Annotated in this window: 96 protein-coding genes, 3 tRNA genes and 1 riboswitch (1 of these 100 only partly in view); of the genes, 55 read left to right on the top strand and 44 right to left on the bottom strand. The window is 62.8% G+C overall.

What is annotated here, in order from left to right:
- Positions 1-115: 115 nt before the first annotated feature.
- Positions 116-637 (bottom strand): GcrA family cell cycle regulator, encoded by a 522-nt coding sequence (locus MKZ91_RS08565; RefSeq protein WP_336170033.1) that lies wholly within the window; start codon positions 635-637, stop codon positions 116-118.
- A 421-nt stretch (positions 638-1,058) separates the two neighbouring features.
- Here MKZ91_RS08565 and MKZ91_RS08560 point away from each other — a divergent pair, with 421 nt between their 5' ends.
- The 3 genes from MKZ91_RS08560 to MKZ91_RS08550 all read left to right on the top strand — a co-directional run bounded on the left by MKZ91_RS08560 (position 1,059) and on the right by MKZ91_RS08550 (position 4,639).
- Positions 1,059-2,258, top strand: coding sequence for an aspartate aminotransferase family protein (locus MKZ91_RS08560; RefSeq protein WP_336170031.1), 1,200 nt, complete (start codon positions 1,059-1,061; stop codon positions 2,256-2,258).
- A 103-nt stretch (positions 2,259-2,361) separates the two neighbouring features.
- Entirely contained in the window at positions 2,362-3,279 is a 918-nt protein-coding gene (gene argF, locus MKZ91_RS08555; protein WP_336170030.1) for an ornithine carbamoyltransferase, read from the top strand.
- A 322-nt stretch (positions 3,280-3,601) separates the two neighbouring features.
- The gene (locus tag MKZ91_RS08550; protein WP_336170028.1) at positions 3,602-4,639 is read left to right on the top strand and encodes an Hsp33 family molecular chaperone; all 1,038 of its coding nucleotides are present in this window, start codon (positions 3,602-3,604) and stop codon (positions 4,637-4,639) included.
- Between the two features lie 111 nt (positions 4,640-4,750).
- Here the strand turns inward: MKZ91_RS08550 and apaG are convergent, their stop codons facing one another.
- Complete coding sequence (gene apaG / locus MKZ91_RS08545) at positions 4,751-5,143, bottom strand: Co2+/Mg2+ efflux protein ApaG (RefSeq protein WP_057248107.1); 393 nt, start codon at positions 5,141-5,143, stop codon at positions 4,751-4,753.
- 227 nt (positions 5,144-5,370) lie between these two features.
- Positions 5,371-6,555 (bottom strand): O-succinylhomoserine sulfhydrylase, encoded by a 1,185-nt coding sequence (locus tag MKZ91_RS08540; RefSeq protein ID WP_336170024.1) that lies wholly within the window; start codon positions 6,553-6,555, stop codon positions 5,371-5,373.
- A gap of 44 nt (positions 6,556-6,599) precedes the next feature.
- A riboswitch (SAM riboswitch) is annotated at positions 6,600-6,678 on the bottom strand.
- A gap of 74 nt (positions 6,679-6,752) precedes the next feature.
- Between MKZ91_RS08540 and MKZ91_RS08535 the strand changes: the two genes are divergently transcribed.
- The 3 genes from MKZ91_RS08535 (at position 6,753) to MKZ91_RS08525 (ending at position 8,978) form a co-directional block, all read left to right on the top strand.
- Positions 6,753-7,850, top strand: coding sequence for a 2'-deoxycytidine 5'-triphosphate deaminase (locus tag MKZ91_RS08535; RefSeq protein ID WP_336170022.1), 1,098 nt, complete (start codon positions 6,753-6,755; stop codon positions 7,848-7,850).
- A gap of 80 nt (positions 7,851-7,930) precedes the next feature.
- Positions 7,931-8,005 (top strand) — tRNA-Gly (locus MKZ91_RS08530).
- A 139-nt stretch (positions 8,006-8,144) separates the two neighbouring features.
- Positions 8,145-8,978: a transporter substrate-binding domain-containing protein gene (locus MKZ91_RS08525; protein ID WP_336170020.1), complete on the top strand. Its 834-nt coding sequence runs from the start codon at positions 8,145-8,147 to the stop codon at positions 8,976-8,978.
- 10 nt (positions 8,979-8,988) lie between these two features.
- Here MKZ91_RS08525 and MKZ91_RS08520 read toward each other — a convergent pair whose 3' ends face one another.
- The 3 genes from MKZ91_RS08520 to MKZ91_RS08510 form a co-directional block, all read right to left on the bottom strand.
- Positions 8,989-9,399, bottom strand: coding sequence for a tellurite resistance TerB family protein (locus tag MKZ91_RS08520; protein ID WP_336170018.1), 411 nt, complete (start codon positions 9,397-9,399; stop codon positions 8,989-8,991).
- A gap of 146 nt (positions 9,400-9,545) precedes the next feature.
- Positions 9,546-10,400 (bottom strand): thermonuclease family protein, encoded by an 855-nt coding sequence (locus MKZ91_RS08515; protein WP_336170017.1) that lies wholly within the window; start codon positions 10,398-10,400, stop codon positions 9,546-9,548.
- A gap of 13 nt (positions 10,401-10,413) precedes the next feature.
- Positions 10,414-11,076 carry a S24 family peptidase gene (locus MKZ91_RS08510; RefSeq protein ID WP_336170016.1) on the bottom strand — a complete coding sequence of 221 codons (663 nt, stop codon included), beginning with the start codon at positions 11,074-11,076 and terminating at the stop codon, positions 10,414-10,416.
- Positions 11,077-11,270: 194 nt separating this feature from the next.
- Between MKZ91_RS08510 and MKZ91_RS08505 the strand changes: the two genes are divergently transcribed.
- A complete protein-coding gene (locus MKZ91_RS08505; RefSeq protein ID WP_336170014.1) occupies positions 11,271-12,359 on the top strand; it encodes a calcium:proton antiporter in 1,089 nt (362 codons plus the stop codon).
- A 43-nt stretch (positions 12,360-12,402) separates the two neighbouring features.
- Here the strand turns inward: MKZ91_RS08505 and MKZ91_RS08500 are convergent, their stop codons facing one another.
- A complete protein-coding gene (locus MKZ91_RS08500; RefSeq protein ID WP_336170012.1) occupies positions 12,403-12,912 on the bottom strand; it encodes a winged helix-turn-helix transcriptional regulator in 510 nt (169 codons plus the stop codon).
- A 134-nt stretch (positions 12,913-13,046) separates the two neighbouring features.
- Between MKZ91_RS08500 and MKZ91_RS08495 the strand changes: the two genes are divergently transcribed.
- Complete coding sequence (locus tag MKZ91_RS08495; RefSeq protein WP_336170010.1) at positions 13,047-13,520, top strand: SRPBCC family protein; 474 nt, start codon at positions 13,047-13,049, stop codon at positions 13,518-13,520.
- Between the two features lie 66 nt (positions 13,521-13,586).
- Here MKZ91_RS08495 and MKZ91_RS08490 read toward each other — a convergent pair whose 3' ends face one another.
- Entirely contained in the window at positions 13,587-14,168 is a 582-nt protein-coding gene (locus MKZ91_RS08490; protein WP_336170008.1) for a LysE family translocator, read from the bottom strand.
- 191 nt (positions 14,169-14,359) lie between these two features.
- On the opposite strand from MKZ91_RS08490, the gene MKZ91_RS08485 reads away from it, so the two are divergent.
- The gene (locus MKZ91_RS08485; RefSeq protein WP_336170006.1) at positions 14,360-15,244 is read left to right on the top strand and encodes a DMT family transporter; all 885 of its coding nucleotides are present in this window, start codon (positions 14,360-14,362) and stop codon (positions 15,242-15,244) included.
- Between the two features lie 39 nt (positions 15,245-15,283).
- Here the strand turns inward: MKZ91_RS08485 and MKZ91_RS08480 are convergent, their stop codons facing one another.
- From MKZ91_RS08480 to MKZ91_RS08455, 6 genes are all read right to left on the bottom strand, one after another.
- The gene (locus tag MKZ91_RS08480) at positions 15,284-16,117 is read right to left on the bottom strand and encodes a methyltransferase domain-containing protein (protein ID WP_336170004.1); all 834 of its coding nucleotides are present in this window, start codon (positions 16,115-16,117) and stop codon (positions 15,284-15,286) included.
- A gap of 50 nt (positions 16,118-16,167) precedes the next feature.
- Positions 16,168-16,620 carry a GNAT family N-acetyltransferase gene (locus MKZ91_RS08475; protein WP_336170002.1) on the bottom strand — a complete coding sequence of 151 codons (453 nt, stop codon included), beginning with the start codon at positions 16,618-16,620 and terminating at the stop codon, positions 16,168-16,170.
- Between the two features lie 165 nt (positions 16,621-16,785).
- The gene (locus MKZ91_RS08470; protein ID WP_336170000.1) at positions 16,786-19,002 is read right to left on the bottom strand and encodes an FAD-dependent oxidoreductase; all 2,217 of its coding nucleotides are present in this window, start codon (positions 19,000-19,002) and stop codon (positions 16,786-16,788) included.
- An 11-nt stretch (positions 19,003-19,013) separates the two neighbouring features.
- The gene (locus MKZ91_RS08465) at positions 19,014-19,418 is read right to left on the bottom strand and encodes a YbaY family lipoprotein (protein ID WP_336169998.1); all 405 of its coding nucleotides are present in this window, start codon (positions 19,416-19,418) and stop codon (positions 19,014-19,016) included.
- Between the two features lie 11 nt (positions 19,419-19,429).
- Entirely contained in the window at positions 19,430-20,638 is a 1,209-nt protein-coding gene (locus tag MKZ91_RS08460) for an acetyl-CoA C-acetyltransferase (RefSeq protein WP_336169996.1), read from the bottom strand.
- 65 nt (positions 20,639-20,703) lie between these two features.
- A complete protein-coding gene (locus MKZ91_RS08455; RefSeq protein ID WP_336169995.1) occupies positions 20,704-22,500 on the bottom strand; it encodes an acyl-CoA dehydrogenase C-terminal domain-containing protein in 1,797 nt (598 codons plus the stop codon).
- Positions 22,501-23,032: 532 nt separating this feature from the next.
- Here MKZ91_RS08455 and MKZ91_RS08450 point away from each other — a divergent pair.
- The 4 genes from MKZ91_RS08450 (at position 23,033) to MKZ91_RS08435 (ending at position 29,325) form a co-directional block, all read left to right on the top strand.
- A complete protein-coding gene (locus MKZ91_RS08450; RefSeq protein ID WP_336169993.1) occupies positions 23,033-26,887 on the top strand; it encodes a peptidoglycan-binding protein in 3,855 nt (1,284 codons plus the stop codon).
- A 347-nt stretch (positions 26,888-27,234) separates the two neighbouring features.
- Positions 27,235-28,161, top strand: a complete 927-nt coding sequence (locus tag MKZ91_RS08445) for a sulfite exporter TauE/SafE family protein (RefSeq protein ID WP_336169991.1) — start codon at positions 27,235-27,237, stop codon at positions 28,159-28,161.
- Positions 28,161-28,961: a TIGR02186 family protein gene (locus MKZ91_RS08440; RefSeq protein ID WP_336169990.1), complete on the top strand. Its 801-nt coding sequence runs from the start codon at positions 28,161-28,163 to the stop codon at positions 28,959-28,961. Before MKZ91_RS08445 ends, MKZ91_RS08440 begins: the two co-directional genes overlap by 1 nt.
- Positions 28,962-29,088: 127 nt before the next feature.
- Positions 29,089-29,325, top strand: coding sequence for an Lrp/AsnC ligand binding domain-containing protein (locus tag MKZ91_RS08435; protein WP_065774359.1), 237 nt, complete (start codon positions 29,089-29,091; stop codon positions 29,323-29,325).
- Positions 29,326-29,383: 58 nt separating this feature from the next.
- On the opposite strand, the gene pdeM is transcribed toward MKZ91_RS08435, so the two are convergent.
- Entirely contained in the window at positions 29,384-30,112 is a 729-nt protein-coding gene (gene pdeM / locus MKZ91_RS08430; RefSeq protein ID WP_336169989.1) for a ligase-associated DNA damage response endonuclease PdeM, read from the bottom strand.
- Positions 30,113-30,207: 95 nt separating this feature from the next.
- Entirely contained in the window at positions 30,208-32,751 is a 2,544-nt protein-coding gene (locus tag MKZ91_RS08425; protein ID WP_336169988.1) for a ligase-associated DNA damage response DEXH box helicase, read from the bottom strand.
- Between the two features lie 109 nt (positions 32,752-32,860).
- On the opposite strand from MKZ91_RS08425, the gene MKZ91_RS08420 reads away from it, so the two are divergent.
- Both MKZ91_RS08420 and MKZ91_RS08415 read left to right on the top strand, forming a co-directional pair.
- Positions 32,861-33,364, top strand: coding sequence for an Rrf2 family transcriptional regulator (locus MKZ91_RS08420; protein ID WP_336169987.1), 504 nt, complete (start codon positions 32,861-32,863; stop codon positions 33,362-33,364).
- Positions 33,365-33,414: 50 nt separating this feature from the next.
- The gene (locus MKZ91_RS08415; RefSeq protein WP_336169986.1) at positions 33,415-33,879 is read left to right on the top strand and encodes a carboxymuconolactone decarboxylase family protein; all 465 of its coding nucleotides are present in this window, start codon (positions 33,415-33,417) and stop codon (positions 33,877-33,879) included.
- A 118-nt stretch (positions 33,880-33,997) separates the two neighbouring features.
- Here the strand turns inward: MKZ91_RS08415 and MKZ91_RS08410 are convergent, their stop codons facing one another.
- Both MKZ91_RS08410 and MKZ91_RS08405 read right to left on the bottom strand, forming a co-directional pair.
- Positions 33,998-34,633, bottom strand: a complete 636-nt coding sequence (locus MKZ91_RS08410) for a YitT family protein (protein ID WP_336169985.1) — start codon at positions 34,631-34,633, stop codon at positions 33,998-34,000.
- A gap of 105 nt (positions 34,634-34,738) precedes the next feature.
- The gene (locus MKZ91_RS08405; protein ID WP_336170039.1) at positions 34,739-35,677 is read right to left on the bottom strand and encodes a methyltransferase; all 939 of its coding nucleotides are present in this window, start codon (positions 35,675-35,677) and stop codon (positions 34,739-34,741) included.
- A gap of 153 nt (positions 35,678-35,830) precedes the next feature.
- Here MKZ91_RS08405 and MKZ91_RS08400 point away from each other — a divergent pair, with 153 nt between their 5' ends.
- The 3 genes from MKZ91_RS08400 (at position 35,831) to MKZ91_RS08390 (ending at position 38,267) form a co-directional block, all read left to right on the top strand.
- A complete protein-coding gene (locus tag MKZ91_RS08400) occupies positions 35,831-36,097 on the top strand; it encodes a DUF6460 domain-containing protein (RefSeq protein WP_336169982.1) in 267 nt (88 codons plus the stop codon).
- Positions 36,098-36,099: 2 nt separating this feature from the next.
- Complete coding sequence (locus MKZ91_RS08395; RefSeq protein WP_336169981.1) at positions 36,100-36,603, top strand: CAP domain-containing protein; 504 nt, start codon at positions 36,100-36,102, stop codon at positions 36,601-36,603.
- Positions 36,604-36,908: 305 nt separating this feature from the next.
- Positions 36,909-38,267, top strand: a complete 1,359-nt coding sequence (locus tag MKZ91_RS08390; protein ID WP_336169980.1) for an MATE family efflux transporter — start codon at positions 36,909-36,911, stop codon at positions 38,265-38,267.
- On the opposite strand, the gene MKZ91_RS08385 is transcribed toward MKZ91_RS08390, so the two are convergent.
- Together MKZ91_RS08385 and MKZ91_RS08380 are read right to left on the bottom strand one after the other, a co-directional pair.
- On the bottom strand, positions 38,243-39,328 hold the full coding sequence (locus MKZ91_RS08385; protein ID WP_336169979.1) for a quinone-dependent dihydroorotate dehydrogenase: 1,086 nt from the start codon (positions 39,326-39,328) through the stop codon (positions 38,243-38,245). The genes MKZ91_RS08390 and MKZ91_RS08385 overlap by 25 nt on opposite strands.
- Complete coding sequence (locus MKZ91_RS08380; protein ID WP_336169977.1) at positions 39,325-39,672, bottom strand: DUF952 domain-containing protein; 348 nt, start codon at positions 39,670-39,672, stop codon at positions 39,325-39,327. Before MKZ91_RS08380 ends, MKZ91_RS08385 begins: the two co-directional genes overlap by 4 nt.
- 169 nt (positions 39,673-39,841) lie before the next feature.
- Between MKZ91_RS08380 and MKZ91_RS08375 the strand changes: the two genes are divergently transcribed.
- Together MKZ91_RS08375 and MKZ91_RS08370 are read left to right on the top strand one after the other, a co-directional pair.
- Positions 39,842-40,261, top strand: coding sequence for a hypothetical protein (locus MKZ91_RS08375; protein ID WP_336169975.1), 420 nt, complete (start codon positions 39,842-39,844; stop codon positions 40,259-40,261).
- An 80-nt stretch (positions 40,262-40,341) separates the two neighbouring features.
- Positions 40,342-40,992, top strand: coding sequence for a response regulator transcription factor (locus tag MKZ91_RS08370; RefSeq protein ID WP_336169973.1), 651 nt, complete (start codon positions 40,342-40,344; stop codon positions 40,990-40,992).
- Positions 40,993-41,049: 57 nt separating this feature from the next.
- On the opposite strand, the gene MKZ91_RS08365 is transcribed toward MKZ91_RS08370, so the two are convergent.
- Positions 41,050-44,553 (bottom strand): PAS domain-containing hybrid sensor histidine kinase/response regulator, encoded by a 3,504-nt coding sequence (locus tag MKZ91_RS08365; protein WP_336169971.1) that lies wholly within the window; start codon positions 44,551-44,553, stop codon positions 41,050-41,052.
- A gap of 262 nt (positions 44,554-44,815) precedes the next feature.
- Here MKZ91_RS08365 and mscL point away from each other — a divergent pair, with 262 nt between their 5' ends.
- A complete protein-coding gene (gene mscL, locus MKZ91_RS08360; RefSeq protein WP_336169969.1) occupies positions 44,816-45,244 on the top strand; it encodes a large conductance mechanosensitive channel protein MscL in 429 nt (142 codons plus the stop codon).
- Between the two features lie 246 nt (positions 45,245-45,490).
- Positions 45,491-46,657: a pyridoxal phosphate-dependent aminotransferase gene (locus MKZ91_RS08355; RefSeq protein ID WP_336169967.1), complete on the top strand. Its 1,167-nt coding sequence runs from the start codon at positions 45,491-45,493 to the stop codon at positions 46,655-46,657.
- 21 nt (positions 46,658-46,678) lie between these two features.
- Here the strand turns inward: MKZ91_RS08355 and MKZ91_RS08350 are convergent, their stop codons facing one another.
- The 8 genes from MKZ91_RS08350 to MKZ91_RS08315 form a co-directional block, all read right to left on the bottom strand.
- On the bottom strand, positions 46,679-46,984 hold the full coding sequence (locus MKZ91_RS08350) for a chorismate mutase family protein (protein WP_336169965.1): 306 nt from the start codon (positions 46,982-46,984) through the stop codon (positions 46,679-46,681).
- 446 nt (positions 46,985-47,430) lie between these two features.
- Positions 47,431-48,435 carry a cytochrome d ubiquinol oxidase subunit II gene (gene cydB, locus MKZ91_RS08345; RefSeq protein WP_336169963.1) on the bottom strand — a complete coding sequence of 335 codons (1,005 nt, stop codon included), beginning with the start codon at positions 48,433-48,435 and terminating at the stop codon, positions 47,431-47,433.
- Positions 48,425-49,852, bottom strand: a complete 1,428-nt coding sequence (locus MKZ91_RS08340) for a cytochrome ubiquinol oxidase subunit I (RefSeq protein ID WP_336169961.1) — start codon at positions 49,850-49,852, stop codon at positions 48,425-48,427. The genes cydB and MKZ91_RS08340 overlap by 11 nt, the downstream gene beginning before the upstream one ends.
- Before the next feature lie 305 nt (positions 49,853-50,157).
- On the bottom strand, positions 50,158-51,327 hold the full coding sequence (locus MKZ91_RS08335; RefSeq protein ID WP_336169959.1) for a M20 aminoacylase family protein: 1,170 nt from the start codon (positions 51,325-51,327) through the stop codon (positions 50,158-50,160).
- A 1-nt stretch (position 51,328) separates the two neighbouring features.
- The gene (locus MKZ91_RS08330) at positions 51,329-52,153 is read right to left on the bottom strand and encodes an ABC transporter permease (protein WP_336169957.1); all 825 of its coding nucleotides are present in this window, start codon (positions 52,151-52,153) and stop codon (positions 51,329-51,331) included.
- Positions 52,150-52,875: an ABC transporter permease gene (locus tag MKZ91_RS08325; protein WP_336169956.1), complete on the bottom strand. Its 726-nt coding sequence runs from the start codon at positions 52,873-52,875 to the stop codon at positions 52,150-52,152. Before MKZ91_RS08325 ends, MKZ91_RS08330 begins: the two co-directional genes overlap by 4 nt.
- Before the next feature lie 94 nt (positions 52,876-52,969).
- Positions 52,970-53,752, bottom strand: coding sequence for a transporter substrate-binding domain-containing protein (locus tag MKZ91_RS08320; RefSeq protein WP_336169954.1), 783 nt, complete (start codon positions 53,750-53,752; stop codon positions 52,970-52,972).
- Between the two features lie 36 nt (positions 53,753-53,788).
- Positions 53,789-54,562, bottom strand: coding sequence for an ABC transporter ATP-binding protein (locus tag MKZ91_RS08315; RefSeq protein ID WP_336169952.1), 774 nt, complete (start codon positions 54,560-54,562; stop codon positions 53,789-53,791).
- Positions 54,563-54,812: 250 nt separating this feature from the next.
- Here MKZ91_RS08315 and MKZ91_RS08310 point away from each other — a divergent pair, with 250 nt between their 5' ends.
- From MKZ91_RS08310 to MKZ91_RS08275, 8 genes are all read left to right on the top strand, one after another.
- The gene (locus MKZ91_RS08310) at positions 54,813-55,436 is read left to right on the top strand and encodes a TetR/AcrR family transcriptional regulator (RefSeq protein WP_336169950.1); all 624 of its coding nucleotides are present in this window, start codon (positions 54,813-54,815) and stop codon (positions 55,434-55,436) included.
- 17 nt (positions 55,437-55,453) lie between these two features.
- Positions 55,454-56,644, top strand: a complete 1,191-nt coding sequence (locus MKZ91_RS08305; protein WP_336169948.1) for a pyridoxal phosphate-dependent aminotransferase — start codon at positions 55,454-55,456, stop codon at positions 56,642-56,644.
- Entirely contained in the window at positions 56,641-58,248 is a 1,608-nt protein-coding gene (locus MKZ91_RS08300) for a 5-guanidino-2-oxopentanoate decarboxylase (RefSeq protein ID WP_336169947.1), read from the top strand. The genes MKZ91_RS08305 and MKZ91_RS08300 overlap by 4 nt, the downstream gene beginning before the upstream one ends.
- Positions 58,249-58,413: 165 nt before the next feature.
- The gene (locus MKZ91_RS08295) at positions 58,414-58,818 is read left to right on the top strand and encodes a hypothetical protein (protein ID WP_336169946.1); all 405 of its coding nucleotides are present in this window, start codon (positions 58,414-58,416) and stop codon (positions 58,816-58,818) included.
- Between the two features lie 113 nt (positions 58,819-58,931).
- A complete protein-coding gene (gene secD, locus MKZ91_RS08290; RefSeq protein ID WP_336169945.1) occupies positions 58,932-61,472 on the top strand; it encodes a protein translocase subunit SecD in 2,541 nt (846 codons plus the stop codon).
- Between the two features lie 514 nt (positions 61,473-61,986).
- On the top strand, positions 61,987-62,199 hold the full coding sequence (locus MKZ91_RS08285; RefSeq protein WP_336169943.1) for a hypothetical protein: 213 nt from the start codon (positions 61,987-61,989) through the stop codon (positions 62,197-62,199).
- A 223-nt stretch (positions 62,200-62,422) separates the two neighbouring features.
- The gene (locus tag MKZ91_RS08280; protein WP_336169941.1) at positions 62,423-62,878 is read left to right on the top strand and encodes an RrF2 family transcriptional regulator; all 456 of its coding nucleotides are present in this window, start codon (positions 62,423-62,425) and stop codon (positions 62,876-62,878) included.
- 144 nt (positions 62,879-63,022) lie between these two features.
- Complete coding sequence (locus MKZ91_RS08275) at positions 63,023-64,033, top strand: KpsF/GutQ family sugar-phosphate isomerase (RefSeq protein ID WP_336169940.1); 1,011 nt, start codon at positions 63,023-63,025, stop codon at positions 64,031-64,033.
- A gap of 101 nt (positions 64,034-64,134) precedes the next feature.
- Here the strand turns inward: MKZ91_RS08275 and MKZ91_RS08270 are convergent, their stop codons facing one another.
- On the bottom strand, positions 64,135-64,659 hold the full coding sequence (locus MKZ91_RS08270; protein WP_336169938.1) for an Lrp/AsnC family transcriptional regulator: 525 nt from the start codon (positions 64,657-64,659) through the stop codon (positions 64,135-64,137).
- Between the two features lie 48 nt (positions 64,660-64,707).
- Here MKZ91_RS08270 and MKZ91_RS08265 point away from each other — a divergent pair, with 48 nt between their 5' ends.
- On the top strand, positions 64,708-65,877 hold the full coding sequence (locus tag MKZ91_RS08265; protein WP_336169935.1) for an MFS transporter: 1,170 nt from the start codon (positions 64,708-64,710) through the stop codon (positions 65,875-65,877).
- Positions 65,878-65,924: 47 nt separating this feature from the next.
- On the opposite strand, the gene MKZ91_RS08260 is transcribed toward MKZ91_RS08265, so the two are convergent.
- The 5 genes from MKZ91_RS08260 to MKZ91_RS08240 form a co-directional block, all read right to left on the bottom strand.
- Positions 65,925-67,253, bottom strand: coding sequence for a capsule biosynthesis protein (locus MKZ91_RS08260; RefSeq protein WP_336169933.1), 1,329 nt, complete (start codon positions 67,251-67,253; stop codon positions 65,925-65,927).
- Between the two features lie 14 nt (positions 67,254-67,267).
- Positions 67,268-68,860 (bottom strand): LTA synthase family protein, encoded by a 1,593-nt coding sequence (locus MKZ91_RS08255; RefSeq protein ID WP_336169931.1) that lies wholly within the window; start codon positions 68,858-68,860, stop codon positions 67,268-67,270.
- A gap of 97 nt (positions 68,861-68,957) precedes the next feature.
- Positions 68,958-69,797: an SDR family oxidoreductase gene (locus tag MKZ91_RS08250; protein WP_336169929.1), complete on the bottom strand. Its 840-nt coding sequence runs from the start codon at positions 69,795-69,797 to the stop codon at positions 68,958-68,960.
- A 144-nt stretch (positions 69,798-69,941) separates the two neighbouring features.
- Complete coding sequence (locus MKZ91_RS08245) at positions 69,942-71,357, bottom strand: aminotransferase class I/II-fold pyridoxal phosphate-dependent enzyme (RefSeq protein WP_336169927.1); 1,416 nt, start codon at positions 71,355-71,357, stop codon at positions 69,942-69,944.
- Positions 71,354-78,862 (bottom strand): type I polyketide synthase, encoded by a 7,509-nt coding sequence (locus tag MKZ91_RS08240; protein WP_336169926.1) that lies wholly within the window; start codon positions 78,860-78,862, stop codon positions 71,354-71,356. The genes MKZ91_RS08245 and MKZ91_RS08240 overlap by 4 nt, the downstream gene beginning before the upstream one ends.
- 406 nt (positions 78,863-79,268) lie before the next feature.
- Between MKZ91_RS08240 and MKZ91_RS08235 the strand changes: the two genes are divergently transcribed.
- The 3 genes from MKZ91_RS08235 to pncB all read left to right on the top strand — a co-directional run bounded on the left by MKZ91_RS08235 (position 79,269) and on the right by pncB (position 82,576).
- A complete protein-coding gene (locus MKZ91_RS08235; protein ID WP_336169925.1) occupies positions 79,269-80,453 on the top strand; it encodes a polysaccharide biosynthesis/export family protein in 1,185 nt (394 codons plus the stop codon).
- Between the two features lie 181 nt (positions 80,454-80,634).
- The gene (pncA, locus tag MKZ91_RS08230; RefSeq protein ID WP_336169924.1) at positions 80,635-81,234 is read left to right on the top strand and encodes a bifunctional nicotinamidase/pyrazinamidase; all 600 of its coding nucleotides are present in this window, start codon (positions 80,635-80,637) and stop codon (positions 81,232-81,234) included.
- A 37-nt stretch (positions 81,235-81,271) separates the two neighbouring features.
- Positions 81,272-82,576: a nicotinate phosphoribosyltransferase gene (gene pncB, locus MKZ91_RS08225; RefSeq protein ID WP_336169922.1), complete on the top strand. Its 1,305-nt coding sequence runs from the start codon at positions 81,272-81,274 to the stop codon at positions 82,574-82,576.
- A 429-nt stretch (positions 82,577-83,005) separates the two neighbouring features.
- On the opposite strand, the gene MKZ91_RS08220 is transcribed toward pncB, so the two are convergent.
- Complete coding sequence (locus tag MKZ91_RS08220) at positions 83,006-83,761, bottom strand: glycosyltransferase family 2 protein (RefSeq protein WP_336169920.1); 756 nt, start codon at positions 83,759-83,761, stop codon at positions 83,006-83,008.
- Positions 83,762-83,899: 138 nt separating this feature from the next.
- Between MKZ91_RS08220 and MKZ91_RS08215 the strand changes: the two genes are divergently transcribed.
- Complete coding sequence (locus tag MKZ91_RS08215) at positions 83,900-84,754, top strand: glycosyltransferase family 2 protein (RefSeq protein ID WP_336169918.1); 855 nt, start codon at positions 83,900-83,902, stop codon at positions 84,752-84,754.
- 180 nt (positions 84,755-84,934) lie between these two features.
- Here MKZ91_RS08215 and MKZ91_RS08210 read toward each other — a convergent pair.
- Positions 84,935-85,009 (bottom strand) — tRNA-Thr (locus MKZ91_RS08210).
- Positions 85,010-85,166: 157 nt separating this feature from the next.
- Between MKZ91_RS08210 and MKZ91_RS08205 the strand changes: the two genes are divergently transcribed.
- The 12 genes from MKZ91_RS08205 to MKZ91_RS08150 all read left to right on the top strand — a co-directional run bounded on the left by MKZ91_RS08205 (position 85,167) and on the right by MKZ91_RS08150 (position 92,721).
- Entirely contained in the window at positions 85,167-85,412 is a 246-nt protein-coding gene (locus MKZ91_RS08205; protein ID WP_336170040.1) for a hypothetical protein, read from the top strand.
- A 247-nt stretch (positions 85,413-85,659) separates the two neighbouring features.
- On the top strand, positions 85,660-86,952 hold the full coding sequence (murA, locus tag MKZ91_RS08200; RefSeq protein ID WP_336169917.1) for a UDP-N-acetylglucosamine 1-carboxyvinyltransferase: 1,293 nt from the start codon (positions 85,660-85,662) through the stop codon (positions 86,950-86,952).
- Positions 86,953-87,059: 107 nt separating this feature from the next.
- Complete coding sequence (locus MKZ91_RS08195; RefSeq protein WP_336169915.1) at positions 87,060-87,500, top strand: DUF2948 family protein; 441 nt, start codon at positions 87,060-87,062, stop codon at positions 87,498-87,500.
- A gap of 42 nt (positions 87,501-87,542) precedes the next feature.
- Complete coding sequence (gene hisD / locus MKZ91_RS08190; protein ID WP_336169913.1) at positions 87,543-88,847, top strand: histidinol dehydrogenase; 1,305 nt, start codon at positions 87,543-87,545, stop codon at positions 88,845-88,847.
- Positions 88,844-89,320 (top strand): UPF0262 family protein, encoded by a 477-nt coding sequence (locus tag MKZ91_RS08185; protein WP_336169911.1) that lies wholly within the window; start codon positions 88,844-88,846, stop codon positions 89,318-89,320. The genes hisD and MKZ91_RS08185 overlap by 4 nt, the downstream gene beginning before the upstream one ends.
- 14 nt (positions 89,321-89,334) lie before the next feature.
- Positions 89,335-89,802, top strand: a complete 468-nt coding sequence (locus MKZ91_RS08180; protein WP_336169910.1) for an arsenate-mycothiol transferase ArsC — start codon at positions 89,335-89,337, stop codon at positions 89,800-89,802.
- A 158-nt stretch (positions 89,803-89,960) separates the two neighbouring features.
- Positions 89,961-90,179, top strand: a complete 219-nt coding sequence (gene infA / locus MKZ91_RS08175) for a translation initiation factor IF-1 (RefSeq protein ID WP_004435948.1) — start codon at positions 89,961-89,963, stop codon at positions 90,177-90,179.
- Between the two features lie 45 nt (positions 90,180-90,224).
- Entirely contained in the window at positions 90,225-90,845 is a 621-nt protein-coding gene (locus MKZ91_RS08170; protein WP_336169866.1) for a Maf-like protein, read from the top strand.
- Between the two features lie 6 nt (positions 90,846-90,851).
- On the top strand, positions 90,852-91,064 hold the full coding sequence (gene yacG, locus MKZ91_RS08165) for a DNA gyrase inhibitor YacG (protein ID WP_336169864.1): 213 nt from the start codon (positions 90,852-90,854) through the stop codon (positions 91,062-91,064).
- 338 nt (positions 91,065-91,402) lie between these two features.
- Positions 91,403-91,478, top strand: a tRNA-Phe gene (locus MKZ91_RS08160).
- Positions 91,479-91,596: 118 nt separating this feature from the next.
- The gene (locus MKZ91_RS08155) at positions 91,597-91,962 is read left to right on the top strand and encodes a hypothetical protein (protein WP_336169862.1); all 366 of its coding nucleotides are present in this window, start codon (positions 91,597-91,599) and stop codon (positions 91,960-91,962) included.
- Positions 91,963-92,499: 537 nt separating this feature from the next.
- Positions 92,500-92,721 (top strand): hypothetical protein, encoded by a 222-nt coding sequence (locus MKZ91_RS08150; RefSeq protein ID WP_336169860.1) that lies wholly within the window; start codon positions 92,500-92,502, stop codon positions 92,719-92,721.
- A 216-nt stretch (positions 92,722-92,937) separates the two neighbouring features.
- Here MKZ91_RS08150 and MKZ91_RS08145 read toward each other — a convergent pair whose 3' ends face one another.
- The 7 genes from MKZ91_RS08145 to MKZ91_RS08115 form a co-directional block, all read right to left on the bottom strand.
- Complete coding sequence (locus MKZ91_RS08145) at positions 92,938-94,185, bottom strand: glycosyltransferase family 2 protein (protein ID WP_336169858.1); 1,248 nt, start codon at positions 94,183-94,185, stop codon at positions 92,938-92,940.
- Between the two features lie 528 nt (positions 94,186-94,713).
- Positions 94,714-95,100, bottom strand: a complete 387-nt coding sequence (locus MKZ91_RS08140) for a DUF930 domain-containing protein (protein ID WP_336169856.1) — start codon at positions 95,098-95,100, stop codon at positions 94,714-94,716.
- Positions 95,101-95,216: 116 nt separating this feature from the next.
- Positions 95,217-95,678, bottom strand: a complete 462-nt coding sequence (locus MKZ91_RS08135) for a YbaK/EbsC family protein (RefSeq protein WP_336169854.1) — start codon at positions 95,676-95,678, stop codon at positions 95,217-95,219.
- Between the two features lie 92 nt (positions 95,679-95,770).
- Entirely contained in the window at positions 95,771-95,959 is a 189-nt protein-coding gene (locus MKZ91_RS08130) for a hypothetical protein (protein WP_336169852.1), read from the bottom strand.
- A 146-nt stretch (positions 95,960-96,105) separates the two neighbouring features.
- The gene (locus MKZ91_RS08125; RefSeq protein ID WP_025425884.1) at positions 96,106-96,360 is read right to left on the bottom strand and encodes a GlsB/YeaQ/YmgE family stress response membrane protein; all 255 of its coding nucleotides are present in this window, start codon (positions 96,358-96,360) and stop codon (positions 96,106-96,108) included.
- A gap of 158 nt (positions 96,361-96,518) precedes the next feature.
- Positions 96,519-97,811 carry an L-rhamnose catabolism isomerase gene (rhaI, locus tag MKZ91_RS08120; RefSeq protein WP_336169849.1) on the bottom strand — a complete coding sequence of 431 codons (1,293 nt, stop codon included), beginning with the start codon at positions 97,809-97,811 and terminating at the stop codon, positions 96,519-96,521.
- Between the two features lie 14 nt (positions 97,812-97,825).
- Entirely contained in the window at positions 97,826-99,925 is a 2,100-nt protein-coding gene (locus MKZ91_RS08115; protein ID WP_336169847.1) for a bifunctional rhamnulose-1-phosphate aldolase/short-chain dehydrogenase, read from the bottom strand.
- A gap of 202 nt (positions 99,926-100,127) precedes the next feature.
- On the opposite strand from MKZ91_RS08115, the gene MKZ91_RS08110 reads away from it, so the two are divergent.
- The 8 genes from MKZ91_RS08110 to MKZ91_RS08075 all read left to right on the top strand — a co-directional run.
- Positions 100,128-100,940, top strand: coding sequence for a DeoR/GlpR family DNA-binding transcription regulator (locus MKZ91_RS08110; protein WP_336169845.1), 813 nt, complete (start codon positions 100,128-100,130; stop codon positions 100,938-100,940).
- 116 nt (positions 100,941-101,056) lie between these two features.
- Positions 101,057-102,046, top strand: coding sequence for a rhamnose ABC transporter substrate-binding protein (rhaS, locus tag MKZ91_RS08105; protein WP_336169843.1), 990 nt, complete (start codon positions 101,057-101,059; stop codon positions 102,044-102,046).
- Between the two features lie 284 nt (positions 102,047-102,330).
- Positions 102,331-103,827, top strand: a complete 1,497-nt coding sequence (locus tag MKZ91_RS08100) for a sugar ABC transporter ATP-binding protein (protein ID WP_336169841.1) — start codon at positions 102,331-102,333, stop codon at positions 103,825-103,827.
- Positions 103,824-104,804: an ABC transporter permease gene (locus tag MKZ91_RS08095; RefSeq protein ID WP_336169839.1), complete on the top strand. Its 981-nt coding sequence runs from the start codon at positions 103,824-103,826 to the stop codon at positions 104,802-104,804. Before MKZ91_RS08100 ends, MKZ91_RS08095 begins: the two co-directional genes overlap by 4 nt.
- On the top strand, positions 104,804-105,808 hold the full coding sequence (locus MKZ91_RS08090) for an ABC transporter permease (RefSeq protein WP_336169837.1): 1,005 nt from the start codon (positions 104,804-104,806) through the stop codon (positions 105,806-105,808). Before MKZ91_RS08095 ends, MKZ91_RS08090 begins: the two co-directional genes overlap by 1 nt.
- Before the next feature lie 7 nt (positions 105,809-105,815).
- Positions 105,816-106,130: an L-rhamnose mutarotase gene (gene rhaM / locus MKZ91_RS08085; RefSeq protein WP_336169835.1), complete on the top strand. Its 315-nt coding sequence runs from the start codon at positions 105,816-105,818 to the stop codon at positions 106,128-106,130.
- Positions 106,131-106,134: 4 nt separating this feature from the next.
- The gene (locus tag MKZ91_RS08080; RefSeq protein WP_336169833.1) at positions 106,135-107,523 is read left to right on the top strand and encodes an FGGY-family carbohydrate kinase; all 1,389 of its coding nucleotides are present in this window, start codon (positions 106,135-106,137) and stop codon (positions 107,521-107,523) included.
- 687 nt (positions 107,524-108,210) lie between these two features.
- Positions 108,211-108,478, top strand: partial view of a globin-coupled sensor protein gene (locus MKZ91_RS08075; RefSeq protein ID WP_336169830.1) — the 5' portion only. Its footprint extends 1,352 nt past the window's final position; 268 of the gene's 1,620 nt are visible here — the first part of the coding sequence; its start codon is at positions 108,211-108,213; its stop codon lies beyond the right edge, outside the window.

Below are 108,478 nucleotides of genomic sequence, written 5' to 3'. Positions count from 1 at the left end.
GGCCGGGTTTCTTCAACATGGCCCACTGAATCACAAACCCCCAGCTCTCGCCAGGGGTTTGTCAGCAGTCTGAAGGGGCCGATCGGCCCCTTTTCTTTTGGTTTTGTCCGAGCGCTCAGCGCATCCGGCGGCGCTCGGCCGAAGGCTGATAGGCAAGCCTTGCGTGGAAGCTGCAATAGGGCGAGGATTCCGGCGAGTCGTTGCCGCAGAAATGGAACTCTTCCTTCAGCGGGTCGCCGATCGGCCACTTGCAGGTGCGCTCGGTGAGCTGGGTCAGCTCGAGGCGGCGCGACATCGGAACGACAACGTCGGCGCGTGTGCTGAAATCCTGCTCGGCAACGAGATCGACTTCGATCTCTTCCTTGAGGACGACAGCGCCGGCAGGCCGGGCAACCGGGCGGGCCGCAACGCGAGCGGCGTAGTTCGGAGCGCGCGGCGCCGAGGTCGGGCGCTTAGGACGGGCTGCGGCGGTGGTGCTGCCGCCGGCCTTGGCGCGGCCGGGCAGGCTCAGGCGGTGGACCTTGCCGATGACGGCGTTGCGGCTGACGCCGCCAAGCTGCGCCGCGATCTGGCTTGCGCTCAGGCCCTCCGACCAAAGCTTCTTCAGTTTCTCCACCCGCTCGTCAGTCCAGTTCATCTCTGCACTCTCCGTTCTCAGCGTTAGGGATGGCAGAATCCCTCACCGCACCCCGGCTGACCCCCGGGGTTGCAAACGCGATAACTCTTTTGGTGACTAGGTCCGCCGCATGCGTCTAGTAATTGAATGTTAACGTACTGACCGCCGGACTCCGTGGCAAGAGTCCCGGGAATCGCGCCGAATCGATTTCGTGGTTTTCCCCAACTTGCTTGGTTGGCGTTGCATTTTTGCAAGCCCACTCCAGCAATTTTTCGGGCGCCGACAAACGGGTCTCGACCTTGCGCTGCAAGGCTTGGTTTTGTTGACATTGCAGCGCGAAATAGGAATAGTGCCTGCGCCGCCGAAAGGCGGCATTTTTGATTTTTATCGGGCCGCATGAGCCGTGTGTTCGATGTCGATCTTGAGTGAAGGAGAGCCTCGCATGACTGCAACCACGCCGCTTTACGATACCTACATGCGCGCGCCGTTGCGTTTCGAGCGAGGAGAGGGCGTTTGGCTGATTGCCGAGGATGGTTCGCGCTACCTCGATTTTGGTGCCGGCGTCGCCGTGAATTCGCTCGGCCATTCCCACCCGCACCTCGTCGAGGCGCTGAAGGCGCAGGCCGACAAAGTCTGGCACCTGTCCAATCTCTATGAAATTCCCGGCCAAGAAAGCCTCGGCCGTCGGCTGACGGCGGTGACGTTTGCCGACAAGGTCTTCTTCACCAATTCCGGCGCAGAGGCGCTGGAGTGCGCGATCAAGACGGCGCGGCGTTACCACTTCGCCAAGGGCCATCCGGAGAAGTTCCACGTCATCACCTTCGAAGGCGCTTTCCACGGGCGCACGATCGCAACCATTGCCGCTGGCGGCCAGCAGAAGTACATCGAGGGCTTCGGGCCGAAGGCACCGGGCTTCTACCAGGTTCCGTTCGGCGATATCGCTGCGGTCAAGAACGCGATCACCGAGGAGACGGCAGCGATATTGATCGAACCGATCCAGGGCGAGGGCGGCATTCGTCCGGCCACCAAGGAGTTCATGCAGGAACTGCGCGCGCTCTGCGACGAGTTCGGCCTGCTCTTGATCCTCGATGAGGTCCAGACCGGTGTCGGCCGCACCGGCAAGCTGTTTGGCCATGAATGGTCGGACATTCGTCCGGATATCATGGCCGTTGCCAAGGGTATCGGCGGCGGTTTCCCGTTCGGTGCCTGCCTGGCGACGGAGGAGGCAGCGTCTGGCATGGTGGCTGGCACGCATGGCTCGACATACGGCGGTAATCCGCTGGCGATGGCCGTCGGCAACGCCGTACTCGACGTCATTCTCGCAGACGGGTTTCTGACCCATGTGCGTGACGTCGCGCTCGTCTTCCGCCAGGGTCTTGCGTCGCTGAAGGACCGCTATCCCGATGTCATCGAGGACATCCGCGGCGACGGCCTGATGCTGGGGATCAAGGTGAAGGGCTCTTCGGCCGATCTCTTGAAGGAAATCCGTGCCGAGAAGCTTCTGGCCGTGCCGGCGGGCGACAATGTCCTGCGTCTGCTGCCGCCCCTGACGGTAACGGCGGAGGAGGCACGCGAGGGCCTAGCGCGCATCGAACGTGCCGCTGAGGCGGTCAGGAAGGCCAGCGGCAACGCAGCGGCCTAGTGACGAGGGCTCAAGACAGCTCCAAAGTGTTAGAATGTCCTTGGTGTTCCGCCGGGAGCGCGGCACGCCAAGTATCGATTATTTGAGACAGGAACCGAGTACGATGGCAGGCACCAGACATTTTCTCGATCTTTCGGCCATGACGGCCGCCGACCTTAGGACGATCATCGACGATGCACGCGTCCGAAAGGCAGCGACCAAGGCCGGAACTGCCGAGAAGCCGCTTGTCGGCAAGATGCTGGCGATGATCTTCGAAAAGCCGTCTACGCGGACGCGCGTTTCCTTCGATGTCGGCATGCGCCAGCTCGGCGGCGAGACGTTGTTTCTGTCCGGAACCGAAATGCAGCTCGGCCGCGCCGAAACCATCGGCGACACCGCCAAGGTCCTGTCGCGTTATGTCGACGCCATCATGATCCGCACCACGGATCATCGTCGCCTGCTGGAGCTGGCCGAACACGCGACGGTTCCGGTCATCAACGGCCTGACCGACGACACCCACCCCTGCCAGATCATGGCCGACATCATGACCTTCGAGGAACACCGCGGGCCGGTGAAGGGCAAGACGATCGCCTGGACCGGCGACGGCAACAACGTGCTGCATTCGCTGATCGAGGGCTCCGCGCGCTTCGGCTACCGCATGAACATGGCCGTGCCGCTCGGCTCCGAGCCGCAGGACAAGATCCTCAACTGGGCGCGCAACAACGGCGGCGAGATCCTGTTGTGCCACGAGGCTGAGCAGGCCGTTGCCAACGCCCATTGCGTGGTGACGGACACCTGGGTTTCGATGAACCAGGAACACCGCGCCCGCGGCCACAACGTCTTCCAGCCCTACCAGGTGAACGAAGCGCTGATGAAGCACGCGGCGTCGGACGCCCTGTTCATGCACTGCCTGCCGGCGCATCGTGGCGAGGAGGTCACCGACGAGGTGATCGACGGGCCGCAGTCGGTGGTCTTCGACGAGGCCGAGAACCGGCTGCATGCGCAAAAGTCGATCATTGCCTGGTGCATGGGCCTCGTCTGATCCGTCTGCCGGCGTGACCCCGAGAGCGGCGGAAGGCTTCGGTGTCTGGAGCGTTGGCGCGTGCCGACGGCGCAATGCGCCGGCACGCGGCGCCGGTCACTATTGACATTGCCGGCATGCGACACGATTTAGGCGGCATACGGGCGCTCCTGCCAGGGCAGTGAGGCGCAAACCGTCTGGGCGATGCACGTTGCTGCGGCGAACGGCGCATGCCCGGTGGACAATCCGTTCATCGCGGGATCAATTGAGACAGCGGGCATGTTGCACCGGGGGGACAGGACTGTTCCGGGCGCAATCTGGTTGGCTGAGCAAGGAGCAAGACATGAGTGACATGACGCCAGGGCTTGGTGAATTCGACTTCGCCGGTGACGATCACGTCGTGCCGTTCCAGGTGGAAGGCCTCGACGTGCGTGGCCGCGCAGTGCAGCTTGGCCCGATGCTGGACGCAATCCTGGAGCGCCACAACTATCCGCTTCCGGTCGCGCGTCTCGTTGCCGAGACCGTCGTGCTTACGGTCCTGCTCGGCACGTCGCTGAAATTCGAAGGCAAGCTGATCGTCCAGACGCAGGGCGACGGCCCGGTCGACCTGGTCGTTGCGGATTTCGCGACGCCGGACCGGGTGCGCGCCTATGCCCGCTACGATGTGGACGCTTTGGCAGTTGCCGAAAAGGACGGGCGTACCCGCTCGCACGAGCTGCTCGGCAAGGGCGTTCTGGCCTTCACCATTGACCAGGGCGCGCACACCCAGCGCTATCAGGGCATCGTCGCGCTTGACGGGGCGACGCTCGAGGAAATTGCCGGCGTCTACTTCCGCCAGTCGGAACAGATCCCGACCAAGGTCAGGCTCGGCGTTGCCGAACTGCTCGATCGTGACGAAAGCGGCAAGCCGCGGCATCGCTGGCGCGCCGGCGGCATGGTCGCGCAGTTTCTGCCGGAAGCACCGGAGCGCATGCGTCAGCCCGATCTTTCGGGCGGCGACGGCGACAGTGGCGAAAACGTCTTCGAAGACGATGATCTCTGGGCGGAAGCCAAGGTGATGGTCGAGACGATCGACACGGACGAACTGACCGACCCGATGGTTGGAACCGAGCGGCTGCTTTACCGCCTGTTCCACGAGCGCGGCGTGCGCGTTTACGAGCCGCAGGCGGTCTATGATCGCTGCAGCTGCTCGCGCGAGAAGCTGCAGTCGGTGCTCGCCAATCTCGACGCGGCTGACCTCGAGAGCACCATCGACGATGGTGAGGTCAAGGTCACCTGCGAGTTCTGCTCGACGACCTATCGGTTCGAAGCGAGCGAAGTGCGTCCGCAGCAAAGGGCCCTTGGTCGGGATCCGGTCGGTCCGGGACCAGGGTACCTATAGGTCACACAACAGCAAAAACGGGACGTGGGCGGTCATCCGCGCGCGTCCCGTTTTCATTTGGATTGGCGTACTCTGCGAACGAATGCCTGCTCGCATCTGTCGTCAGGTGCCCTAGTTCAGCGTGCGCACCAGCCCGGGTGAATCGAGCGAGAAGGCCGGAATGGCGACGTTGAAGGTCTCGCCGCCCTCCGCTTCCATGCTGTAGTGGCCGAACATCACGCCCGACGGCGTGTCCAGCGGGCAGCCGGAGGAATATTCGTAGGTATCACCGGGATTGAGCAGCGGCTGTTCGCCGATGACGCCGGGGCCGCTGACCTCGTCGACCTGCCCGTTCTCGTCGGTAATGTGCCAGTAGCGGGTCATCAGCCTGACGGCCGCGTCGGAATGATTGGAGATAACGATGCGGTAGCCCCAGACATAGCGGCCGTCGTCGGGATCCGACTGCTCTTCGAGATAGTACGGCTCCACCGTAACTTCTATGTCGCGGGTCAAAGCGCGATACATGGGCAACACCTTGCTTCAGGTCTTTCAGGGTATTCTACAGCAAGATGGTTTCGTCAAGAATAACGGCAAGATTGTGCGAACCCATTCTGGGGCAACGCCTTTCAGTAGCCCGATCGGGTTTCGATCGGCCCCGATCCCTTTGGATTCTATGTGATTGGGGCCTGATTTTGTGATCGCGAGAAGCGATTGGCGGCCGCCGCCGGTCGCGGCGGCCGTATTCGTTCGTGTCAGGCTTTGACGGCCTTGAGCGCGCGGGCGAAATCCTCGACGACATCCTCGCTGTCCTCGATGCCGGCGGAGAAGCGCACGGTACCGGCCGAGATGCCGAGCTCCTCGCGAGCCTCGTCGGTCAGGTTCTTGTGCGTGGTCGTTGCCGGATGGGTGATCAGGCTCTTGCTGTCGCCAAGATTGTTGGAGATGCGGACGATCTCCAGCGCGTTTTGCAGCGCGAAGGCTGCGTCCTTGCCGCCCTTGAGTTCAAAGGCGACGAGGGTGGAGCCGCCGGTCATCTGTTTGGCGATGATGTCGGCCTGCGGGTGATCCTTGCGGCCGGGATAGATGACCTTGGCCACCTGCGGCTGCTCGGCGAGGAAGTCGGCGACGCGGCGCGCGGTTTCCGTCTGTTGACGCACGCGCAGCGGCAAGGTCTCGATGCCCTTCAAAAGCGTCCAGGCGTTGAACGGCGACATCGCCGGGCCGGTGTGGCGGAAGTAGTCGTGCAGGTTCTCGTTGATCCATTCCTTGTCGGACAGCACGACACCACCGAGGCACCGGCCCTGGCCGTCGATGTGCTTGGTGGCGGAATAGACGACGATATGGGCGCCAAGCTCCAGCGGCTTCTGGAAGAGCGGCGTCGCAAAGACGTTGTCGACGACGACCTTGGCGCCGATCTGGTTGGCGAGCTTGGCCACACCGGCAATGTCGATGACTTCGAGCGTCGGGTTGGTCGGGCTTTCCAGGAAGAAGACCTTGGTGTTCTTCTGGATCGCCTTTTCCCAGTTGGCGAGATCGCGTCCGTCGACCAGCGTGCACTCGATGCCGTATTTCGGCGCCAGCGTCTCGACCACCCAGCGGCAGGAACCAAAGAGGGCGCGGGCGGCAACGATATGATCGCCGGCCTTCAGCTGGCAAAGGATGGCGGCGGAAACGGCGGCCATGCCCGATGCCGTGGCGCGCGCGTCTTCAGCGCCTTCCAGCATGCACATGCGCTTTTCGAACATGTCGTTGGTCGGGCTGCCGTAGCGGGCGTAAATGAAGCCGTCGGTCTCGCCCTTGAAACGCGCCTCGGCTGCCTCAGACGTGTCGTAGACGAAGCCCTGGGTGAGGAAGATCGCTTCGGAGGTCTCGCCGTGCTGGGAGCGGGTGGTACCGCCGTGGACCAGTTGTGTTGCGGGGCGCCAGTTTTTGCTCATGTGACGGTCACTTTCAAAACAAAAAAACCGGCCGCGAAAACGGGCCGGTTTGACACCCGGCCTTTTTAGCTACTTGTTTAACGTGGCTGCAAGCCGACCGGCCAAATCACCACGGGATAAAGCTTCAATACTGCTAGGGTGCGCTTGCGTCAATTCCCGGAGTTTGGTTTTGTCTCGCAACTGAAAAGAGGACTGCGATGGCCCGCAACACTGGGATTTTGGCCGACCGCGCGATCGCCGCGCTGTTCGAAACGGGACGCCTGAAGAGCGAGAGGCCGCTGGATGACGATCAGATCCAGCCGGCAAGCCTCGATCTGCGCCTCGGCGCCAAGGCATTTCGCGTCCGCGCGAGCTTCATGCCAGGTCCGTCGCACCTCGTCGCCGACAAGCTCGACCGGCTGAAGCTGCATGTGGTCGACCTGACCGACGGTGCGGTTCTGGAAACCGGCTGCGTCTACATCGTGCCGCTGGTGGAGAGTCTGGCGCTGCCGGAGGGCATGTCGGCCTCGGCCAATCCGAAGAGCTCGACCGGCCGCCTCGACATCTTCACCCGCGTCATCACCGATCGCGCCCAGGAATTCGATAAGATCCCGGCCGGCTACAGTGGTCCGCTCTATCTCGAAATCAGCCCGCGCACCTTCCCGATCGTCGTGCGCCGCGGCTCGCGCCTGTCGCAGATCCGCTTCCGCATGGGCCAGTCGCTGCTGTCGGAACAGGAACTGCTGGCTCTGCACGAGAGCGACGTGCTGGTGGCGAGCGACAAGCCCAATGTCAGCGGCGGCGGCATCGCGCTGTCGATCGACCTGAAGGGCACCGGGCCCGAGGGCCTGATCGGTTATCGCGGCAAGCATCACACGGCGGTCATCGACGTCGACAAGAAGGCGCAGCATGCGATCTTCGATTTCTGGGAGCCGCTCTACAGCCGTGGGCGCGACGAGTTGATCCTCGATCCGGACGAGTTCTACATCCTCGTTTCGCGCGAGGCAGTGCATGTTCCGCCGCTCTTTGCCGCCGAGATGACCCCCTTCGATCCGCTGGTCGGCGAGTTCCGGGTGCATTACGCCGGCTTCTTCGATCCAGGCTTCGGCCATGCGTCGGCCGGCGGCAGCGGCAGCCGTGCGGTGCTCGAGGTGCGCAGCCACGAGGTACCGTTCATTCTCGAGCACGGTCAGATCGTCGGGCGCCTTGTCTACGAACATATGCTGGAGCGGCCCGACGGCCTCTATGGCCTTGGCGTCGGCTCCAACTACCAGGCGCAGGGTCTGAAACTCTCCAAGCACTTCCGCGCCGAGTGACGGAAATCCCGGGAGCTTCGCGGCGATGTCGCGAAGGGTCCTTGACAGATCGCCGCGGTTCGGGAAATTTCGGGGGTATCGCGGGTGTAGTTCAGTGGTAGAACGCCAGCTTCCCAAGCTTGATGTCGTCGGTTCGATCCCGATCACCCGCTCCATTTTTTCATGAACGGAATGCTCCGTATCTCGCCCGACGAAGGGCTATGGTCTGTTGTCGCCGATCCGGCTAGTCTGGCGACACATGAATCGACCGCGGTTTGCAGCCGCTGACATTTGATAGGCGTCGGCCCGTTTCCCATGAGATTTTTCGCCCTGTTCGCCCTGTGCGCGTCGCTGATTGCAACCCCGCTTGCGGCACAGCCGAAGGATCTGCCCACGCTCTTCGACGCGCGCGAGCGTATCGCCAAGCCTGACCTCACGGGCCTTGCACGCCTGCGCTTCCTCACGACCGTCGACTTCCCGCCGTTCAACTTCATCGACCAATCCGGCAAGCTTTCCGGGTTTCACGTCGACCTGGTGCGCGAGATCTGCCGAGAACTCGAGATCGAAGCCAAGTGCCAGATCCAGGCGGTGACCTATGCCGAACTGCTGCCGGCGCTGGAACAGGGGCAGGGCGAAGCCGTCGCTGCCGGCATCGCCGTCGGCCCGGAACTGCGCCAGCGTTTCGGCTTTTCGCGCGCCTTCATGCGGCTCCCCGCTCGCTTCGCCATCAATGCCAAGGCAGCCGGCGCGGTTTCAGGGCCACAGGATCTCAAGGCAAAATCGGTCGGCGTCGTCGCTGGTACGACGCACGAAGCGATGTTCAAGTCCTTCTTCCCGAAGATCGAGGCAAAGGTCTTCCCGGATCGTGACGCCATGTTGGCCGCGCTCAGGAAGGGCGAGGTGCCGGCGGTGTTTTCCGATGGCATGCAGCTTTCGTTCTGGATTTCGGGCAGTGAGGCGGCCGGCTGTTGCGCGCTCGTCGACGGCGCCTATTTCTCGCAGCGCTTCCTCGGCGAAGGCCTGACGATCATGAACCGCAAATCCGAACCTGCCCTGACGCAGGCAATCGACCACGCGCTTCTGGCGCTGTCACGCAGCGGCCGACTCGAGGAAATCTACCTGCGCTATTTCCCGAACGGCATCTACTGATCCGTTGCGACTACCGTCGGAACCGCGCGAGCGCACCGCGCTCGATCGCCGCGCAGGTCAACTTGTCGAGGCCGAGGCGATCGCGAAGCAGTTGCAGCAGGCGGATCTCCTCATTGCGGATGCGCTGGTCTGCAGCGGCGATTTCGACTGCGAGCGCATAGGCCGTTTCGTGAAACTTCTCCGGCAGTGCCTCGCGTACGATCTCGAGCACGATGTCCAATCCTTCCCGCGCTGCCAGCTGGGCGGAGCATTCGTGGCCGATATGGACGAGGTTGTCTTCGTCAAAGCCGTCGAAGACGGGCAGGAACTGCACCAGCCGGCCGATGCGGGCAAATTCGTCGTCGCTCATCTCACGGTCGACCGCCGACATCATCACCATGACGTAGACGAGGGCTTCGTGGTGGCTGAGGCTTGGCAGCATGGGATCTTCCGGCGGTAGGCAATTCCAGGAAAGTGTAAAACGGTTTTCCATCCGGGATTGCGTAGTTTCAAGGAGTTGGATCATCTCATTGTTTCAAGAGAACGAGATGGTCTGAACGATTGAGAGCTGGGAATTGCTGCTGCTGCTTACAAGTCCGGTTGCAGCCCGTCCATCCCGGTTCCCGAGGTCGGATCGTCGAAGGTCATCGGCCTGTGGTTGAGATCGCGTGGGTCGTCGCCATAAAAACCAAGCTTTGCCTCGCGTGCAGCGTCGGCGCGCTTTTCAAGCGCCGAACCGGCAAGTGGCTTCGCCCAGCCATTGTCGACCAGCCAGGTGGCAATATCTTGCCCGCCGAGGGTGCAGGACGCCGTGGCTGACGCGCCAGCATTGCCCTGCGGCATGTCGCAGCTGACCGCGCGAGCCCGCAGGAAGTTGCGGAAGGCGGTTCTCGCGACAACGCCGCAAGGCCAGCTCTTGCCGCCGCTTTCACAGGTCCTGTCCGCCTGCTCAGGCTCGATTCCGTCGATCTGCAGTGTGAGCTTGTCGAACTGGAGCACGCCGGCGGCGACCGCTACGGGGCGATAGAGAACCGTCGGCCCTGCTGCAGCCTTGGCTTCCTTGTCCGTCTCCGACAAGGGGGCGCGCGGCTCCACCCGTTCGAGCGGCGCGCTCGTCACCGTCTCCGGCAGGCCGAACTGCTGCGGCTCGATGGTGCGGGCCGTCGTTTCTGTCGTGGCGTTGTCGCTCGGACCGCTGCCATCAGCAGGACCGGTCCCGGCAGCGGTACCGCCTTGCGAGCCAAGGTCCAATGGAACGTCGCTGCCGGCTTCGGGCGTATCCGGTAGCGACTCGAGGTCCGACATGTCCGGCGTTTCCAGGACCAGTTCGGGCGTTGCGGCGCTTTCGCGGTCACGGATGGCACTCGCGCCCGCATAGAGGATGCCTGTGAAAAGGGCGATCGCGGCGATGCCGCCGGCAAGGGTGTAGAAATGCTGCCGCATCGGGAGTGGCATCCTATTGGCTGGCCCAGATGATCCGGGCGATCCATTCGACCTGGCTGATTTCGAAGCTCCGGTTCGGGTGCTCGGGATTGAGGGACAGGAGTTCGATCATCTGCGGCGTCTGGCGCGTCAGGATCTTGGCCATGACCTCGCCGTCACGCGTCTTGACGACGACCCGGTCGCCGCGCCGGACCTGTGCGCCCGGATCGACGATCAGGATATCGCCATCGCGATAGAGCGGCAGCATGCTGTCGCCCTGAACTTCGAGCGCGTAGATGCCGCTCTGCTGCTGCGATGACGCATTCGGAAAGTCGATGACGTCCCACCCCTGGCCGGCGGGAAAGCCGCCGTCGTCGAAGAAGCCGCCCGCACCTGCCTGGGCAAAGCCGATCAAGGGGATCGCTGCTGCCGGTGGCACCTGTTCGGCCGCGTCTGCCGGCGTGCGATCCGGGCGCAACAGGCTCGCGAACTGGTCGATCGTCGCGCCGGTTGCTTCCAGTACCTTGGCGATGGATTCCGTCGAGGGCCAGCGCTCGCGCCCGTCGGCGGAATGACGCTTGGATTTGTTGAAGGACGTCGGGTCGAGGCCGGCCCGGCGCGCAAGACCCGAGGGCGAGAGCTGGTGGCGCTCGGCCAATGCATCGATGGCGTGCCAGATCGTGCCGTGAGACAACATGACGAAGGATCCGGACCGGACAGCCGGCCGCTTGCTGGGTTCAATGCGAATCACAGTACCGAAACGGCAGGGAGCGGTAAAGAATTGGAAGGAAAATAGTCCTTTTCCGGTCATTAGCCCCGGCCATTTTCTTTGAGGGTCGCTCAGCCTATAGTCGCGCGAAGAGACTGGAGAGTTTACCGGAAGAGGCGGTCTTGCTGGCGCGCATGGGGTCGGAACGTCTGCTGATCGTCGCCGTCGCTGCCGCATTTGCCGGCTTTGCGCTGGAGCATCAGCTTCTCGAAATGGGTCGTCTGGCAACGCTCGTCGGTGCCGCGGGCCTCGTTGCCGCGATCGTGCTTGCCTCGCTGCGCGTATCCCACCATGCGGAGGTGCTGGCATCCAAGGTCGGCGATCCCTATGGCACGATGATCCTGACGTTGTCTGCGGTCCTGGTCGAGGTCGTCGTGCTCGCGATCATGATGACGAGCGAGACCTCGCCGACGCTGGTGCGCGACACGATCTACGCTGCCGTGATGCTCGACATCAATGGCATCATCGGGCTGGCGGCGCTGCTCGGCGGCCTGAAACACGGCGAGCAGCCTTATAACGACGATTCCGCCCGCACCTACAGCGTGATGATCCTGACGGCGATGGGGATCTCGATGGTCGTTCCGGAATTCGTGCCGGCGGCGAAATGGCATTTCTATTCGGTGTTCACCATCGGCGCGATGATCACGCTCTATGCCCTGTTCCTGCGCATGCAGGTGGGCGCGCACAGCTATTTCTTCAGCTACAGCTATCCGAAGGCGAAGGGCGGGGGAAGTTCGATAGAGGACGCCCCGGGCCAGCCGGTGCTGCCGTCAATCCTGATCCTGGTCTTCGGTATCGTGGTGATCGGCGTACTGGCTGAAACCATGTCGACACTGTTGACGTCCGGTCTCAAGGGGAGTGGGGCGCCGCCGGCGATTGCCGCCATCGTGGTCGCGGCAATCTCGGCCTCTCCGGAAATCATGACGGCGATGCGCGCAGCGCTCGCCAACCGCATGCAGGCGGTCGTCAACATCGCGCTCGGCGCCTCGCTCTCGACGGTCATCCTGACGGTCCCGGTTATGGAAGCGATTGCGCTCTATACCGGCCAGCCGTTCCTGATGGCGATGTCGCCGGTCCAGACGGTGATGGTGGCGATTACGTTGATCGTTGCCGCGATCAATCTCAACGACGGCCAGACCAACGCCATCGAGGGCATGACGCATTTCGTGCTGTTCGCGACCTTTGTGATGCTTTCGGCGATCGGGCTTTGACCGGTGCTGCCCAGGCGTGCTGCTGCGATCTGCGTCTCGCCGATCAGCCGTTTGCCCGTGTCGCGCGGTTGCGGGCGACAACCTCTTCGTAAGCCGCCTGCAATGTCGCGCGAACGCGCGGCGGTCCGTCGAGCGGACTGCCAAGATGGTCGCGTCGCAACTCGTCCATGAAGCGGTCCCAGAGTTCCGGCCCACCGTTTTCCATCAGCTCTGCCCGGATGCTGAGCTCTTCGCTGACCGGCAGGTAGCGCCGCCCCCAGGCCCCAAGCTGGGCCAGGATCGGCACCAGCGCGATCGTCATCTCGGTCAGGCTGTAGATCGCCTTCTGCTTGTGGGTGGGGTCGTCGGCCTTGGTCAGCATGCCTTGCTCGACCAGCATCTTCAGCCGGTCGGCCAGGATGTTCGACGATATGCCCTCCTGCGACCGCAGCAGTTCCCGAAAGTGCCGTTTGCCGCCGAAGATCATGTCGCGAATGATCAGCAGGCTCCATTTGTCGCCGAACACTTCCAGCGAAAGATTGATCGGGCAGCCCGAGCGTATCTCGTCCTTCATTGGCACCTCTTTAAAACCGCTTGCATTATCGCATCAGTGGCGATAACGTGCAACTGCTTTCATTTTTATAGCAGTTGTAAAATAGATTCAGTTTGAGAGGCGCCAACATTCCGGCGCCGGAGGAGACGAGGAAAATGACCAACAGATCCGTGGAACATGCGAGCTTTACCATCGAGCGCCGCTTCAAGGCGACGCCGGAACAGGTGTTTCGTGCTTTCTCCGTGCCCGCTGCCAAGGAGCGCTGGTTCGTCAAGGCGGACGGCTGGCCGATCGCCGAATACAGCCACGACTTCCGTGTCGGCGGCCGGGAGGGCGGGCGTTTCAGCCAGGATGGCAAGACGATCTACTACAACGACACCGTCTATCTCGACATCGTCGAGAACATCAGGATCATCTCTGCCTATACGATGACCGAGAACGATCGGAAGATATCCGCCTCGGTGGCGACGGTCGACATTCGGCCTGACGGCGATGGCACGCGCATCGTCTTCACCGAACAGGTCGCCTTTCTCGATGGCCTGGACAAGCTCGAATACCGGCGCCAAGGCTGGGAGGAGTTGATCGGAGCGCTGGCAAAGGAGGTTGGTGAGACGGCGGCGGCCGCCTGACTCGCAGCGACATTGCCCGCAAGACGATCAGATCCCCGTTGGCCGTTTCCGGTCTGCGGGGATATCTCAATGCATGGCCGCAATAGCGCTGCCAGCGATCCCGACCGAAAACAGGGTGAGGCAGACGGCCGCGATCCGGCGCGGCAGATGCGAAGCCGGCAAGCTCTTCGACATTTGCACCAGTGCGGCACCGGCGCTGATCCAGGTCGATCCGGCGATGACGACGAGCATGGAAAAGCCGGCTATCCAAGGCGAAACCGCGGCCAGTCCCGTTTGCGGCAGCAGCACCAGAGCGACGATCAGCGCTTTCGGATTGAGCAGCGTCGTGATGAAGACCTGGCGAACGGAAATAACCGCACCTTCACTGTCGGCAGCATCGGTGGTCCAGAGGGCATAGGCGAGATAGAGGACCCAGCAGGCGGCGGCGAGCCTGAGCGCGAGGCCAAGCTGCGGGTGAGCGGCGAGAAAGGGTGCCAGCAACGCCACGGCGGGAATGATCACGGCCAGATAGCCGCCGAGTTCGCCGATGAGCAATGGCAGCGAGCGACGCAGGCCGACCGAAGCGCCGGAAAGCCACAGCAGCGTGTTCGTCGGTCCCGGCGTTGCGAGCAGGACGAGTGCGGCAAGGGCGAAGGCAAGCGGCTGCATGTTTGTGAACCTGGTTTCGAGGTTGTTATCGCTGCCTTCTAGCAGGCACGCAAGAGCCGGTTCTTGATCTCCATCAAGGGACCATGCCAAGAAATCGCCACAGCCTGCGGCTGCGACGCCTCTTCCTTGCCTGGCGCGACCGCGCTATCAGACGGCGCCGCCGCTCATCTGCCGGCGCGATCGAGGCTTCCATGAACAAGACCGTATTGTCTGGCATCGTCATGACGACGTTTTCCTATTTCCTGTTTTCGCTGCAGGATGCGTCCGTCAAATGGCTGGTCGTCGGCTACTCCGTGTGGCAGATCCTGTTTATCCGCAGCATCACCATCCTCGTGCTTTGCCTCGGTATCGGCCGCGGCAAGCTGGTGCGCGACGCCATCGCGTCGCCAGTGGTCAAGCCTCTTTTCGTGCGCAACCTGCTGCTGCTTGCCGCCTGGCTCTCCTATTTCAACGCGGCGCGCGACCTCGGCCTCGCCGAAATGACGACCCTCTATTATGCGGCGCCGATCATCGTCACGCTGCTCGCGGTGCCGATGCTGAAGGAAGACGTGCCGCCGATCCGCTGGTTTGCCGTTTTCGTCGGTTTCGTCGGCGTGCTCGTCGCCTGTGACCCGCTCGGCACCGGCATGAAACTATCGCTGCCGGTGGTACTGGCGCTGATGGCCGCCGTCTTCTGGGCGATCGGTACGGTGATGCTGCGCAAAACCGCGCTGCAGGAGACGACCCTGGTGCAGATGACCATCTCCAACGTCTTCTTCATCGCCATGACCGGGCTTGCCGTTGGCTTCTTCTGGACACCACCAGCGTTCTTCGATGTCGCGCTGATGGCGGGCACCGGCGTCATCGCCGGCATGGGCCAATTCGCCTTGTTCGAGGGCATGCGTCGTGCGCCGATCTCGGTCATCGCACCGTTCGAATATACCTCGCTTGTCTGGGCGTTCGGCCTTGGCTTTCTGATCTGGGGCGATGTGCCGGCGATGAACGTTTTTGCCGGTGCGGCGCTGATCTTCGCGGCCGGTGTACTGATCATCGTCGGCGAGCGCCTGGCTCATCGACGCGCCGGCGCACCTGTGTAGATGTTGCGCAAACAGAGCGGTTCCGGACGGAAGTACGGCCTATGCTCTGATGACGAGCGCCTCGGGCACGCGGCCTGTCAGCCGGAAGAACAGGTGTGAGGTTACGAGGACGTTCGGGTCGGCAAGATGCCGGTCGAGCGCTTCCAGATCGGCATCCAGTTGAGCTTGGGTGATGAAGCCTTCGCCGACGAGCCCGCCGCGGACATTGTTGATGAAATCCCTGAGGATAGGTCGGCGGTCGTGGCCGGGCGGGTAGACATGCTCGACGGCATCGACCGAAATGTCCTCGACCCCGGCATCGCGAAACAGCCGATGCACCCGGCGGCCGATGTGGAGATCGATGCCTCTGGCGGCGGAATAGGCGACATAGGCGGCAAGCAGCCGATCCCAGGCGGCAAGCGGCGGGTCGCAGATATGGGCGAGAAAGTCGGCCTCGAAACTGGCGATCCAGCCGCCGGGTTTCACCAGTGACACCATTTCCAGCACGATCAGTTCCGGCCGCGGCACGTTGACGAGCACCAGCCGCATGTGGGCGCCGTCGAACGAGCGGCGCGGCAGCCCGGTCGCATAGGCGTCACCCTCGCGCACCTCCACCTGGGGCAGCGCGTGGCTCTCGACGAAGCGGCGCGCAAGCGCGACGAAATGCCGGTCGCGCTCGATCCCGAGCACCGAGCCTGTCGGTCCGACCCGTTTGCCAAGGAGATGCAGCACGCCGCCGGGACCGCAGCCGAAATCGACGACATGTTCGCCCGGCCGGATGCCGATCCTTTCGAGCTGCTGGTCGGAGTCAGGCGCGAGATTGGCGATCTGTCGTTTCAGGCGCTCTTCCTCTGGCCCGGCGCGCCCAAGCAGATAGAGATCAGGCTCGCTCATGGCGGTTCCCCCTCTGATCCCGGAAAGGATGCGCTCGGCAAAGGAGGGCGTCAACCAGGAGGCGTGTGGCTGTCGGCTTGCGCTTCCGAAGTCATGTAGCGTCGTTCGACGGTTTCCGCGTAGATGCGCAGCCCTTCGCGCCGGTAGAAGGCGACCGCCGGGTTGGTGGTCAGCACGCTGAGGCGGAGCGGCAGGCCGATCGCCCTGGCTTCCTCCATCACCTGCTTGAGGACCACGGCGCCATAACCGCGTTTCTGGTGGCCGGGCGCGACATAGAGCTTGTTGACCCAGAGGTGATCGTCGCGCCGGAATAAGGAAACGCAGCCGACATCCTTCTCGTCGGCAACCATGATGCGATGCTCGCTGAGGATCAGCGCATTGGCCGGACGTGGTCGCCAACTGCCCCACAGCGCCACCGCATAATCGCGCATGCAGGCTTCTTCCAGCCAGCGCAGATAGGGTTCGTCGCCCGGTAGGGCAGGGCGGAGAAGGACTTTGGTCATGGCTTCGTTGCGGTTGGGGTCTCGACCACGAGAGGTCTAGCATGGCAATCGTAACAGTCTGATGGCCGCTTGGATGGGCGGTCCCCCAAGTGACCCACGCGAACCAAGGCCCGAAAATGGAAACAGGCCCGTGCGGGGCCTGTTTCCAATTCGATCCAGCGGAAGTTACGCCGCCTGCTTCTTCTCGCCATAGGGGTCGAAGCGGCCGTAGAAGGTCTCGCCGCGCTCGGCCATTTCCTTGAGCAGTGCCGTCGGCTTGAAGTGGTCGCCATAGTCCTTGGCAAGCTTGTCGCACATCTTGACGAAGGCCTTTACGCCCAAGCCGTCGATGTAGGAGAGCGTGCCGCCGGTGTAAGGCGCAAAGCCGAAGCCGAGGATCGAGCCGACATCGGCCTCACGCGGGTCGGTGACGATGCCCTCTTCCATGGTGCGGGCAGCTTCGAGCGCGATCGTTGCCAGGAACCGCTGCTTCAATACCTCGACGTCGATCGTATCGGCGTTCTTCTGCGGATAGAGCGTCTTCAGCTCCGGCCACAGGTACTTCTTGGCGGGCTTTGCCGGGTACTCGTAGAAGCCCTTGCCGTTCTTGCGGCCGCGGCGGTCAAGTTCGTCGACCAGCTTGTTGATCAGCGCCAGGTGCTTCGGATCGACGGCCTTTTCGCCGAGGTCGGCGACGGTGGCCTTCAGGATCTTCTGGCTGAGGTCGATCGCCACTTCGTCGTTGAGCGACAGCGGGCCGACCGGCATCCCGGCCATCTTGGCGGCATTCTCGATCATTGCCGGCGGCACGCCTTCGATCAGCATGTCATAGGCTTCGTGGATGTAGCGGAAGACGCAGCGGTTGACGTAGAAGCCGCGGGTGTCGTTGACGACGATCGGCGTCTTCTTGATCGCGGCGACATAGTCGAGTGCTGTTGCGAGCGCCTTGTCGCCGCTCTCCTTGCCGAGGATCACTTCGGTCAGCATCATCTTCTCGACCGGCGAGAAGAAGTGGATGCCGATGAACTGGCCGGGGCGCTTGGAGTTCTTGGCAAGGCCGGTGATAGGCAGCGTCGAGGTGTTGGAGGCAAAGATCGCATCCTCGGCGAGAACCGCTTCTACCTTCTCGATCACGTCCTTCTTGACCTGGCGATCTTCGAACACGGCTTCGACGACGAGGCCGGCGCTCTTCAGATCGTTGTAGTCGGCCGAAGGCGTGATGCGGGCAAGCAGCGCTTCGCCCTCTTCCTTGGTCAGGCGGCCCTTGCCGACCGAATCCTTGACCAGGCCTTCCGAATGCGCCTTGCCCTTTTCGGCTGCTTCCATGTCGCGGTCGATCAGCGTGACGGCGATGCCGGCGGCAGCCGTCACATAGGCGATCGAGGCGCCCATGAAGCCGGCGCCGACGACGCCGACATGCTTGAACTCCGACTTCGGTACGCCGGCCGGGCGGCGGGCACCCTTGCCGAGTTCCTGCATCGAGACGAACAGCGAGCGGATCATCGAGAAGGCTTCGGTGGTCTGAAGGATCTCAGTGAAGTAGCGCTGCTCGATCTTGAGCGCGGTGTCGAACGGAACCTGCAGGCCTTCATAGACGCATTTCAGGATCGCGACGGCACCCGGATAGTTGCCGTAGGTTTCGCGGCGCAGGATGCCGGAAGCGGCCGGCCAGAGCTGGGCCGAGGCCGGCGTCCAAATGCCGCCGCCCGGAACCTTGTAGCCCTTTTCGTCCCAGGGCTGGACCGGCTTCAGGCCGTTCTTGATCATCGCCTTGGCGGCATCGACGAGCTTGTCGGCGTCGACCACTTCATGCACGAGGCCGAGCGCCTTGGCGCGGGCCGACGTCAGCGACGAACCCGTCGTCATCATCTGCAGCGCGTCCTGCGCGTTGGTGAGGCGCGGCACGCGCTGGGTGCCACCGGCGCCCGGGAAGATGCCGACCTTGACTTCCGGCAGCGCGATCTTCACCGACTTCGAATTGGAGGCGACGCGGCCGTGGCAGGCGAGCGAGAGCTCGAAGGCGCCGCCCATGCAGGTGCCGTTGATCGCCGAGACCCAGGGCTTGCCGGAGGTTTCCAGCTTGCGGAAGAGCCCGGTCATGCGGCCGACGAGGTCGAACAGCTTCTGGGCGGCGTTATCCGGATCCTTCTTCTTTTCTTCCTGCTGGAAGGTGAACATCGACTTGATCATCGACAGATCAGCGCCGCCGGAGAAGGTCGATTTGCCGGACGTGAAGACGACGCCCTTGACCGCAGCGTCGGCCGTCGTCCGGTCGACGATGGCGTTCAGTTCCTCCATCACCTCCTGGGTGAAGACGTTCATCGACTTCTCAGGCATGTCCCAGGTGACGAGCGCGATGCCGTCGGCGTCGGTCTCGATCTTGAAATTGGTGTAATTCGTCATGGTTCTCCCCCTCAGTAGAGAATGGGTTCGATGCGCAGCGAGACGTTCGATCCGCCGCTGTAACGTTGTTTGCTGGTGTTTGTGGCGATCAGCCGCCCGTCGCGCTCGACGCGGATGGTGAAGCCCGCATCGACCGCCTTGTCGAATTCAGGCTTCGGCACCTGCAGCACGAAGGGTACGCGGTTGGCCTTGCCATCACTGACGATGGATGTCTCAGCGATCAGCTTGGCGGCAACATCCATCACGCCCTGCTCTTCGAGCCGGATCGTGACGGTGCCGGCCGGAACCGGGCCGCTTGCGACATTGGAGATCGCACCGGTGAGCGTGAAGCTGTTGCCGCCTTCCTCCTCGTCGGAGACGCAGCCGGCGGCTGCAAGCAGCCCCAGGCCCATCAGTCCGAGAAGGGAGCGGCGCATCACGTCCATCGTCAGACCCTTTCGATGATCGTGGCCGTACCCATGCCGGCGCCGATGCAGAGCGTGACCAGCGCGGTGTTGAGATCGCGGCGCTCCAGCTCGTCGAGCACGGTGCCGAGGATCATCGCGCCGGTTGCGCCGAGCGGATGGCCCATGGCGATCGCGCCGCCGTTGACGTTGATCTTGTCATGCGGGATGTCGAAGGCCTGCATGTAGCGCAGAACGACGGCGGCAAAGGCTTCGTTGAGTTCGAAGAGGTCGATGTCCGACAGCTTCATGTCGGCGCGCTTCAACAGCTTCTCGGTGACGTCGACCGGGCCGGTCAGCATCAACGCCGGATCCGAGCCGATGTTGGCGAAGGCGCGGATACGGGCGCGCGGCTTCAGGCCCATGCTCTCGCCGCCGGCCTTGGAGCCGAGCAGCACGGCTGCGGCGCCGTCGACAATGCCCGACGAGTTGCCGGCGTGGTGCACGTAGTTGATCTTCTCGATCTCCGGATGCGCCTGGATACCGACGGCTTCAAAGCCGCCCATTTCGCCCGGCATCTGGAACGACGGGTTGAGCGAGGCGAGCGCCTGCATGTCGGTGCCCGGACGCATGTGCTCGTCATGGTCGAGGATCGTCAGGCCGTTCTGGTCCTTGAACGGCACGACCGAGTTCTTGAAGTAGCCCTTTTCCCAGGCGCGCGCGGCGCGCTTCTGGCTTTCGACCGCATAGGCATCGACGTCGTCGCGGCTAAAACCGTACTTGGTGGCGATCAGGTCGGCCGAAACGCCCTGCGGCATGAAGAAGGCCGGCAGGTTAACCGAGGGGTCCATGAACCAGGAGCCGCCGGACATGCCAAGGCCGACGCGCGACATCGATTCGACGCCGCCGGCAATGACGATATCGTCAGCGCCTTGAGCGATCTTGGCCGCGCCGAAGTTGATGGCGTCGAGGCCGGAGGCGCAGAAGCGCGAGATCTGCATGCCCGGCGCGCGGGTCGAATAGCCGGCCTCGAAGGCGGCGGCCTTCGGGATCACCGAACCGGCATCCATGACCGGATCGACGCAACCCATGATGATGTCGTCAACGGTCGACGTATCGAGGTCGTTGCGGTCACGCACCGCTTCCAGCATCTTGGCCGCAAGGCGAACGGACGGCACCTCGTGCAGCGATCCGTCCTTCTTGCCACGGCCGCGCGGCGTGCGCACGTGGTCGTAAACGAAGACTTTCGTCATGTCTCATCTCCCTTTCGGCAGCACCGTCAGGTGCTGCCCGTCAAACACTTGTGAAATCGAACGGCTCAGAACGCGGCCGCGTCGAGCGCCATCAGCGTGTCGGCACCGGTTTCGATGCGGGCCTTGCGCAGGGCCGTTTCCGGCAGGATCCTTTCCATGAAGAAGGTCGCGGTGATCAGCTTGTTCTTCAGATAGTCTGCGCGCGCCGTTTCGCCAGAGGCAAGTTTTTCCTCGGCGGTCTTGGCGATCTTTGCCCACATGTAGCCGAGAACGACGAGGCCGAAGAGGTGCATGTAGTCGGTCGAGCCGGCACCGGCATTGTCGGGCTTGGCCATGGCGTTCTGCATGAACCACATGGTGGCGGCCTGCAGGTCGTTGAGGCCCTTCTTCAGCGCCTTGGTGTAGGCGGAGAGCTTCTCGTCGCCGCGGTTTTCCTCGCAGAAGTCGCCGATTTCCTTGAACAGCGCCATGACGGCGCGGCCGCCGTTGAGGCCCAGCTTGCGGCCGACGAGATCGAGCGCCTGGATGCCGTTGGCGCCTTCGTAGATCATCGCGATGCGGGCATCGCGAACATACTGGCTCATGCCGTGTTCTTCGATGTAGCCGTGGCCGCCGAACATCTGCTGCGCCATGACGGCGTGGTCGAAACCCTTGTCGGTCAGCACACCCTTCAGGATCGGCGTCATCAGGCCGAGGATGTCGTCGGCGGTCTGGCGGTCAGCTTCATTGTCGGAACGATGCGCGATGTCGGACTTCAGCGCGGTCCACAGCGTGAAGGCGCGGCCGGCTTCGTTGAACGCCTTGATCGTCATCAGCGTGCGGCGCACGTCCGGATGCACGATGATCGGGTCGGCCTTCTTGTCCGGTGCCTTCGGGCCGGAGAGCGAACGGCCCTGGATGCGGTCGCGGGCATAGTTGGCGGCGTTCTGGTAGGCGATTTCGGCGATCGACAGGCCCTGCAGGCCGACGCCGAGGCGTGCCTCGTTCATCATCACGAACATGGCGTTGAGGCCCTTGTTCTCCGTGCCGATAAGATAGCCTTCCGCCTCGTCATAGTTCATGACGCAGGTGGAATTGCCGTGGATGCCCATCTTGTGCTCGATGGCACCGCAGGAAACGCCGTTGCGCTCGCCCGGTTCGCCATCGGCATTCAGCTTGAACTTCGGCACGATGAACAGCGAGATGCCCTTCACGCCCTCCGGCGCACCCTCGATACGGGCGAGCACCAGATGGATGATGTTGTCCGACATGTCGTGTTCGCCGGCGGAGATGAAGATCTTCTGGCCGGAAATCTTGTAGGCGCCGTTGCCGGTCGGTACCGCCTTGGTGCGCAGCAGGCCGAGGTCGGTGCCGCAATGCGGCTCGGTCAGGTTCATCGTGCCGGTCCAGGTGCCGGCAACCATCTTCGGCAGATAGGCCTGTTTCTGCTCATCGGTGCCGTGAACGAGTATCGCGGCAATCGCGCCCTGGGTGAGGCCCGGATACATGGTCAGCGCCATGTTGGCGGACGACATGTATTCGCCGACGGCAGTGTGCAGCGTATAGGGCAGGCCCTGGCCGCCGAACTCCTCCGGCACGGCAAGGCCAAGCCAGCCACCTTCGCGGTAAAGGTCGAACGCTTCCTTGAAGCCCTTCGGCACGCTCACCGAACCGTCGTCGCGGCGCTTGCAGCCTTCCTGGTCACCGGAAAGATTGACCGGGAACAGAGCCTCTTCGGCAAGCTTGGCCGCCTCGCCGACGATCGCTTCGATCATATCCGGCGTCGCGTCGGCAAAACCGGGCAGGTTGTTGTAGCGCTCGATGCCGAGCACGTCGTTCAGGATGAAGAGGGTATCGTCGACCGGGGCCTTGTAGATGGGCATTCGTTCCTCGCCTTTTGGTGCTTCGGGCCGCCGTATCTCCGTCGTCGACCCGGTTGCAGGATGCCGGATGCGCTGCCGCTGCTCCAGAGTGCCGCGCGTTCGGATGAACGCACGAAGGATGCCCTAGAATTTTGATTCTACAGCATCTTTCCGCTTCCCGTGATTCGACGTGAAGGCGGCATGCTCCAGGCGGTCTCGCATCGTTGGCGGGATGCTACAAAATTTTGACGTTTGCGTAAACGTCAAAAATTGCACGGCGGGCAGTTTCGTCTGCTCGCTTGAAGGCGGGAATTGGCCCGCGATGCCATCGTTGGCGGCTTTATCCTGCCAAAACGTTAAAAAATTCGGGTCAGGTTAACTGCTTGTTTACCACGTTTCATGAAAGGTGCGTGTTGAGATGGTCGAAGCTGCAACCAGTCCTGGCGTCGTGTCGTTTGTAGCTTTGCCCGCGTCGGAAGCGCCACAGGGGTGAAGAAAGCTGTTTTCTTCCGTGACGTCTTTCGAGATGGCTGACGACAGGGGCAAGAACACAATGAATGGATCGCGATCAAATCCTCAGCGTGCAGGCAGTCAGTCCTATGGCGAGCGGCCGTCGCTCGACGCCCTGAACCGCACCATCGAGGGGCTCGAGGCACGCATTGAGGGCCTGATGAACGGAGCGGCACGCGACGCAGCACCAAGGCCGCCCGAGCGCGAACGCCCGCAGACCCGCGACGCCTCAACGACGCGCGACGCTGTTGCCGAGATCATGCAGCGCCAGCGCAGCCTCAGCGCCACGCGCGAACGGCCAGCCCCTCGCGACCGCTTGCCTCAGCGTGAGCCGGAACGTTTTGAGCGCGAGCCGGATCGGTTTGCCTCCGAACGCCTCGCAGCCGAACGTCATGCCTCCGAGCGCTATGCCGGCGAGCCCCGCGCGCAGTCGCTTCATGCCCAGCCGTTGCGACCGACATCTTCAGTCAACGACATCGCCGAAGCGCTGGTCGGGCTGCGCCAGGATCTGAAGCGCGACATTACCGACGGGCTGACGCGCGAGATGAATTCCCTGCGCTCCGAAATTCGCGGCATCAAGGCCCAGGCGCAGGACCACAGCTTTGCAGAAGACGTGCGCGGCGACATGCAGCGCCTTGCCGACAGCATCCAGCAGCTGGGCCGCCAGGCGTCGCCCGCCCAGGCCGATGCGCTGCGTGGTGACTTCGACGAACTGCGCGCAATGATCGACGGCCTGGCGCGTGAAGACAGCGTGCGCCGCATGGAGAGCCGCTGGAACGGCGTCGAGGATCGGCTGATCGCGTTTGATCAGAACCGCGACGACGAACTGGTCGCGCTCGCCTACCGTCTCGACGAGATCAAGTCGCAGATCGGGACCCTGAAAGGCAGTTCCGCCGTCGATGCGCTCGAAGACAAGCTGATCGCCGTCGCCGAAGCCATCGAGATGCTCGGCCGCCAGATCCAGCCCGACGATCGCCGCTTCGTCTCGCAATTTGCCGACCTCGACAGCCGGCTCGATGAAATCAGCCGTGCGATCGCTGCCAACAGCCGCACCACACCCGGTCTCGACAGCGGCTTCGTCAATCGTCTTGAAAATCGGCTGGGCGATCTCTCGCGCCAGATCGACAACCTGTCGCGCCCGAACGATGGCGGCCTTGGCGCCCGTCTCGAAGCCCTCACTGCCCGGGTCGAGGATCTCGCCAGCGAGAAGGCGGCTGCCCGGCTCGAGGAGCGTCTCGATCAGCTTTCGTTGCTGATGGAGCGCAGCAACAGGACCGCCCAGTCGGATCTCGGCGATTACCTGTCGGACATTTCCCGCAAGATCGAGGCGCTGGATCAAGGTAGCGTCAACGACGCGCTCGCCGAGCGCCTCGACTATCTGGCGCGCCGCATCGACGACCTGGACGCGCACAGCGCACCGCCGGCCACCGACCCTCGTTTCGATCGCCTGGAAGACCGGCTCGCCGGTATCGCCCAGCGCTTGGAGGAAACCTATTCCGCCCCGTTCGACGATCGTGCAGCGCTGCAGAATCTCGAGGCGCAGATTGCCAATCTGTCGACGCTGGTCAGTCAGCCGCGTGTTGACAGTGCTTCCGGCAGCAATGCCATGCCTGCCGAGTTCGAAAGCCGCATGAGTGCGCTTGAGGATTACTTCGCCACCAGCGACGAATACATCGTCGAGGCAGCCCGTCAGGCGGCCGAAGCGGTGATGGAAGCCTATGGAAAGAACACGCCGAGCCATGCAGCCGGCAGCGATCTTGCGGCGATCTCGGCCCTTGCCGAGGACTTAAGAACGCTCGAGGACCTGAGCCGTTCCAGCGAGGAGCGCACGGCGCGTACCTTCGAGGCGCTGCACGAGACCCTCGTGCACATCGCCGACAAGCTGGAGCGCATCGAAAACCGCGAGCCGGCAATGGCAGCGCGCTCCGAGATGCCGATCGTGCGCGACCTCGCACAGATGCCGAAGGCCGCCCAGCCGGACTTCAATGATCCTTTCGGTGGCAACGATCTCGATGACCGCTACGAAGACCTGCAACGCAACGTTCGCGCCCTGCAGGCTGAAGACCAGGATTCCATGACGGCCGCTGCCGAGCCGGTAACGGCGCTTGCCGATGAAGAACAGGTCTCGACCATCGAAGTCGAAGAAACACGTGCGCCGGCCGCGGCTGCCCGCACGGGACTGCTCGCCGGGCTGACCCGGCGCTTTTCCGGCAAGCGCCCCCATCCGGCGCCCGATCAGCCGCGGCAGCTCGTCGAGCCTGCGCCGTCGATCGATCCGTCCGAAATGCTTGCACCGGAGGAGGCCAACCAGCTGCTTGAGCCGGGTTCTGGCGTTCCCGATGTCAAGAAGATCCTCGAGCGTGTGCGCGCCGGGCAGATGAGCAAGGCCGGCGTTCAGCCTGCCGACGGCGACAAGTCGGATTTCATTGCCGCCGCCCGCCGTGCCGCCCAGCTTGCCGTTGAAGAGGCCGACACCCTGAACAAGGGCGGGGAAAGCGGCAAGAGCGGCGGCATCGGCGGTGCCTTCGCCCGCCATCGCCGCCCGATCCTGATGGCAGTCGGAGCCGTGCTCTTGGCGATCATGTCCTATCCGCTGGTCAGCAACATGCTGAAGAACAACGAGACGGTGCCGGCGGAGCCGGCAGCGATCATCGAGCAGCAGGCCGCTCCGGAAAGGCATGACAGCAAGATTGTCGACGACCAGCTGCCGCAGACTGCGGCTGTCGCGCCGGCAGAAACGCCTGTCGCGGCTTCCGGGCCTGCCGACGTGGTTCCTCTCGGTTCCGCTGCGACGCCGGCAACGGTCACGGAAAACGCGGTCGCGATGCCCGCGACAGCCGTGCCGACAACGACGATCGCGACGCCGGTCGAGGATAAGGCGCCGATGCTCGCGCCGGTCGCAGAAACGAAAACGGTGTCGCAGGTTGGCGAGTTCCAGCCGACGCCGGCAGGCAACGCTCCCGCCGATGGCGCCGCCTTGACCAGCACCGTAGCGGATGCGTCGGCGGCGACCGCGCCGGCACCCGCCGCCGCATCGAGCGAGATTGGCTTGCCGGAAGGCTTCGGCCCGGTCGCGCTGGTGACGGCTGCCAAGGGTGGCGATCCGCTGGCCTTTTACGAGATTGGTGCCCGCTTCACCGAGGGACGCGGCGTCCAGGAAAACATGGCCGAAGCCGCCAAGTGGTATCAGCGTGCGGCGGATGCCGGCGTTGTTCCGGCGCAGTACCGCCTCGCAACCATGTACGAGAAGGGCACGGGTGTTGAGCGAGATGCCGCCAAGGCCAAGGCGCTCTATCTCGCCGCCGCCGGTCAGGGCAATGCCAGCGCCATGCACAACCTCGCCGTCCTGCTGGCGAGTGGTCGTGACGGCGCTCCGGACTTTGCCAAGGCGACGAAGTGGTTTGCCAAGGCGGCAGAGCTAGGCATTCGCGACAGCCAGTTCAACCTCGCTGTCCTCTACGCCCGTGGCAATGGCGTGCCGCAGGACCTGACGGAATCCTACAAGTGGTTTGCAGCCGCGGCCAAGGAAGGCGACACCGATGCTGCCGCCAAGCGCGACGAGGTTGCCAAGGCGATGAAGCCCGAGCAGCTCGAAAGCGCCAAGCAGAAGGCGGAGGCCTGGAAGGTGATGCCGGTCGACGCCAAGGCCAACACGGTTGACGTTCCGGATGCCTGGGTCGGCCCGGCCAACAAGACCGCCAGCGTCGATATGTCGAAGGCGATCCGCAACATCCAGGCGATCCTCAACAACAACGGTTTTGATGCCGGCAAGCCGGACGGGCAGATGGGCAAGAAGACCGTGGCCGCCATCAAGGCATTCCAGAAGTCGGTCGGCCAGGAGCCGACCGGCGAAATCACCGAACAGCTGGTCAAGGAACTGCTCAAGCGCAACTCGTGACCTGCCGCGGGTGCGGTCCTCGCCGCAATAAAGCCGCAGAGCCGGGCGACACGGGTTCGCAGGTAGCGAAGCCGTGTGCCATGTGGCTGAAAAGGTTGACAGGTCGGGCCTGCTGCATAATTCCTTAATCGGAATCGGGCTAAGGAAGAAATGATGCAGCAGAGGTCCAACGGCGACCTTGGCAGATCCTTGCGGAAGTGCTGCGCTGCAGGAGTGCATGACGGAAGCCACCTCGCCCTTAAGGAGGGGTGTCGGCTTTTCGAGATAATCCCTCAATCGTGGTGAACTGCTTGCCACTCTAACAGGTTTGCCCGCCTTGCGGGCCGTTGGCATATCGAGGACCCGGCGTGACGATCTATCTGCCCATCGCAGAGTTGTCGGTGAATATACTCATCATTCTCGGTATGGGTGCGGCCGTCGGCTTTCTTTCGGGCATGTTCGGCGTCGGTGGCGGCTTCCTCATCACCCCGCTGTTGATCTTCTACAATATTCCGCCGGTGGTCGCGGTGGCGACCGGCGCCAACCAGGTGGTGGCCTCGTCGATCTCCGGCGCGATCACGCATTTCCGCCGCGGCACGATCGACATCAAGCTCGGAACAGTGCTCTTATGCGGCGGTCTTGCCGGCGCCACGGTCGGTGTCTGGCTGTTTTCGCTGCTGCGTCGCATCGGTCAACTCGACCTCGTCATTTCCCTGCTCTACGTCGTGCTGCTTGGCACCGTCGGCGGCCTGATGCTCTGGGAGAGCATCGCCGCCATGCGCAAGGCGGCCAAGAACCAGCAGACGACCTTGCGTCGCCCCGGCCAGCACAACTGGGTGCACGGCCTGCCTTTGAAGATGCGCTTCAAGAAGTCGAAGATCTATCTGAGCGTCATTCCGGTCGTCGGCCTCGGCTTCTGCATCGGCATCCTGACCTCGGTCATGGGTGTCGGCGGCGGCTTCATCATGGTGCCGGCGATGATCTATCTCCTGCGCATCCCGACCAATGTCGTCGTCGGCACGTCGCTGTTCCAGATCATCTTCGTCTCCGCCTATACGGTGATCGTCCAGGCCTCGACCAACTACACCGTCGATATCGTGCTTGCCTTCGTGCTTATGATCGCCGGCGTCATTGGCGCCCAATACGGCGTGCGCGTCGGGCAGAAGCTGCGCGGCGAGCAGTTGCGAGCGTTGCTTGCGCTGCTCGTCCTTGCCGTCGGCATTCGTCTGGCGGTCGAGCTCGTCATTCCACCGAAGGACATCTATTCGGTCGTATCAGCGGGGTTCGGTTTCTGATGATCCGCTTCGCCCGCACAGCTCTGGCTTTTCTGGCTTTCGCCCTTGCCGTTCCCGCGCAGGCGGCGATGCAGGACGAAAACGCCGATTTCACCGAGAAGCTGGAGATCGGCATCTCCACCGACGAGATCGCCATCACCTCGGATTTCCGCGGTGCGGACCTGACGATCTTTGGCGCGGTCGACGGCTTCGACCAGGGCCTTCTTGCCCAGGGCAGATACAACATCGTGGTGAGCCTCGAAGGCCCCAAGGACAATGCCACGGTGCGCAAGAAGGAGCGCGTTTTCGGCATCTGGGTCAACACCAGTTCGATGACCTTCGAACTGGTGCCTGAGTCCTACTCGCTGTCGAGCACGCGCGATATCGAGACGATCGCCCCGCCGGGCGAGATGGGCAACATGGGCATTGGCGTCGATCACATGCGGCTGGTGCCGCTCGGCTTTGTCGGTGATGGCAGCAATCTCGGCGAGTTCCGCAATGCCTTCCGCCGCATCCGCGAAACGAGCGGCGTCTATGAACGCGATCCGGGCGGCGTGCAGTTCATCAGCTCCAGCCTGTTCAAGGCGTCCGTGCGGCTGCCGGCCAACGTCCCGAACGGCGTGCACGTCGTGCGCGCCTATCTCTTCCGCGACGGTGTTTTCGTTGCGGCCAAGGCACTGCCGCTGCGCGTGGTCAAGACCGGCGTCGAACAACTCATCACCCAAGCCGCGCATCAGCAACCGCTTGTCTACGGCCTCGTCGCCGTCCTTCTTGCTGTTATCACCGGATGGGGCGCCAGCGTCATCTTCCGCAAGGAATAGTCACTGGGCAGCCTGTGCCGACGTTTCCTTTTTCGCGACGCGGCGCTAAAGGAAAGGCTGCTGCACGTGCCTAAGGCAGCTGTAGCCGGCGCGCGCCGCCACAAGCCGAAAAAAAAGAGGAAGCTCGATGAAACCGATATTTGTCCAGTTGCAGTGCGCTCCCGGCAAGACCTACGAGGTTGCTGACGAGATCTACCGCAAGGAAATCGTTTCGGAGATGTATTCGACCAGCGGCGACTATGACCTGATCATCAAGATCTACATCGAGGAAGGTCAGGACATCGGCAAGTTCATCAACGACAACATCGCCACGGTCCCCGGCATCTCCCGGTCGCTGACAACGCTGACCTTCAACGCCTTCTGATATCGGTGAAGCGGATGTCGCCGGAAAACCGGCACATCGTCGTTTGCCGCGCCCCTTGTCAGGCAATCAGGTTGACAAACCGCACCGAATAGATCCGGTCGCGCCCGAGCATATGGGCGACAAGCTTGCTGCGATCGAAAAGCCCGGTCATTGCCCGGTGTCTGAGATCGAGCCCGCCGGTGGTGACGCCGAAAGCCGGCATCAACATGCGCATGCCGTCTGTAGCAAAGCAGGCGCGGCGCACAGCCTTTTCACGCCGCACTACCGTTGCCGCCGGATGCAGGTGGCCGGCAACCTCGCCCGCCGCGTCGCTGCGTTTCGGCTCATGCCGGAAGACGAGACCGGCGTGGCGCAGCTCGTCCATAGAGGCACCCGGCAGGCCAAAGGCGCCGTCCGGGTCATGGTTGCCGTTGATCCAGACCCATTCGCGACCATGTGCCATGGCCGCGATCATGTGCCGAAAGGCATCCGGCATGACCGCCGAGCCGACCCGGTCATGGAAGTTGTCGCCAAGGCTGACGACAAGCTTCGGGTCATGGCGGGCAATCGCCGCCTCAAGCACGCGTAGCGTCGCAAGCGTGTCGTAGGGCGGCAGCAACATGCCGCGCCGGGCGAAGGCGGAGCCTTTCTCCAGATGCAGGTCGGAGACCACGAGCGTGCCGGTCTCCGGCAGGTAGAGGCCGCCGAGCGGATCACAGATGCCTTCCACGCCATTGACGACGATGCGCGCCGAGATCGGCGCTGGACCTGTCGCTGGAGAAAGGGCACGGGCAAGCCTGTGTATCATCGTCTCTTCGCATCTCGCCGGTCTCTGCGGCGGTGTTCAAGTTTCGTCTGGCGTCGTCCGGCGTGGGGTCCTTGCGCCTGCCGTTTCATCGGGCGTCAGACCGGTTCGCCGCCTATCGCCTCGTGGATCAGGTCGTCGGCGGCTTCCGACAGCAGGAAGTCCTGCGCCTCGCCCTGGACCATTTCCTTGCCGATCTCCAGCATGACCGGCACCGCCAGCGGCGAGATCCGGTCGAGTCGGCGATGGGTGATGTGGCCCTTGATTCGCTTCAGCATATCCCCGAGGCGCGCGATGTCCAAAAGACCTGTTGCCGCATCGTTGCGGGTCGCCTCGAGCAGGAGATGATCCGGCTCGTGCGCGTGCAATACGTCGTAAATGAGGTCGGCGGAAACCGTCACCTGACGGCCGGTCTTTTCCTTGCCGGGATGGCGCTGGTCGATCAATCCGGCGATGACGGCACAATTGCGGAAGGTGCGTTTGAGAAGAAAGGATTCGTTGAGCCAGGCTTCGAGGTCGTCGCCGAGCATGTCCTCGTCGAAGAGGTCAGCGAGGGCGCCGCGCCTGAGCTCGAAGGTGGCGCCGAGGTCGTCGAGCGCCCAGACGGCGAGGGAATAGTCGGTGGCGACGAAGCCGAGCGGTTTCTGTCCGGCGCGGTCGAGCCGCCGGGTGAGCAGCATGCCGAGCGTCTGGTGTGCCAGCCGCCCTTCGAAAGCATAGATGACCATGTAGTGCTTGCTACCACGGGGAAAGGTCTCGATCAAAAGCTCGTCCTCGCGCGGCAGCATCGAGACGTCCTTCTGCAGCGACAGCCAGTCGCGCACCTGGTCCGGTAGTGCCGCCCGGCGCGCCGGATCGGCAAGCATCTTGCGGACCTGTTCGGCCAAGTAGGTCGAGAGCGGAAACTTGCCGCCGGCATAGCTTGGCACCTTCGGATCGAAGGAAAAGGCCTGGCTCACCAGGCACTCGTTCTCGCGGATGCCCTCGAAGCGCAGCACCTTGCCGGAAAACATGAAGGTGTCGCCCTGGGAGAGCATTTCGAGGAAATACTCCTCGACCTTGCCGAGCGACATGCCGCCGCGGCCGAGCGAGCCACGCTGGTTGCGCTTGACCATGCGGACATTGAGCATCGGCGATTCGACGATGGTGCCGACGTTCAGGCGATATTGCTGCGCCACCAGCGGATTGGAGACGCGATAGAGCCCGTCCTTGGTCTTGCGGATACGGGCATAGCGCTCATAGGTCTTCAGCGCATAGCCGCCGGTCGCGACGAAATCGACCACCCGCTCGAAGGTCTCCCAGGCAAGTGTCGCATAGGGCGAGGCGGTGGTGATCTCAGCGTAGAGATCCAGCGGATCAAAGGGTGCGGCACAGGCCATGCCGAGCACGTGCTGGGCCAGCACGTCGAGCGCACCCTTGCCGACGGGCGGCGTGTCTTGCGCACCGACATAGTTGGCGTCGAGTGCCGCCTGGCACTCCATCACCTCAAACCGATTGGCTGGCACCAGGATCGCCTTCGACGGCTCGTCCATGCGGTGGTTGGCGCGGCCGATGCGCTGGGCAAGACGGCTTGCGCCCTTGGGGGCGCCGACATGCACGACGAGATCGACATCGCCCCAGTCGATGCCGAGATCGAGCGTTGAGGTCGCGACGACCGCGCGCAGCCGGTTCTCCGCCATTGCCGCCTCGACCTTGCGACGCTGGGCGACATCGAGCGATCCGTGGTGCAGCGCGATCGGCAGGTTGTCCTCGTTGATCGTCCAGAGTTCCTGGAAGAGCAGCTCCGCCTGGCTGCGGGTGTTGACGAAGAGCAGGGCGGTGCCATGCTCCTTGATCGCGGTGTAGACGTCGGCGATCGCGTAGCGTGCCGAGTGCCCGGCCCAGGGCACGTGTTCTTCCGTCCTGAGAATGGAGATCTGCGGCTTGGCGCCGCCCTGGACCTGGACGAGACCGGCGTGCCGCTCCGCATCCGGCTCTTGCGGCGAGAGCCAGCGTTGCAGGTCCATCGGGTCAGCGACGGTTGCGGATAGACCGATCGTCTGCAGACCGGGCGCAAGGCGGCGAAGCCGCGCCAGCCCGAGGGAAAGCAGATGGCCGCGCTTGGACGTGACGAGCGAATGCAGCTCATCGAAGACGACGTAGCGCAGATCCCTGAAGAAGCGCGTCGCCTCGCCATTGGCGAGCAGCAGCGCCAACTGTTCCGGTGTCGTCAGCAAAATATCGGGCGGATTGAGCTTCTGCCGCTGACGTTTGGCCGTGGGCGTGTCGCCCGTGCGGTTCTCGACGCGCACCGGCAGGCCCATCTCGCCAACCGGCTTCATCAGGTTGCGCTCGATATCCACCGCGAGCGCCTTTAGCGGCGAGATGTAGAGCGTGTGAATTCCGACGAAGGCGGAGCCGGGAGGGATCTTGCCGCGGCGGGTGAGATCGACGAGCGAAGGCAGGAACCCGGCGAGCGTCTTGCCGGCGCCGGTCGGTGCGATCAGCAGCGTGCTTTCGCCAGCCTCGGCGCGGGCGAGCAGTTCCAACTGATGGGCGCGCGGCTGCCAGCCCTTTTCGCCGAACCAGCGAAGAAAGGGGGCGGGCAGGGTCAGGGCATCGCCCTGCGGCCGTGGGGAATCGATCCTGTTCACGGAGAACAAAGGTAGATCAAATCCGCCGAAAGAGAAGCCCGTCCGCTGGGGCATCAGTCGACAGATTGACTCTCGTTAGAATCATAGATAAAAAATATCCATGATTAAGGAGGTCGCCATGAAACTCGGTGACGGGGTCGAGCAGGCCATTCACAGCGTGACGATGTTGAGCTGTCTTCAGCCGGGCAGCACGCTGTCGGCGGCTGCCCTGGCCGAGTTCCATGGTGTCTCCACCAGCTATCTGTTGAAGCATCTGCAGGCGATGTCCGGGGCAGGGCTCTTGGAGGCCGTGCCGGGTCCGAAGGGCGGTTACCGACTTGCCCGCACACCGGACACGATCACCCTGCTCGACATCGTGCTTGCCGTCGAAGGGCCGGAGCCGGCGTTCCGCTGCAACGAGATCCGCCTGCGTGGCCCCAATCCCTACGCCTGCAAGCCGACCGCACCCTGCACGATCAATGTCGCGATGCTGAAGGCCGAACAGGCCTATCGCGCGGAGCTTCGGCGCGTGACCATCGCCGGCATCCTGGAAGACCTCACCGCCAAGGATGATGGCAGCGTTTCGGCAAGAACCAACGCCTTTCTGGCGATCAATGAACGCCGGTCCATGACCGGCGGCTGATACCGCCCCCTCCAGCTCTAGAGTTTTCCCTTCAACCCAAGGAGACGAGCATGCAACCGCGTTTCAATTTCGTCGAGGCTGCCCCGGACGCCTACAAGGCGGTCGCCGCCCTCGACAAATACATCGTCAAGGACTCCGGCCTTGAGCCCCGCCTCATTCACCTGATCAAGCTCAGGGCGTCGCAGATCAACGGCTGCGCCTATTGCGTCGACATGCATGTGAAAGAGGCGCGCCATAGCGGCCTCAGCGAGCAGTGGATTCACCTGATTGTCACCTGGCGTGAATCGCCGATCTACGACGCGCGTGAGCGCGCCGTGCTTGCCTGGACGGAATCGCTGACCAACATTGCCCAGACGCGGGCGCCGGACGAAGACTTCGAGCCGTTGAAGGAACACTTCACCGAGGCTGAAATCACCAAGCTCACGATCGCGATCGGGGTGATCAACACCTGGAACCGGATCGCCGTCGGCTTCCGATCGCAGCACCCGATCGACGCGCCGGCAAAGGCCGCCTGAGATTGCGGCAGTGAACGTACAGATAGCCCCGAGGTCCGCTTCGGGGCTATCTGGTGTTAGAGCATCCTGCCTTCAGGTCGGATCACCTGGGGCCGATCGGTGCTCTGGAAGCAAAGTGCTAGAGCGCAATGTAGCGGTCGGCGCGGTGGTTGATGGCGACGAACAGGTTGAGGACGACCGCGCCGAGCACCGACCAGGCGACGACCGTGGGCGACGTCACGCCAAAGGCGACGACGAGCACCACCATGTCGATGGCCAGCTGCACCAAACCGGCGCGAATGCCGAAGCGCTCCTGCAGGTAGATGCCGAGAATGCCGACGCCGCCGAGGCTGGCGCGGTGGCGATAAAGCGCCAGCAGGCCGTAGCCCAGCAGCAGGCCGCCGAGCAGCGCCGCCCAGGCCGGCTGGATCGTGCCGATCTGGAAGAAGCGCGACTGGATGTCGGTGAGGAACGAGGTGATGCCGATGGCGATGAAGGTCTTCACCGTGAAGGCCGGCCCGAGCCGCTTCAGCGACAGATAGAAGAACGGCAGGTTGAGCAGGAAGAAGGCAAGACCGAAATTGATGCCGAAGGCATAGTGCAGCAGGAAGGCGACGCCCGCCGTGCTGCCGGTGAGCAGGCCGGCGCTTGCCAGGAAGTAGAGGCCAAGTGCTGCAATCAGGCTGCCGGTAAAGATGCCCTGCAGGTCCTCGACCGCCGTATGACGGGTCGGGCTGGTGTTCCAGAGACCGAAAACGCTGCTGAGCTGGGCCATGGCAAATCCTCGATTGCGATGGCCAAGCAATGCTGCAACGCACAAAAACAATCAAGAAAAATATGTCAGTTATGCTGACCTATTTTTGCGACTCTGCCTTGCGTTTTATGCAGGCTTACGCGCCAGGAACAGGATGCCGAACACCGGTTCGCCTGCATCCATGCGAATGGCGGTACGCTCGATGGCAATGAGTTCGAGACCATGGCTGGCGCAGAGAGAGCGGACATAGGCTTCGCCATGGGCGTAGCGCAAAGACGGCCGCAGCAGAAAATCCTCGATATCGCCGGCATCTTCGACCGAGAAGGCGAAGTAGCCGTTACAGGCAAGCAGGTGCGTCGCAATGTCGAAGACGCTGTCGAGATTGCCGAGATACATGAGCACATCGGCGGCGCTGACGAGGTCGGCCCGGGCGGGCGCGAAATTGCCGAAGATGCCGGAGGCATCCGGTGAAAGTGAAAGATCGGCGCGTGCCAGCCGATCATAGGTGGATTTCGCCTCGGCCTTGGCGAGCATGTTGACGGAAAGGTCGAAACCTTCGAGAAACTGCGCCTGATCCCGGATGCGTTCGCCAAAGAGGCCCGTGCCGCAGCCGAGATCGGTGACATGCTCGAAGATGAGGCCCCCGGTCTGGCTTTGGATCAGCGCCGCAAGTTTCTGCGGCACGCTATAGCCGAGCTTCTCCACCAGCGCCTGGTCGAAGCGATCGGCATAGTCGTCGAATAGCCGCTCGACATAGAGGCTCGGCGGCTGCTCGGGCACCGCGGTCGCACCGAGCAGGGCCAGTTTCAGGCCGGCGCCGAAGATGTCTTCGGGCGTCAGCGCCAGGGTTTTTCTGAGCGCCTCGATCGCCGCCTCTTTCCGGCCAGATTTTTCCTCATAGTCCGCGAGCCGAAACCAGCCGGCAGCCCAATCCGGCGCCCGTTCCAGTGCCTGTGCCATGAGTTCGGCAGCACTGTCGGGCTCGCCGCCCTCGGCAAGCATTTTTGCGTAGTCGGCGCGGCGGTCGGCGATCAGGTCGCCGGAGGAGAGCTGGTTGAGCGTCATCAATGTGAGATATTGGTTGCGATCAGCGCTTCTGACGCCGGAGGCCGCAAAATACAAGCGGAATCTGGCGCAATCAAAGAGCGCGGCTCTGTCCGGCGACTTGCGACCGTGCCGATCGCGGCTTATGTGAAGACAAACAGGAGAAGTTCGCGCATGTCGGACGGAATGAACAGGTTTTTGGGCGACTCGCCGCTCCGCGTGCTGATCAAGCTCGTCGTGGTGTCGATCCTCGTCGGCTTCGTCATGACGATGTTCGGCTGGTATCCGACCGATATCTATTTCGCCGCCCGCAATTTCCTGCTCGACCTCTGGTACACCGGCTTTGCGGCCCTTGGCCGGGTTGGCGACTATCTGCTGCTTGGCGCGGCGATCGTCGTTCCGGCCTTCGTCATCCTGCGCGTGCTCAGCTACCGGCGTTGACGATGCAGGACCGTTTTCTTCTAATCGAGCGCCGCGGCCTCTTGCGCGCCACCGCCATCCTCTCGCTCGGCGCACTGGCCGGCTGCACCACGTCGCAGGTGCTGTCGCCCGCGGGCGGCACCGGCAGCGACCAGACCGAGGCGAGCCTCGGCTACGTCAACACGCTGCGCAAGGGCAAGGGTCTGGGCCCGCTCGTTGCCGACAAGGCCGCGTCGGTGGCTGCCATGAACCAGGCGGCGCGCATGGCCAAAGCCGGCAAGATGCAGCACCTCATCGGCTGGAACGACAGTTTCTACGACCGGATGAAGGGCCAGGGCGTGACGCTTCCAGCGGCCGAAAACATCGCCATGGGCCAGGACGACGCCGAGCGCGCCTATGACGCCTGGTACAAGTCGCCCAGGCATCTCGAAAACATGCTCGGCAACTATCGCGGCCTCGGTGTTGCCGTTGCCCAGAATGCCGCCTCGGGCAACCGTCCTTTCTGGGCGATGGTGCTTTCGGGTTAGGCGCCTACCTAAACTCCCAGACAGAACGGCCCCTCATCCCCCTGCCGCGACCTTCTCCCCGCGGGCGGAGAGAAGGGGACGCGCGGTGCAGGCTGGCGCCCGTGGTTCCGCGCTCGCTTGTAAAGCCGTCCCCCGACGGCAGCTCAGGATGCGGCGCGGCGGTTCCCTCTCCCCGCTTGCGGGGAGAGGGTTAGGGTGAGGGGCCTCGCTGGCCGAGCGGCTGCTCAACGGCAAATGGCACCTTGCATCCGCCCATGCTCTTTCCCTAAAACGGTCATGGCTCACGCAAACACCCGGACCGTTCGATGACCGCTGCTTCTCCCGCTTCGCCGAGCGATCCTGCCGGCCCTTTTCATGTCACCCATCGGCTGATCCTGGCGATTGCACTGCCGATGACGCTTGGCTTCCTGACAACGCCGTTGCTCGGTCTCGTCGACACCGCCGTTGTCGGCCGGATGGGGGAGGCGAAGCTGCTGGCCGGGCTCGCGGTTGGTGCCATCATCTTCGACCTGATCTTCACCACCTTCAACTTCCTGCGGGCCGCGACCACCGGCCTTGTCGCCCAGGCCTATGGCCGCGGCGACCGGCGCGAGCAGCAGGCGGTGTTCTGGCGGTCGCTGATCATCGCGCTCATTTGCGGTACGGTGAGCGTTCTCGTTTCGCCTCTTCTGTTGTCCGGCGGACTCTGGCTGATGGGGCCGGCGCCTGAGGTGGCGGCGGTGACATCCACCTATTTTCTCTGTCGTATCCTCTCCGGTCCGGCAGCGCTCGCCAACTATGCCATCCTCGGCTTCGTGCTCGGCCGCGGCGAGGGAACGATCGGCCTGATGCTGCAGACGCTGATCAACGGCATCAACATCGTGCTGTCGATCCTGCTTGGCCTGGTTCTCGGCTGGGGGGTGATGGGCGTGGCGCTGGCGACCGTGACCGGCGAAGTGATCGGTGCGCTTGCGGGCTTTGCCATCGTCTACGGCCGCTTCGACCGCAAGGATGCGCCGACCTGGGCCGAGATCTTCGATCGTGAACGGCTGAAGCCCCTCTTCGGCCTCAATCGCGACATCATGATCCGCTCCTTCGTGCTGCTCGCCGCCTTCACCCTGATGACGCGGATCGGTACGGCTTTCGGGCCGGTGACGCTTGCGGCAAACGCCGTGCTGATGACGATCTTTCTCGTTGCCGGCTATTATCTCGACGGCCTAGCCAATGCCGCCGAACAGTTGATCGGCCGCTCGATCGGTGCCCATTATCGCCCGGCCTTCGACCGCGCGCTGCGGCTGACGGTCGCCTGGTCGCTGGGGCTCGCATTGGTGACGACCGTTGCCTTCTTGCTGTTTGGCAGTGGGCTCATCGATCTGCTGACGACGGCGCCGGACGTCCGTGCGGAGGCTTACCAGTATCTGCCCTGGGCGGCGGTCACGGCGATGACCGGTGCGCTGGCCTTCCTGATGGATGGCGTCTTCATCGGCGCCACGTGGTCGCGCGATATGCGCAACATGATGATCGCGGCCTTCATCGGCTATGTCGCATCCCTTGCGGTGCTGGTACCCGCCTTCGGCAATCACGGCCTGTGGGCGGGTCTCAACCTCTTCCTGTTGATGCGAGGCCTTTTCCTGCTGTCGCGGATCCCGGTGAAGGCGCGTCAGACGTTCCGGCTGGCCCAATAGTCGAGGCGGCTGTCGCGGATGTCGCGGATCGAAGTGAGCCGTTCGCGATCACAGAGATCGGAAAGGCCGCGCACGATCCGGCCGGGCAATGCCGGTCCTTCGTAGACCATGCAGGAATAAAGCTGCACCAGATCTGCGCCGGCGCGGATCTTTTCTGCCGCGGTTTCGGCCGAGCTGACGCCGCCCACACCAATGATCGGCAGCTTCGGCCCGACGCGTTTGCGCATGCGGGCAAGCACGGCCGTCGATTTTTCAAACAGCGGCTTGCCGGAGAGGCCGCCGGTTTCCTTGGCCTGACGCTGATCCTTCAGCCCGTCACGCGACAGCGTCGTGTTGGAGACGATCAGGCCGTCGAGGTCGTGCGCAAGCACTTCGGCCGCGATGTCGTCCATGCCTTCTTCGGTAAGGTCAGGCGCGATCTTCAGGAACACGGGAACCCGCCGCTTGCTGCGCAGCGCCTCTTCGTCGCGCGCCGCAAGTACGGCGGAAAGCAGGGCCGCAAGGCTTTCGCGCGCCTGCAGGTCGCGCAGGCCCGGCGTGTTGGGCGAGGAGATGTTGGCCGTGAAGTAGCGGGCAACCGAATAGAACGTATGGATGCCGCTGACATAGTCGGCGATGCGATCCACGCTGTCCTTGTTGGCGCCGATATTGACCCCGATTAGCGCATCGCGCGAGCAGGCCTTCAGCCGTGCGAGCGCCGCGCCATGGCCCTCATTGTTGAAGCCGAGGCGGTTGATCACCGCCTCATCCTCGACCAGGCGGAAGATGCGCGGCTTGTCGTTGCCCGACTGGGGTTTTGGCGTGACCGTCCCGATCTCGGTGAAGCCGAAGCCGATCTTCAGCAGTGCTTCGGGCACTTCGGCGTTCTTGTCGTAGCCGGCCGCCATGCCGACCGGGTTCGGGAACTCAAGCCCGGCAATCACCTGGGAAAGGCGCTTGTCGGCCTTGGCCGGACAGTTCGGCACCAATCCTGTTTTCAGCGCCTTGATCGACAGCCCATGCGCGGCTTCGGGGTCGAACAGAAAGAGGCCGCGGCGGGCGATGTTGGCAAGCGGGTTCATGCGTCGAGTTCCGGGAAGATATGCAGGCCGTCGGCGCCAAGCGGCAAAGGCTTTTCCCACACGACCGCCGAAAGAAAGAGCGGAGCGTAGAGGTGCGGGAAGAGGGCGCCGCCGCGCGAGGGTTCATAGACCAGTTCCTCGCCGAGCGCGTCGCCGTCGACGGCGACCAGCAGCAGGCCTTCCTGTCCCTCGAAGTGACGCGCGGCGGTCTCGACAGCCTGCCCGGCGGTCGAGAAATGGATGAAGCCGTCGGCGAGGTCGACGGGTGCACCGTCGAAACGTCCGCTGCGCTTGGCTTCCTGCCACAGCGAGGCCGGAACGATCTTGTATATGATGGAGCCCATGGTGCCCGTCTGTCCCCGTAATCTTCTGTCGTGGCCTTGCCGCAAATATCGGCGATTGTCCATCGCAGAAGGGCGCCGATTCGCGCATAATCCTTGGCGAAGATCAATTTCGCTCTTCCCGTTCATGCGTCGAAGGACGTCCGCAGCCAATCGCAACGGAGAGGAAGTCATGAAAAGTGCTATCGTCGTACTTCTGGTCGGCACCAGCTTCGGCCTGGCCGGCAGCGCCGGCGCTCAGGACCCGGCCCCCGGTCGTTACAGCATGCAAGAATCCGAGACAGGCATTGCCAGGCTCGATACCCAGACCGGCGAAGTCTCGCTCTGCCAGGAAAAGGACAGCCAGCTCGTCTGCCGTATGGCAGCCGACGAACGGGCGGCTTTCGAGCAGGAACTCGACCTGCTGACGAAGCGGGTCGAAGCCTTGGAAAAGGCGGTCAAATCCGGTGACGGCGTTGCAAAACAGGACCTTCCGCCCGAGGAAGAGATTGACCGGGCGATGGGCATCATGGAAAGAATGATGCGTAAGTTCATGGATATCGTGAAGGACCTCGAAGGCAGCGACCCCGCTCAGGAGCCGCAGAAGACCTGAGAGACCGGAACGGCCATGCGGTATGCGGACCGCGCGTGGGGGCGCGCAGGTCTCAGACCGGGCTCTTGGGAGGGAGCGACATGACACCGGACATGACCATCATCATCGCGGACGACCATCCGCTGTTTCGCGGCGCTATGCGCCAGGCCCTAAGCGGCATGGACGGCGCGCCTGGCATCGTCGAAGCGGGCGATTTTGCGGCGGCGCGAAAAGCGGCCGCCGATTGTCCCGACGCCGATCTCATGCTTTTGGACCTGACCATGCCAGGCGTCAGCGGTCTTTCCGGCCTGATTGCGCTGCGCGCCGAGTTTCCAAGCCTGCCGGTCATGGTTGTCTCCGCCCATGACGATCCGTCGACGATCCACCGGGCGCTTGACCTTGGCGCCTCCGGCTTCCTCTCGAAATCGGCCGGCATCGACGAAATACGGGACGGTATCGAGAAGGTGATGGCGGGCGAGGTCTTCGTGCCGGCTGGCTATGATCAGGCGCAGGAATACGAACCCGAGGTCGCCGATCTGCTCCAGCGCCTGCAGACGCTGACGCCGCAGCAGTCGCGCGTGCTCAGCATGCTGGCAGAGGGGTTGCTCAACAAGCAGATCGCCTACGAACTCGGCGTGTCCGAGGCGACGATCAAGGCCCATGTCTCGGCCATCCTGTTGAAGCTCAATGTCGACAGCCGCACCCAGGCCGTCATTCAGCTCTCGAAGATCGGTACGGTTGCCGCGGCTTGAGGCCTCGGCTCCCTTTATAAACTGGCGTTGGCACGGCGCAGCGGCGGCGAGCGCCCTTTATTCCGCCGCCGCCCTTGCTGCCGTCGAAAGCTGCGTCAGCCACGCCCGCATCGCTGCCGGCCGCACCGGCTTGTTCTGGATCGCGACGCCGTCGCGCTCGGCCGCGGCGCGTACTTCCGGTGAGCGGTCCGCCGTCACCAGCAGTGCCGGGATCGTGTGACCGGTAAATGCCCGGATCGTGGCGATCGCTTCGATACCGGTGCCGTCGTCGAGGTGATAGTCGGCGATGATGGCGTGCGGGCGTTCGCCCGCCGTCTCGGCCAGTTCGGCACAGGCCGCAACCGATTCCGCCGTGCTGACATCGCAGCCCCAGCCGGAAAGCAGCACCCGCATGCCCTCGAGGATGCGTGGTTCGTTGTCGATGCAGAGCACCCTCAGGCCGTTGAGTGCATCGCTCGCCTTGCTGGCGGCGACCGGGCGAACAGCGACCCGCTCGCCGGCGCTTGCATCGAGCGGCAGGCTCACCTTGAAGCCGGTACCCTTGCCCGGGGTCGATTGCAGGCTGACAGGGTGGTTAAGCACGCGCGAGATGCGATCGACGATCGAGAGGCCGAGGCCGAGACCCGAGGCCGTGCGCGCGCCCTCGTCGAGCCGGGCGAATTCCTTGAAGACGGTGCGGAACTTGGACTGGGGAATGCCGATGCCGGAATCGAGCACCTCGATCGTCGCCATCGTGCCGCGCCGCCGCACGCCGACCAGAACCTTGCCGGTGAGGGTGTATTTGATGGCATTGGAGACGAGGTTTTGCACCACCCGGCGCAAGAGGTTCGGATCGGTGCGGGCGATGAGCGACGTTGGCATCACCACCAGCTCGAGATCCTTGGCGCGCGCCATCGGCGCGAAATCCGTCTCGATGCGTCTGAGCAGATCGTTGAGCGGCACCGATTGCAGCCGCGCCTTCATCGCCCCGGTGTCGAGGCGCGAAATATCGAGCACGGCGCCAAGAATGGCCTCGACCGATTCCAGCGAGGAATCGATGTTTTCGACCAGCGTGCTGTTGTCGGAATCGCCGAGGCGCTCGACGAGCGAGGACGAGTAGAGGCGGGCGGCGTTGAGTGGCTGCAGGATATCGTGGCCGGCGGCGGCAAAGAAGCGTGTCTTGCCGATATTGGCCTCTTCCGCCGCCGCGCGGGCTTCGGCGAGTTCCCGGTTTACCCGGGTCAGTTCGCCGGTGCGCTCGGCGACGCGCAGCTCCAGGGTCTCGTTCGCCTGCTTCAGCGCCATATCGGCGGCGACGCGGTGGGTGATGTCGGTATAGGTGGTAACGATGCCCTTGTCGGGCATGGCGTTGGTGCGCACTTCGATGATGCGCTCGCCGTTGCCGAGCTCAAGCAGGAATGGTTTGTCGAGTGTCAGGAAGTTGGCGATCAGGCCCTTTTCGTCCTCCTTGCGGATATCGCCGCGCCGGGTGAGGCTCGAAACGATTTCTGCAAGCGGGAAGCCAACCTGTCCGGCGGCCTCCGGCAGGTCGAGAAGCTGGCGGAAGCGCCGGTTCCAGATGATCAGGTTGTTGGCATTGTCGAAGACGGCGATGCCCTGGTCCATTTGCGAAAGCGCCGTCTGCAGCATGTCCTGGTTATACTGCAGCGCCTCGCTCGCCTGGTCGAGCAGCCAGGCCGTATCGGACGAGGTGTCGTCGACGCGTTGCAGCGCGATCGAGAGCACGAGGCGGGCCGAAGACGAGCCGATCGCACTGCCGAGCAACTGTTCGGAGAAATGCACGAGCGCCATGTCGGCCGGGGCGTTGTCGTCCAGCCAGCGGCCGGATTGGCGCTCGTAGGTGTGGAACGAGCGCTGCATGCGTTCATTGCCCATGTAGCGAGCGATCGTCGCCTTGAGGTCGCGCACCGTCACCTTGGTCTTGCGGCCACGGAACGCGCCTTCGGTCCGCGACCGCCGGGTGATGAAGACGCCGGCCTGGAAGCGCTCGAGTGGTTTTGGCGTGCGTGTCAGCGATCCCAGCACATAGGTCGTGCAGTTGACGAGCAGGCTCAGCGTCGTGGCATTGACCAGCGGGTCGGCGTTCGGTCCGGCAAAGACGTCGGTGAATGGCAACAGGAAGCTCAGGATCGTCGTTGCCACATGCGAATTGTCCGGTCCGCCGAGGCTCGGCAGGAACAAGAGATAGGCCCAGACGAGGAAGCCGGAGACCATGCCGGTGATCGCCCCTCGGGCATTGGCCTGCCGCCAGACGAGGCCGCCGAGCATGGCGGGCGCCATTTGAGAGATGGCGACGAACGACAACAGGCCGAGCGAGGCAAGGCCGGCGCTGATATCGGCCGAGCGGTAGTAGCCGTAGCCGAGCAGAAGCACGACGAAGATCGCCGAACGGCGAATGTTGAGCAGCGTTCCGGCGAAGTTCTCCTGAAGACCCCCGCGCTGGGTGAGATTACGGCGCAGGAATACCGGCACGACGATGTCGTTGGAGATCATGATCGACAGCGCCACCGAGGCGACGATGACCATCGCCGTTGCCGCCGAGAAGCCGCCAATGAAGGTGATGAGCGTCAGAAGCGGCAGATCGTTGGCAAGCGGCAAGGTCAGGAGATAGAGGTCGGCATCGCCCGAGCCGGAGAACGTAAGGATGCCGGCAATCGCGATCGGCAGCACGAAGAGGTTGATGGCGACGAGATAGAGCGGGAAGAGCATGCCGGCGGTGCGCAGTTCCCCCTCGGTGCGGTTCTCGACGACGGTGACGTGGAACTGGCGTGGCAGCATGATGACCGCGAACGCCGAGGTGACGATCAAGAGGATCCAGCGCGCCGTCGGGGTCTCGTAGGACAGTGCCGATTGCACCGCGGGGCTCTGTTCGGCCAGGCTCCACAGATGCGCCGGGCCGTCGAAGATGAAGAAGACGATGTAGATGCCGGCGGTGACCAAAGCCACGAGTTTGACGAGCGATTCCATGGCGATCGCCAGGATCAGCCCGTCCTGGTGCTCTGTCGCGTCGGTGTGGCGGGTGCCGAAGACAATGGCGAAGCAGGCGAGAAACAGGGTGACGAGCAGTGGCAGGTCGATGAAGCTCTGCCCCGTGCCGATGCCGTAGTCGCTGGTGTTGATCATGGCGGCGACGGAACTGGAGATCGCCTTCAGCTGCAGCGCGATATAGGGAATGGCGCCGACCAGCGAGATCAACGCGACGATCGCGGCCACCGCCGGGTTCTTGCCGTAACGGGCGGCGATGAAATCGGCGACGGAGGTCAGTTTCTCGGTCTTGGCCAGGCGGATGATCTTGCGGATGAGCGGCATGCCGAGCGTGAACATCAGGATCGGCCCGATATAGATGCCGGTAAATTCGAGCCCGCGCTCGGCCGCAAGCCCGACGCCGCCGAAATAGGTCCAGGAGGTGCAGTAGATTGCAAGGCTCAGCGCATAGACCAGCGGCCTGCCCTTCAGCGCAGCGCTGTTCCTCCTGGCCCGCCGGTCGCCATAGCTTGCCACCGCAAACAGCAGCAGCAGATAGGCGAAGGCCGAGGCAAAGATGACCGAACCCGAAAGCATGCCTCACTCCTCCGGAACGAAGCATAGGGCAAGTCTGTCGGGTTGAGAATTGCCCCGCACCTCAGTCTTAAGTCCAAGACGCCGCACGACAAAATCGGTGAGCACCGCTGATCGTGCCCTGCCGGCACCGGGGCACAGGGGCGAATTGATCAAAGGCAAAGAAAGGTTTTCTCGCTGCCCGCTTTGGTTTAGTTTCCGTAAACGGTTGCAGCGCGGGACAGCGCCGGCGGTCGTTTTCAACGGGGATGATACGGAGAGACGTATGCTAAATGAGTTCAAGGAGTTTATTGCCCGCGGGAACGTCATGGATCTCGCGGTCGGTGTCATCATCGGTGCGGCCTTCAGCAAAATCGTGACCTCGGTCGTCGAAGACCTCGTCATGCCGGTCGTCGGTGCGCTGACGGGTGGCGGTTTCGATTTCTCCAACTACTTCCTGCCGCTCTCTGCCAATGTAACGGCAACCTCGCTTGCCGCCGCTCGTGCGCAGGGCGCGGTGTTTGCCTATGGCAACTTCATTACCGTGCTCATCAACTTCCTGATCCTTGCCTGGATCATCTTCCTGATGATCAAGGCCGTGAACCGCATGCGCGCCTCGATCGAGAAGAAGAAGGACGAAGCGCCGGCCGCCCCGCCGCCGGAAGACATTCTGCTGCTCTCGGAAATCCGCGACCTGTTGAAACAGCGCGCCTGAGCCTGTTCTATCGCGGGCTCCGCCTCTCGCGCGGAGCCCGCGAAACATCACAGAAATCAATAGACCGGTCAGATAAAGTCGTGTGATCGCCGGCGCGAATACGGCTAGAAGCGACGGGCAGACGAGAGCGGAATGTGCAAGACTGCGCACGGCTCTTCGTTTGCGTTCCGCTGAACCCGAAAGAGCGGTCACGGTCAGGACTTCGGACGACGTGTCCCGGGGTTCCTCGTGACCAGGAGCCCGCCGATGACCATCCTGAGCACCATCAGTCCCCGTGCGCTCGCAGCACCTGAGAGTGGCATCGTCGAGGTCGTGAACTATGCTCGCGGCCGCGATGGGCTGATCCCGCTCTGGGTCGGCGAAGGTGACCTGTCGACGCCCGCCTTCATCAGCGACGCGGCGCGCGAGGCGCTTTCGGCCGGCGAGACCTTCTACACCTGGCAGCGCGGTATCCCGCCGCTGCGCGAAGCGCTTTCGCGCTACTATCAGCGCCGCTTCCAGAAGGTACTTTCGCCGGAGCATTTCTATGTCGTCGGCTCCGGCATGCAGGCGATCAAGCTTTCGATCGAGGCGATCGCCTCTCCTGGCGACGAGATGGTGCTTTTAACGCCGGCCTGGCCGAATTTCGCGGCAGCTGCCGATCTCTCCGGCGTGCGGCCGGTTGCCGTCGAACTGCACTTCGAGCATGGCAAATGGCAGTTGGACATGGAGCGGCTCCAGGCCGCGATCGGGCCGAAGACCAAGGCGCTGTTCATCAACACGCCGTCGAACCCGACGGGCTGGACCGCAACGCGCGAGGAACTGGCCGCAATCCTGGGCCTGGCGCGCAAGCATGGCCTCTGGATCATCGCCGACGAGATCTATGCGCTCTATTATTATGCCGGCGCGCGCGCGCCGTCCTTCCTCGACGTCATGGAAGAGGGCGATCGCATTCTTTTCGTCAATTCCTTCTCGAAGAACTGGTCGATGACCGGCTGGCGCGTCGGCTGGATCGTCGCACCGCCCGAGATCGGCCAGGTGTTCGAGAACCTGGTGCAATATTCGACGTCGGGCGTTGCCCAGTTCATGCAGCGCGGTGCCGTCGTGGCGCTGGATGAAGGCGACGCCTTCGTCGAGGCCAATGTCGCCAAGGCGGCGATGAACCGCGATGCCTTCTGCGACGCGCTGATTGCTACCAATCGAGTGGAAACGCTGAAGCCGGATGGCGCGCTCTATGCATTCCTGAAGATCGACGGGGTCACCGACTCGCGCGCCGCTGCGATCGACATCGTCGACAAGACCGGCGTCGGCCTCGCGCCGGGCACCGCCTTTGGCGACGGCGGCTCGCTGTTCATGCGCGCCTGCTTCCTGCGCGATCCTGCCCAGGTAAAGGAAGCGGCAAACCGCCTGCAGGGCTATATCCTCGGACGCTGACCGCAGGGGGGCGAAACGGCGCTATTCCTCCGTTTCGCCCAGCAGTTCCTTCTCATGGGCAATGGCACGGCCGATCAGGCGTGCCCAGATGTCCTCGTAGAAATCAGGATCAAGACCGAAGCGAACCGCGTTCTTGCGGGCGTTTTCGCGCACTTCCATCACGCGTGCGGGGATGTCGGCCTTGAGCTTCAGCGGCCGCTTGATCTCGGCGGCCCGGTCGATATAGCCCCAACGCTCGGCAAACAGCGTCATCAGCGCCTGGTCGAGGCGATCGATCTCGGCACGCACATCGGCCATGGTTTCGCATTGCGCGGGGGTCTTTTGCATCTGTCTCGTCCGATTGCCTGGAGCGCGACCGGTGCGGCCAGGTGCGGATCCAGGATGTTCGAGCGTCCCTCGGATCTTAACAAGCGGGGCGCTTCTGCGGCGCACTGCTAACAAACGGCGAGCGGTCTGAGAAGGGGCAACGGGGTCGCAGCGTGTCGCTGGAGCCGGTGGTCACCTCAGCAGGCGATCGCTTGGCAGGGGAGGAGGGTGCGGTCCTGTCTCCGTCTGCGGCGATCGCCTGCTGACGTGTTGAAACAACTTAGCCGGCCAAGCTTGAGCGAGGCTTTTTAGCGCGGGGTGAGGGAAATCCACCCTCTGGCGAATTGCACGCGATCACGTCCCGATCATCAGCTTGATTGCGAGGCCGACGACCGTGACTGCCGCCACGCCTGCGCACCAGAGGCCGATGAACCAGAGAAGCTTGCGGCCGGATCCCGTTTCGCCTGTCAATGGTAACCCTCCTCGGGATCGACCTTGCCGCGGAAAACCCAATAGGCATAGGCGGAATAGGCAACGATGATCGGGACGAGTACCAGCGCGCCGGCAAGCAGGAAGGACAGGCTTTCCTCAGGCGCCGCCGCATCCCAGATCGTCAGCGATGGCGGCACCATGTAGGGAAAGAAGCTGATGCCGATGCCGGCATAACCGAGCACGAACAGCCCGAGGGCCGCGATGAACGGCCGCCTGTCGTGGCGGTTGCGGATGCCTGTGATCAGGGCATAGAGGCAGCCAAGGACAAGTGCCGGGACGATCACGCTGAAGATCGCCGTCGGAAAGCCGAACCAGCGCTGCAGGTAAAGTGGCTCCAGGAACGGTGTCCACAGGCTGACGATGCCCATCGCGGCAACCGTGCCGAAGGCGCATTTGAGCGCCAGATCGCGGGCGCGATCGGCAAGCTCGCCATGGGTCTTCATGACAAGCCAGGTGGTGCCGAGCAGCGCATAGCCGACAACGACGGCGATGCCGGTCATGATCGAGAACGGCGTCAGCCAGTCCCACCAGCCGCCGACATAGGCGCGGTTCTCGACCGGTATGCCCTGAACGAGGGCGCCGAGCGTGATCCCTTGCGCGAGGGCGGCAAGTATCGAACCACCGGCAAACGCCCAGTTCCAGAGATACTCGGCGCGCCTGGTGCGCCAGCGATATTCGAACGCGACGCCGCGGAAGATGAGGCCGATGACCATGGCGATGATGGGGGCATAAAGTGCCGGCAGGATGGTTGCGTAGGCGAGCGGAAACACCGCCATCAGGCCGCCACCGCCGAGCACCAGCCATGTTTCGTTACCGTCCCAGACCGGGGCGACGGAATTCATCATCACGTCGCGGTCGTGTTTCTCCGGAAAGAACGGGAAGAGGATGCCGACGCCGAGGTCGAAGCCATCGAGAATGACATAGGCAAGCACCGCAAAGGCAATGATGGCAGCCCAGATCAGGGGCAGATCAAACTCCATGATGACCTCCATGAATGCCGGAATGCGTATTGGCGATCGCAGGGCCGGGCATGATGCCGGAGCTGCGCAAGGGTCCTTCGTCGAGATCCGGCATCGGATCACGCGGCAGACGCGCCATCAGCCTGAGGATGTAGAAGCTTCCGGCGCCGAAGACGAAGAAGTAGACGATGATGAAGGCGATCAGCGAGGCGGCGACGGCGGGCGCTGCGATCGGCGCCACCGAGTTCGCCGTGAGCAGGTGCCCGTAGACGGTATAGGGCTGGCGGCCGACTTCGGTGGTGACCCAGCCGGCAAGCACGGCGACGAAGCCTGCCGGTCCCATGGCGATTGCGGCCCGGTGAAGCCAGACGTTGCTGTCGAGCGTGCCGCGGTAACGACACCAGAGCGACCAGAGCCCGATGCCGAGCATGGCAAAGCCGAGGCCGACCATCACCCGGAACGACCAGAACACGATGCCGACAGGCGGATGCAGTTCCTCAGGGATTGTATCGAGCCCGGCAAGCGGCGCGTTGAGCGCGTGCTTCAGGATCAGGCTTGAAAGCTTGGGAACCTCGATTGCGTAGTCGACGCGTTTTTCGGCCGAGTTCGGAATGCCGAAGAGGATCAGCGGCGCACCGTCCGGATGGCTCTGGTAGTGACCTTCCATCGCCATCACCTTGGCCGGTTGGTGCTCCAGCGTGTTGAGGCCGTGCATGTCGCCGGCAAAGATCTGGATCGGCGCGACGATCGCTGCCATCCACATCGCCATCGAGAACATCTTTCGCGCCCGGCGCGGTGCGGTCTTGCGGATCAGGTGCCAGGCGCCGCAGGCGCCGACGACGAAAGCGGTCGTGAGATAGGCGGCAAGCACCATGTGGGTAAGACGATAGGGGAAGGAAGGATTGAAGACGATGGCCCACCAGTCGACGGGGACGAATTGTCCCGCCTCGTTCATGGCAAAGCCTGCAGGCGTCTGCATCCAGGAGTTTGCCGCAAGGATCCAGGTGGCCGAAATCAGCGTGCCGATGGCGACCATCAGCGTCGCGACGAAATGCAGCTTCGGCCCGACGCGGTGGAGGCCGAAGAGCATGACGCCGAGAAAGCCCGCTTCGAGGAAGAAGGCCGTCAGCACCTCGTAGCCCATCAGCGGCCCGATGATCGGCCCGGCCTTGTCGGAAAAGACGCTCCAATTGGTGCCGAACTGGTAGGACATGACGATGCCGGAGACGACGCCCATGCCGAAGGCGACGGCAAAGATCGTCTTCCAGAAATTGAAGAGCTCGAGATAGACCTCGTCCTTCTTCCAGAGCCACAGCCCTTCGAGCACCGCGAGGTAGCTGGCAAGCCCGATGGAAAAGGCGGGGAAGATGATGTGGAACGAGACGGTGAAGGCGAACTGGAAGCGAGCGAGCAGGGTCGCATCGAAACTCTCAAACACGGGCGCAATCCTTTCAGACATACGGGCGCGACGCGTCGTCGACGCGGGCCGTATCGCTCTGGCTGCTGCATCATTCGTCCGGTGATCGATCGTCGATCAGGGGGACTTTCTTGGCCGACGTCCGCAGCAATCTTCGCGATTGCGGCGGTGTTTCAGCATGCGCTCGAATCTGCGCCAAATTTGCCAAACGTCAATGACAGCGCAGCCGCCACGTTGTCACACTGCGGCAATGTTGCGCTGCGGCATATTGGTGCGTGGCTTCACCAGAGCAAAGCGGGTGGCCGGAGATCGATCGACAGCGCCGGTCAGCGGGCCGGCAGATAGGCTTCCGCAAGCTCGGTCCAGAAGGCGGCGCCGATCGGCAAGAGGTCGTCGTTGAAGTTGTAGCCGGGGTGGTGCAGCGGCTTGTCGTCGTCGCTGACCTTGGAGCCGAGGAAGAAATAGGTGCCCGGACGTCCCACGAGCATATAGGCGAAATCCTCGCTGCCCATGAAGGGGCGGGCGAGATCGACCACCTTATCAGCGCCGGCAAACCGGACGGCAAGATCGCGCACGAAGTCGGTTTCCGCCTTGTGATTGATCGTCGCGTCGTAGCTGCGCTGGTAATCGACGGTTGCCCGCATGCCGAAGCTCGTCGCTTGCGCCTCGGCGATCATGCGGATGCGGCGTTCCAGTTCGTCACGCACGTCAGGCTCGAACGAGCGGATGCCGACGACGATCTCGGCCCTCTCTGGAATGATGTTGCTGGCCGAGCCGGCGTGGAAGGCACCGACGGTGACGACGGTCGGATCCATCGGGTGGATGTTGCGCGAGACGATCGACTGCAGCGCCATCACGATCGAGGCACCGCAGACGATCGGGTCGGCGGTTTCCTGCGGTTCAGCGCCGTGTCCGCCGCGCCCGTGCACGGTGATGCGCGCCTCGTCGACGGCGGCCATGATCGGGCCTTCGCGGAGCGCAAACTGGCCGAAGGGCAGGCCTGGCTCGTTGTGAAGCGCAAAGACAGCGTCGCAGGGGAACTTCTCGAACAGGCCTTCGTCCATCATGATCTTGGCTCCGCCGAAATTCTCCTCGGCCGGCTGGAAGATCAGGTGGATGGTGCCGTCGAAATTGCGGCGCTCGGCAAGGGCCCGCGCGGCGCCGAGAAGCATGGTCGTGTGGCCGTCATGGCCGCAGGCATGCATCAGGCCGGAGGTCTTGCTGGCATAGTCGAGACCGGTTTCCTCCAGGATCGGCAGGGCGTCGATATCGGCGCGGATGCCGATCGAGCGCGTGCCGGTGCCATTCCGAAGCGTGCCGACGACGCCTGTCTTGGCAAGACCAGTCGTCACCTCGTAACCGAGGCTTTTGAGATGTTCGGCGATGAAGGCGGAGGTTCTCGTCTCCTCGAGCCCGAGTTCGGGATGGGCATGCAGGTCGTGGCGGATGGCGACCAGTTCCGGCATGGCGTTGGTGATCGAGGAGGAGAGCTTCATGTCAGGCACCGCGGGTTGGGATGCGATTTTCGAATGTGCGGAAGGCCACCACCAGGATGCCGGTGAGGCACATGTAGATAAGGGCGAGCAACAAGAGGGGCTCGTAGGTCAGGAAGGTTTCCTGCCTGACCTTGGAAATGACGGCATACACGTCGACGACCGTGACCGTGGCGACCAGCGGCGTCGATTTCAGCTGCAGCACCGTTTCGCCATTCAGTGTCGGCAGCGCCCGGTGAATGGCGCGCGGCAGCCAGATGCGGCGGAACATCGTCCAGCGGCCCATGCCATAGGCCTTCCCCGCTTCAAGTTCGCCCGGCGGCACGCCGGCAAAGGCGCCGCGCATGACCTCGCCCTCGTAGGCCGCAAACGAGATGGTCAGCGCCGCCACGCCATAGGGCCAGGCCTCGCGAAGATAGGGCCAGAGGAAGGACTGGCGGATCGCCGGAAACTGCGGGAACAGCGAGCCGAGCCCGTAATAGAGCAACCAGAGCTGGAGCAGCAGCGGCGTGCCGCGGATGACGGTGCAGAAGACCTTGGCCGGCAGCTTCAGGAACCAGGGCCCGGTCACCTGCACGAGGCCGATCGGCACCGCCAGCAGGAAGCCGAGGATCGCGGTGCTGAACAGCATCATCAGGCTGACGAGAATGCCCCAGCCAAGCCGCGGCAGGTAGCGCGGCAGCCAGTCCCAGCGCATGAAGACGGCGACCGCGACGACGAAGGCGGCAAAAACCAACATCATGACGATGCGGTGCGGCTTGAAGAAGCTCTTCGCCGTCGGCAGGTCCTCGGGCGTGAAGGCGACGGCGTGGGTGGTTTCGTCGGTCATCGCTGCCCCGCAAAGCCGCGTCGGGCATGGCGTTCGAGCATGCCGATGAAAACGTTGGAGACGAGTGTCAGCGCCAGATAGAGCGCGCCGGCGGCAAGGAAGAACAGGAGATAGGCCTTGGTCGTGCCGGCCGCCTGGCGCGTGACCAGCGTCAGTTCGCTGAAGCCGACGACGGCGAGAAGGGCAGTATCCTTGGTGGCGATCAGCCAGAGATTGGAAAGGCCGGGAATGGCGTAGGGCAGCATTGCCGGCAGCGTGATGCGGCGCAAGACCTTGGTCGGCGACATGCCATAGGCGCGCGCCGCCTCGATCTGTCCGGCGGGAACCGCCTTGATCGCGCCGCGTAGCACCTCTGTCGAATAGGCTCCTTGCACGACGCCGATGACGAAGATGCCCGCCATCAGGCCGCTGATATCCACCGGGCCGATCGAAAACAGCGCAAGCACCTGATTAAGCAGGTCGGTGCCGGCATAATAGAGCAAGAGGATGAGCACCAGCTCCGGCACGGCGCGCACGACCGTGGTGTAACATTCCAGCAGGTCACGCAGCACCGGACCGCCATACAGCTTGCCGAAGGCGCCACCGATGCCGAGTGCCAGACCGAGGCTGAAGCCGCCGACGGCGATCTGGATGGAGTTGAAGAAGCCTTGCAGCAGCACGCCGCCCCAGCCGGGCTCCGTGAGCGAGAGCAGGCCCCAATTGATGAGGGAATCCGCAGCCATACGTCGTGCTCCGATGGCACCGGCCGGCGGCTACGGCGTTGAATGCCCTTCGGGCAGCCAACGCCGCATTGTTTGATCGCCGGCCGATAGCGCCTTACTTGCCGTAAACGTCGAAGTCGAAATACTTCTTCGAGAACGTGTCGTAGGTGCCGTTGTCGCGGATCGCCTTGATCGCGGTGTTGATCTTGTCCTTGAGCTCGGTCTCGCCCTTGCGCAGGCCAACGCCGACGCCCGGGCCGATGACGGCGACGTCTTCGGCGACTTCGCCCTTGTAGTCACAGCATTCCTTGCCCTGGTCGGTCGCGAGGAACGCCTTCAGCGCGATCGCGTCCGCTTGCACCGCGTCGAGGCGGCCGGCGGCGAGGTCGTTGTTGGCCTCGTCCTGCGTCTGGTATTCCTTGACCTCGACGCCGGCCGGCGCGAAGTGCTTGGCCGCGTAGGCCTGGTGGACCGTCGAGACCTGGACGCCGAGCGTCTTGCCGTTGAGACCATCCGGCGTCGGCTTGATGTCGACGCCCTTGGTGCCGATGATGCCGGTCGGGGTGTTGTAATACTTGTCCGAGAAATCGATCGTCTTCAGGCGCTCGTCGGTGATTGACATCGAGCTGATGATCATGTCGATCTTCTTCGACGTCAGCGCCGGAATGATGCCGTCCCAGGCGACCGGCGTCAGCACGCATTCGAGCTTGGCTTCGGCGCACATCGCGTTCATGAACTCGACTTCCCAGCCTTCCCACTTGCCGCTGGCGTCAGGCGCCGTAAACGGCGCATAGGGCTCGGCGGCGACGCCGACCTTCAGCGCTTCCGCGGAAGCCGCGACACCGCCACTGACGGTGATTGCCGCCGCAACGGCCAGGACTTTCAATGCCTTCTTCATGCTGTTCCCCTTTTTGGTTGTTTAGCATTCCGGAATTCAGTGAATGGAACTGATGAACTTCTTGAGCCTTTCCGACTTCGGTGCGCCGAAAATGGCCTCTGGCGGACCCTGCTCCTCGATGACGCCGTTGTGGAGGAAGACGATGTGGTTGGCGACGTCGCGCGCGAACTTCATCTCGTGGGTGACGAGGATCATCGTGCGCTTTTCGCGCGCGAGATCGCCGATGACCGAGAGCACTTCGCCGACAAGCTCGGGGTCGAGCGCCGAGGTCGGTTCGTCGAAGAGCATGACGAGCGGCTGGATGGCAAGCGCCCGGGCGATCGCCGCGCGCTGCTGCTGGCCGCCCGAGAGGAAGGCCGGGTAGGCATCGCGCTTCTCGTAGAGGCCGACGCGCTTGAGCAACGTTTCGGCCGTTGCGATCGCTTCGGCCTTTGGTTTGCCGAGCACATGGACGGGGGCCTCGATGACGTTTTCGAGGATGGTCATGTGCTGCCAGAGATTGAAGCTCTGGAACACCATGCCGAGCTGGCTGCGGATGCGCTGGACTTGGCGGCGGTCCTCCGGCATCAGTCCGCCGTGACCGTCGGATTTCATTTTGATCTTTTCGCCATGCACGCTGACGCTGCCGGCGGACGGAAGTTCAAGAAGATTGATGCAGCGCAGGAAGGTGGACTTGCCGGATCCACTGCCGCCGATGATGGCGATCACGTCGCCCTGTTTCGCTGTGAGCGAAACACCTTTCAGCACTTCCAATGGCCCGAAACGCTTGTGCAGGTCAGTGACCGCGATTGCCTGGGCCGCATCCGTCATCGGTGCGCCGCTCCCATGGCTCTGCGAGCTTTTGTTGCCAGCATGAAACAGTTCCCCTGTCGTTTTCCGCGCGGCATCTTTGGCCTGTCACGGTTTTGTTGGCGGGCATGGTTGCACTTGTGCAGCTATTATTCAAGCGTATAATAATGCGCATTGTCGATTTTTTGACGCCCGCCCAGAACCCCGCTTTCCCGAAGGAGCCGCCCATGTTTCCGTACCGGCCGAAGCCTTTGTCGACCATGCGTGCGGCATGAACAGGCGCAGCTTTCATCGGGCGCCGGAGGGTGAGCGTCGGCAGGAACTGATCGAGGCAACGCTCGACTGCATCTCTGAGTTTGGTCTCAAGGGCGCAACTGTCCGGCAGATCGCGATCCGCGCCGGGGTGACCGCCGGGTTGGTGCGCCACTATTTCGAATCGAAGGACCAGATGGTCGCGGAAGCCTACCGGGCCGTGATCGCGTCGCTCACAGAAAAGGCGAGCCAGGTCGAGGGTGATCCGGAAACGCGGCTGCGCGATTTCATCGCCATCAATCTGACCGAGCCGGTGGCCGACAGCCGCAGCATCTCGCTCTGGGCAGCCTTCATCAGCCAGGTGCGCGTCGATCCAGTGCTGTCGGAGATTCACCGTGAAGGCTATCTCGCCTTCCGCAAGACACTGCAGGATCTGCTCACGGACTTCCTTGCCGCAAAGGGCAAGCCGGCGGATGCCGAGACGTGCCGGGCCTTTGCCATCGCCATCAACGGATTGGTCGATGGTCTCTGGGTGGAGGGGTGCCTTGCCGGTGACCTCTTTCGCGAGGGCGAACTGGTCGCCATCGCCATGTCTTCGGTCGAGGCTCTGCTCGGCACGTCGATCGGAACTGCAAAACAATGAAAACGGGAGAAAACACCATGCGCTACGCGTCCATCACCGAACGTCTTGCCGATCTCGGCTCCGGAAAGTGGTCGCTGCATATTCGTGCCCGTCAATTGAAGGCAAGTGGTGCCGACATCATCGAGCTGACGATCGGCGAGCCGGATCTGCCGCCGGATCGCGCCCTTATCGATGAGTGCCAGCGGGCGATGAATGCCGGGCGTTACCGCTATTCCAACGGCCGAGGCGAACACGCCGTCGTCGCCGCACTCGCGGAAAAATACCGCAAGCGCCGCAGCGACGTGACGACGGAAAACGTCCTGTGTTTCCCCGGAACGCAAACCGCGCTGTTTGCGGTGATGCTCGGGCTGGCCGAAGCCGGCGACGCCGTGCTTGTCGGTGATCCGCTCTATGCGACGTACGAGGGTGTGATCCGCACCACGGGCGCCCACCCGGTACTCGTGCCGCTGAAGCCGGAATTCGGTTTTCACATGCGGGCGGCCGATCTTGAGAAGGCGATCACGCCCGAATGCAAGGTCCTGCTGCTGAACACGCCGCATAATCCGACCGGTGCCGTGCTGACGGCGCAGGAGATCGCCGCCATCGGCGAGGTCGCCCGCCGCCACGATCTCTGGATCGTCTGCGATGAGGTCTATGAAGAGCTGGTGTTTGACGCGGTTTTCGCCTCGCCCTTCGACAATCCGGATCTTGCCGAGCGTACCGTGGTCGTTTCCTCGATATCCAAGTCGCACGCAGCGCCTGGGTTCCGCAGCGGCTGGGCGATCGGCCCGGTCGAGTTCACCAACCGCCTGCTGCCGGTCTCCGAAACGATGCTCTTTGGCACCCAGCCGTTCATCGCCGACATGACCGCCTACGCGCTGACGCACGATATCGATACCGCAAGCAAGATGCGCGCCTCCTACAAGGCGCGCGCGGCCCAGATCGTCGCCGGCCTTGAAGAAGCGCCCGGCATCGCCGTCCTGCCGCCGGAAGCGGGCATGTTCACCTTGATCGACGTCTCGGGAACCGGCCTCGACAGCGAAGCGTTTGCCTGGGCACTACTCGAGGAAGAGGGGGTCGCCGTCATGCCCGGATCATCCTTCGGTGCGGAAGCGCAGAACTATCTGCGCGTCAGCCTGACCGTGCCCGACAGGGATATCGACGAGGCCTGCCGCCGCATCACGGCACTTGCCGAACGTCTGACCGAGCGTAAGGAGCGCCGTGCATGACAATGGAAAAGACAGTTGGCGAAGTCCTGGTCGACCTGCTCGAGGCCAACGGCGTCGAGGCGGTTTTCGGCATTCCCGGTGTGCACACGGTCGAGCTTTATCGCGGTCTCGCCGCCTCGAAGATCCGCCACGTAACGCCGCGCCATGAGCAGGGCGCGGGCTTCATGGCCGACGGCTATGCGCGCGTCAGCGGCAAGCCGGGCGTTGCGCTCGTCATCACCGGGCCGGGGCTCACGAACACGATCACGGCGATGGCGCAAGCGCGTCAGGATTCGATCCCGATGCTGGTGATCTCGGGCGTCAACCGGCGCGATTCCCTCGGGCACGGCCGCGGGTTGCTGCACGAGCTTCCCGACCAGCACGGGATGATGAAGACGCTGGCGCTCTATTCGCACACGCTTCTCAATCCGGAAGACCTGCCTTTCGTTGTCGATCGTGCCTTCTCCGTTCTCGTCTCAGGACGACCGGGGCCGGTGCATATCGAGATCCCGACCGATGTGATGTCGGCGAAGATTGCGCCGCAGGCGGTACGCCCTGCGACCGCCACACGCCCGCGCTCCGACAGCGAGACGCTGCAGCGTGCGGCGATCCTTTGCGCCGACGCTGCGCGGCCGGTGATCATTTGCGGTGGCGGGGCGCTGACGGCCGAGGCCGAGGTGACGGCACTTGCCGACCAGATCGGCGCGCCGGTCGTCACCACCGTCAACGCCCGCGGCATGCTCGCCGGCAACCCCTTGCGCGTTCCCGCGAGCCCCAGCCTGAAGGCGGTTCGTTCGCTGTTGAGGGAGGCGGACCTGGTGCTGGCGCTCGGCACCGAGATGGGCCAGACGGATTACGACATGTATGCCGATGGCGGCTTCCCGGCCCTGCGCAATCTCATCCGCACCGACATCGACGCGGCACAGCTGGCGCGTGGTCCGCATGCGGCGCTCTCCATTCTCTCGGGCGCCAAGGCGGCGACATCAGGCATTCTCGCCTTCCTGCCCGGCCATACGAAAAAGGATGGTGTTGCCCGCGCTGAAGTCGCGCGCAAGGCGGCACTGAAGGAACTGACCCCGAAGATGCGGACCGAAATCGGCATCATCGAAACGATCTACGGCACGCTGCCGGACTGCACCGTCGTTGGCGACTCGACCCAGGCCGTCTATGCCGGCAACCTCTATTGCGACGCGCCGCGTCAGCGCAGCTGGTTCAATTCGGCGACCGGCTACGGTTCGCTCGGTTACGCGCCGCCGGCGGCCGTCGGCGCCGCCGTGGCCGACCCATCGCGGCCGGTCGTTTGCCTGGTCGGTGATGGCGGCTTCCAGTTCTCGCTGGCCGAGATCGGTTCGGCTGTCGATGCCGAGGCGAAAGTCATCTTCCTCGTCTGGAACAACGATGGCTACCAGGAAATCGAATCCTACATGGTCGATGCCGGCGTCACCCCGGAAGGCGTCAAGCCTTCGGCGCCGGACTTCCTGCTGGCGGCCAAGGCCTATGGCGTGGAGGGGCAACGGCTCGCCTCGGTCGGCGATCTGCCGCAGGCGCTCGCCGACGCGGCAAAGCGCAAGGGACCTTCGCTCATCGAAATCCACGAGAGGCGAACCAGCGGTCTTTCCGCCTGAAGGCCCGCTGGTAGGGACATGGGCCGGGTTTGACTTTTCCGGCCCATGATGGTGTTAAAGGCCTTCATGCTCGATTCCGGCCACGTTCTTTCGTTAAGGTTGGCCATTCGCGCTGAATTTGGCTCGCTGGCGCCGTAGCGCCAACGGAAAGGGACTGCGTCCTCGATGGACCGCTTGGGTGGCAGCAAGAACATGCAGGCCGGCCGGCTTCTTGCCGTGCTGTGGCTGTTCTGTGCGTCCTTTGCCATGCAGGTCATCTCTGTTGGGCAGAGCATTCCGTCCCGGTCGTCCTCCGGCGCCCAGGCCGGCAATGTCACCGACACCGGCACTTCCGATCGCCCTGCCGCACGGCAGGTGTCGCGGGCGACGCCGCTTTCCGATCTGCGCTTCACGGCCGAGCGCAAGGACGCCAAGTCGGCGACCGACGACGGCCTGCCGGCGCTGCTGCCGGCATCCGTCGCGATGCAGCTGCCCCGGTCGTCCGATGGCGGTTTCCTGCGTCCGTTCGACGAGCCTCTTGGCGGGGCCGCGAACCTCGGTCCCCACATTCGCGCGCCACCGAGCGCCTGATCCATCACTTGAGATTTTGGCTGGCCGCCGCTCTTGGCGGTGGCCCTGCCTTTTATGAAACAAAGTCCTCACGACGCGCTCCGCGCCCGTACAGGCACTTCTGGAACCACACCATGCGTACATCCAAATGGGCGATACTCGTCTATGTCGCGGTGATCATCTTCGGATGCGTCGCGGCGCTGCCAAACGTGCTGACACCGGCACAGCGTGAACATTTCGCAGCCTGGCTGCCGGTCAAGCCGGTGACCCTCGGCCTCGACCTCAAGGGCGGCTCGCATCTCGTCCTCGAAGTCGATTCCAACGGCCTGCGCAAGGCACGGCTTGAATCCCTGCTCGACGACACGCGCCGGGCGCTGCGCGGCGAGCGCGTTTCGGCCTCCTCGGCCCGCATCGCCGGCGACGCCATCACCGTGAAGATTGAAGACCCGGCCGACCGCGACAAGGTCTTGCCGAAACTCAGAGAGCTTGCCGCCCCCGTCGGCACGCTCGGTTTCGGCGCCCAGACCTCCGACATCGAGGTTACCGAGGATGGCGACACCATCACGATCGCGATGACGGAAGCCGGCCTTGCCGACCGCACCACCAAGGCTGTCGAGCAGAGCCTCGAAATCATCCGTCAGCGCGTCGACACCGTCGGCGTTGCCGAACCGCTGATCCAGCGCGTCGGCTCCGACCGTATCCTCGTGCAGCTCCCGGGTCTCGAAGATCCGACGGCACTACGTCAGCTCCTCGGTTCGACCGCGCAGATGAGCTTCCACATGGTCGACCAGACCGTGGATCCGAACCAGCCGCCGCCGCGTGGCGTCGATATCCTGCCGGGCGCGCATGACAACAACAAATACGCGGTCGAAAGCCGCGTTGCGATTTCGGGCGAGCGTCTGGCCGATGCCAAGGCCGGCTTCGACCAGCGCACCAATGAACCGATCGTGTCCTTCACCTTCGATACACTCGGCGCGCGCCAGTTCGCGGAAATCACCCAGGCTGCCGTCGGCAGGCCCTTTGCCATCGTGCTCGACGGCAAGGTCCTGACCGCACCGGTCATCCGCGAACCGATCATCGGTGGCAACGGCCAGATCAGCGGCAACTTCACCGCCCAGGAAGCGACCGTTCTGTCGGCGCTGCTGCGTTCCGGCGCGCTGCCGGCACCGCTCACCGTCATTGAAGAACGCTCCGTCGGTCCGAACCTCGGCTCCGACTCGATCCGCATGGGTATCTATACCGGTCTTGCCGGCTTTGCCCTCGTCGTCACCCTCATGGTCGTGCTCTACGGCGCCTGGGGCATGATCGCCAATGTCGGCCTGGTGCTGCACACGATCCTGACGATCGCGCTCCTCGCCATGCTCGGCTCGACGCTGACCTTGCCCGGTATCGCCGGTATCATTCTCGGCATCGGCATGGCGGTGGACGCCAACATCCTGATCAACGCGCGTATCCGCGAAGAAACGGAAGCCGGTGCCGGCGCGATGAAGGCGCTCGATATCGGCTTCAACAAGGCCTACGCAACCATCATCGATAGCAACGTCACGACGCTTTCGGGCACCGTGCTCCTCTTCGCCTTCGGCTCCGGTCCGGTGAAGGGCTTCGCCGTCACCATGATGCTCGGCATCATCATCTCGATGTTCACGTCGATCACCGTCGTGCGCCTGATGATGCGCGAGGTCGTCGTCCGTCGGAAGATGAAGAAGCTCGAGATCCCGTCGCTGTTCGGCAAGGTTCCGAAGCTCCCGTCCTTCTCCTTCATGAAGGGCCGCTTCGTCGCCATCGGCATGTCGGCGTTCCTGTCGATCAGTTCCGTCGTGCTGTTCTTCACCCCGGGCCTCAACTACGGCATCGACTTCGTCGGCGGTATTCAGGTCGAAACCACGTCCAAGAACACGCTCGATCTGCCGGCGCTGCGCCACAATCTGGAAGCCCTCAACATCGGCGAAGTGGCGCTGCAGGAATTCGGCCAGGACAAGTCGGTCCTGATCCGCGTCCAGCGCCAGCCGGGCGGCGAACAGGAGCAGACCGTGGCGCTCAACCGCATCAAGGACGCCGTCGCCCAGACGATCCCGGATGCGAGCTTCGAGCGTACCGAAGTCGTCGGTCCGACCGTCAGCACCGAGCTTGCCCGTTCGGGCTTCCTCGCCGTCGGCCTCGCCATGGTGGCGATCCTGCTCTACATCTGGTTCCGCTTCGAATGGCACTTCGCCGTCGGCGCGATCGCGGTGCTCTTGCTTGATATCACCAAGACGATCGGCTTCTTCGCGCTGACCGGTATCGACTTCAACCTGACGGCGATCGCCGCTCTGCTGACGATGATCGGCTACTCGGTCAACGACAAGGTCGTGGTCTATGACCGCATGCGCGAGAACCTGCGCAAGTACAAGTCGATGCCGTTCTCGGATCTCATCGACATGAGCATCAACCAGGTGATCGCACGATGCATCTTCACCTCCATGGCAACGGCCCTTTCGTTGGTGCCGATGGCCATCTGGGGCGGTGACGCGGTCAAGAGCTTCGCCTGGCCGATGATCTTCGGCGTGATCGTCGCGACGACCTCGTCGATCTACATCGGCGGCCCGATCCTGCTCTTCCTCAATCGTTGGTGGAAGGATCGCGAAGGGTCCCGCACCGGCGCAAGCACGCCGCAGGCGGGCACGCCGGCGGCCTGACCGGTGCGCCAGAAAGACACAAAACGTGAAGGGGCGGCCCGGTGGGTCGCCCCTTTTTTGTCCGAATGTGCTGTCTTTATCCACCCGTGCCTTGCAGACTGATTCGTCGCTACCTAGATAGCGTGGGTCGCCGGCTCGGGGACGGGAGAATGGATTTTGCGTCCAAGACCCCCAAGATTTGAAGGGTGAAGAATTTTTTTCTGCATCTCCATCTTTTTAATTGACGGAATTGGTAGATTATTCTAGTTTGCAAAATACGTGACGCGGGGACTCCGCCTCACGGGTGTTCATCAAACGCTCCGGCATGCTGATGCCGGGCCAGCCAAAGGAGTGTGACATGTCCGAAACCGTCTCGACCGCCGCCTTCTTCGGCACGCGTCTCCTTTGTCGCGCAACAGAGAAAAAACGTCTCATTCGCAATCTCTGCCGAATGTGACCGTCGAACCCTTCGAACTTTATCTTTTGCCGAAATTGAAAGTTTCCGCGCCTGAGGCGTGGAAGGAGCGTTATTTGCATGAGCAAGCAAGTTATCGAATTTGGCGGCGAAGCCGTCGGTGTTGTTGTTCCGGATGAAGACCGGTTCAAGTTCCTGGCCGTGAAGTATCACGTCTGGGATCTGGACGCGAAGCGCTTCGGCTCGGCCGAAGAGGCGCGCGCTGCCATCCGCCAGTTGCTGGCGCATCAGGCGGTGCAGGGAAGGCGGCAGGCGCACAGCGCGGCCGCCTGACATCGGTGAGGAGCGCCTTGGCCGGCATTCCTCCCGCAATCTCCTAGTCTTCTCCGGATTGGTCCGTGCAGTGCCGCCTCTGCTGACGGCGGCCATTTCGGCTTCAGGCGATTCCCTACTATAATTATATGTTGGCAGTACGTTTCTTGTGCTATGCCAAGATATATTTGCATCTGCGCGGATGATTCCCGTTTCTCGGGTGCCGCAGGGAAAGCGTGCCAAAATGCTGACGAAGAAGGGAAAATACGGACTGAAGGCCTTGGTCGATCTGGCGCGGCTGGGGCCGGGAGAGACCGCCTTCATCACCGAGATCGCGCAGCGCAACAACATTCCGAAGAAGTTCCTGGACACGATCCTGCTCGAACTGCGCAACGCCGGCATGCTGCGTTCGAAGAAGGGGCCAGGCGGCGGTTACTCGCTGTCGCGCCCCGCCTCTGAAATCCGTATTGGTCACGTGATCCGCACCCTGGACGGGCCGCTCGCGCCGATCCGCTGTGCTAGCCGCACAGCCTATGAGGTCTGCGAGGACTGCAACGATCCGGAGACCTGTCAGGTGCGGGTGTCGATGACCACGGTGCGCGACGCCGTGGCGGCGATTCTCGACTCCATGACGCTTGAAGAGTTCGCGGCCGACAAGTCGATGCCGCTCGAACCGCTGGAAGAAAAGCGCGCTGGCTGACAAAAAAGCCGGAAACAAAGCCAGTTTTCCCGTCGAAGTCTGTGCGCAAGACTTGGTTTGCCAAGAAAAAGCGCTTATCTGCCGTCAAAGGTTTGACGGGCAGGCCGCGGCTTGCCGCATCGTCTTCGCAGAATTGGGGTCATCATGGGTTTGAGACATGCATCGGCGAACCAGCGCACGGAACTGGCGGCCTTGGAGTCGATCGGTCGTACGCTGACGACCGCACTGGCCGGCATCAAGGCGCTCTCGGACCATCTCGGCTCCGATGAGGCCTTTGCCCGCAGCATCGTTGATGCCGTCGAACTGATTGGTGAAAGCCAGGGACGCGTCGTCGTCTCCGGCGTCGGCAAGAGTGGCCATATCGGCCGCAAGATCGCCGCGACCCTGGCCTCGACCGGAACCTCTGCCTATTTCGTGCACCCGACCGAAGCGAGCCACGGCGACCTTGGCATGGTCACGTCGCAGGATGTACTGATCCTGCTTTCCTGGTCGGGCGAGACGGCCGAGCTTGCCAACATGCTCACCTATGCCAAGCGTTTCAAGGTGCCGGTGGTCTCGATCTCGGCGAACCGCGACAGCGTGCTGGCGCGAAACTCCGAAATGCCGATCGTGCTGCCCAAGGTGCAGGAGGCCTGTCCGCACGGCCTGGCGCCAACGACCTCCGCCATGTTGCAGTTGGCTGTCGGCGACGCGCTGGCGATCGCGCTCCTGGAGCGGCGCGGTTTCTCGGCCGAGGATTTCAAGACGTTCCACCCGGGCGGCAAGCTCGGTGCCCAATTGCGGTTGGTGCGCGAACTGGCGCATGAGGGCGAACAGGTTCCCCTGCTGAAGGTCGGGCATCCGATGAGCGAAGCCGTCATCGAGATGTCATCGAAGGGGTTCGGCGTCGTCGGTATCGTCGATGAGAGCGGCAAGCTCGCCGGTGTGATCACCGACGGTGACTTGCGGCGCCACATGACCGGTGACTTGCTCGCACAGCCCGTCGAGGCAGTGATGTCGCGCAATCCGCGGGTGATCCGTGGCGACGCTCTGGCAAGCGGCGCCATGGAGTTCATGCAGGAGCACAAGGTGACGGTGCTGTTCCTTGTCGACGAGAACGGCGTGCCCGTCGGTATCCTGCATATCCACGACCTGCTGCGCGCCGGCGTCGTCTGAGCGACGATCACGTTCGTACGATCCTGACGTCGGGCCTGCGAGCCAGAGATCGGCGCGGGCAGCTTGACGATCCTTTTGCTCGGACGTTGCAAGCGTCGCGCCTAGCCCTTTACCACGGCCGGCCAGTCGCGCGTGACACCCGGTTGCACCGGTCGTTCCAGATAGGTCGACAGCACCACATAGCTCCTTGTCGCCTTGACGCCGGGCGTGTCGTAGAGGCGCGCCAGCAGGCCCTCGAGTGCGTGGGTGCTCTCGGTGCGTACCTTGAGCAGCATGCAGGTGTCGCCGGCGACCGAATGGATCTCCTCCACTTCCGGGTACTCCTCGATGGCGAGCAGGGCCTGCGTCTTCCCCCAGCCCGTCGTGTCGACATGAACGAAGGCGAGCAGCGTCTTGTCGACAGCCTCCGGCTCGATCAGCGCCGCCACGCGGCGGATAGCGCCTGAGCGCCTGAGGCGCTTTACACGTTCGTGCGCTGCCGGTGGCGATAGCCCGACGCGCTCGCCGAGGTCGACGTAGCTGATCGTGGCATCCTCCACCAAAACGCCTAATAGCTTTCTGTCCATGGCGTCGAGATCGCGCTCCGGCTGGCGCTTGCGCCGAACGTCATCTGTATTTTGATCCATTCCGATATTCCTTATTGATGCAGAATGACATTCTGCAATCATGTCGAAATGACGAACATTGATCAATCCATTTCCGGTTCCTCGACGCGAACGCGTATTCCGCCCTTCGCCTTCGTGCTGACCATGTGCATCGGGGTTATCGGCTCCAATTCGCTGGCACTCGGGCCGATCGCGCCGGAAGTCGCACGAAGCCTCGGCACGGAGGTGCCCGCCGTGATGACCGCGTCGGCCGCCTTCGGTCTCGGGACGGCCGTGAGTGCGGTCTTCCTCGGCCGCCTCATCGACCGGTACGGACCACGGCGCATGCTGACTGTGGCGTTGTTCGCTCTTGCGGCCGGGCTCGCCGGCAGCGCGGTCGCCGCCTCGCTTTCACTGTTGGTCGCCGCCCAGCTGGTCGTCGGGCTTGCCGCCGGGATTGCGCTCCCCTCGATCTATACGCTGGCCTCGGTCATCGCCCCGAAAGGGCGAGAGAGCCAGACCATCGGCCTGGTGCTGACGGGGTGGACGTTGAGCATGGTCGCGGGCGTGCCACTCTCGGCGACCATTGCCGAGTTCGCCGGATGGCGCACCGTGTATATGATCGTCTCCGCAGCGACGCTGGTCGCCTGTGCGGCCGTTCGGATCGCGCCCGCGAGGGAAGCAAGCGCGGGCACGGCGACCTCGCCACTGGCGGCGCTCGGCGTGCGCGGTGTCGCCCCGCTTCTGGTTGCCTGCGCCGCGTTCATGGCCGCCTTCTACGGCGTCTACGCCTTTATTGGCGAACACCTGCATGCCACGCTTGGCCTGCCTGTCCGTGCCAATGGGCTGATCGCCGTTTCCTATGGGGTAGGCTTCGGCGCTGCCGCCTTTCTCGACCGCTTGATCGATCGCTTCGGCGCGGGGCGGCTGCTGCCGCTCATATTTCTTGTTATCGCCGGCGTCTACGTGGCAATGGCGACGTTCAGCGGCTCCTATGCCGCCATCCTTGCGGTCATGTTCTTCTGGGGGCTTGCCAACCATTTCGGGCTGAACGTGCTCATCATGCGCCTGACCGCGCTCGATCCAGGCCGCCGCGGCGCGATCATGGGGCTCAACAGCGGGACCACCTATCTCGCCCTCTTTGCCGGCACCATCGGCTTTGGCGCAATCTATGGCAGCGGGGGCTTCTACGTGCTGCCCTTGGCGGCAGCGGGCCTGATGCTTCTGGCAGCCCTTGCAGCGGCGATCGCGCCGCGTTAGCTCCGCCCGCAGCGGGGCCGGCGCCACATCTTGTGACGCTTGCGGTTCTACGTTGGCCGGGTCGCGACCCGGGGCCGCTTTTGCGGTTTGCGGCGCGGTGGCGGATCGACGAAGGCACCCGGTTGGTTGAGGCTGTTGTCGTTCAAGCGTCGGGCGATTGCATCGGCGCCGGCATCAGTACCGGCGCGTGAATAGAGATTGCCGCGCACCTGGATCGAAGCGGCGAGCAACCGGAACATCGCGACGCCGAGATTCGGGTCAGGCGACTGCGGCGCTTGCCAGAAGTCATCGAGAGGCCGCTGGTCGGTCAATCCGGCAATGTCGAAAACGGCTGTGCCCAGCACCTTGACCGGCCGCCCCTGCTTCAAGGCGTGCAGTCCGGCGGTGGAGTTCACGGTGACCATACCTGCACTTGCTGCACCAAGATGGTCGAGATTGCCGCCGTCGAGATAAAGGACGCGCTTGTCCAGCCCGAGCACGGCGGCTTTCTTCTCGATGAACTTGCACCAGGGGATGAGATCGTTGTCGAGTGGATGCACCTTGAAGACGAGGCACGCTTCTGGCGGCGCGAAGGCCGCGAAGGACGTCAGCACCTCGTCGATCGCATCCTTCTGGCTGAAATAGGGCGAGTGGGCCCGAAGCTGGAAATCGGTTTCAAGCTGCAGCGGATAGACGAAGTAGGGCGCGCCAGCGGAAAACAGCAGGGCGACCGTCGCCTCAGCCTCGGCAGCACGCCGCTTTTCGGATGCCAGGCGCCGGATCCAGCCGGCATATTCAGCGAGCGGATGGAAGATCGCGTGGCGCCGATAATGCGGGAAGAGGAACCACAGGAAGACATTCGGCAGGTTGTAGAGCAGGTCGTAGCTGGCATCCGCCAGGAAGGTCTGGCTGTAGTGTTTTCGCCAGTCCGGTTCCTGCAGGCTTGCCGCGGCAGCGAGGATCTGTTGGGGATCGTCGGGGAAATGCGAGTTCGAAGACATGCCGTCGCGTTCCAGCGTCAGCCAGTCCGGTCTGAGGTACCCCATCTCGATGACGGCAACCTCAACGCCGTTCAGCCGGGCAACCGCCGTTGCCGCCTGGTGATAGGGCCGCTCCTCGCCGAGGAGCAGCATGTCGGTGACGCCATGACGGGCGATGAACGCGCTGAGATAGGCTGGCCAGTCGGCCGGCTTGCCGCGATAGTTGAATGCGCCTCTGCGGCGCCAGAATATCTGGTCGCCGACGTTCAGATTGATCCGCAAGCAGCGATGACCGTAGGCCTCGAGCCGGTTGGCGACTTTGCGGAAGATCGGCGAGGACGGGCCTTGCAGGAAAAGAAATACCCGTCGTCTTGCCGGATCGACTGCCGCTGCCTGTTTCGTCGAGGTATGTTCCATCGTCCCCTCAGCCGCTAGCGCAGCGTGTCCTTCCTGAGGTTGGCGTGGTTGAGCAGTGCCTCGATCAGGTTCCAGGCTTCAACGCTCCGCGGTGCCTCCGCCTTTTGGTTTGGTGCCTTCGCCTTTGCAAGCGGCACGATCAGATAGTCCGTGCGCGGGTCGGGGAAGGGGTCGGCAAAGGACTTCAGCAGCGGCGCATGGTCACCGTAAAAGACGAGCCAGACCGGGCGGTCGAGCTTGTCGAGACGCTCGCTCAGGGTGTTCAGCGCGGCATCCGACTGCTCGAGAATGGCAAGGTAGATGTCGACAGGATTGGTGAGGTCACCGACGCGCCCCGGTTCCCAGGGGCCGTGATTGGCCATGGTCGCCACGAAGATGAAGCCGCTTTCGTCGTCCGGCAGCTTCTCGCATTCCTCGATCACCTTCGCAGCCAGCTTGGCATCGGAAACATAAGGACCGTCCCGCTCGGGATCGTGGTCGAAACCGTCGAGCATCGTCAGCTTGGAAAATCCGAGTTGCGGCATCGCCTTGTGTCGCAGAAAGAAGGTGCGGTCATAGGGGTGGATGAAGTGCGTGTTCCAGCCGGCGCGCTTCATTTTTCCCGGCCAGACCACGTCGGCATAATGCGATGCCCTGAGATAGGGATAGCTGGCGTCGACATGGATATCGTCCGGCTCCAGGCCGCTGATGACAGCGAATTCGGTGCGCAATGTGTAGCCGCCCTCAAACACGCTGCTGAGGCGACCCCATTGCACGGCCTCTCGCCGCAGCCGATCCAAAGTCGGCATATCAAGTGTATTGACACCGAAATGGCGCATGTCGATGAAGGATTCCGACTGCCACACGACGATCAGCGGCGAACCGTCGTCACCGATCAGGTCGTGTACGGCAGCCCTGACAATTGACGAGAGTTCCGCGACGATCTTTTCCCGCCGCACACCGAGCCAGACGATGAAGCGGAACACGACCGAGGCGAAGGTGCCGAAGCGTACGGTGTTGACCTTGACGTCGAGTATCCTGAGCAGCCGCTGGACCAGTGTCGCCGTTGGGCGGTTCACCGGGCCGTAGAACAACAGCAGCCAGGGGGCATAGGCGACACCCAGCATCAAGAGGATCCAGAACGCCTTGCCGCGGTCGGGCAGGATTGCCGGCTCGAAGTACATGTAAAGTCCGGAGACGCCGAAGACATAGAGGAAGGCGACCGTCCAGAAGACCACGTTCAGCGAACTGGCGTAGAAGATCGTCTTGTACTTGAAGACGTCGACGACCAGCGCAATGTCCGAAAAGATCAGCGGCTCGCGGATGTACTTGAACTTGGCGCGGGAAATGCCGGTGAAGATGATGAAGAAGCTCATCGTGCCGGCCGCCGCATAGAGCGGCCGCCAGGATCCGGCAAAGAAACCGGCAAAGATCAGCGCGATGATCGGCAGGCGAGCGAGCGCGTCGATCACGTCCTGTGTCCGTCCAAACGGCGACGGATGGGCGCGTCGCTCACGCTTCGGCAAGGCAAACCGGTCTGTGAAGAAGATCACTGCACAGGACAGCAGATAACAACAGAGCGTCAGTGTTATCGGATAGTCGTGCAACTGAAAGGGAAGCAACGCCAAGCGGAAACCTTCATGTCTTCATGCCCGCCGACGCCGCTCCATGCGGCACAGCATCCGCCCGACACTTAAATCCTATCACCGAGACGTACAAGCGTCGTCAGGTCTGCCGCTCCGACACTCCACTATTATGCGGCACGGCCTGGCGACTGCGCGCAATCGCTCTGTCGAACCACCAGTGGAGCAAGGGGCGAACGGCCGGTCCGAAACGACCGAGCAGGTAGAGCGTCACGCCGAAATAGACTTCGAACCGACGCTGGTCGGCAGCCTTCACGATCCGCCTTGCCACCGCCTCTGCCGGCCAGGGCCGGACCGTGCCCATGATCTGGTCCGCCTCGGGGGGGCGGGTTGTAAGTTCACGTTGAAGCTGCGGTGTCACCGTGTCGGGTGGAAAACACACGGAGATGTCGACACCGTGCGGATGCGCTTCAAAGCGCAGCGCCTGGGCAAAACCGTGCAAGGCGAACTTCGAGGCGCAATAGGCCGAATAGCCATGAATGCCGATGAGGCCCGAGCCCGAGGAGATCATCATGATCTGCCCATGTCCGCGCCGCTTCATGCCGTCATAGACGGCGCGCACAGCATGCACCGTACCGGAGAAGTTGATGTCCATCTGCCGCTGGAATGCGGCACTGTCGAGTTCCTCGAAACGGCCGGGCTCGACGATGCCCGCCGATGTCACCAGGATGTCGCAGGGGCCAAAGGCCGCTTCGCATCGCCGAACTGCCGCCTGGACGTCGCTTTCGCGCGCCACGTCCGCGGCCTCGATCCGGATAACGTCGGTATCGGCATTGTTGGTACGGGCAAGCTCCGCCTGCGCCCGTTCCAGGAGATCACGGGAGCGCGCGATCAGCGAGACGCGTGCGCCACGTGCGACGTAGATCGACGCAACTGCAAAGCCGATCCCGCTCGAGCCACCGGTGATGATCACATGCGTCATGCTGGTTTCCGCTCCAGGGCAATCCCAGCAAGAGTGCGAAGCAGTCTTTCTTCTGGAATTGCGTGAAAACAAATAGTTAGAGCGCTTCTGCGGTGATTGCTGCAACGCTCCACCATGTCCGGCGGCAACTGTTCTGGTCTCGCGTTACCGCGCCGAGAGCGCCTTCATCATCTGGTCGATGTCGATACCGCCCAGCCCGAAGTTGCGCTCGGTGAGCTCGGTCAGGCGCTCGGCTGTCAGCGTCACCGTCCGGCGGATCTGTTCTTCCGTGTGGTCGCTGGTGATGAAGAAGCGCAGACGCGCAAGCCCCTCGGGGACCGCCGGATGGATGATTGGCAGCGCATTGACGCCTGCAGCCAGCAGGTCGTTCGAGAGCTGCACCGCGCGCAGCGAGTCGCCGACGAGCACCGGAACGACGGAGAAGCCGCTCGAAAGGCCGGTGTCGAGGCCGGCTTCCTTGGCAAGCTTCAGGAAGAGCGCGCCGTTGCGGCGCAATGCGGCCGTTCGTGCCGGTTCGCGCTCGAGAACGTCCAGGCTCGCGGTTGCGGCAGCAGCCAGCACCGGCGCTAGGCCGACGCTGTAGACGAAGCCACCGGCAGACGCCTTCAGCACCTCGACCAGCGCTTCGCTGCCGGCGATGTAGCCGCCGCAGCTCGACGTGGTCTTCGACAGCGTGCCCATCCAGATGTCGATCTCGCGCGGATCGACGCCGAAGTGCTCGGCAAGCCCCCGGCCGGTCTTGCCGAGAACGCCGAGTGAATGCGCCTCGTCGACCATCAGCCAGAAGCCGTACTCGGAGCGGAGCTTGAGCAGGGCCGGCAGGTCGGCGACATCGCCGTCCATCGAGTAGATGCCCTCGACGATCACCATGATGCGGCGGTAGTCGCCGGACACCGTGCGCAGGACATGTTCCAGGTCAGCAACATCGTTGTGCTTGAACAGGCGCCGGGTCGCGCCCGAGAGCTTGATGCCGGCAAGCGCGCTGTTGTGAATGAATTCGTCGTGGACGACGAGATCCTTCGGGCCCATCAGGCAACTGATCGCGGCGACGTTGGTGAGATAGCCGCTAACGAAGCAGACAGCCGCATCGACGCCGTAGAAGCTGGCGATCTTCTCCTCGAGCGCCACATGCACCGGCCGCTCGCCGGCAACCAGCCGGCTGGCGGATGCCGAGATGCCGAAGGTGCCGATCGTGTCGCGCGCCTTCGCCAGCACTTCCGCATGGCGGTTGAGGCCAAGGTAGTCATACGAGGCGAAATTGATGAGCTTGCGCCCGTCGATAACGGTGGTCGCCCCGGCCGCAGTCTGGTGCGCCCGGTAGAAGGGATTGGCGATGCCGAGCTGCTCGCTTGCGAACTTCTGGGTCATCACCTGCTTGTATTCCGGCAGGTCTTCGAAACGGGCCTGCTGCCGGCGCGCCGGCGGCGGCATCTCCCGCTCCGAGCGCGCCACGCGGTTGCGCTCGGAGGATTGATGCGTATTGCGCATCCGGTCCAGCAGGTTCTCCTTGAGGCTGCTGGTCATCTTGGATGCGCTGGGACCGTTTCCGTTCGTGCTCATTGGCTCTGTGCTTCCTTGGCCGTACCGACATGCCGCTGAGCGAGTTCGCTCACCATCTTGTCGTCGGCGGGCTCGGCGTCGTCGCTCTGGTCGCGCTTGCTGACCTTTTCATAGAGCTTGCGCGCGACGTCGCCAACCGTCGTGTTGTCGGCAACGCCGCTGAGCGGCATGTCGAAGCCGGTGTTCTGCTGGAAGCTCATGCCCAGTTCGACGGCCATCAAGCTGTCGAGGCCGATCTCCTTCAGCACCTTGGCTCGCGTGACAGTATCCTTCGACACGCGCAGGATTGCGGCGATTTCGCCGGCCACGAGGTCGAACAGGATATCCTCGGCCTCCTGCGCAGACTTGCCCTCGATCATCGCGACGAGGTCCATCTTCGCGCCTTCGCCGCCGCTTGCATGCTGGTCGGCGCTGCGCAGGATGACTTCGAACAGGGCGTTCTTGGCAACCGGCAGGTTGCGCGCTGCCGACCAGTCGATCTCCGAGATCATCACCACGGCGGCGTCGACGGTGCCCGGATCGAAGGCGAGGTGGCTCTCGACCATGTCGAGTGCCGTCTGGGCCTTCAGCGCCGTCTTGCCGATGCGCTTGGCAAGCAGGTCGTTCACATCGGTGTTCTGGACGAGGTAGCCCTTGTCGGCGATCGCGCCGAAACCGACAGCAAGGCCCGCAAGGCCACGGGCGCGACGGGCGCGGGCGAGGCCCTCGAGGTAACCGTTGGCCGCGACGTAGTTCGACTGTCCCGGGTTGCCGACGAGTGTCGTTGCCGACGAGAACAGGATGAAGTTGTCGAGCTTGTCGTCACGGGTCAGCGCGTCAAGCACGGCAGCACCCTTGGCCTTGGTGTCGATGACCGGCCGGTTACGCTCTCGGTTGAGATTGCTGATCAACGCGTCGTCGAGCACCATGGCGGCGTGGACGATCGAGCGCAGAGGTGCAATCGCGCGCAATTCCCCAAGGAGACGCTCGGTCGCCGCCAAATCCGTGACGTCGCAGGCATGGACCGTGGCCGAGACCCCGGACTTCGCCCACTGATCGATCATTGCCTTGGTCTCGGCGTCCACCTGGCCGCGGCGTGAGCAGAGCGCGATCTTCTTCGCGCCCTTCTCGACCAGCCAGTTGGCGGCGGCAAGGCCAAAGCCACCAATGCCACCGACGACGAGATGCGTGCCGTTGGCATCGACCTTTATGCCGCCGTGCGGCCGTTTGGCGACGCGATGCTGGCCTGCAACCGGCGGCAAGACGACGATCTTGCCGATATGCCCGGCATTCTGCATCAGCCGGAAGGCGTTGCCGATCTCGTCGAAGTCGAAGGCGCGGTAGGGAAGCGGCGTGAGCTTGCCCTCTTCGAACAGCGCTCCGATTTCAGTGAAGATCCGCTTGGTGAGCTTCGGCTGATTGACCAGCAACTGGTCGGCGTCGATGCCGAAATAGCTGACATTGCGGCGGAAGGGCCTGAGCCCGATCTTGCTGTCGGCGTAGTAGTCGCGCTTGCCGAGTTCGAGGAAACGGCCGAAAGGCTTCACCAGCGCCAGGCTCTGCTCCATGGCTTCGGCGAACAGCGAGTTCAACACGAGGTCAACGCCCTCGCCATCGGTGACGGCGCGAACGTCGTTGACGAAGCCGAGCGAGCGGGAATCGAAGACATGATCGGCGCCGAGCATCGACAGGAAGCGACGCTTCTCGCGCGTACCTGCCGTGGCGATGACCTTGGCACCCTTCAGCTTGGCAACCTGCAGGGCGGCGAGGCCGACACCGCCGGCAGCGCCGTGGATGAGGATCGTCTCGTCCGGCTGGATCCGTCCGAGTTCCACCATGGCGTAGTAGGCCGTGAGGAACGCGACGGGAACCGTCGCGGCGGCAACGGGGCTCACCGACTGCGGCAACCTGGCGACGCCGGCGCGCGAAACGACGGCGTGGGTCGAAAACGCCGACGATGCGATGGCCATGACGGCATCACCGACGCCCAGGTCGTCGACGCCTTCGCCGACAGCAACAACGTGGCCGGAGAGTTCCATGCCGATCGTCGCGCCAGCAAAGCCGTCTTCAAGCGCCTCTTCCGGCAGCAGGCCCATGGCCCACATGACGTCGCGGAAGTTGAGGCCAGTTGCCGCAACCGCGACGACGACTTCGCCCGGACCTGCCGAAGGAATATCGCTTTCTTCCCAAACGATGCTGCCGACCTGCGAGCTGACGCGCTGGCGGATCGTGGCGGCGTCGAAGGCGGCCGTTGCGGCGTGAGCGCTGTCGACCGGGCCGGGCACGGCGCGGACTTCCGAGAGTGTCGCGCCGCCTGCTCCAAGCAGCCATTCGCGGTTGGCTCCATCGGCGCCAAGCAACGGCAATGCCGCTGCCAACTGCTCAGCCGTCGTCGGAGAGCCGTCGATATCGAGCGCGTGCACGTCCAGGAACTCGTACTCGTTTTGAAGCACGCGTGCGAACGCCCAGAGACCGGAATTCACACCATCGCTTGCAACCGGTGCACCGACCATGCGATCTGCGATCGGTGCGCCGCCCGGTGCGACGAGCACAAGGCGCGGACGGCTGCCGGCCGCCGGTTCGCTACCGCCAAAATGCTGACGCAGGGCTTCGGCAAAAGTGCCGAGTGCCAGCACTTGCGTCTGCAACGACGCGGAACCATCGGTGCGCGCCGCGGCCGTCGGCGATGCGACGAAGATTGCCTGGATAGGCTGCTGGTCCATAGCCTCGAAGGCAGGCAGAAGCGCAGCCTTGTCCGTGGCAATATCACCCATCAGAGCGACCGGAACGGCCGGGGCCGAACCCTGGCTCTCCCCTGTGCCCTTGATCTGCAGCAGCAGATAGGAACCGGTTGCCGATGCGCCTTCCGCAGCCGCAGTCGCCGCGGTGCCGCGAGCCTGGAGCAGAATCGTGTTTCCAGTGGCACATTCGCGGTCGGCGATGTCGATGTCGCGAAGGTCGAGGTCGCCGAGGCATTTCTGCCAGTGCGAGACGGCGGCGAGATTGCCGATCGGGAACTCTGCAGTCTGGGTGCGGGCGAACCAGCCCTCGGACAGCCCGAGCGCAAAATCACTGAAGAGCGAAGGCGCGCTGACCGCAGCGATCAGGCCTCCGGTCTCGCGCAGCGTGACGCGAAGCGCGGCACGGACCGCGACATCGTCCTCGATCAGGCTGTAGAGGCCATCAAATGCGCTGACCACGAGGTCGAAGGCAGAAAGCGTCGCGAGTTCGCCCTTCTTCAGGACGCGCACATGTGCGTCATTCTCGAAGGCGAGCTCAAGGCCGCGCTGCGCATTGTCACGCGCTTCGAACACGGTAAGGCTCGCGCCGTGTTTTTCGGCAAGGGTTGCCAGCCGCCGGGTAAAGCCGGCCGAAACGCTGCCGAGTTCGACAATCCGCAGGCGCGCACCTGCGGGCTGTGCACCAAGCGCCTTTTCGAGCGCTTCGAGAACGAAGCTCATCCGCTGCCGGCTGGCCTGCGAATGCACGGCCTGATGATCGAGTGTCGCGTCGCTGATGAAGTTCGCCGCGGTGGCTGCTTCGCCGTCACCGGCTTGCAACGCGTCGAGACGCGCCAGCGCTTCGGCATAGGCGTTGTTGATCAGGACGGCCTCGACGGCACGATCCGGGCGTTCGCCGTAGAGCTCGCGCAGGATTTCAGGCACGCTCGGCAGGTTGAACTCCTGCGCGATCGTCCAGACGCCGTCCTTGTGTTCGCACAGCCCCGCATCTTCCAGCACGTAGAGGCAGCTTGTCAGGAAACACTGGAAGGCGAAATCGCCAGGCAGGTTGTTGGCAAGGACGGTCGAGCGACCCTTGCCCACCTTCAGGGCAATCTCCTGGCAAGCACGGTAGATGGCTGCATTGAAGAGCAAAGTCGCGTTGTCGACACCCGCTTCGCCCTCAGCCGGCATGGCGATCGCAACCGGCGCCAGCTTGCTTTGCAGAAGAGCCGGAAGGGCTGCTTCCGTTTGCACCGCTTCATAGTGGAAGGACAGCGCGTCGAGCGTCTTGTGCTTGCGCAGATAAGTGCGGCGGAAGCGGCAATCCTCGAAATGCGCAATCGGCTCGCCCGAATTGTCGAAGAAGTGGAACTTCGCCTTGATCGAATTGGCGCTGACGCGCTCGATTTCGATCATGGCGCGCGCGATCGGCTGGCCGCCATTGACGACGCGCACCGAGCCGAAGCGAACCGGGATATAGGGCGCGCCGCTCTTGTCGCCGGTGAACCGGTCGAAGAGCGCCACGAGCCCGTGGAAGGTTGCGTCGACCGAGATCGGGTTCAGCGCATAGGAGACAAGCGGGTGGCCGCTTGCCTCGGGTGCCTTCAGTTCGACATCGACGATCCGATCGCCATAGGCGACCGCCTTTGCCAGCAGCTGGAAGCGCGGGCCGTAGTCGAGGCCGAACTGCTTTGCTGTGTCGTAGGCCCGGGCCGGCGCAACGGTCGCGGTCTTGGTTAGACCGGCAAGCGACGGCAGGTCGCGTTGCTCGGCCGGCAGCGGCTTGCGGCAACGGGCAACGGCGTGCACTGCCCAATCGTCCTCCGACAGGCGCTCGCGCGAGCGGATCTCGATGTCGCCTGTCTCCGGCGAAATCACCGTCGACAGTTCCATGATCTTGCTGTCGCTCAGCTCCAGCGGCCGCACGATCTCGAGGTTGGTGATCTCGACCTCGTCGCTGCCGTAGAACTGCTGCGCCGCCGCAGCCGCGATTTCGATGAAGCCGCTGCCCGGCAGGATCGCCTTGCCGTCGACCACGTGTTCGGCGAGGTCGGGGAACAGGTTGGCGTCGATATGGTTCTTCCAGTTGCCGCTGTTCGGATCGCTGCGCCAACCGGTCAGGCGATAGGGCCTGGCGATGCGGCCGAAGAGATCGGTCGCGTCCGTCGTGGTCGCCGGCCGCAATTCAACCGGCTCGAACGGCAGGCTCGGCAGGGCGATCGATGCGTTGCGCTTGCCGAAGACCCGGGTCGTGTCGACGACGGCGCCGTGCGCGACGGCACGTGCCATGGCTGCCGAAATCGGATCCTGGCCGGTTTCGCCGACATCCCTCAAAAGGGTCGGCACCACCATGCCGGGGGCTGCGGCCTGCTTGATCGTTTCCTTGACGTAGGAGGAGAGGATCGGGCGCGGCGAGATTTCGATGAACAGGCGGCAGCCCATGTCGATCGCAGCTTCGGCGGCCGCCTGGAAACGTACCGGCTCGCGAACGTTCTTCCACCAGTAATCCGGGTCGAGTTGCGTTCCTTCGAGGGCGGCACCGGTGACGGTCGACAGATAGGTGAGCTCGGTGCGACGCGGTGCGATATCCGGAATGTCCGAGAGGAAGGCGTCCTTCGCCCGGTCAATGATCGGGTGATGGAACGGGTAGTTGATGTCGAGGATCTGAACCGGGATCTTCGCCTTGCGGGCGGCATCGCGGAAGGCCGAGATCTGATCGGCGGGCCCGGATATCGTCACCGAGTTATGGGCGTTGACGGCCGCGACGCAAAGGTCGTTGAGGCCGCGTGCCTCGGCAAAGGCGCGGGCGGCCTCTTCGCCGAGCATCACGGCAGCCATGGTGCCATGACCGGCAAGCAGGTCCTGGTGCAGCGAGCGCTTGGCGACGATCGAAACGGCGTCGACGAGCGAGAGCGCGCCGGCGGCGTAGGCGGCGGCAATTTCACCGACGGAGTGACCGAAGACCGCCACCGGCTTGATGCCCATGGCGACGAGCGAGTCCGACAGCGCGGCCTGCACCGCAAAGAGCAGCGGCTGGGCGACCTTCGTATCGGCAAGCTTCTTGTCCAGGTCGGGATCGGTCAGGAGGTCTGTAAGCGCTATGTCCGAATGGAACTTGAACAGCGCGCTGACCGAGGTGAAACACTGGCGGAAATGCAGATTTTCACGGAACGCCTCCACGCCCATGCCGGCCCATTGCGAACCGTTGCCGGAGAAGACGAAAGCGACCTTGGCATCGCGGACGACGGCCTCGCCGACCTCACCGATATCCGAGCCCGGCTTTTCCAGATGGCTGGCGATGGCGCGGACGATATCTTCCGGTTGATCGCTGCGGGCAGCAAACCGATGGCGCATGTGGGTGCGGTTAGCGCCCGATGCGGCGACCATCGCACGCACTTCGCCCTTGGACGCGTGGGCGAAAGCCGTCTTGTAGTCCTTGAGCAGGGCCTCCAGGCTCGAAGCTGTGTGGGCGCTTGCCAGGAACACATGACCCGACGACGACGGGTTCGAGCTCTTTTCGTCGGCCGCCGGTTCCGGATCGCTGATGACGACGTGCGCATTGGCGCCACCGAAGCCGAAGGAATTGATGCCGGCGAGGCGCGCGCGTTTTCCCCGCAAGAGTTCGATGGGGTTTGCGGTGACGCGTACGTTGAGGCCGTCGAAGTCGATATGTTCGTTCGGCGTGTCGAAGTGCAATGACGCCGGCAGGTAATTGTTTTCGAGCGCCATCACCGCCTTCAGCATGCCGAACAGGCCGGACGCCGGTTCCGTATGGCCGATGTTCGACTTGATCGAACCGATCGGCACCGGCGCACGGCGCTTGGCGCCGATGACCGTGCCGATGGACCAGACTTCGGCCGGATCCCCGACCTTTGTGCCGGTGCCATGGCCCTCGACAAAGGCCACCTGGTTGGCGTCGATGCCGTTGCCGTCGTAAATGGCCCGAAGAAGGTTGGCCTGCGCCTCGCGCGACGGCAGCGAGATGCCGTTGGTGCGGCCGGCGGAATTCACGCCGGTTGCGACGATCCGCGCGTAGCTACGGTCCTTCTCCCGGCGCGCCCGGTCGGAGCGGCGCAGGATGAGGACGACGCCGCCTTCGGCGCGCACATAGCCGGCGCCGTCATTGTCATAGGCGCGGCACAGACCTTCGGGCGAGAGCATGCGCGCCTGGGCGAAACCGACGAACGGCAGGGGATGGGCGAGAATGTTGACGCCGCCGACAATGGCTGTATCGATCTCGCCCGCGTTGAGTGCCCGCATCGCCTGGTCGAGTGCGACCAGCGAGGAGGAACAGGCCGTATCGACCGTCATGCTCGGGCCGCTCAAGCCGAAGATGTGCGAGATGCGGTTGGAAACGATCGACAGGGTGTTGCCGGTCATGAAATAGGGGCCGGCGGCCGCCGGATCCTCGACCGTCAGGTTGGCATGGTCGAGGCTCGACGCACCGATATAGACGCCGACATTTTCGCCCTGCAGCGACGCTGTAGAGATGTTGGCGTCCTCGAGTGCGCGCCAGGCAAGCTGAAGCAACACGCGCTGCTGCGGATCCATATACATGGCTTCGCGCTGCGACATGCCAAACACGGCAGGATCGAATTCATAGAGCTGGTCGAGCACACCGGCGGCAAATGAATAGGTCTTACCCTGCGTGCCCATGACGGGGTGCCAGAAACGTGCGATGTCCCAGCGATCCGACGGAATGCTGGTAACAGTGCATTTGCCCTGACGAAGAAGTTTGAACAACGCCGAAGGCGATTCTGCTCCAGGGGCGAGGCATGCACGCCCAATAATCTCAACAGTCATTTATGATCGAACGCTCTAAACTGCCGTTAAAGTTGCATCTGCGATTGCTTGTCGGAGACCGAATTGCAATCGCCAATCGTCATGCACAGGGGCTTTCCCCAGCTATATTCGTTCCGCCTCATTAGTCAGCTTTTAACTTAAAGTCCCTAGCTTTCAACCCCAAAGGCTGAAGATATACACGCTGTCTACGCCAGTCCAAGGTGGATGGGACGACAAACCACGCTCAAGGTAGAGAAGGTATGACCAGAAAGACGCGGGTCCAAATAATTTGGCCGTCTTGGTCTCCGGATGACTTGTTGTGGGACGGCGATTGTGCTTTTCAGAGACCGGCGAAATCCCTGCCGGGAGATGATGCGGCGCAGAACTGTGAGCAAAATCATGGCTGTGCCGAATTTGGAGTGTCGTAGTGAAACGATTGAGTGCCCTTCTGCTTTGTTCCGCCCTCGTGGGATGCCAGGCTGTCCCGGGTGAGGGGCCGCTGGCCGGGGCGATCGTCAAGGATGCCGGGCAGTCTGGCGCCGAAATCGGCCGCCAGAACGCAACCGTTTTCGATATCGTTGATGTGGATGGCCGTTCCGCACGTCTTGTTTCCGACTATGTCTCGTCGACGCTCAATCGCCGTTTCGGCATCGGCGGTGGTGTCGGCCGAGTCGTTATCGGCGTTGGCGACCAACTTAAGGTCTCGATCTTCGAGGCCGGCAGCGACGGCCTGTTCTCAACGCAGGATTCCAAGCAGACGAGCATCGATCTTGTTGTTCAGCCTGATGGCAAGGCTGCGATCCCCTATGTCGGTCCGGTCCGCTTTGCCGGCCTGACGCTGGAGCAGGCGCGCCAGGAGATTCTGGAGGCGTTGAAGCAGAAGGCAGTCGAGCCTGACGTGATCGTCACCAGCATGAGCACCGCCTCGCGCAACGTCACGGTATCGGGCGCCGTCGGCAAGTCGTCGGTCGTGCCGTTGAGCCTCGTCGACGAGACGATCAACGAAGTCATTGCCAAGGCCGGCGGCCCGGTCGCGCAGCCCTACGAGACCTTTGTCACGCTGGTGCGCGGCAAGAAGACCGGAACGGTCCTCCTGAAGTCGATCATCGAAAACCCGTCGGAGAACATTCACGTCAAGCCGGGCGACCAGATCTTCGTGACGCGCGATCCGCGCCGCTTCACCATCCTCGGTGCGGTCAAGGCGAACCAGCGCGTCGAGTTCGGTGCCAACGACCTGAACCTGCTTGAGGCCATGGGGCTTGCGGGCGGCGGTTCGGACTACACGCTCGACATGAAGGGTTATTTCATCTTCCGCTACGAAGAGCCTGACGTCGTCATGAGCCTGCTCGGGCAGCAGCGTTTCAACGAAATGCTGCGCAAGGGCATGAAAACGGACAGCATGGGTCGCTACCCGATCGTCTATCGCTTCGACATGAGCAAGCCGGACAGCCTGATCGTCGGTCAGACCTTCCCGATCAAGAATCGCGACGTCATCTATGCCTCGCGCCATCCGTCGGTCGACTTCGCGAAGTTCCTCAACTTCGTCGCCCAGCCGGTTGGCATCGCCAATTCCGGCTTCGCGATCGCCGACAATCTCGGCGGCGGCGACTGACCAGCCCCAAGGGCCATCTAGTTAAGGGGCGTCGACCGAAGGGTCGGCGCCCTTTGCTTAGCATGGTCGTGCTTTTCAAAGCGTGCGGAACCGGCTTGTCGTCGCTCAAATTCTGTGATTGATCTTGGACTTAAATCGATTTTGGTGATCGATCGATCGTTGATCGGCCAAGGGGAAAATGATGGCAGACAAAGCCTTGATCGTCGTGGATATGCAGAACGACTTTTGCCCGGGCGGCGCGCTTGCCGTTGCCGGGGCCGATGAGATCGTGCCTGCCGTCAACGCCTTGATCCGGCGCTTCGAGCATGTGGTGCTGACGCAGGACTGGCATCCGGCCGGCCATTCGAGTTTTGCCTCCAGCCACCCTGGAAAGGCCCCCTTCGAGATGATCGCCATGCCCTACGGCGCGCAGACGCTCTGGCCCGAGCATTGCGTCCAGGGAAGCGCCGGCGCCGATTTCCACCCGGCGCTCGAATGGACCCGTGCGGAGCTCGTGATCCGCAAGGGCTTTAGGCCGCAGGTCGACAGCTATTCCGCCTTCTTCGAAAACGATCGCCGGACGCCGACGGGGCTGACTGGCTACCTCAGGGATCGTGGCATCAGGAAAGTCACGCTCTGTGGTCTGGCGACCGATTTCTGCGTGGCCTTCTCGGCACTCGATGCGGTTGCCCAGGGGTTCTCGACATCCGTCATTCTCGACGCCTGTCGGGGCATCGACCTCAACGGCTCGCTGCAGGCGATGATCACGCGCATGCGTGATGCCGGCGTCGAGCTCAATTAGGTCGAGTGCCTCGCGCTGAGGAAGGAGCCATTCACCGATGACGAAGACCGATATCGCCAGGCGCGTCTATAACCATACCTGGAAACTCGACCCGATCGTCCGCAGCCTGCTGGACACGGATTTCTACAAGCTCTTGATGCTGCAGATGATCTGGCAGCTCTATCCGGATGTCGAGGCGACCTTCTCGCTGATCAACCGCACGAAGACGGTGCGGCTCGCCGACGAGATCGACGAGCAGGAACTGCGCGACCAGCTCGACCACGCGCGCGAACTCAGCTTCTCCAAGAAGGAGATGATCTGGCTTGCAGGTAACACGTTCTACGGTCGCAAGCAGATCTTCTCGCCGGAGTTCCTGGCCTGGCTTTCAAAGTTCCGCCTGCCGGACTACGAGCTGAAACGCCGGGATGGGCAGTTCGAGCTGACGTTTAGCGGTCGTTGGGCCGAGGCCACCATGTGGGAAATTCCGGCGCTGGCGATCATCAACGAGCTGCGCTCGCGCTCGGCGATGAAGGGGCTTGGTCCTTTCACACTCGACGTGCTCTATGCCCGCGCCAAGGCGAAGATGTGGTCCAAGGTCGAGCGTCTCAGGCAATATCCGAACCTCAGGATTTCCGACTTCGGCACGCGCCGCCGTCACAGCTTCCTGTGGCAGCGCTGGTGTGTCGAGGCGTTGAAGGAAGGGATCGGCAGCTCCTTCTCGGGCACGAGCAACGTGCTGCTCGCGATGGACAACGATCTTGAGGCGCTTGGCACCAATGCGCATGAATTGCCGATGGTGGCTGCCGCTCTTGCCCGCAACGACAAGGAACTTGCGGCTGCACCCTACAAGGTGCTGCAGGACTGGAACCAGCTCTACGGCGGTAACCTGTTGATCGTGCTGCCCGACGCGTTCGGGACGGCCGCGTTCCTGCGCGACGCGCCCGCTTGGGTCGCCGACTGGACGGGTTTTCGGCCGGACAGCGCGCCGCCGATCGAAGGCGGCGAGAAGATCCTTGCCTGGTGGAAGAAGATGGGTCGCGATCCGCGCGACAAACTTTTGATCTTTTCCGACGGCCTTGACGTCGACACCATCATCGAGACCTACCGGCACTTCGAGGGCCGCGTGCGCATGAGTTTCGGTTGGGGTACCAATCTTACCAATGATTTTGCCGATTGCGCTCCGACCGAAATTCGCGGCCTCAACCCGATCTCGATCGTCTGCAAGGTCAGCGAGGCCGGCGGCCGTCCGGCAGTCAAGCTGTCCGACAACCCGCGCAAGGCAACGGGCGACCCGGCGGAAGTTGAGCGCTATCTGAGGTTTTTCGGCTCGGAGGACTTTGTCGAACAGGCGGTCAAGGTCTGACATCTGGGCCTGGTGCGCGGGCGCGGCAAGAGGCGGTTTTTGCTGCCTTGCGTCATTTGGATAGGAAGAAAAAAGGAAACCGGCAAGTGCCGGTTTCAAGAGGGGATTTAAGATGTTGCGACTGTCCATCATCGCAATGTCAAATCTGGCAGTGGAATCTTAAGGTTGCGTTAAGGCGCCAACTTGCCGTTGCGTTTCCTCTCTCTAAAACACGAACATGTAGAGCAGGATGATAACGATGAGCGGCACGCCCATGAGCCAGAGAATGATGCCTTTCATTGAGAACCTCCGCGTTACTGCCATTTGAAATGGTAACGCGGTATCGGGGAATACGTTCCCCGATATAAGCTTCGGCGTTCATGGGCGGAACCCGCTAAGACGGTGGGAACTCGGTTGGGGAGTATTGGCGTGGCTACTTGCCATCGGTCGCTACGTCGACGACCGATCCGACTGGCCTGTTTCCCAATAAGACGCCGCGTCACGAATAACCTTGCGGACGTTTTTCAGTTTTTGCCAATCTCGCCCGATATCTGCAATCACTGGCGTGTTGTTCGGAGAGTAAACGAAGCTCTTGCTTTTGCTGACGTACCGCTCAAGTTCAGGATTGACGCCATAGTAGAACTGCTTTTCCGGATCTTTGGACACGTCCATAAGCTTCGCGCACTCTCTCCCGAATTCACCCCGCAGAATGCAGGGAGACGTTGTAAATATCGGAAAAGTCGTAAAGGTAGGAATCTTTATTCCAAGTATTCGCAGGTATTCCTTGCGTCTGTGGAAGTGTCCGTTCCTTTTTACGTCCCATTTCTTTTCTTTGGTGTGGAAGCTCACCTGCGCTACTTGCCGGTCTGCAAATGGTGAAAGCACGGCCTCGCCGATGTCTTCGAGGGCGACCCAATCATCCTCAAGATGAAAAACGAACTCCGACCTCGTGGATGACCAAAGCCTTTGGACAGCCATCGGAAAGCTCGGCCTGTCGGGCTCAAACAGAACAGAGCGCGGGAAAATCGTTCTGACGAGTTCGGCGCAACGTGCGTGATCATCTTCGTCACCGAAGAGCGGATCAAGATTTACAAGAACGTTTTCGATTTCGAAATTGGAGAAAACTTGGTCGGAAAAGCTCTTGAGAGTCGTTGCTAAGAGATCTGGTCGGCGTGTAGAGACAATGCAGAGATCGATTTTCGGCATGTGTAGATGGACCTTTTGGCCGCGACGTAACTTTTCTCTGCGCAACTCATGCGACGCTCTGTCCGTCGAGCTAGCTGCTGATTGTATGCTCCGGGGGAAATACCCCGATCCAAGACCGGTTTCAATGGGATCCAGATAGTGCGCACAAGTATTGTAATACCGACCTATAATGGTGTGGAGACCATACGCGAGTGCCTGGATTGTATCCGTGCGCAAAGCTTCGCTGACTTCGAGGCGATTATTTGCGACAACGCGTCCACAGATGGAACGAGTGAGGTTTGCGCGGAAATTGCCGCTGCAGACGGGCGTTTTGTCCATGTACGAAGCGATGAAACGATTCCGACTCTCGATAACTTCAAGAAAGGTTTGCGGCTTGCAAACGCCCCGTACTTCATGTGGCGAGCGGACGATGATCTTACGGACGAGCATCATCTTCGCGAAACAGTCAGAGCGCTTGACCAGAGACCTGATGCTAAACTGGCAGTGACGAGGGTTCACCGGATCAACACGACCACTGGAAGGGAGGCGGATTATCCCGTACCCGTGCCCCCTGGCCCAGATCGAGTGTCGAGGGCAACCGCGACGTTGCTCGGCTGCCATCCCAGTTGGTTCTATGGCCTTTGGCGGCGCGAGGCCGCCCTCGATGGTCTCTCCACGGTCGAGGCCTATCCGTACCTCTGGGCGTTTGATCATCTGGTGACGATGCGCGCAATGGTGAACGGCGAGGTGGCCTTTGTCGAGAACTCGGTATTCATACAGCGCATCATGCGAGAAGGTTCCTACCACCTAGACCCGATTGAGCGGCTCGCGGCGCGCAAGGCATACATCGGACTGGCGGAGATGATCATTGCCGAGGCCGACTATCCTCAACGTGACAAGGCGGTCTTGAGAACGGCATTGGAGAAGCACGCTGACAAGAGAGTTGCGCCGTGGTTCCGGACCCATAAGAGAGCACTGCGGCTGAGGCTGGCAAGGCTTGTGGGGCGCGCATGAATTTTAGCTAAGGGATGACAAGGGCGTCAGCGGTTGACGCCAGCAGCCCTTTGGCTCCGCCTGCCACTCGAACGATACAATGCTTCGGGTGCTATCGATCATTGCTCCGAATAGCGGCACCACTTCATGATGCATCGGTGGAAATCGAAAGCTACAGCAGGCGGATTCTTATGGAAAAACTGGTGCTGCTAGAGAGATTTGAACTCTCGGCCTCTCCCTTACCAAGGGAGTGCTCTACCCCTGAGCTATAGCAGCATCTGGCGGCCAGTTCGTGTGTCAGCCGCATCAAGCGAGGGGGCTATTGCCATAGCTTGGCGGGGAGTGCAAGCAGCAATTCGAAGTTTTTCGTGAAGAGCTGTGAGAAAAGTCCTCGCCGCTTCCGAAGGCCCTGGTTTTGCGCTAAGGCATGAGCATGCAGACAGACGACAAAGAAGGCGGCAAGGCCGTGTCCGCGCCTGACGAGCGGCAGGCGGACGGCCGGATGCGCAAAGAGAAGAAGAAGGACACGACCGAGGCGGATTTGAAAAAGGCGCGCCTCGCCAAGAACTTGCGCGACAACCTCATGCGCCGCAAGCAGCAGATGCGGGCACGCCGGTCCGGTGCAGCCGATGAGGCGATCGGCCTTCCTGCCGCAAAAACGGACGAATCCCAAGATTAGTACGGGGGGAGGCGGCGCTCGCCGGCCTCTGCCGTTCACCGGCGGCGCCGTCAGGCGTTCGATTGCATGATGCCTCGGTTCGGGAGCGATCGGGGACACGACTTGATTATCGCAGCCGCCATGCGCTGTCCGAATGGGCGCGCGGCGCTCAAGGCACTTCTAATTTCGCGGCGTCTCCACTAAAGAGGCGCCTTCAGACAACACCGGATTTTTTGGAAAGGCGGGCCAAGCCCGTTCAAGAGGCCTCATGGATCGCATCAGGATTGTAGGCGGCAACAAGCTCAACGGCGTCATCCCGATTTCCGGCGCCAAGAACGCGGCGTTGCCGCTGATGATCGCGTCGCTTCTGACCGACGACACGCTGACGCTCGAAAACGTGCCACATCTGGCCGACGTCGAGCAGCTGATCCGCATCCTTGGCAACCATGGCGTCGATATCTCCGTCAACGGCCGTCGCGAGCGCCAGGGCGAAAGCTACGCCCGCACCATCCACTTCACCTGCCGCAACATCGTCGATACGACCGCTCCTTACGAGCTGGTCTCGAAGATGCGCGCGAGCTTCTGGGTCATTGGCCCGCTGCTCGCCCGTGAAGGCAGGGCCCGTGTTTCGCTCCCGGGCGGCTGCGCCATCGGCACGCGTCCGGTCGATCTCTTCATCGAAGGTTTGGCGGCGCTCAGCGCCAACATCGAGATCGACGGCGGCTATGTCAACGCGACAGCGCCGGAAGGCGGCCTGATCGGCGCGCGCTACACCTTCCCGAAGGTTTCCGTCGGCGCCACCCACGTGCTGATGATGGCGGCGACCCTCGCCAACGGCACCACGGTGCTCGGCAACGCCGCGCGCGAGCCCGAAGTCGTCGATCTTGCCAACTGCCTCAACGCCATGGGCGCCAAGATCACTGGCCAGGGCACGTCGACGATCACCATCGAGGGCGTTCGCTCGCTTTCCGGCGCACGTCACCGCGTGCTGCCTGATCGCATCGAGACCGGTACCTATGCCATGGCGGTTGCCATGACCGGCGGCGACGTCATCCTCGAAGACACCGACATGGCGCTGCTGGACACCGCACTCGAGGCGATCCGCCGCGCCGGCGCCGAGATAACCGCCACCAACAGCGGCATCCGCGTCGTGCGCAACGGCGCCGGTATCAAGCCGGTCGATATCGTCACCGATCCGTTCCCGGGCTTCCCGACGGACCTGCAGGCCCAATTCATGGGCCTGATGACCATGGCCAAGGGCACCTCGCACATCACCGAGACGATCTTCGAGAACCGCTTCATGCATGTGCAGGAACTGGCTCGCCTCGGCGCCAAGATCTCGCTCTCCGGCCAGACGGCCAAGATCGAAGGCGTCAGCCGCCTGAAGGGCGCGCCGGTGATGGCGACCGACCTTCGCGCTTCCGTCTCGCTCGTCATTGCCGGCCTTGCCGCCGAAGGCGAGACCATGGTGTCGCGCGTCTATCATCTCGATCGCGGCTTTGAGCGACTGGAAGAGAAGCTCACCCGCTGCGGCGCGCATGTCGAGCGCGTCAGCGACTGATTTGCTTCGTTGCGCCTGATACCGTTTGCGGTTTCAGGCGCAACGTCCTATGTCCAATTCAATTGTGGCACGGCAAGATGTGCGGCGAAACGAAGGGGATGGACGGCATGAGTGGATTGAAGCTGCTGGCGCTCGACGAGGAAGATCTCGCCATTGTGTCCGCTCACGTCCAGGATGCCGTCTTCAAGGTTTCGGGCTTGGACTATGACGCCCGACGCAAGCAATTTTCGCTCATCGTCAATCGCTTCGTGTGGGAGACGGCCGAGGGCAAGCGTCGTTCCTTCGAGCGCCGGCGTGCGCTTCTCCTCTTCAAGCGGGTGAATGCGGTGCGCTCGGTCGGCTTCGACCGGCGCGACGGCGAGGCGGTGCTGGACCTATTGGCACTCAAGTTCTCCGTACGCGGCGAAGCCCCTGAAGGCACGATCGAACTGGTTCTTGCCGGCGACGCCTCGATCGCGCTTGACGTCGAATGCATCGAAACGCAGCTTGCGGATACCGGCGGGGCGTGGGAAACCGCTTTCAAGCCCAAGCATCCAGAAGGCGCTTGATCCGCTCGACTAGAACGACACAGGCATACAAGGACGTCCCCTTTGGCAATCAGGCTCAACTTCCTCGACGGTGACTTCGAACAAAGGTTCGCGTCATTCCTGACGACCAAGCGTGAGGTGTCCGAAGACGTCAATACGGTGGTCAAGACGATCATCGATGACGTACGCCTACGTGGAAATTCAGCACTTGCCGAATATTCCAATCGTTTCGATGGCGTCGATTTCTCGGTGACGCCGATGGCCGTCAGCGAGGCGGAAATCGATGCGGCGATCCAGGCGGTAGAGCCGGAAGTGCTGGGCGCGCTCAAGGTTGCAGCCACGCGCATCGAATCACACCATGCGCGCCAGCGTCCGAAGGACGATATCTACGAGGACGCCATGGGCGTCGGCCTCGGTTCGCGCTGGACGGCGGTCGATGCCGTCGGTCTCTATGTGCCCGGCGGCACTGCGAGCTATCCGAGCTCGGTGCTGATGAACGCGCTGCCGGCGAAAGTGGCCGGCGTTCCCCGCATCGTCATGGTCGTGCCGGCAACCGGCGGCAACATCAACCCGGCGGTGCTTGCCGCAGCACGGCTTGCTGGCGTTGAGGAAATCTACCGCATCGGCGGCGCGCAGGCCGTAGCTGCCCTTGCCTATGGCACCGAGACGATCGCGCCCGTCGCCAAGATTGTCGGCCCGGGCAATGCGTATGTCGCCGCCGCCAAGCGCCAGGTTTTCGGCACTGTCGGCATAGACATGATTGCCGGTCCCTCGGAAGTGCTCGTCATTGCCGACAAGCACAATGATCCGGATTGGATTGCCGCTGATCTTCTGGCCCAAGCCGAGCACGACGTCGGCGCCCAGTCGATCCTGATCACCGATGACGCGGAGTTCGGCCAGGCGGTCGAGATTGCGGTCGAGCGGCAGTTGAAGACGCTGCCGCGCGCGGACACGGCCTCGGCGAGCTGGCGCGATTTCGGCGCGGTCATTCTTGTGCCCGATCTTGAAGAGGCCGTGCCGCTCGCCAATCGCATTGCCGCCGAGCATCTGGAGCTGGCGCTCGCCAATCCCGACGCGATGGTCGAAAAGATCCGCAATGCCGGCGCGATCTTCGTCGGACGCCACACGCCTGAGGTCATCGGCGACTATGTCGGCGGGTCCAACCACGTCCTGCCGACGGCGCGCTCGGCGCGTTTTTCGTCCGGTCTCGGCGTGCTCGACTACATGAAGCGCACCTCGATCCTCAGGCTTGATCCCGAGCAGTTGCGGATCCTTGGGCCGGCGGCAATCGTGCTTGCGAAATCCGAGGGCCTTGAGGCCCATGCGCGCTCCGTCGCCATTCGCCTCAATCTCGGGGACGCTGGATGAAGGCGGACCGCAACCTGCGCCTCTGCGATGTCGTTCTGGACGAGACAATCGGCCGCTCGACCCCTGACGTGGAGCACGAGCGCGCGGTTGCGATTTTCGACCTGCTCGAAGAAAACCTGTTCGAACCGGTTGGCCACCCCGGCGGCCCCTACAAGCTCAATCTCTCGCTTGTCGACGCGAAGCTGGTCTTTGCGATCTCGACAGACAAGGGCGGCGATGTCGCGACCCACATCCTGTCGCTGACGCCGTTCCGCCGGATCGTGAAGGACTACTTCATGATCTGCGAGAGCTATTACGAAGCGATCCGCTCGGCGACGCCGAGCCAGATCGAGGCGATCGACATGGGGCGCCGCGGCATTCACAACGAAGGTTCGCAGACCCTGATGGATCGGCTCGCCGGCAAGATCCGCCTGGATTTCGACACCGCCCGCCGCCTGTTCACGCTCGTCTGCGTGCTCTACTGGCGCGGGTGAGGGCGGGGACCGGCATGACGGGAACCGAGGCGACACAGCCGAAAATGCCCCGCTCGGTCCTCTTCATGTGCGGCATGAATGCCATCCGCTCGCCGATGGCCGAGGCGCTGGCCAAGGCTGCCCTGCCGGCGGGGACCTATGTCGCCTCCGCCGGGGTCCGCCACGGCGAACGCGATCCCTTTGTCGACGTGGTGATGGCCGAGATTGGCCTGAGCATCGGCCGCCACCAGCCGCATACGCTCGATGAGCTCGAAGACGATTACTTCGACCTGATCGTCACCTTGGCGCCGGAGGCGCACCACAAGGCGCTCGAATTGACTCGCTCGATGGCCGTCGACGTGGTCTACTGGCCGACGCCGGATCCGACCGTGGCGGCCGGTACGCGCGAGCAGATCGTCGATGCCTACCGCGCCGTGCGTGATCACTTGTCTGCATTGATCAACCACCGGCTTGTCGGCCCGCACCAGCACAAGAAAGCCTGAGCGGCAAACTGAAAACCGCACACATTTCTCGGTGCCGTCACAAAAGCGCAAAAGCCGGCGTTAGATGGTTCACAAATCCTCGTCGATTGTGTAGTTTCCGGCAAATTTTTCGGGATACCTGACGGTTCCCTAAACAAAGATAGAAAGAACAGTCCTACATGGCGAAAGAAGAAGTCCTTGAATTTCCGGGCGTGGTCACCGAATTGCTTCCCAACGCGACCTTCCGCGTGAAGCTTGAAAACGAGCATGAGATCATCGCCCACACGGCTGGCCGCATGCGCAAGAACCGCATTCGCGTGCTTGCCGGCGACAAGGTTCTCGTCGAAATGACCCCGTACGACCTGACCAAGGGCCGCATCACCTACCGCTTCAAGTAAGCCGCACTCAGCTCTCCGCAATTCCTGGAGCAATTCCGCGTTCCGATGACAGTGGCCAAGAAACTGATACTGGCGTCCGGTTCGCCGCGCCGCGTCGAGCTGCTTGCGCAGGCGGGCATCGAGCCCGCGCGCCTGATGCCGATGGATCTCGACGAAACGCCGAAGCGGGCCGAACACCCACGTTCGCTTGCAAGGCGCCTGTCGGCCGAAAAGGCGCGGGCAGCGCTGGCCGCGATCAAGGGCGAGCCGGGCTGGGACGGAAGCTATATTCTCGCCGCCGATACGGTTGTCTGTGTCGGGCGGCGCATCCTGCCGAAGCCGGAACTGGTCAGCGAAGCCTCAAGCGCGCTGCATCTTCTGTCCGGTCGCAGCCACCGTGTCTATACAGGCGTCTGCCTGATCACGCCGGACAAGACGCTGAGGCAGAAGGTGGTCGACACCAAGGTGCGCTTCAAGCGCCTTTCCGGCTTTGACATCGAAAGCTACCTCGCCTCCGGCCAATGGCGCGGCAAGGCGGGTGCTTACGGCATTCAGGGCATTGCCGGCAGCTTCGTGGTCAAGCTGGTCGGATCCTACACCAATGTCGTCGGCCTGCCGCTTTACGAAACTGTCGGCCTGCTTGTCGGCGAAGGCTACGACGTGCACAATCGTTGGCTGGAAGGCTGATATCCTGTGACCGACGAGACAAAAAAGAGCGGCTCGAACGTCGCGCCTCTGCGCGCGCCTCGCCCCTGTCCGGAATGCGGCCGGCCGTCTCAGCGCGAGCACTACCCGTTCTGCTCGGATCGGTGCCGCAATGTCGACCTCAACCGTTGGCTCTCCGGCTCCTATGCCATTCCGGTTGCCGACGACGAATCGAAGGCTGACGAAGGCGACGAGCGCTAGCGCACCGTCCGTCGGTGGCGCGATCGGCTCGGCATTTCCGGACATGCCATCATTTCCCTCTCGATCGTTGTCACGGCTCGGCGCCTCGATGCGCAATTTGCGGCCACCACTTTCGATCTACCAGGCTATTGCGGTCGCCGGACGGCGATGGAAGCGTCCGCGATCTCTCTGAATCCCTTTATCTTTTCGGTTTTTTTGACTGTCCACAGGAATCCGGTCAAAAAACTTTCATTTGGCGCTGGACACCGCCGAACAAGATGCTATAACCCCGCTCGCTTCCGGGGCAAACACAAGCGCCCCGGTGGTTCCGAAAGGAGCCGATGCCTGAAACGGCAGATGCCCGGATAGCTCAGTTGGTAGAGCAGCGGATTGAAAATCCGCGTGTCGGTGGTTCAAATCCGCCTCCGGGCACCATCATTCTCTCAGTGAATTTTGATGCTTCGATGATGCAGGAATTGCAGCAGAGGGCTGTCCAGTCAGGATCCCGCAAGCTCCCGTGGTCGTGCGGAAGTGGAAGCCAAGGAGTAGTTGAATGCCGGACGCGCAAGACGAGATGAGGCTGAGTACCTTCAAGCTCCATGAGCAGGCCGTGCAGGCTTTTGTCGGCGAGAGAGCCTGCAGGCTGGACGCGATTGAGCTTGGCGGCGACGTGCTCGTCGTGTTGACGTGGCTTGGCAATGCGGAGCGGGGCCTTCGCAAGCCTGAATACGTGTTGCCGATCTCAGCGGTGAAGCACCAGGACCTGGGCGGCGACCCGAAGGCGCCCTGCAGGTGGATCCTCTCAGCAGCGCTTCCCAAGTCGCTCTTCGACGGCACAGCGTCGAGACAGTTTCGCCGGCAGTTTGGTGTGGAAACGGGTCCCGCCGTGACATTGCCATTGGCACCGGCCCGCTCCTGACAGCAAAGACAGCGCCTCGCTGCAGCGATCAGTGCGTGCGCCTTGTCCTGCAAGACAAGATCGTTGGCCGGCGAATCGACTTGCGAAATGCGAGGCGGCCATCAACTCCGCTGCCGATCACGGCCGCTACGTTTCCTGCGGTCGATTGGCTGGCGCGATTCGCGTCAGAACGCCGCCGTTGATCCGGGATGCTGTTGTGCGGCGCGCGGCGATTGGCGCTCGGGGCGCCGCAGATCACCGGCTTGAATGTCGAGTGTTCTCGCGCTTTTTCGCGGGCTGATTTTATGCACGCTGGTCGGCTCAGCCGACGATGGCCGGGAACGCACAAATTGCTGCTCCGAGCCTAGGGCCCCCGCATCAATCCCTCACGCTAACGCCTGGCCGGACCGGGTCGCTGTTCCCTGCGTTACATCTGCGTCACGGCTTCCGCGTATTCTCGCGCCCGGGAGGACCAAGCGGCCGCGAGCTCGCTGCCGCACAATTAAAAGCCACGGCGCTGACGAAAACAGGCGTGGCCGGGTCAACCGAGGATCAGAAATGCATAAATCTGCGAAACTCTCTCTGGCCGCGCTAGTGGCTGTGGCGGTCGCGGCGGGGAGCGTTGCTCCTGCCTATGCCGGCGGCAGCTACTACAAGGGTGCGTCGTCGACCACCATCAATGAAGGTCATGGCAGCGAAAAGTACAATCCGCCCGGAACGAAGGTGAACCGTCCTCCGGCAAGAAACGGTTCATACTACAAGGGCGTGATGCGCAAGTAGGTGACGATACGTCGGGGAAAGGGGATGGTCCCGAGGCTCCAAGGCGTCGTGGCTCCGATAGACTCGCAAAGGCCGCTGAAGACCTTTGAGTTGCTGCATTTCTTGTCCTTTCGTCGGCTACGCCAAAGGCGACATACAGCAGGCGGCCAGCCAAAGCTCTCCCCGGGAGGAATGACAAGCCGAAACAAAAAAGGGCGCCGCGGCGCCCTTTCGTATTCAGATCAGCACGTGGTTGAGGATATCGCCTTCGCTGATTACCAGGTTCGGCAGATGGCCCTTGCGCAGATACTGTTTCCGGTCGCTGTCGGCCGTGACGAAGACGGCCGTGCTGGCGACCTCCTCGGGCGCGAGCGGCGCTGTCGCCGGCAAAACGGTGATTTCGGAGCGCAGGCCCAGCTCGCGCAGCAGTTCCTCGATCGCGCCATGATCGTCGACGCCATGGAGCACCAGCCGGTCGACTCCTGCCATCGCATTCGTGCGCCACATCACGGTCTGGAGGCAGACCATGAGCGGCAGCACGCGCCTCGCCTGCTGCACATCGGGATTGTGCTCGAAGCCGCCGAGCATGAGGCGCGAGTAAAGCTCATAGGCGCGGATGTAGTCGCGCTTTGCGACCCACATGCGCAAGGCGACACTCATGCGTACCATGGTGAAGTCCCTGATTTGGGCATCGAGATAGAGCCGGCGGTCGGGCGTGAGCCTGAGGGCGCCGCGTTTGGCGCCCGAATAGGCGAAATACTCAAGGCCACCGCGATAGCTGTCCCAGGACGTCAGCACTTCGGCATGGCCCTCCTGCGGTCGGTCGCGGGTGATCTTCGAGCGGATCACCTGGCGATAGAACGGCGTCTTCAGAAAGGTGATTGCTCCCTGTTCGAGGAAGTGGGCAAGGTAGGCGAATGCCCAATAGGCGAACGACCGCGGCACCCAGGCGGAGCGCAGGGCTGCTGTCCTGTAGATGCCGATTTCCGGGAAGACGTGCCGCTCAATGAGGAAATCGAAGACCGGTTCGAATTCCCGCCTCTTGAAACGGGTGTCCTTGTCCACCGTGTAGAACGGTACCCCGTCGCGCCCGTCGACCTCGTCATGGCTGTACCAAGGGGCGTAGCAGACTGTGACCTCGGGATTGAGGTCGAGGTAACGGATCGCATCGCGCACGCCTTCGTTGATGAGCACGTCGTCGTCGGCAAGGTAGATTGTGTATTCGCCGCTTGCGCGGCCAAAGGCGCTGACGATGTTGGGGTAGGGGCCGCGGTTCTCCGCCTGACGGAAATAGCGGATCGGGAGCCCTTTTGCGGCGAAGCCATCGACCACCTCCCGGGTGTCGTCGGTCGAAGCATTGTCGGAGATGATGATCTCGTAGGTGAACGGGAATTGATAGAGTTCCACGAAGTAGGTGAGCGCCTTCTCCAGGAACCGCGCGCGGTTGTAGGTTGGAATGCAGATACTCAGCTTAACCTGGCTCACTCGCCTCTCCATTGTCAGTCGTCGGGTGCGGCGTTTCGCTCTCAGGTGCGGTCCGGCTGCCCCCATCAACGGGGCCAAGGTCTGCCCTAAAGCGCAGCGGACCGCGCGTGGAGGGAGCCTGTCCCTACGCTTTTGTTATTCCGTTTCGATCTTGCGTGAGCCTTGTCTTGAATACGCGCGGACCGGGACCGGAGCAGTGGCGGCAAGCGAGCGTTAGTCTTTTGTTAACCATGTTGGCGCAAGCTCGGTGGTTGTTACCCCAATGGCACTCGGGATCTGCGTTGGGCGAGCCGCTGCGCCGCATAGGCAGTTGCATTCGTTCGTTTTCCGGGAGCCGAGGCAAGGATGTGCGACATGGCAGATCACATGATGAAGCTGCTGATGAGCATCATGGCGGCGCTGTCGCTCGGGTCGCTGCTGTTTCTGGCGGCAGTTCTTTAAAGGTCCATGCGTTCGCAAGGGCTCAAGACGGCCTGGCCGTTATCCTAATGACGATAAAAGGTGTCCGCTTGCGGCAATCCAGCCCTGTCAGGGGTAGAGATAGAACTCGCCCCAGTTTTCATGCGGCACGAGCTCGCCGATCTTGTACTCGAAGGACAGGACATCCAGGTGCTCCGCGTCGGTGCGGCACTTGAACTTCAGCTTGTACCATTCGCCCTTGCTGCGGAAGACTGCACCCGGCGCTTTCATCTTGTCTTCCTTCACGATCGGTTCGGCGAAGGTGTAGGCAATGACCTTGTCCGGCTTGAAGCTCGACTTGTCGGCGTTGATACGCTCCATGGCCTCGGTATCGCAGCGCTGTTCGAGGCGTGTTTGCGGGTCGAGCTTTTCGAACTGGCGCACCAGGGACTGATCCATAGCCAGGGCCGGTGAAAAGCTGGCGGCGAAGATCAGCGGATACGCAATTGTCTTCATGCTCAACGAACTCCTGGCCTTGAAGGGGAACCGGCAAATCACCGAAGGGGTGAGCGTTCGTACTCAGTTAAGCTTTGTGGCCATTCCAAGGCACGGATCACATTTGCGGAACGTGGCTACGTTTCCGAGACGTCGATCCATTCGGCCCCTGTCAATTCGACGATACGGGCGGGACTGATATGCACGGCCGCGTTGGTGGCGCCGGCGGCCGGCACGACGATGTCATAGGCTTTCAGCGACAGGTCGCAAAAGACGTTGTGCGGCTTGGTTAACCCGAAGGGACAGACGCCGCCGACCGGGTGACCGGTTTCGGCCTCCACTTCGTCGAAGCCGAGCATACGGGCCTTGGTGCCAAACCGCGCCTTGTACTTCTTGTTGTCGAGGCGGGCATCGCCACGGGTGACGATCAGGATCACGTCGTCGCCGACACGCAGTGCCAAGGTCTTGGCGATCTGCGCCGGCTCGACGCCATGGCCTTCGGCCGCAAGCGCCACCGTTGCGGTGCTTTGCTGAAGCTCGATGACGTCGATGTCGGGGGCGTGCTGCGAAAAGAAGTCTTTGACGGAAGCAAGGCTCATGGCGAAGGAATCACGCTATTGAAAAACTGTGACGATCGGTGTCGCGGCGCAGAGAACCGGCGTGAGCACCCGGCGTCGGGTGCGCAAATCTCTCAATCGTCGTTGGAGGCGTCAAGGTCTTCGGGGCGCCGACCTTCCTGCTGCGGCGGCAGGTAGCCGTGGCTGGTGAACCAGTTTTCCAGGATGGCGGCGATCGCCTGCTCTCGCGTCAGTGCGCCCGAATGATCGGCGATAAAGGCCTTCAGCGCCGCCTCGATTTTCTCGGTGTGAACCACGTTCATATTTGCCTCCGTCTGCCGATGCTCGGCACGCCTACCTAAATTGATCAGCAGATAACAGTGCTACAGCCCCGTTCACGCGTCCAGACAGAACGGATCGGAGATGCTTCGCTTCAGCGAGCGACAGCTGACACCGGGATGGTGCGGGTTCAGGCCTGTTTGACGATGCGGATCAGCACCAGAAGGATGACCGCGCCAATCGTCGCGTGCAGGATGGCAGAGAGCACGCCACTGCCGAGGCTGATGCCGATCGCCGGGAACAGGAAGCCAGCGATGAAGGCGCCGATGATGCCGACCACCATGTTGCCGATCAGCCCGAAACCGAACCCCTTGACGATCAGGCCAGCGAGCCAGCCAGCAATCGCACCGACAATCAGGAATACGAGAATGCTTTCGATACCCATGAATGATTCCCCTTCTGTAGGACCCTCAAGAGAAAGATAGATCAGGATCGCAAATCAGATAGGGGGCAATTTCATCGCGCCGCGATTTTTTTGTGCCGGCCGCAAAACAGGCGTGGCGGCGCCGGCGCCGCCACGCTGGATGGCCTGTGTGCAGGTGTTCAGACGATCCCGCCACCGCCGCCTGCAACTTCAGGGCGTTCTGCCGCGACCCTGGCGCGGTAGCCGCTCTTGCGGTAGGCCGCAACCGGCGCCACGGCGCCGCCATGTTCGAGCCGCGCCATGGAAAGAATTGGCTCGACATCGGTGCGGAAGGCTGTCTTCAGCGTCTCGCTCGCCATCAGCGCGTCGTTGCCATCCTGGTAGTCTTCAAGCGCTTGGCGATCGACGACCAGCGCCTGGGCATAGGCGCGGCAGACTTCGGTGGCGCTGGTCATCAGGCTTTCGATCGGATCGGTGACGTTGTGGCTCTGGTCGAGCATGTGCGCCGGCTGAAACCCTTTGACCTTGCGCGTTTCGGCGTCGACCAGTTCGTTGAAGACGAGGAAGAGCCGGTAGGGATCGACCGAGCCGGTATCGAGATCGTCGTCGCCATATTTGGAATCGTTGAAGTGGAAGCCGCCGAGCTTGCCGAACTGGATGAGCCGGGCGACGATCATCTCGATGTTGACATTCGGTGCGTGGTGGCCGAGGTCGACGAGGCAGAAGGCCTTGGGACCAAGCTCCTGCGCAATCAGGTAGTTGGTGCCCCAGTCCTGCACCACGGTCGAATAGAAGGCCGGCTCGAACATTTTGTGTTCGGTATAGACCCGCCAATCCTCCGGCAGGGCGGCATAGACTGTTTTCATCGCCTCGAGATAGCGTTCGAAGGCGCGAGTGAAGTTGCTCTGGCCAGGGAAGTTGGAGCCATCACCGATCCAGACCGTCAACGCCTTCGAGCCGAGCTGCCGGCCGATCTCGATGCATTCGAGATTATGCTCCACCGCTTGGGCGCGCGTCGCGGCGTCGGTGTGTGACAGCGAGCCGTATTTGTAGGAATGCGGCTGGCCGGGCGCATCGGAGAACGTGTTGGAGTTCATCGCATCGAAGCCGAGGCCGAGCGACGTGCCCTTTTCTCTCAGTTCGGAAATGTCGCTGACCTTGTCCCAGGGAATGTGCAGCGACACGGTGGGCGTCGCGCGCGTCAATTGCTGGATGACGGAGCAATCCTCGAGCTTGTCGAAGATGTTGCGTGGCTCGCCCTTGCCGGGGAACCGGGCAAAGCGCGTGCCGCCGGTGCCCACACCCCAGGAGGGTACGGCGACGCCATAGGCGGCGACCTTGTCCTTGATCGCATCGATCGCGACGCCGCGCCGGTCGAGCCGCTCGCCGAGGCTCTCATAGTCGCGTCGAAGGGCGGTGATGCGACTTTCGTTCTCGGCGTCGATTGTTGCCTGGCTGATCATCGTGGTCATGGTTCGCTCCTCGATCAGCGCGTGAACGACTGGGCGTTGCCCGCGTCGACATTGATGATGTTGCCGGTCGATTTCGCCGACATGTCGGAAGCGAGGAAGTAGATCGCCTCGGCGATATCCTCCGGGAAGACGCTGAGCTTCAGCATCGAACGCTCGCGATAATGCGCCTCGAGGTCGTCGACATCCATCTTGTAGGCGGCGGCGCGCTGTTCTTTCCATTCGCCGGTCCAGATCTTCGAGCCGCGCAGCACCGCATCCGGATTGACGACGTTGACGCGGATCTGCGCAGCAGCCCCTTCGAGCGCCAGGCAACGGGCGAGATGGATCTCGGCGGCCTTGGCGGTGCAATAGGCAGACGCTCCGGGGGAGGCGGCAAGGCCGTTCTTCGAGGCGACGAAGACGACGTTGCCGCCGGCCTTCTGCTGGCGGAAGATGCGGAAGGCCTCGCGCGAGACGAGGAAATAGCCGGTCGTCAGGATCTCGATGTTCTTGTTCCAGAGCGAAAGCGTCGTGTCCTCGATGACGGCGGAGGAGGCAAGGCCGGCGTTCGATACGAGAATGTCGAGGCCGCCGAAGGCAAGCAGCGCATTGGCGAACCCGCCTTCGACCGCCGCTTCGCTCGTGACGTTCATGCTGACCGAGCGCACGACATCCTTGCCGTAGCGGGCCGAAAGTTCAGCTTCGGCGGCGGCAAGCGCCGTCTCGTCGATGTCGGCCAGCACCACGCAGGCGCCTTCCTGCATCAGCCGGTTGGCCGTTGCCTTGCCGATGCCGCCGGCGCCGCCGGTGACGAGTGCGATGCGGCCGGCAAGGCTCTTCGGCTTCGGCATGCGCTGAAGCTTTGCTTCCTCAAGCAGCCAGTACTCAATGTCGAAGGCTTCCTGTTCCGGCAGGCCGACATAGGTCGAAACGCCCGACGCACCGCGCATGACGTTGATGGCGTTGACGTAGAACTCGCCGGAAATGCGGGCGGTCGCCTTGTCCTTGGCAAAGGTGATCATGCCAATACCGGGAACCAGATAAACGACCGCATTCGGGTCGCGCATGGCGGGGCTGTCGGCATGCTTGCAGCGCTCGTAATAGGCCGCGTAGTCGGCCCGATAGGCGGCGATCGCCTCGGGAAGGGCAGAAAGCGTCGCGTCGATATCCGGATTGGCCGGGTCGAAATCGATCACCAGAGGCCGGATCTTGGTGCGCAGGAAATGGTCCGGGCAGCTCGTGCCGAGGGCAGCAAGCGGCTTCAGATCCTTCGACGTGACGAAGTCGAGCACCGCCTGGCTGTCGTCGAAATGGCCGACCTTCTTCTCGTCGGCGCCGATCAGTCCACGGATGACCGGCATCAGCTTGCGAGCGACATCGGAACGGTGGGCCGCATCGAGCGTTGGCATCACAGCACCGCCGAAGGCCGGCTTGGTGTTTTCCGCCTCGAACCAGGCAATCGCCTTGTTGATGATCTCGACCGTCGTCTCATAGGCCTCTCTGGCCGTATCGCCCCAGGTGAAGAGGCCGTGGCTTTCAAGCACGACGCCGCGTGCATCGGGATTTTCCAGGCAGAATTTTTCAAGCCAAAGGCCGAGTTCGTAGCCCGGGCGCTTCCACGGCAGCCAGCCGATGTCGTCGCCGAAAATCTTCGCCGTCAGCTCGCGGCTGTTCTTGGCAGCAGCGATCGCGATGATCGCGTCCGGATGCATATGGTCGACATGCTTCTTCGGCACATAGGCGTGCAGCGGCGTGTCGATCGAGGCGGCGCGCGGGTTGAGATTGAAGGTGCAGTGCGGCAGATAGCCGACCATCTCGTCTTCGAATGCGACACCGCGATAGATCGACTTCAACGCGTTGAGCTTGTCCATATAGAGGGTCGCAAAGCCATCGAGCCTGATCGTGCCGACATCGCCGCCCGAGCCCTTGACCCAGAGAACCTCGGCCGAACCGCCGCCAAGCGGATCCTTCTCCATCACCTTCGCCGAGGTGTTGCCGCCACCATAATTGGTGATGCGCTTGTCGGAGCCGAGCAGGTTCGAGCGATAGAGCAGGCGCTCGGATTCGCTCATGCCGGCAGCCTTCGCCTCATCCCAAAGGTTCGCAAGTCGTGCGTCTTGCTGCTTGTCGAGCATCTCGAATTCCTCCCGGTCTGATGCCGCGCGGCTTGGCGGCCGCGCAGAGATATGGTTGGCATCAGATCATAGGACTTGAGCGTTAAAGTCAATCAAAAACGATCAAGTTCGCGCATATTGCGCTGCACAATGAAAAAATATGATTGATTGTGATTGACAATGGTCGATCGTGATGGAAGCATGAACGACATCGGAGGAGCGCATGCACGAGAAAGAAAGACACCGGATCATTCAGTCGGCGGTTCAGGAAAAACCCGTCGTCACCGTCCAGGAACTGGTCGATCTGACCGACAGTTCCGAAGCGACGATCCGGCGCGACATCGCAGCCCTTCACGTGCAGAAGAAGCTTCGCCGGGTGCGCGGTGGCGCCGAGGCGATCAACCCGCCGCAGTTCGTCGGACTTGCCGGCCGGCCGTTCAAGGTCAACGAGGGCCTGCACGCCCGCGAGAAGCAGGCGATCGCCAAGGAGGCGGTGGCGCTTTGCGAGGATGGCGAGCCGATCATCATCAACGGTGGTACGACCACCTTCCAGATGGTGCACTTCTTAAGCAATCGTCGGATGCAGGTGTTCACCAACTCGTTCCCGATCGCCGAGCACCTCCTGAAGCACTCGAAGAACACGGTGATGCTGTCGGGCGGCACGATCTACCGCGAGCAGAACATCATCCTCAGCCCCTTCGACAATGACGTGACGCGCAATTTTTATGCGCGCCGCATGTTCATGGGAGCGCAAGGCCTGGGCCCCCTCGGCCTGATGGAGGCCGATCCCCTTCTGATCCAGGCGGAACAGAAGCTCATCGACCAGGCTGACGAACTCGTCGTGCTCGTCGACTCGTCGAAATTTCACAAGCGGTCGAGCCTCATCCTTTGCGGGCTGAAGCGGATCGCCACCGTGATCACGGATTCGGGCATCGAGGACCGACATGCCGCAATGCTCGAAAATGCCGGGGTGAGGCTGGTTGTCGCCAGTTCCAGAACCGGCGCGGATGCGGAGAACATATCCTCGTCCGCCTGAGGCGGATGAGGAGAGGGGAAGGCGGCGGTCACGGTGAAGGGAGCCGGATCGTTGCCATTGGAGGAAGTCGCGCCGTTGCGCATTGATTGTGCACCGGTCAACGGGAGGAAATGAACATGAAGATCCTGAAGTCATTGATGGTCACGGCCGCGGTTTCGCTGGCGCTGATGGCCAATGCAGCGCACGCGGAAAACAAGAAGATCGCGCTCGTCGTCAAGGCGCTCGGCATCGGCTTCTTCGAGGCGGCCAACAAGGGCGCCCAGGAAGCTGCCAAGGAACTGGGCGATGTCGAGGTGATCTACACCGGTCCGACGTCGACGACGGCCGAAGGCCAGATCGAGGTGATCAATTCGCTGATCGCCCAGAAGGTCGATGCGATCGCCGTCTCGGCCAATGATACCGATGCTCTGGTTCCGGCGCTGAAGAAGGCGATGGACCGTGGCATCAAGGTCATCTCCTGGGATTCGGGCGTCGCCAAGGATGGTCGGTCGATGCACCTCAACCCGTCGTCGAACCCGCTGATCGGCAACATGATCATCAAGCTTGCCGCCGACAACCTGCCTGAGGGCGGAGACGTCGCCGTGCTTTCTGCGTCGGCGACGGCGACCAACCAGAACACCTGGATCGCCGAGATGAAGAAGGTTCAGGGCAACTACAAGGGCATCAATGTCGTGGCCACCGTCTATGGCGACGACCTGGCCGACAAGTCCTATCGCGAAACGCAAGGGCTCATTCAGTCCTATCCGAACCTGAAGGCGATCATCGCGCCGACCTCGGTCGGCATCGTCGCCGCCGCCCAGGCTGTCACCGATGCCGGCAAGATCGGCCAGATCAACGTCACGGGCCTCGGCCTGCCCTCGGAAATGGCTGGCCACGTGAAGTCGGGCGCCTCCAAGTCCTTCGCGATCTGGAACCCGATCGACCTTGGCTATTCCGCAACGATGATCGCTTACGACCTAATTGGCGGCGCAGAAGCGAAGCCCGGCGCTGAACTGAAGATGGGCCGCATGGGCGCCGTCAAGCTCGACGACAACAATGAAGGCGCGATGGCCGATCCGTTCGTCTATGACGCCAAGAACGTCGAGGAGTTCGCCAAGATCTTCTGATCGGGTGAATGGATACGAACGGTCTGCCCCTCATCGGCGCGGTGAGGGCTGCCCCTCATCCGCCTGCCGGCACCTTCTCCCCGCTCGCGGGGAGAAGGAACAAGCGGCAGCCGCTCGCTCCTTTCGAGATCGGGGAGCAGATAGGCGCGGCTTTCTCGTTCCCTCTCCCCGCCTGCGGGGAGAGGGTTAGGGCGAGGGGCAGCCCAAACTGCCGAAGCGCTTGTCTCATCGAAACGTCTAAACTGGTGGATTGTCTCTTGCTCCAGGATACGCTTACATCGCGGATGAAGCCCGCCATCGCGCTCGAAGGGATCTCGAAATCCTTCCCCGGCGTGAAGGCGCTCTCCGACGTTTCGTTGTCGCTCTATCCGGGTTCAGTGACCGCGCTGATCGGCGAGAACGGCGCCGGCAAGTCGACGCTGGTGAAGATCCTGACGGGCATCTACCAGCCGGACGGCGGCGTCATCCGTGTGGCTGATCAGGAGGCTCACTTTCCGACGGCGCTCGCCGCAGCACGCGCTGGCGTCACCGCGATCCACCAGGAGACCGTACTCTTCGACGAACTCTCGGTTGCCGAAAACATCTTCCTCGGCCATGCCCCGCGCAATCGCGTCGGGTTCATCGATTGGAAGAAGCTGAACGCCGATGCCCGTGCGCTGCTTGTCCGCGCCGGTGCCGATCTCGATCCGACAATCCGCCTGCGTGACCTCGGCATTGCCAAGAAGCATCTCGTTGCGATTGCCCGCGCGCTCTCCGTCGATGCCCAGGTGGTCATCATGGACGAGCCGACGGCGGCGCTGTCGCACAAGGAGATCCATGAGCTCTATGCCCTGGTCGAGCGCCTGAAGGCCGAAGGCAAGGCGATCCTCTTCATCAGCCACAAGTTCGACGAGATCTTCCGCATCGCCGACCGCTACACGGTGTTTCGCGACGGAACCATGGTCGACGAGGGGTTGATTGCCGATGTTAGCCAGGACGAACTGGTGCGCCTCATGGTCGGCCGCGCCGTCGGTTCGGTCTATCCGAAAAAGGACGTCGCGATCGGCGAGCCGGTGCTCACCGTCTCGGGCTATCGCCACCCGACCGAATTCGAGGACATCAATTTCGAGCTTCGCCGCGGCGAGATTCTGGGTTTCTACGGCCTAGTCGGCGCCGGGCGATCCGAATTCATGCAGTCGCTGATCGGCGTCACCCGACCGTCGGCCGGTGCCGTCCGCCTCGATGGCCAGGTGCTGGTGATCCGCAGCCCGTCCGAAGCGATCCGGGCCGGCATCGTCTATGTGCCGGAGGAACGCGGCCGTCAGGGGGCGATCATCGGCCTGCCGATCTTCCAGAACGTCACGCTGCCGTCGCTGTCGCGCACCTCGCGCTCCGGTTTCCTGAAGCTTGCCAACGAGTTCGCGCTCGCCCGCGAATACACGTCCCGCCTCGACCTGCGTGCCGCCTCGCTCGACCAGGACGTCGGCACGCTTTCAGGCGGCAACCAGCAGAAGGTCGTCATTGCCAAATGGCTGGCGACGAAGCCGAAGGTGATCATCCTCGACGAGCCGACCAAGGGCATCGATATCGGCTCCAAGGCGGCGGTGCACGCCTTCATGAGCGAACTGGCAGCGCAAGGTTTGAGCGTCATCATGGTCTCCTCCGAAATCCCAGAGATCATGGGCATGTCCGACCGCGTCATCGTCATGCGCGAAGGGCGGATCGCCGGACGTTTCGAGCGCGCGGAGCTCACGGCGGAAAAGCTGGTGCGTGCCGCCGCCGGCATCCAGGAGGCTGCGTGATGACCAAGTTTCTCAAGAACCGAGAACTGCTGCTCGTCGGTGCGATCGCCGTGCTGCTTCTCCTCATCACCTGGCGGTTCCCGCCTTTCGTTGCGCCTTCAAACCTCGCCCGCGTCTACAATGACACTTCGATCCTCATCATCCTGGCGCTCGGCCAGATGGCGGTGATCCTGACGCGCTGCATCGATCTTTCCATGGCCGCAAATCTGGCGCTTTCTGGCATGGTGGCGGCGATGCTGAACGCGGCCTTCCCGGGCCTGCCGATCCCCTTGATCATCCTCGCCGCGGTGATGTTGGGCACCGTCCTCGGCATGATCAACGGGGCGCTCGTCTGGAAGCTCGATATCCCGCCGATCGTCGTCACCCTCGGCACACTCACCATCTATCGCGGCCTGATTTTCCTCTTGAGCGACGGCAAGTGGATCAATGCCCACCAGATGAGCGAAGCCTTCAAGGCCCTGCCGCGTGATGCGCTCCTCGGTTTCCCGGTTCTGTCCTGGCTGTCACTGGTAATGATCGCACTCGTCTTCCTGCTGATGAGCCGCACCGCACTCGGTCGCGCCTTCTATGCCGTCGGCGGCAATCCGCATGCAGCCGTCTATACCGGCATTGACGTCGGCCGCACCCGCTTCTCGGCCTATTGCCTCTCGGGCGCGCTTGCAGGGCTGTCCGGGTATCTCTGGGTGTCGCGTTATGCCGTCGCCTATGTCGATATCGCCGCCGGCTTCGAGCTCGACATCATCGCGGCCTGCGTCATCGGCGGCATCTCGATCGCCGGTGGCATCGGTACCGTCGCTGGCGCCGTGCTCGGCGCACTGTTCCTCGGCGTCATCAAGAACGCGCTGCCGGTCATCAACATCTCGCCCTTCGCCCAGATGGCGATCTCCGGCATGGTCATCATCATTGCCGTTGCCGTCAACGCCCGCGCCGAGCGCCGCAAGGGCCGTGTTATCCTCAGAAAGGCGGAGGCTGTCTGATGGCCGAGACCCAGCTTACCCCCCGCCACATTCCCGATCGCCTCGAGGGCCGCGGTGCCCGACTGATGAAGAGCTGGGAGAGCCTGCTCCTCGTCGTCGCTTGCCTCATCTTCCTCGGCAACTCGCTGGCCTCGCCCTATTTCCTCGATCCGTGGAACCTCTCGGATGCCACGTTCAACTTCACCGAAAAGGCGATCATCGCCTTTGCCATGGCGCTGGTAATCATCTCGGGCGAAATCGATCTGTCGGTCGCCTCGATCATAGCGCTTGCCTCGACCGCGATGGGTTATGCCGTCCAGCTCGGCTTCGACACGCCGGCGCTGGTGGCGATCGGCCTCTCTGTCGGCCTCATTTGCGGCGCGATCAACGGTCTCCTGATCACCGGTCTCGGGCTGCCGTCGATCGTCGTGACCATCGGCACGATGAGCCTCTTTCGCGGGCTCTCCTTCATCATCCTCGGCGACCAGGCCTTCACCGGTTATCCGGACAGCTTCTCCTGGTTCGGCCAGGGCTATGTCTGGTGGGTGTTCTCTTTCGAGTTCACGCTGTTTGTCATCCTCGCCGTCGTCTACGCCGTCGTCCTGCACAAGACCAATTTCGGCCGCGCGGTCTATGCCATCGGCAACAACCAGACGGCGGCGCTGTTCTCCGGCATCCGCGTGCCGCGCATCAAGTTCATCCTGTTCCTCTTGACCGGCCTGATGGCGGGGCTCGCCTCGATCTGCCTGACTTCGCGCCTCGGCTCCACCCGCCCGTCGATCGCGCTCGGCTGGGAGCTCGAAGTGGTGACCATGGTGGTTCTCGGCGGCGTCAACATTCTCGGCGGTTCCGGAACGATCCCCGGCGTCGTGCTCGCGGCATTGATCATGGGCATGGTGACTTTCGGCTTCGGCCTGCTCAATGTTCCGGGTATCGTCATGTCGATCTTTATCGGGCTGTTGCTGATTTCGGTGATCGCCCTTCCCATCCTGTGGCGACGCGCCCGTCGCCGGCTTGCGCATTGAGGTTCTGATGGAAAAATACGCGTTCCGCATGCGGCTGAACCCGGGCATGGCGGCCGAGTACAAGGCGCGGCATGACGCCATCTGGCCGGAGTTGGCGGCCCTTCTGAAGGAGGCCGGCGTCTCCGACTACTCCATTCATCTGGACGAAGAGACGGGCCTGCTCTTCGGTGTGCTCTGGCGGACAGACGATCACCGCATGGCGGATCTGCCGTCTCATCCGATCATGCAGAAGTGGTGGGCCCACATGGCCGACATCATGGAAATCCGCGCCGACAACGAGCCGGTGGCCGTGCCGCTCAAGACCGTCTTTCACATGGACTGATGCCATGCGGGTTGTCGGCGTCATCGATATCGGCAAGACCAACGCCAAGGTTGCGGTCGTCGACCTCGACCGCTTCGAGGAGATCGCCGTTCGCAAGTCCGTCAATGTCGTCTTGACCGACGGGCCGTATCCGCACTTCGACGTCGAATGGCTCTGGGCCTTCGTGCTCGAAAGCCTGGCGGCATTGAATGCCGAACACCCGCTCGAGGCCATCTCGATTACCACGCATGGGGCAACGGCCGTGCTGCTCGACGCCGCCGGCAAGCTGGCGCTGCCGGTGATCGACTACGAATTCTCCGGCCCCGACCGTCTTGCCGCCGACTATGGTCGGGTGCGCCCGCCATTTTCCGAGACGGGGTCGGCCCGGCTCCCGATGGGCCTCAATGTCGGAGCGCAACTCTATTGGCAGCAGAAGACCTTTCCTGAGGCCTTTGCCAAGGTCGTGTCGATCCTGACCTATGCGCAATACTGGACCTACCGCCTGACGGGCGTGCTCTCGAACGAACTGACCTCGCTCGGCTGTCACACGGATCTTTGGAACCCGACGGAAGGCAGGTTTTCGTCGCTGGTCGAGAGCCAGGGCTGGCGGCCGCTCTTTGCACCGGTGCGTCGGGCGAACGAGATCGTCGGGCCGCTTCGACCGGACCTCTGCACTGCAACCGGTATTGCAATGGCAACGCCTGTCTATTGCGGCATCCACGATTCCAACGCATCGCTGCTGCCGCATCTCCTGACCCGCAAAGCACCGTTCTCCGTCGTTTCGACCGGTACCTGGGTCGTCATGCTGGCGGTCGGTGCCGAGCCGAAGACGCTCGACGAAGCGCGCGACACGTTGATCAACGTCAACGCGCTGGGCGATCCCGTGCCCTCGGCGCGCTTCATGGGTGGTCGGGCCTTCCAGATGCTGTTGGGGGAGGGCGCTGTTTCCTCGTCCATCGACATTGAAGAGGCGGTTGCTGCGGCCGGGCACATGTTGCTGCCATCTGTTCCGGAAGGTTCGGGCCCGTATCCGTCCGCAAAGGCCGACTGGACCACGGACGAAGAGGCACTGTCTCCGGCCGAACGCTATGCCGTCGTCTCATTCCATCTGGCGCTGATGACCGCGACGTGCCTTGATCTTATCGGCGCTCGCGGCGAGATCGTCGTAGAAGGTCCGTTCGCGGCCAACAATGCCTATCTGCGCATGCTGGCCGCAGCATGCGGCCGGCCCGTTTTTGCCGACCCCCACAATGTAACGGGGACGAGCCTCGGGGCGGCAAGCCTCGTTGCCGGATCCAGCGTCAGGACCGGCGTGCGCCCTTTTACCGGTACAGTAACGGAAAGCCTCGTCCATTATGCCGGGACTTGGCGAAAGGCGGCAGACAGCCATGCCCGGATAGAAAAGCGGCCGTAGAGCGTCCGCCCCCGGCCGGAAAATGCTTGGGTGTGCCAGTAATGGACGAGCCTGTGCTCGATCAGAACACGGGATTGCGTTTTCCTGACCGGCTATGCTCAAGATTGAGCACGATCGATACTGCCATCATTGTCAGGATTGCTGTGAGTGCGGCGCCAATGCCAAGAACAATCATTGTTCGTATCCCATAAGCGCATCGTCATGATGTCGCTTTGCCTGGTGCGAAGGTTTCTTCGCGCATGCAGCGCCCACTTCACTTTCGCTTCGATACGCGAGCGCAAGCAAAAGCACAATTCTCAACTCTTGTGATTGAGAACCTGTTGGATTCCGGCCTGTTTATTACAGTTTTGTTGCGGCGCAACAAATGCGCGAGAAAAGGCCCTGCGAATTTTAGTGATTCCGATTACAGGCGAGGAACCGTTAACCTTCAAGCAAGGAATTAACCATAAACATGGTCCCACACGTCGGATTGGGATACTCGTAAATCTCCTCAAGGCATGACGCCGCCCCGCCGTACCGGTTCCGGTCCGGTATCCATTCTTCACCGAATTTACTTGCGGGATGACCGATAGCAGACGCTTTTGGCGGGGGCTGATCTCATCAATGTGGCGTGCACGTCCGGTGGACTGTGGCCCCTCTTGATCCTCCTCAGGGAAAATTCCGAACACGCAGTACCGGGGATCAGCGTTGAGGCAGGAAGCATCGTCAGAACAGGCAAGGAAGGGCCAGGCAGGCAGTCTGCATGAGCGCTTGCGCTTTGCCGGGCTCGACGACGATAGCTGCGCTCGCGTCCGCGATATCAGGCAGAAGCTCTCCCCGCGCATTGATCTCGCCCTTCGCGACCTTTTCCAGCGGCTCCAGTCCTATCCCGACGCTGCCCGCCATTTCGACAGCGATCGCCAGATCGATCGCCTCCAGGATCTGCAATCGTCGCACTGGAACGTGCTGACTGATG

The sequence above is a fragment of the Ensifer sp. MJa1 genome (genome assembly GCF_037026475.1).
Lineage (GTDB): Bacteria > Pseudomonadota > Alphaproteobacteria > Rhizobiales > Rhizobiaceae > Ensifer.
This window is presented reverse-complemented; position numbering and strand designations above follow the sequence as displayed.

Excerpts from the sequence above, each read along its gene's own strand:
- MKZ91_RS08140 (WP_336169856.1), bottom strand. The coding sequence starts at position 95,100 with ATGAAGACAATTGCGTATCCGCTGATCTTCGCCGCCAGCTTTTCACCG.
- rhaI (WP_336169849.1), bottom strand. The coding sequence starts at position 97,811 with ATGACCACGATGATCAGCCAGGCAACAATCGACGCCGAGAACGAAAGT.
- MKZ91_RS08440 (WP_336169990.1), top strand. The coding sequence starts at position 28,161 with ATGATCCGCTTCGCCCGCACAGCTCTGGCTTTTCTGGCTTTCGCCCTT.
- MKZ91_RS08275 (WP_336169940.1), top strand. The coding sequence starts at position 63,023 with ATGGGTTTGAGACATGCATCGGCGAACCAGCGCACGGAACTGGCGGCC.
- MKZ91_RS08250 (WP_336169929.1), bottom strand. The coding sequence starts at position 69,797 with ATGACGCATGTGATCATCACCGGTGGCTCGAGCGGGATCGGCTTTGCA.
- MKZ91_RS08480 (WP_336170004.1), bottom strand. The coding sequence starts at position 16,117 with ATGAGCGAGCCTGATCTCTATCTGCTTGGGCGCGCCGGGCCAGAGGAA.
- MKZ91_RS08245 (WP_336169927.1), bottom strand. The coding sequence starts at position 71,357 with ATGAGCACGAACGGAAACGGTCCCAGCGCATCCAAGATGACCAGCAGC.
- MKZ91_RS08455 (WP_336169995.1), bottom strand. The coding sequence starts at position 22,500 with ATGCCCATCTACAAGGCCCCGGTCGACGATACCCTCTTCATCCTGAAC.
- cydB (WP_336169963.1), bottom strand. The coding sequence starts at position 48,435 with ATGGAGTTTGATCTGCCCCTGATCTGGGCTGCCATCATTGCCTTTGCG.
- MKZ91_RS08410 (WP_336169985.1), bottom strand. The coding sequence starts at position 34,633 with ATGGCCCAGCTCAGCAGCGTTTTCGGTCTCTGGAACACCAGCCCGACC.
- MKZ91_RS08520 (WP_336170018.1), bottom strand. The coding sequence starts at position 9,399 with ATGCTGCCAAGCCTCAGCCACCACGAAGCCCTCGTCTACGTCATGGTG.
- MKZ91_RS08195 (WP_336169915.1), top strand. The coding sequence starts at position 87,060 with ATGAGTGGATTGAAGCTGCTGGCGCTCGACGAGGAAGATCTCGCCATT.
- argF (WP_336170030.1), top strand. The coding sequence starts at position 2,362 with ATGGCAGGCACCAGACATTTTCTCGATCTTTCGGCCATGACGGCCGCC.
- MKZ91_RS08125 (WP_025425884.1), bottom strand. The coding sequence starts at position 96,360 with ATGGGTATCGAAAGCATTCTCGTATTCCTGATTGTCGGTGCGATTGCT.
- MKZ91_RS08390 (WP_336169980.1), top strand. The coding sequence starts at position 36,909 with ATGACCGCTGCTTCTCCCGCTTCGCCGAGCGATCCTGCCGGCCCTTTT.
- MKZ91_RS08325 (WP_336169956.1), bottom strand. The coding sequence starts at position 52,875 with ATGGCTGCGGATTCCCTCATCAATTGGGGCCTGCTCTCGCTCACGGAG.
- MKZ91_RS08415 (WP_336169986.1), top strand. The coding sequence starts at position 33,415 with ATGCAACCGCGTTTCAATTTCGTCGAGGCTGCCCCGGACGCCTACAAG.
- MKZ91_RS08435 (WP_065774359.1), top strand. The coding sequence starts at position 29,089 with ATGAAACCGATATTTGTCCAGTTGCAGTGCGCTCCCGGCAAGACCTAC.
- MKZ91_RS08300 (WP_336169947.1), top strand. The coding sequence starts at position 56,641 with ATGACAATGGAAAAGACAGTTGGCGAAGTCCTGGTCGACCTGCTCGAG.
- MKZ91_RS08240 (WP_336169926.1), bottom strand. The coding sequence starts at position 78,862 with ATGACTGTTGAGATTATTGGGCGTGCATGCCTCGCCCCTGGAGCAGAA.
- MKZ91_RS08170 (WP_336169866.1), top strand. The coding sequence starts at position 90,225 with ATGACAGTGGCCAAGAAACTGATACTGGCGTCCGGTTCGCCGCGCCGC.
- MKZ91_RS08295 (WP_336169946.1), top strand. The coding sequence starts at position 58,414 with ATGGACCGCTTGGGTGGCAGCAAGAACATGCAGGCCGGCCGGCTTCTT.
- MKZ91_RS08565 (WP_336170033.1), bottom strand. The coding sequence starts at position 637 with ATGAACTGGACTGACGAGCGGGTGGAGAAACTGAAGAAGCTTTGGTCG.
- MKZ91_RS08090 (WP_336169837.1), top strand. The coding sequence starts at position 104,804 with ATGGCCGAGACCCAGCTTACCCCCCGCCACATTCCCGATCGCCTCGAG.
- MKZ91_RS08460 (WP_336169996.1), bottom strand. The coding sequence starts at position 20,638 with ATGACGAAAGTCTTCGTTTACGACCACGTGCGCACGCCGCGCGGCCGT.
- rhaS (WP_336169843.1), top strand. The coding sequence starts at position 101,057 with ATGAAGATCCTGAAGTCATTGATGGTCACGGCCGCGGTTTCGCTGGCG.
- secD (WP_336169945.1), top strand. The coding sequence starts at position 58,932 with ATGCGTACATCCAAATGGGCGATACTCGTCTATGTCGCGGTGATCATC.
- mscL (WP_336169969.1), top strand. The coding sequence starts at position 44,816 with ATGCTAAATGAGTTCAAGGAGTTTATTGCCCGCGGGAACGTCATGGAT.
- MKZ91_RS08330 (WP_336169957.1), bottom strand. The coding sequence starts at position 52,153 with ATGACCGACGAAACCACCCACGCCGTCGCCTTCACGCCCGAGGACCTG.
- pncA (WP_336169924.1), top strand. The coding sequence starts at position 80,635 with ATGGCAGACAAAGCCTTGATCGTCGTGGATATGCAGAACGACTTTTGC.
- pncB (WP_336169922.1), top strand. The coding sequence starts at position 81,272 with ATGACGAAGACCGATATCGCCAGGCGCGTCTATAACCATACCTGGAAA.
- MKZ91_RS08185 (WP_336169911.1), top strand. The coding sequence starts at position 88,844 with ATGAAGGCGGACCGCAACCTGCGCCTCTGCGATGTCGTTCTGGACGAG.
- MKZ91_RS08515 (WP_336170017.1), bottom strand. The coding sequence starts at position 10,400 with ATGCGGCAGCATTTCTACACCCTTGCCGGCGGCATCGCCGCGATCGCC.
- MKZ91_RS08305 (WP_336169948.1), top strand. The coding sequence starts at position 55,454 with ATGCGCTACGCGTCCATCACCGAACGTCTTGCCGATCTCGGCTCCGGA.
- MKZ91_RS08490 (WP_336170008.1), bottom strand. The coding sequence starts at position 14,168 with ATGCAGCCGCTTGCCTTCGCCCTTGCCGCACTCGTCCTGCTCGCAACG.
- MKZ91_RS08335 (WP_336169959.1), bottom strand. The coding sequence starts at position 51,327 with ATGAAGCTCTCCTCCTCGATCACCAACGCCATGCCGGAACTGGTCGCC.
- MKZ91_RS08115 (WP_336169847.1), bottom strand. The coding sequence starts at position 99,925 with ATGCTCGACAAGCAGCAAGACGCACGACTTGCGAACCTTTGGGATGAG.
- MKZ91_RS08385 (WP_336169979.1), bottom strand. The coding sequence starts at position 39,328 with ATGAACCCGCTTGCCAACATCGCCCGCCGCGGCCTCTTTCTGTTCGAC.
- MKZ91_RS08450 (WP_336169993.1), top strand. The coding sequence starts at position 23,033 with ATGAATGGATCGCGATCAAATCCTCAGCGTGCAGGCAGTCAGTCCTAT.
- MKZ91_RS08265 (WP_336169935.1), top strand. The coding sequence starts at position 64,708 with ATGACGAACATTGATCAATCCATTTCCGGTTCCTCGACGCGAACGCGT.
- MKZ91_RS08365 (WP_336169971.1), bottom strand. The coding sequence starts at position 44,553 with ATGCTTTCGGGTTCGGTCATCTTTGCCTCGGCCTTCGCCTATCTGCTG.
- infA (WP_004435948.1), top strand. The coding sequence starts at position 89,961 with ATGGCGAAAGAAGAAGTCCTTGAATTTCCGGGCGTGGTCACCGAATTG.
- pdeM (WP_336169989.1), bottom strand. The coding sequence starts at position 30,112 with ATGATACACAGGCTTGCCCGTGCCCTTTCTCCAGCGACAGGTCCAGCG.
- MKZ91_RS08375 (WP_336169975.1), top strand. The coding sequence starts at position 39,842 with ATGAAAAGTGCTATCGTCGTACTTCTGGTCGGCACCAGCTTCGGCCTG.
- MKZ91_RS08380 (WP_336169977.1), bottom strand. The coding sequence starts at position 39,672 with ATGGGCTCCATCATATACAAGATCGTTCCGGCCTCGCTGTGGCAGGAA.
- MKZ91_RS08395 (WP_336169981.1), top strand. The coding sequence starts at position 36,100 with ATGCAGGACCGTTTTCTTCTAATCGAGCGCCGCGGCCTCTTGCGCGCC.
- MKZ91_RS08485 (WP_336170006.1), top strand. The coding sequence starts at position 14,360 with ATGAACAAGACCGTATTGTCTGGCATCGTCATGACGACGTTTTCCTAT.
- MKZ91_RS08180 (WP_336169910.1), top strand. The coding sequence starts at position 89,335 with ATGACGGGAACCGAGGCGACACAGCCGAAAATGCCCCGCTCGGTCCTC.
- MKZ91_RS08220 (WP_336169920.1), bottom strand. The coding sequence starts at position 83,761 with ATGCCGAAAATCGATCTCTGCATTGTCTCTACACGCCGACCAGATCTC.
- MKZ91_RS08110 (WP_336169845.1), top strand. The coding sequence starts at position 100,128 with ATGCACGAGAAAGAAAGACACCGGATCATTCAGTCGGCGGTTCAGGAA.
- MKZ91_RS08350 (WP_336169965.1), bottom strand. The coding sequence starts at position 46,984 with ATGCAAAAGACCCCCGCGCAATGCGAAACCATGGCCGATGTGCGTGCC.
- MKZ91_RS08205 (WP_336170040.1), top strand. The coding sequence starts at position 85,167 with ATGCAGACAGACGACAAAGAAGGCGGCAAGGCCGTGTCCGCGCCTGAC.
- MKZ91_RS08475 (WP_336170002.1), bottom strand. The coding sequence starts at position 16,620 with ATGACCAAAGTCCTTCTCCGCCCTGCCCTACCGGGCGACGAACCCTAT.
- MKZ91_RS08315 (WP_336169952.1), bottom strand. The coding sequence starts at position 54,562 with ATGACGGATGCGGCCCAGGCAATCGCGGTCACTGACCTGCACAAGCGT.
- MKZ91_RS08100 (WP_336169841.1), top strand. The coding sequence starts at position 102,331 with ATGAAGCCCGCCATCGCGCTCGAAGGGATCTCGAAATCCTTCCCCGGC.
- MKZ91_RS08280 (WP_336169941.1), top strand. The coding sequence starts at position 62,423 with ATGCTGACGAAGAAGGGAAAATACGGACTGAAGGCCTTGGTCGATCTG.
- MKZ91_RS08550 (WP_336170028.1), top strand. The coding sequence starts at position 3,602 with ATGAGTGACATGACGCCAGGGCTTGGTGAATTCGACTTCGCCGGTGAC.
- MKZ91_RS08400 (WP_336169982.1), top strand. The coding sequence starts at position 35,831 with ATGTCGGACGGAATGAACAGGTTTTTGGGCGACTCGCCGCTCCGCGTG.
- MKZ91_RS08540 (WP_336170024.1), bottom strand. The coding sequence starts at position 6,555 with ATGAGCAAAAACTGGCGCCCCGCAACACAACTGGTCCACGGCGGTACC.
- MKZ91_RS08285 (WP_336169943.1), top strand. The coding sequence starts at position 61,987 with ATGAGCAAGCAAGTTATCGAATTTGGCGGCGAAGCCGTCGGTGTTGTT.
- MKZ91_RS08470 (WP_336170000.1), bottom strand. The coding sequence starts at position 19,002 with ATGACGAATTACACCAATTTCAAGATCGAGACCGACGCCGACGGCATC.
- MKZ91_RS08525 (WP_336170020.1), top strand. The coding sequence starts at position 8,145 with ATGAGATTTTTCGCCCTGTTCGCCCTGTGCGCGTCGCTGATTGCAACC.
- MKZ91_RS08465 (WP_336169998.1), bottom strand. The coding sequence starts at position 19,418 with ATGCGCCGCTCCCTTCTCGGACTGATGGGCCTGGGGCTGCTTGCAGCC.
- MKZ91_RS08260 (WP_336169933.1), bottom strand. The coding sequence starts at position 67,253 with ATGGAACATACCTCGACGAAACAGGCAGCGGCAGTCGATCCGGCAAGA.
- MKZ91_RS08080 (WP_336169833.1), top strand. The coding sequence starts at position 106,135 with ATGCGGGTTGTCGGCGTCATCGATATCGGCAAGACCAACGCCAAGGTT.
- MKZ91_RS08510 (WP_336170016.1), bottom strand. The coding sequence starts at position 11,076 with ATGTTGTCTCACGGCACGATCTGGCACGCCATCGATGCATTGGCCGAG.
- MKZ91_RS08155 (WP_336169862.1), top strand. The coding sequence starts at position 91,597 with ATGCCGGACGCGCAAGACGAGATGAGGCTGAGTACCTTCAAGCTCCAT.
- MKZ91_RS08500 (WP_336170012.1), bottom strand. The coding sequence starts at position 12,912 with ATGAAGGACGAGATACGCTCGGGCTGCCCGATCAATCTTTCGCTGGAA.
- murA (WP_336169917.1), top strand. The coding sequence starts at position 85,660 with ATGGATCGCATCAGGATTGTAGGCGGCAACAAGCTCAACGGCGTCATC.
- MKZ91_RS08355 (WP_336169967.1), top strand. The coding sequence starts at position 45,491 with ATGACCATCCTGAGCACCATCAGTCCCCGTGCGCTCGCAGCACCTGAG.
- MKZ91_RS08270 (WP_336169938.1), bottom strand. The coding sequence starts at position 64,659 with ATGGATCAAAATACAGATGACGTTCGGCGCAAGCGCCAGCCGGAGCGC.
- MKZ91_RS08420 (WP_336169987.1), top strand. The coding sequence starts at position 32,861 with ATGAAACTCGGTGACGGGGTCGAGCAGGCCATTCACAGCGTGACGATG.
- MKZ91_RS08405 (WP_336170039.1), bottom strand. The coding sequence starts at position 35,677 with ATGACGCTCAACCAGCTCTCCTCCGGCGACCTGATCGCCGACCGCCGC.
- MKZ91_RS08135 (WP_336169854.1), bottom strand. The coding sequence starts at position 95,678 with ATGAGCCTTGCTTCCGTCAAAGACTTCTTTTCGCAGCACGCCCCCGAC.
- MKZ91_RS08150 (WP_336169860.1), top strand. The coding sequence starts at position 92,500 with ATGCATAAATCTGCGAAACTCTCTCTGGCCGCGCTAGTGGCTGTGGCG.
- MKZ91_RS08560 (WP_336170031.1), top strand. The coding sequence starts at position 1,059 with ATGACTGCAACCACGCCGCTTTACGATACCTACATGCGCGCGCCGTTG.
- MKZ91_RS08370 (WP_336169973.1), top strand. The coding sequence starts at position 40,342 with ATGACACCGGACATGACCATCATCATCGCGGACGACCATCCGCTGTTT.
- apaG (WP_057248107.1), bottom strand. The coding sequence starts at position 5,143 with ATGTATCGCGCTTTGACCCGCGACATAGAAGTTACGGTGGAGCCGTAC.
- MKZ91_RS08310 (WP_336169950.1), top strand. The coding sequence starts at position 54,813 with ATGAACAGGCGCAGCTTTCATCGGGCGCCGGAGGGTGAGCGTCGGCAG.
- MKZ91_RS08320 (WP_336169954.1), bottom strand. The coding sequence starts at position 53,752 with ATGAAGAAGGCATTGAAAGTCCTGGCCGTTGCGGCGGCAATCACCGTC.
- MKZ91_RS08130 (WP_336169852.1), bottom strand. The coding sequence starts at position 95,959 with ATGAACGTGGTTCACACCGAGAAAATCGAGGCGGCGCTGAAGGCCTTT.
- MKZ91_RS08495 (WP_336170010.1), top strand. The coding sequence starts at position 13,047 with ATGACCAACAGATCCGTGGAACATGCGAGCTTTACCATCGAGCGCCGC.
- MKZ91_RS08535 (WP_336170022.1), top strand. The coding sequence starts at position 6,753 with ATGGCCCGCAACACTGGGATTTTGGCCGACCGCGCGATCGCCGCGCTG.
- rhaM (WP_336169835.1), top strand. The coding sequence starts at position 105,816 with ATGGAAAAATACGCGTTCCGCATGCGGCTGAACCCGGGCATGGCGGCC.